The organism is Bacillus sp. iso_77 (genome assembly GCF_056173625.1).
The window spans coordinates 2,185,211-2,298,844 of record NZ_CM149683.1 but is presented as its reverse complement, the minus strand read 5'-3'; the positions used below and the strand labels follow the sequence as shown (position 1 = coordinate 2,298,844).

Here is a 113,634-nt window from a genome sequence, read left to right as displayed (position 1 = left end):
GATTTCGATTGAATCTTTACAGCCCTATTGATATAATCTAACCTAGCGCAACCCGCGTTTTATAGTAGGAGTGATAGATTGTGACAGATAAAGAAAAACGATTAGAACGGCAATCAAGAATTCGAAATTTCTCCATTATCGCCCATATTGACCATGGGAAATCCACATTGGCTGACCGTATTTTGGAAAAAACAGCGGCGATTACGCAACGAGAAATGAAAGAACAATTACTTGATTCCATGGACTTAGAGCGTGAACGCGGCATTACGATCAAATTAAACTCTGTCCAGCTGAAATATCAGGCGAAGGATGGAGAAGAATATATAATGCACCTGATTGATACACCAGGGCATGTCGACTTCACCTATGAGGTATCTCGAAGCCTAGCTGCCTGTGAAGGTGCAATTCTTGTGGTGGATGCAGCACAAGGCATTGAAGCACAGACACTTGCGAACGTTTATTTAGCTCTTGATAACAACTTAGAAATCCTGCCGATCATTAACAAAATTGATCTGCCGAGTGCAGAACCTGAACGTGTAAGACAAGAAATTGAAGATGTCATCGGGTTGGATGCATCTGAAGCTGTTCTTACCTCTGCTAAGGCGGGCATCGGGATCGAGGATATTTTAGAACAAATCGTCGAAAAGGTGCCGGCACCAGCTGGAGATCCAGAAGCACCACTTCAAGCCCTCATTTTTGATTCTCTCTACGATGCGTATCGTGGCGTCATTGCTTACATACGAATTGTCGAAGGAACCGTCAAACCGGGTCAAAAAATCAAGATGATGGCGACAGGCAAAGAATTTGAAGTGCTTGAAGTCGGCGTATTTACACCGAAAGCAATGCCAACAGACGAACTCACTGTTGGAGATGTTGGCTATTTAACAGCTGCTATTAAAAATGTTGGCGATACACGTGTAGGGGATACGATCACAAGTGCGGTAAACCCTGCGAAAGAAGCTCTACCTGGATATAGAAAGCTGAACCCAATGGTGTACTGCGGCCTTTATCCAATTGACACAGCGAAATATAACGACTTGCGTGAAGCGTTAGAAAAGCTTGAATTAAACGATTCTTCACTTCAATATGAGGCAGAGACATCCCAAGCACTGGGCTTCGGTTTCCGCTGCGGCTTCCTTGGCATGCTTCATATGGAAATCATCCAAGAACGGATTGAGCGTGAATTTAAAATCGACCTTATTACGACAGCGCCAAGTGTTATTTACGATGTGTATATGACAGACGGAGAAAAAATCGTCGTAGATAACCCGTCCAATTTGCCTGATCCGCAAAAGATTGAGCGAATTGAAGAGCCATACGTGAAGGCAACAATGATGGTGCCAAATGATTATGTTGGTTCTGTGATGGAGCTTTGCCAAGGAAAGCGCGGCAATTTCATTGATATGCAATATCTTGATGCAAACCGCGTGAGCATTGTGTACGAAATTCCTCTGGCAGAGATCGTATACGAATTCTTTGATCAATTAAAGTCCAATACAAAAGGGTATGCATCCTTTGATTACGAGCTGATCGGCTATCGCCCATCCACTCTAGTGAAAATGGATATCATGCTCAATGGCGAAAAAATCGATGCGCTATCCTTTATTGTTCACCGCGACTATGCATATGAACGCGGAAAGATCATTGTAGAAAAGCTGAAAGAACTGATTCCGCGCCAGCACTTTGAAGTACCAGTTCAGGCAGCGATCGGTCAAAAAATTGTTGCTCGGTCTACCATTAAAGCAATGCGCAAGAACGTACTAGCGAAGTGTTATGGTGGAGATATTTCCCGGAAAAGAAAGCTTCTTGAGAAGCAAAAAGAAGGGAAAAAGCGCATGAAGCAAGTGGGTTCTGTAGAAGTCCCACAAGAAGCATTTATGGCCGTGCTGAAAATGGACGACAGCACACCGAAAAAATAACATCCTCAAGGCAACCTGCTTTACAATGCTCGCCTTGACGTTTATAGTCGAAAACAAACGAAGAGGCCGCAGCGATAAACTGCGGCTCTTTACCTGTAAAGAAGGTGTCAACAAATGAAAGCAGCATACATTCACATTCCATTTTGTGAGCACATTTGTCACTATTGTGATTTTAATAAATTTTTCATTAAAACCCAGCCGGTCGATGAATACTTAGTCGCTCTTGAAAAAGAAATGCAGCACACGATCGATCAAAAAGGGGAGCAAGAACTAAAGACGATCTTTATTGGCGGAGGAACCCCGACATCACTGACAACCAGCCAGTTAGATCAGCTTATGGACAGCATTCACCGCGTATTAAAACCAACCAAAAACTTAATCGAGTTTGCAGTAGAAGCAAACCCAGACGAACTATCGCTTGAGAAATTGAATGTCTTAAAATCAGCAGGCGTTAATCGGCTGAGCTTTGGTGTTCAAACATTTGAAGATGACCTGCTCAAAAAAATCGGACGGGTTCATCAAAAGAAAGATGTTCTCACATCTTTCGAGCGAGCAAGAGCAGTTGGGTTTGACAACATTAGTCTTGATCTTATGTTTGGTTTGCCTCATCAAGAGAAGCATCATGTCATGCATTCACTAGAGACCGCTTTTTCATTAGGTGCAGAACATTATTCGGTTTATTCGCTGATTGTCGAGCCAAAGACGGTCTTTTACAATTTGATGCAAAAAGGGAAACTGCATTTACCACCGCAAGAACGTGAGGCTGAAATGTATGAGCTCGTCATGGATGAAATGAAGCGGCACGGACTCAAACAATATGAGATTAGCAATTACGCCAAACCAGGTTTTGAAAGCCAGCATAACCTCACCTATTGGAGCAACGAAGATTACTTTGGTTTTGGCGCAGGAGCGCACGGGTATGTAGATGGCGTCCGCAATGTGAACGCTGGACCAGTGAAGCATTACTTAGAGCTCATTGAACAAACAGGGTTTCCATATAAGGAAACGCATCAGGTGACAAAAGCAGAACAGATCGAAGAGGAAATGTTCTTAGGTTTGCGGAAAATTGAAGGCGTGAAAAGTGCTCACTTTCAAACGAAATTTGGAGCATCACCAGAAGCACTCTTTCCCGCCGTTCTTGAAGAATTAGCAGAAAAAGGTCTCATTGAACAGGATGAGATTGGCATTCGTTTAACAAGAAAAGGAAAATTGTTAGGGAATGAAGTATTTCAAGCGTTTCTCGGTGAGTTATAATTGACATTTTAATTTGAGTTTGGTAATTTTGTTTATACAATTAGCACTCGTTGAAAGAGAGTGCTAACAGGGGTGATGATGATGTTAACAAATCGTCAGCTTTTGATTCTACAAGTCATTATTAATGACTTTATTCGTTCGGCGCAGCCAGTTGGATCAAGGACTCTTTCCAAAAAAGAAGACATTACATTCAGCTCTGCGACGATTAGAAACGAAATGGCTGATTTGGAGGAACTCGGTTTTATTGAAAAGACCCATTCTTCATCAGGAAGAATTCCTTCCGAAAAAGGATATCGTTATTATGTAGATCATTTGCTCTCTCCGCGAAAACTGTCATCTAAAGAGCTTGTGCTCATCCAGTCAGTATTTCAGGAGAAAATTTTTGAGCTGGAAAAAACAGTTCAAAAATCGGCGGAAATTTTATCAGATCTCACAAACTACACATCGATTGTCCTTGGTCCAAAGCTAAGTGAAAATCGATTGAAGCAAATTCAGCTTGTCCCTGTCCAGCCTAATAAAGCAGTAGCGATTATGATTACAGACAGCGGGCATGTTGAAAACAAAACCATTACCTTCTCTGAGCATCTTGATGTCTCCGATATTGAGAAGCTGATGAATATTTTAAACAGCCGCTTAGCCGGAGTCCCGATGGATCAGCTGAAGGACAGGATGTATAAAGAAGTAGTGATGCTCCTTCGCACGCATTTAAAAGACTATGATCATATTTTAGATGCGCTTGGTAACACATTCACTTCAACACAAAATGAATCAAAACTTTTCTTTGGCGGGAAGATTAATATGTTGAACCAGCCAGAGTTTCATGACATTGACCGCATTCGTTCACTCATGATGCTGATTGAACAAAAGAATGATGTCATGCAGCTGTTTCATCCAAATCAGCAAGGAATCACCATTAAAATCGGTTCAGAAAACAATTTGGAAGCAATGGAGAACTGCAGTTTAATCACAGCAACTTATGCGATTGATCAAAAATCACTCGGCTCCATCGCTGTCATTGGTCCAACCCGTATGGATTACGGGCGAGTCGTTAGTCTTTTGCATCATGTATCAAAAGACTTGTCAAACGCACTTTCCAATTTGTATGATGAGTAGGGTGATAAAAGGTGGGGGCACAGCCCCTTCGTATAATTGAATCTTTTGAGGGAGGTGAACACAATGTCAGAAGAAAAACAGACACCTGAGCAAGCAGCAGAGGTTGAAGCACAAGAAGAAGCAGTTCAAGCAGAAACTGAGGAAGTAAAGCACGATGAACAGTCTGCCTTCCAAGAGAAGATTGATGAATTGCAGCAGCTTCTAGATGAAAAAGAAAACAAAATTCTGCGTGTTCAAGCAGATTTTGAAAACTATAAACGCCGTGCTCGAACTGAAGTGGAGACCGTGCAAAAATATCGTTCTCAACATGTTGTCAGCGACCTTCTCCCAGCTCTCGACAACTTTGAAAGAGCGCTTGGAATCGATCCAGACAATGAGCAGACGAAAAGTTTGTTAGAAGGTATGCAAATGGTTTACCGCCAGCTGGTAGAAGCGTTGAAAAATGAAGGCGTTGAACCAATTGAAGCTGTCGGCAAAGAGTTCGATCCAAACCTTCATCAAGCCGTCATGCAAGTTGAAGATGAAAACTACGATTCAAACATCGTTGTAGAAGAATTGCAAAAGGGCTATAAACTCAAAGACCGAGTTATTCGTCCATCAATGGTAAAAGTAAATCAATAACTACATAATGGGAGGTCATCGAATATGAGTAAAATCATTGGTATTGACTTAGGAACAACAAACTCATGTGTTGCAGTACTCGAAGGCGGCGAGCCAAAAGTTATTGCAAACGCTGAAGGAGCACGTACAACACCATCTGTTGTCGCTTTTAAAAATGGAGAGCGCCAAGTAGGTGAAGTAGCAAAACGTCAATCAATTACAAACCCAAACACTATCATGTCTGTTAAAAGACATATGGGTACAGATTATAAAGTAGAAGTTGAGGGCAAGAACTACACGCCGCAGGAAATCTCTGCAATCATCCTTCAACACCTTAAATCTTACGCTGAAGCTTATCTTGGCGAAGAAGTAACAAAAGCGGTTATTACAGTTCCTGCTTACTTCAACGATGCAGAGCGCCAAGCAACAAAAGATGCTGGTAAAATTGCTGGTCTTGAAGTAGAACGTATCATCAACGAACCAACAGCAGCTGCACTTGCTTATGGTTTAGATAAAACAGATGAAGATCAAACGATTCTTGTATATGACCTTGGTGGCGGTACATTTGACGTATCAGTCCTTGAGCTTGGAGATGGCGTCTTTGAAGTACGCTCAACTGCTGGGGACAACCGTCTAGGTGGAGACGATTTTGACCAAGTCATCATCGATCATCTAGTGGCTGAGTTCAAAAAAGAAAACGGCATTGATCTTTCTAAAGATAAAATGGCGCTTCAGCGTTTAAAAGATGCTGCTGAAAAAGCGAAAAAAGATCTTTCTGGTGTATCTTCTACACAAATCTCACTGCCATTTATCACAGCTGGAGATGCAGGTCCTCTTCACCTAGAATTAACGCTAACGCGTGCTAAATTCGAAGAGCTTTCTGCAGACCTTGTAGAGCGTACAATGACACCTGTACGTCAATCACTGAAAGATGCTGGTCTATCTGCTAGCGAGATTGATAAAGTTATCCTTGTTGGTGGATCAACTCGTATTCCTGCAGTACAAGAAGCAATCAAAAAAGAAACAGGTAAAGAGCCTCATAAAGGCGTAAACCCTGATGAAGTGGTTGCACTTGGTGCGGCAATTCAAGGTGGAGTTATCACGGGAGATGTCAAAGACGTTGTTCTTCTTGACGTCACACCACTTTCTTTAGGAATTGAAACAATGGGCGGCGTATTCACAAAGCTGATTGAACGTAATACAACCATTCCAACAAGTAAATCTCAAGTATTCTCAACGGCTGCTGACAACCAAACTGCTGTAGACATTCACGTCTTACAAGGTGAGCGTCCAATGGCAGCAGACAACAAAACATTAGGTCGTTTCCAATTGACTGACATTCCACCAGCACCACGCGGCGTACCACAAATCGAAGTATCTTTTGATATCGATAAAAACGGTATCGTCAACGTACGTGCGAAAGATATGGGTACTGGAAAAGAACAAAACATCACAATCAAATCTTCTTCAGGTCTTTCTGATGATGAGATCGAAAAAATGGTCAAAGAAGCAGAAGAAAATGCTGAAGCAGATGCGAAGAAAAAAGAAGAAATCGAAGTGCGCAATGAAGCAGATCAATTAGTGTTTACAACAGAAAAAACATTAAAAGATCTTGAAGGCAAAATCGATGAAGAGCAAGTGAAAAAAGCAAACGACGCGAAAGATGCACTAAAAGCTGCGATCGAAAAAGGCGAGCTTGAAGACATCAAAGCGAAAAAAGATGAGCTTCAAACAATCGTTCAAGAATTAACGACAAAGCTCTATGAAGAAGCTGCAAAACAAGCACAAGCTCAGCAAGAAGGCGCTGAAGGTGCTCAAAAAGCAGATGACAATGTAGTGGATGCAGAATACGAAGAAGTAAACGACGATCAAGAGAAAAAATAATCACCTTTACTTTTGAAAAAGACTGCTGAAACGTATTCGTCAGAAAGTCAAAGTCAGGATCTCTTGGCTTTGACTTTTTTCTTTTCAACGATGAAAAGGAATTGAAAAAGATCAATTTAAAATGATACAATCGTATTTATGTGAGAAAATCGGGAGTGTGAAGAGATGAGTAAGCGTGATTACTATGAAGTGCTTGGCGTGAGTAAGAGCGCCTCAAAGGACGAAATCAAAAAGGCATACCGCAAGCTTTCAAAAAAGTATCACCCTGATATTAATAAAGAAGCTGGCTCAGATGAGAAATTCAAAGAAGTAAAAGAAGCCTATGAAACCCTTTCTGACGATCAAAAACGTTCACATTATGACCAGTTCGGTCACACCGATCCAAACCAAGGATTTGGTGGCGGCGGATTTGGCGGTGGAGGAGACTTTGGCGGCTTCGGCGGATTTGATGACATCTTCTCTAGTATTTTTGGCGGCGGAGCCAGAAGAAGAGATCCAAATGCACCGCGTCAAGGAGCGGACCTTCAATATACAATGACCCTTTCATTTGAAGAAGCGGCATTTGGGAAAGAAGCAACGATCGAGATTCCCCGCGAGGAATCATGTGAAACGTGTCATGGATCAGGTGCAAAACCTGGAACACAGGCGAAGACATGCTCACATTGCGGCGGATCAGGTCAACTAAATGTCGAGCAATCCACGCCATTTGGTAAAGTAGTCAACCGCAGAGTATGTAACTACTGTAGCGGAACTGGTAAACAAATTGAACATAAGTGTTCAACATGTGGTGGATCTGGTAAAGTGCGTAAGCGTAAGAAAATCAATGTGACGATCCCAGCAGGTGTGGACGATGGTCAGCAGCTTAGAGTATCTGGTCAAGGTGAACCAGGTGTAAATGGAGGACCTCCAGGCGATCTATTTGTTGTTTTCCATGTGAGAGCACATGAATTCTTCGAACGAGATGGAGATGACATCTACTGCGAAATGCCGCTTACCTTTGCGCAGGCTGCACTAGGTGATGAAATTGAAGTGCCGACATTACATGGGAAAGTCAAATTAAAAGTTCCTGCGGGCACACAAACGGGTACGAAGTTTAGACTCAAAGGAAAAGGTGTAAAAAATGTACGCGGTTATGGTCAAGGCGATCAGCATATCGTTGTACGCGTCGTAACACCGACGAATTTAACTGAAAATCAAAAAGATATCATTAGAAAATTTGCTGAAGTGAGCGGAAATAAACCGGACGAACAAGAAATGAGCTTTTTCGATAAGGTGAAACGCGCATTTAAAGGCGAGTAAGACGGATAAGGAGTTGGTAGTATTGAAGTGGTCAGAAATTAGCGTCCATACAACAAATGAAGCGGTGGAACCGATCACCAATATTTTGCATGAAGCAGGTGCAAGTGGTGTCGTGATTGAGGACCCGCTTGATTTAGTCAAGGAACGTGAAAATGTATACGGTGAGATCTACCAGCTCGATCCGAATGATTATCCTGAGGAAGGGGTCATCGTCAAAGCCTACCTTCCGATGAATAGCTTTTTGATGGAAACGGTAGATGAGATCAAAGAAGCCATCAATAATCTTCTTCTATACGATATTGACCTTGGACGAAATACACTGTCAATTTGTGAAGTAAACGAAGAAGAATGGGCGACTGCATGGAGGAAATACTATCATCCTGTGAAAATCTCTGAGAAATTTACCATCGTCCCAACATGGGAAGAGTACACACCCGTTCATTCTGATGAATTGATCATCGAAATGGACCCTGGAATGGCATTTGGAACCGGTACACATCCAACAACGGTTCTTTGTATTCAGGCGCTTGAGCGCTATGTGAAGGAAAACGACACGGTGATTGACGTTGGAACAGGATCTGGCATTTTAAGTGTTGCTGCTGCAATGCTCGGTGCAAAAGACATTCATGCATTTGATCTCGACACCGTTGCAGTGGAAAGTGCAAAGCAGAACATCGAATTAAATGGTGTGAGCGAGCAAGTAACGGTAAAACAAAATAATTTACTTGATGGGATTTCAGGTGAACGCGATGTGATTGTGGCCAACATCCTCGCAGAGGTCATCATGCGCTTTACAGATCAAGCGTATGATCTATTGAAGAAAGACGGTTACTTTATTACATCAGGCATTATCGGACAAAAGAAATTACAAGTCAAAACTGCTTTAGAAGAAGCCGGTTTTGAGATTGTTGAAGTGCTGTCAATGGAAGATTGGGTCAGCATCATAGCGAAAAAATAAAGCGAGTAGGTGTCAGGACACGTATGCAACGATATTTTATCGACCTCACAAAAGAAGAAGTGACGGAAAAGGGAAACATCGTCATAAAGGGTGAAGATGTACATCACCTTGCAAACGTCATGCGGATGAAAGCAGGAGAAGACATCCTTTGCTTAACGACAGACGGCTTTGAAGCGCTCAGTAAAATTGATACAATAACAAAGGAAGAAGTGATTTGTCACTTGGAAGGCTGGACGAATCAGAATCGAGAACTTCCGATCAAGGTGACGATTGCAAGCGGTCTGCCAAAAGGGGATAAGCTTGAATGGATTATCCAAAAAGGCACCGAGCTTGGCGCAAGTGCTTTTATTCCGTTTCAAGCGACTCGTTCGATTACAAAACTTGACCAAAAAAAGTCATTAAAAAAACGAGATCGCTGGGAAAAAATTGCGAAAGAAGCTGCCGAGCAGTCTTACCGGAATATCATTCCGCGCGTTTATCCAGTATCAACATTTAAAGAGCTGATTCAACTGGCCGGTGAATTCGATAAATGTGTCGTTGCATACGAAGAATCATCGAAAGAAGGCGAGCAAAGCCGGTTTCAAACGGTGCTCCAACAGATGAAGGGCGGACAAACCTTATTAGTGGTTTTTGGTCCAGAAGGCGGTTTAGCAGAAAAGGAGATTGAAGAACTTGAAGCGCATGGTGCAGTCATTTGCGGGCTTGGACCACGCATTTTAAGAACAGAAACAGCTCCTCTTTACGCGCTTTCTGCTATATCTTATCAAACAGAGTTATTAAGAGGTGAATCATGATGGGAACAGTAGCGTTCCATACACTTGGCTGTAAGGTCAATCACTACGAAACAGAAGCCATCTGGCAGCTGTTTAAAGAAGCTGGCTATGAAAGAAAAGATTATGAATCAAAAGCAGACGTATATGTCATTAATACATGTACCGTCACCAATACAGGCGATAAAAAAAGCCGCCAAGTCATTAGAAGAGCCATTCGTCATAATCCGGATGGTGTCATTTGTGTAACAGGCTGTTACGCACAAACGTCTCCGGCAGAAATCATGGCGATTCCTGGTGTTGATATTGTGGTTGGCACACAAGACAGACATAAACTGCTTGGTTATATTGAAGAATACAGAAGAGAAAGACAGCCGATCAACGGAGTTGGCAATATCATGAAAGCACGGGTCTTTGAAGAACTAGATGTTCCTGCGTTTACTGACAGAACACGTGCTTCATTAAAAATCCAAGAAGGCTGTAACAATTTCTGTACATTCTGCATTATCCCTTGGGCTCGCGGATTACTGCGTTCTCGCGATCCAGAAGAAGTCATCAATCAAGCGCAGCAGCTTGTCGATGCTGGCTACAAAGAAATTGTATTAACAGGTATTCATACAGGTGGATACGGTGAAGATTTAAAGGATTATAACTTTGCTAAGCTTCTGAAAGAATTAGATGAACGTGTGGCGGGATTAAAACGAATCCGCATTTCATCCATTGAAGCAAGTCAAATTACAGACGAAGTAATTGAAGTGCTCGATCAGTCAGATAAAATTGTGAGACACTTGCACATTCCGCTTCAATCTGGCTCTAATACTGTACTGAAAAGAATGCGCCGTAAATACACAATGGAATTCTTTGCAGAGCGTTTAACGAAGCTCAAAAAAGCATTGCCAGGTCTTGCTGTCACTTCAGATGTGATCGTTGGATTCCCAGGAGAAACAGAAGAAGAATTTATGGAAACATACAATTTTGTCAAAGACCATCAATTCTCTGAGCTCCATGTGTTCCCTTACAGCAAACGGACAGGTACGCCTGCTGCAAGAATGGAAGATCAAGTAGATGAGAATGTGAAAAACGAGCGCGTTCACCGCCTCATTGCTCTTTCTGATCAGCTTGCAAAAGAATATGCATCGGCATATGAAGGCGACGTCTTAGAGATTATTCCAGAAGAATCGTTCAAAGAACAAGACGGAACGCACAATCTGTATGTAGGATATACTGATAACTACATGAAGGTCGTATTTGAAGGAACAGAGGACATGATCGGCCGTTTGGTAAAAGTGAAGATTACGAAAGCAGGCTATCCTTATAACGAAGGACAATTCGTCCGTATAAGTGATGACGTGCAGACGGATCAAGTGAAAATGACCTCATAATGAATGAAAAACCGGCAGCCATTAGGCAAGCCGGTTTCTTTTATGTTGACCGATTCGGAAGAAGGAACAAAATCAAGGCGTGAAAAGGGCGGATGAACGGGAAAAAGAGGAGAGAACTTGCAACATTAAACAGCAGACTAAAGTGCGCAATCTGCTGGGCAGGAGAGCTTGCTAAAAGCGCAACAAACTCTGTAATAAAGGCGAGAAAAGGAAGACATAAAAGTACACCTAGAACATTAAACACGACGTGTGCATACGCGGTTTGGCGGGCTGCATAACCGCCAGAGATAGCAGCCATCACGGCAGTAATACATGTTCCGATATTGGACCCTAAAACAAAGCTGATGCCTTCTTTTAGAGCGACAGTCCCTTCATTCATAAATCCCATCAAAATACCGATACATACAGAACTTGAATGAACAATCGCCGTGAACACTGTACCAGAGAGAAGAGCTGTCCAATCGGAATGCTGCATCATTTCAAGGAAACGCAGTGTCTCTGGCTGACTGGTCATCATACCTGCAATTTTTGAAAAACCTTGAATACAAAAAAAGATCATGCCAAGCCCAAATAAACTTTTTCCTGCATATCGAAAAGACTTCCTGCCCAAAATGATACATAAAAGACCAGCTGCAATCAGAACCCACATAAACACGTCCATCTTAATTGCAATAAATTCTGTCGTAAATGTTGAGCCGATATTCGTTCCAAGAATCATGGGTATGGATTTTTTAAACGTGAGAATGCCTGTACTCACAAAGCCGATAACGATGACCATAAACGCCGAACTGCTTTGAAGAACCCCTGTAAACACAATACTGACCAAGAATGCTTTGACTGGATGATCTGTAAAGAGAAGAAGAGATTTCTCAATACGAGACGACGTGAGCGCCATTAATCCATTCCTAAGCAAACCCATTGCCCATAAAAAAATGAAAATAAGTGCACAAAAATAAATGATCGCCATCATAGAAAAGTCCTCCTCTTACCAATGAATATATGGACTTGTCTACCTGCTCATGACGAAAATATATTTCCAAATCACTTAGTTGACCTCAACCTAGGCTTATATTATAATGTCTAGGTACATGTTTTGCATATGTATATCTTTTTTTAATGCAGTCGATTGGTGTATTCGGAGGGAGGGAAAGAGAATGTCAAAAACGGTCGTTAGAAAAAACGAATCGCTTGAAGATGCTCTTCGTCGCTTTAAACGCAGTGTATCCAAAACTGGAACATTGCAAGAAGCAAGAAAGCGTGAATTTTATGAAAAGCCTAGCGTAAAGCGTAAGAAAAAGTCTGAAGCTGCTAGAAAACGTAAATTCTAAAGAGGGTGGATTTTATGAGTCTTCTTGAGCAATTAAATTCTGATATGAAGCTTTTTATGAAAAACCGAGAGAAAGACAAGCTTATTGTCATTCGTATGGTAAAGGCTTCACTGCAAAATGAAGCAATAAAGCTTAAGAAAGACAGTTTGACCGGAGATGAGGAACTAACCGTCCTTTCCCGCGAGATTAAGCAACGTAAAGACTCCCTCCATGAATTTTCGAAAGCTAATCGCTTAGATTTAGTAGATAAAGTTCAAAAAGAGATTGACATTTTAGACGTTTATTTACCTGAACAGCTTTCTGAAGAAGAACTGCAGGCGGTTGTGAAAGAAACAATTGCCGAAACCGGTGCTTCATCGAAAGCTGATATGGGTAAAGTGATGAGCGCTATTATGCCAAAAGTAAAAGGTAAAGCTGATGGTGCTGTGATTAACAGACTTGTCAGCGAGCAACTGTCTCAATAAAAAAGTATCCTTCTCATGTTAGAAGGGTACTTTTTTTATGCCTCCATAAACCTGTCATATAAAAATGAAACCTATGATACATTTGTAACGTATGTAAAGGAACGGTAAAATGAAAGAAAGAGAGGGGGGATCACCAAATAGATGAAAAAAATGAAAATTTCTATTGCTCTCTTCAGTTGTTTTATAATATGCTTGTTATTAGGGGTTCAATTGACCGCGAAATCAGCAGATCAGAAAGTTCATGTTATCCCAATTGAAGATACAGTAGAAAAAGGACTTTCTAAATTCATTGAACGATCATTTGAGCAGGCAAAGTCGGAACGGGCGAAGCACATCATTCTCGACATCAATACACCAGGTGGTGCAGTCGATGCGGCACTTGAAATAGCCGATACCATTCGTGCATCCGACATCCCAGTGACAGCGTTTGTGAATCATAGAGCGCTTTCAGCCGGGGCATTCATTGCCTTAAATGCCGATCAAATTTATATGACCCCAAACGGAAAGATGGGGGCTGCTGCGATCATTGACGGTGAAGGCAACGCTGCCGATCAAAAATCTGAATCTCTATGGCTTGCTGAAATGAGTGACGCTGCTGAAAAGCAGGGGCGTGATCCAAAATATGCTCTTGCGATGGCAGATGTAGATATAGACGCAAAAGAAGCTGGTGCACCAAAAGGAGAACTGCTGACCTTTAACACAGATCGGGCGCTTCAGTTCGGTTATGCAGAAGGAGAAGCGAAAAATATGGATGACTTGCTTCAGAAGCTGAACTTAGCAGATGCATCTGTTCAATACGATGAAGTGAGCTTTGCTGAAAAGGTTGCGCGTTTTCTCACGCATCCGATCGTCATTCCTATCCTTTTATCCATTGCGAGCTTAGGATTAATTGTTGAATTATATTCTCCCGGCTTTGGGGTCCCAGGCACCATGGGAGTCACAGCGCTTCTTCTATTCTTTTATGGTCATCTCGTGGCAGGTTTCGCAGGATATGAGACATTGTTCCTGTTTTTGGCAGGGATTGTGTTGATCATTCTGGAATTATTTTTGCCAGGGGGAATCGTGGGTGTCATTGGACTAATCTGTGTCGTTGTCAGCTTATTTTTAGCAGCTGGAAGCTTTACAGAAATGGCGATTTCCATCTTGATTGCCACTGCTGTTTCAATCATAGCAGTTATTTTATTGACAAAGGTGTTGGGGAAACGTATGAAATTTTTTAAAAAGTTCATTTTAACCGATTCAACCAATAAAGAAAGTGGTTATGTCTCAAATGAAACAAGAGATGATCTTGTAGGACAAATCGCAGTGACAGCAACAGCACTTCGTCCATCTGGTACGATTGTATTCGGAGACGAGCGCATTGATGTTGTGTCAGAAGGTGCTTTTATCGATAAGGATGTACAAGTAAAAATTGTGAAAGCGGAAGGCTCACGCATTGTCGTGAGGAAAGTATAGATATACTGATTTTATAGGAGGAATAAAATGGATCCATCTACTTTACTATTATTCGTGATTATCGCAGCAGGTTTGATCGTTCTATCGATCTTCTTCACCTTTGTACCGGTGATGCTGTGGATTTCTGCCCTAGCGGCTGGCGTAAGAGTGAGCATTTTTACACTTGTAGGAATGAGACTTCGCCGAGTGATTCCAAACCGAGTGGTCAACCCGCTCATCAAAGCGCATAAAGCAGGTCTTGATGCGACGATTAACCAATTAGAAAGCCACTATCTTGCAGGTGGTAACGTAGACCGAGTTGTCAACGCACTGATCGCAGCTCAGCGTGCGAATATCGAATTGAACTTTGCTCGCTGTGCGGCAATCGACCTAGCAGGCCGTGACGTACTTGAAGCTGTCCAAATGAGTGTAAACCCTAAAGTCATTGAAACACCATTTATCTCAGGTGTTGCGATGGACGGGATTGAAGTAAAAGCAAAAGCACGTATTACAGTTCGTGCAAACATTGACAGGCTTGTCGGTGGTGCAGGGGAAGAAACAATCATTGCTCGTGTAGGTGAAGGGATTGTTTCGACAATCGGTTCATCAGATAATCATAAAAAGGTTCTTGAAAATCCTGATATGATTTCTCAAACGGTTCTTGGTAAAGGATTAGATTCAGGTACAGCATTTGAAATTCTCTCGATTGATATCGCAGATGTTGATATCGGTAAGAACATCGGGGCGATCCTGCAGACAGACCAAGCAGAAGCCGACAAAAACATTGCACAGGCGAAAGCAGAAGAACGCCGCGCGATGGCTGTTGCACAAGAACAAGAAATGCGTGCGAGAGTTGAAGAAATGCGCGCGAAAGTAGTAGAAGCAGAGGCTGAAGTACCACTTGCAATGGCCGAAGCACTACGTGAAGGTAATATCGGTGTCATGGACTACATGAACATTAAGAATATCGATGCTGATACGGATATGAGAGATTCATTTGGCAAAATGACAAAAGGTCCATCTGATAATGAAAACAAATAAGCATCCTCTCACGCTTTAAGGAGGGAGCCCATTGGACATTCTATTTGAAAATCCGCTATTAATCGCGATTATCATCGGTATCATTTCTGCGGTCTTTGGGAAAATTGGTAAACAAGAGGAGAACGAACAAAAAAACCAGCAAAACAAACCGGCTCCTCAGCGTAAACCAGTGCCGCAAAAGCAAACAAAACAAACAAGTCCAGATCCGGTCGTAACGGACCAGCTTGACGATTTTGGCGATGTACATGATCATGGCGGGATGAAGAAACAAGGTTCACAGTCCTTACAGGATCGTTATACAGCTACACTTGCCGAAATGGAAGAAAGAAAAAGCGAGCTGAATAAAGAGTTTCAATCGCTTGAAAGAGAACTTACAAGGCCAAAAGCAGCATCTGCTGGAATGAAGCCAAAAATGATTGAGAAGCTCAACCAAGATACGGTCGTTCAAGGGATGATCCTTGGTGAAGTATTTGGAGAGCCTCGTGCCAAAAAGCCGCATCGAACGATGAAACGACCATATAAAAGATAAAGAAGTAAGCCCCCTCATCCTTAAGGGGGCTTTTTGTTGTGTAATGGAGACTTTTCTTAGTCAAAATGATGAAACGGCTGTTTTACGGGATTCATTAGCATGATATGAACCGCTGAGGAATAGGATGATATAGAGGCTTTCTCATCAGTCTCACCATCTTTCAGTTTGATCTCATACACATGAGGTGGGAAGGGGTTCTTATTGAATGGGAAAAAGAAAAAATCGACTTAAAGCATGGCTGACAAGAACACTTGAAATCCCTCCGGACGTGATGATGGATCTTCCCCGTATTACGATGGTTGGCAGACTCCACATTTACATAGAGAACCATAAAGGGCTTTTACTTTTCAGTGATCAAGAGGTAAGGCTGATGCTCAAGCAAGGACAGTGCATTATTTCAGGAAAAGACTTTGTGATTAAAACGATTTTGCCAGAAGAGATCTTATTAGAGGGGAAAATCGATGAGGTCCGTTATATTGATTCTTAACTGACGGAGGGGAGAAACGTGAAGAACAAATGGTTTGCCTATTTTATTGGCAGAGTGGAAGTGGAGATAAGAGGAAGTGGTATTGAGCGGCTAATCAATGAGTGCACGAGACAGGGGATCACAATTTTTCAAGTGAGCCGCCGTCAAGACAGCGTGCGCTTATTTATTCGCCTCTCAGATGTACATGCCTTTAGAAAAGTGCGCAGACATCATGAGGTGAAATGTTCATTTCATCAAAAGAAAGGGTTCCCGTTTCTTCTTCTATGGTCGAGAAGAAATATTGGATTCACCCTCGGGATGGCTTTTTTCCTAGTGACGATATTGGCTCTTTCAAATATGGTGTGGAAAATTGAGATTAAAGGTGCGAATCCAGAAACAGAACACCAAATGAGAATGCATCTGGACGAAATAGGGGTACAAAAAGGGCGTTTTCAGTTTCTTATGGGGACCCCTGAAAAAATACAAAAGTCATTGACGACCAATATTCAGAGCATTACATGGGTCGGAGTTGAACTGAACGGAACGACGTTTCAAATGAAAGTGGTCGAAAAAAATGAACCTGAAAAGGAGAAATATACGAGTCCTCAGCACATCGTTGCCAAGAAAAAGGCGGTCATCACGAGAATGTATGTAGAAAAGGGGGAACCGCTTGCCCAGGTCGATGAGCATGTGAAAAAAGGGCAGATGCTCGTCTCAGGTTTAATTGGGAGTGAAGATCAGAAAAAAACGGTCGGAGCCAAAGCGAAAATCTATGGTGAAACATGGTACCGATCTGAAGTTTCTGTCCCTCTCCGAACATCTTTTGATGTCTTTACGGGTAAAATGAAGACAAAGCACAAGCTCTCCTTATTTGGAGGCTCCATCCCATTTTGGGGATTTTCCTTTAAAAAAGATGATTTTCAGCAGCCGAAAACAGAAACAGAAGTTCACCCGCTTCATTTTTTGAATATGCAGCTACCGTTCTCCTATGAAAAGGAAATTACACGAGAAAGTGAAAAAATAAATCGAGAATACACAAATAAAGAAGCGGTTCAAGCAGGGATTAAAATGGGTAAAAAAGAATTAGAAGAAAAGCTAGGTCAAACAGGTGAGGTGAAAAGTGAAAAAGTTTTGCACGAGACAACAGGGAATGGTAAAGTTAAGTTAATCATCCTTTACCAAGTAATAGAAGATATTGTTCAACCAACACCTATTGTTCAGGGAGACTAGAGAATGACAGAACATTTACTTGAGATTCAACAAAAATTGGATAGCCCAAACGAAGCCATTGCTTTATTTGGCAATCAAGATGCTTATCTGAAACTGATGGAAAACGAGCTGAATGTCTCCATTATCACACGTGGAGAGAAAGTGTATGTTTCTGGTCAGGAAGCATCGAGAGATACTGTGAGCCGTTTGATAACATCTCTCTTACATCTCATTCGTAAAGGAATTGAGATTTCTGAACGGGATGTCGTCTATGCCATTAAAATGGCGCAAAAAGACAAGCTCAATTATTTTGAAAATATGTATGAAGATGAAATTACGAAAAATGCCAAAGGAAAGTCGATCAGAGTCAAAACGATCGGCCAGCGTGAATATGCTGCGGCAATGAAAAAAGATGATCTGGTCTTTGGGATTGGACCTGCTGGTACAGGTAAAACGTATTTGGCAGTGGTCAACGCCGTACATGCCCTGAAAAATGGACATGTCAAACGGATTATCCTGACAAGACCAGCTGTTGAAGCAGGAGAAAGTCTTGGCTTTTTGCCAGGAGATTTAAAAGAAAAAGTCGATCCTTATTTAAGACCGCTATATGATGCTTTGCACGATGTGCTTGGTAGTGATCATACGGAACGTTTAATTGAGCGAGGTGTCATTGAAATTGCCCCTCTTGCCTATATGAGAGGGCGGACGCTTGATGATGCATTTGTGATTTTAGATGAAGCGCAGAATACAACGCCAGCTCAAATGAAAATGTTTTTGACGAGACTAGGCTTTGGTTCTAAAATGGTCATTACAGGAGATATTACACAAATTGATCTGCCTAAAGGTATGCAGTCAGGTCTTGCAGCTGCAAAGGACATGCTTGCTGAGATCAAGGGTATCTCATTCATTGAATTAGATCAGACAGATGTGGTCAGACACCCGCTTGTGGCGAAGATCATTGGAGCATACGAAAAGCAAAAATGAACTGAGTGACCCGATCGCCTTAATCGGGTCATTTTGTTTCGATCGTGGTTTAAAGTAAAAAAGGAGGTACTTTCCTTGAGAAAGAATCAGAAAGGCAGTAAGCGAAAAAGACTGCTGTCTAAAAAAGAACCTCAAAAAATGGAGCGCTCACGCTATTTAAACGTACTGCTATACGCTGGTTTAGCAGCCATCATGTTTGTGGTGCTCTTCTTCCATGTAAAGCCTGAATCGCTCGACCTAGATTTGTTTTCAGTGAGCGAACAGACCATCTATTCTCCGTCTACCGTTGATGATCAAGAAGCAACAGAAGAAAAGAAACAAGAAGCAACGGATCAAGTGGAAGACCAATATACACTCAAAAAAGCGTATTCTGATAATCGTGTTGACCTCATTTCATCCCTCTTTGAAGCCATTAAAGAAGAGAAGAAAGCAGCAGCTGATGACAAAGAGAACCCGCCAACAGATCAAGAGATGGTGAAGCGTGTAAAAGAGAAACTCACAACGGATATGCAGGAAGCTGTTTCGGATCAATCGATTAAAGCACTGCTCCAAGCAAGCGACGAAAACCTTTCTTTTACAAAGGACTCCATCATCACAGTGGTCAATTCTCTCATGAGTAAAGAAATCACAGCTTCTAAGCTGCAAGATGAAAAGAAACAAGTGAAAGCAGAGCTTGAAAACAATTCGATTCCGTCAAAATATTTAAATGCAGCGAAAGAAATTGGTGAATTTGCGATTATTCCAAACTATGTATTTGACCCGGTCGCAACAGAGAAGAAAAGACAAGAAGCAGCTGATAATATCCAGCCAGTTCAAATCAAGCAAGGGCAAATTTTAGTAGAAGAAGGCGAGCTCATTGACCGTGAAGTGTATCGTAAATTAGAACTGACGGGTCTTTTAAACAGTTCCAATTTGTTTAAGCCTGTAAGCGGTCTTATCATCTTAATCGGTCTCTTCTTAGCGGCGATTGTCCATTCACTGGAATCGAGGAAAAAGTCGCTCGTCCATAAGAATAAATCGTTACTGCTGTACTCGCTCATTTTCACCATTATTTTAATCATCATGGAAGTATTCAGTCTCTTCCAGGAAACGAAGTATACGACCATAGGCTATGTCGTGCCTGTTGCACTTGGTACGATGCTGATTAAGCTGCTGATCAATGAGCGGCTGGCAATCTTCTCCGGTCTTGTATTTGCCCTTTGCGGCAGTATGATGTTTAATCAAGGAGTAACAGGTGTCTTTAACTATGTCATCTGTGCTTATTATCTAATAAGCGGGATGGCAGGAATTTTATTTTTGAGAAAACATAATGCGAGATCGAAAATTTTGCAGGCGGGGCTTTGGGTAGCTTTGGTGAATGTACTTGTCGTGCTGTCCATTACGCTGATTCAAAATTCTTCTCCATCAGGGCTTGAAATAGGTGTAAACCTCATCATGGCGATTGTGTCAGGGTTTGCATCGGCTATTTTGGTTATCGGGTTAATGCCAGTCTTTGAGAGCATGTTTGGCATTCTTTCGACCATGAAGCTTATTGAATTATCGAACCCGAATCATCCGCTGCTGAAAAAGATCTTAACAGAGACGCCAGGTACATATCATCATAGTGTCATGGTGGCGAATTTAGCGGATGCTGCATGTGAAGCAGTCGGTGCAAATGGATTGTTAGCAAGGGTTGGAGCTTATTATCATGACATTGGGAAAACGAAAAGGCCACAATACTTTATTGAAAACCAAATGAACATTGATAATCCGCACGATAAGCTTTCTCCTCAGCTGAGCAAGAATATTATTATTGCCCATACGACAGATGGTGCTGAAATGCTGAGAGAAAAGAAGTTTCCAGAGGAACTTGTGGACATTGCAGAACAGCATCACGGAAAGTCCCTGCTGAAGTTCTTTTACTATAAGGCAAAAGAACGGGATGATCAGGTAACAGAAGAAGAATTTCGTTATCCTGGTCCAAAACCGCAATCGAAAGAAGCGGCCATTATTTCTGTAGCTGACAGCGTGGAGGCGGCGGTTCGTTCGATGCATAATCCAAACCCTGAGCGGATTGAAAAGCTTGTGAAAGGCATTATTTCAGATAAGATGCAGGATGGGCAATTTAGTGAATGTGATCTGACATTTAAAGAATTAAATATTATTAGCCAAACAATTTGTACAACATTAAAGGGGATTTTCCATTCTCGGATTGAATATCCAGATGCCCCGAAGCAGAAGGTGAAGTAAATGACATTGTTAATCGATTTAATAGATGAAACAGGACAAGTATCGAAAGAGCAGCTTGAAGAAGTGGAAAAGCTTCTTCAATTTGCTGCGGATGCTCTTGAAGTAAAAGATCAAGCAGAAGTATCAGTATCGATCGTTTCAAATGAAGAAATACATCAAATTAATAAAGAATACCGAGGAAAAGATGCACCAACAGATGTAATTTCATTTGCCCTTGAGGAAGAAGGCGAAGGGGAAATTGAAATCATTGGAGCTGATGACATTCCGCCTGTACTTGGTGACATTATCATTAGTGTTGATCGTACGAAAGAGCAAGCAGAGGAATATGGACATTCCTTCATGAGAGAGCTAGGATTTTTAACGATTCATGGTTTTCTTCATTTGCTTGGTTATGATCATATGACAGAAGAAGATGAAAAAGAAATGTTCGCCAAACAGACAAAAATCTTGGATGATTATGGCCTTTCGGAATCATCGTAAGAAGCGAACGCCGCTTGTCCGTTTTTTTCGGAGTTTTTATTATGCATTTAGAGGAATATGGCGAACTTTCTTGAATGAACGGAATTTTCGGTTTCACACAGTCGCAGCCATCATCGTGGTGATTTGCGGCTTTTGGTTTCACATTCATCCGGTTGAATGGATGATCATTCTGCTTTTATGCGGCGGGATGTTTGCGTTAGAACTTGTGAATACAGCGATTGAACATACAGTAGATCTTTTCACAGAAGAGAAGCATCCTCTTGCTGAGAGAGCGAAGGACGCGGCAGCAGGCGCTGTTTGCGTTTACGCCGCCATTTCGGTTATGATTGGGTTGATGGTCTTCTTACCGAAGATCATGCAATAGAACAATATTACTATTTATTAACATTTTTAGAAATGGGCGTGAAAATGTCACGTGAATTATGTAAAATATAAATGTGACAGTGGTACCATTTCTTCTGAAAGTGGGAACTAGAATGAACAAACAAGAGTTGATTTCAGAAGCAGTCAAAGCAAGAGATTTTGCATATGTACCCTATTCTAAATTCAAAGTCGGTGCAGCATTATTATCGCATGACGGAAAAGTGTATGGCGGCTGCAATATTGAAAATGCAGCATATGGTATGTGTAATTGTGCGGAAAGAACAGCACTTTTTAAAGCTTACTCAGAGGGCATCACATCTTTTCAAATGCTTGCAGTAGTGGCTGATACAGATCGACCTGTTTCACCATGCGGCGCATGCAGACAGGTCATTTCAGAGCTATGTGCACCTGATATGCCAGTGATTCTAACGAACTTAAAAGGACATATATACGAAACGACAGTAAACGAACTATTGCCAGGCGCATTTTCACCGGAGGATTTAAATGACTAACGAAAGCTTCAAATCAGGATTTGTATCAATTATTGGAAGACCAAATGTAGGGAAATCGACCTTTCTTAATCGTGTGATTGGGCAAAAGATTGCGATTATGAGTGATAAGCCCCAAACGACTCGAAACAAAGTGCAAGGTGTTCTGACAACGAACACGTCACAAACGATTTTTATCGATACACCAGGAATTCATAAACCGAAGCACAAACTTGGTGATTTTATGATGAGGGTGGCTCAAAATACACTCAAGGAAGTCGACCTGATCTTGTTTATGATCAACGCACAGGAAGGCTATGGAAAAGGTGATGAATTCATCATTGAACGACTAAAGCAAACATCGACACCGGTGTTCCTTGTCGTCAATAAAATTGACCAAATTCATCCGGATGAATTGTTCCTTTTAATTGATGAATACCGCACACGTTACCCATTTAAGGAAATTGTGCCAATTTCAGCACTTGAAGGCAACAACATTGATACGCTTCTTCAGCAAATTGAAGGTTATCTTCCAGAAGGCCCTCAATTTTATCCGGCAGATCAAGTAACAGATCACCCAGAGCGATTTATTATTTCTGAATTAATTCGTGAAAAAGTGCTGCATTTAACGAGAGAAGAGATCCCTCACAGTATTGCGGTTGCGATTGAATCGATCAAGCCAGATGAAAACGGCAAGATTCATGTTGCAGCGACCATCGTCGTCGAACGTGATTCACAAAAAGGGATTGTGATTGGTAAGCGCGGCAGCTTATTAAAAGAAGTGGGACAAAAAGCGCGCAGAGACATTGAAGCACTTTTAGGCTCAAAGGTGTATTTAGAGCTTTGGGTAAAAGTGCAGAAGGACTGGCGTAATAAATCCACACATCTTCGTGATTTCGGATTTAGAGAAGACGAATATTAAAAACCGATACAGTTGTTAGTAGATCTGACAATGGTGCGGTTCGATTAGTAAAAATTGTTTATCATGAAATGGAGGTAGCCTGGTCAAGATAAAGTTAATATGTTGGATGTAGCGTTGCTGCTTCTAATAAAGAAAGGTGGGGTTTTTATGTTGAATTTTACATGGAACGTATTTTCACAAACAGGAAGCGTTGACACGTATCTGCTTTTCAAAGAGTTAGAAAAGGAGAACCTGGAAAGACCCGATGTACTTGAAGAAGAAATAGCACGACTTGATTTTCCAATCTTATAATTCTTGACCCCCTCCAATGCTCGGAGTGTAGACAAATGCTCATTAAAAGTGAAGGAATCGTCCTTAGAACAACAGATTATGGCGAAACAAACAAAATTGTCACGCTGCTCACTAGAGAACATGGGAAAATTGGTGTGATGGCAAGAGGCGCTAAGAAATCGAACAGCCGCCTGTCAGCCATAAGCCAGCCGTTTTTATACGGAACCTTCCTGATCCAATCATCAACAGGACTTGGAACGCTCCAGCAAGGTGAAATGATGGAAAGCATGCGAACCATTCGGGAAGATTTATTTCTGACCGCATATGCCGCATATATGACAGAATTACTTGATAAAGGAACAGAAGAAAAGAAGCCAAACCCTTACTTGTTTGAACTTCTTCTTCAATCTTTACGCCATCTCAATGAAGGCACAGATGCTGATATTATTTTATTTATCGTAGAGGTTAAAATGCTGTCAGTGATGGGGTTGAAGCCTGAACTGGACCAATGTGTACACTGCGGTCAAAAAGAAGGGCAGTTCCATTTCTCAATTAGAGATAACGGATTCATCTGTAGGCAATGCTTTTCTAAAGATCCATATAAACTGTCCTTATCCCCAGCAGCAGCAAGACTGCTCCGTTTGTTTCATTATTTTGATTTATCAAGGCTTGGTCAGGTTGACGTGAAACCACAGACGAAACAAGAAATTCGTCAAGTGCTCGATCATTATTATGAAGAGTATTCAGGTCTTTATTTAAAATCAAAAAAATTCATGAATCAAATGGAATCCATGAAAAAGCTAATGGACGGTGAAAACAAAAGTTGACATCTCTCGTGACTTTTTGTAAGATCATCTAAGATCAAATATGTTGCATTGACAGAAAGAAGTACTTACGTATCAGCCATAAAAGCGACCTTAGGGCGGTGTGAGCTAAGGATGGACACGTAACGAAAGGCATTCTTGAGCAACGTAAAACAAAGCGGCTGGGTGCTACGACACCAGCAAATAGGGTGGAACCGCGGGAAAAACTCTCGTCCCTATGTTTGCAAGGAACCTTGTGAGCATAGAGACGGGAGTTTTTGTGTTTTGCAAAAAGGTTCTAGGCCCCACCGCCATACATAGCGGATGGTGTAAAAAAGATGGAGGTGCGATCATTGAATATTCAAGACATGATTTTGACACTGCAAAAGCATTGGTCAAATGAAGGCTGCGTATTAATGCAGGCATATGACACAGAAAAAGGTGCTGGAACGATGAGCCCATACACGTTCCTCAGAAGCATTGGGCCAGAGCCATGGAAGGTAGCCTATGTAGAACCTTCAAGACGCCCGGCTGATGGCAGATATGGAGAAAACCCAAACAGATTGTATCAACATCATCAATTTCAAGTGATCATTAAGCCATCACCTGACAATATTCAAGAACTGTATCTGGAATCATTGAAGGCGCTTGGCATTGACCCGCTGAAACATGATATTCGTTTTGTTGAAGACAACTGGGAGAACCCATCTCTTGGCTGCGCAGGACTTGGTTGGGAAGTTTGGCTTGATGGAATGGAAATTACGCAATTTACGTATTTCCAGCAAGTCGGCGGTTTAGAATGTAAGCCAGTTTCTGTTGAAATCACATATGGAATTGAGCGTCTTGCTTCTTACATCCAGGACAAAGAAAATGTATTTGACCTTGAATGGACAGATGGCTTTACTGTAAGAGATTTATTCTTAATGGCTGAATACGAGCATTCTGTGTATACGTTTGAAACATCTAATACGGATATGCTGTTCGATTTATTTACAACATATGAAAAAGAAGCACATAGCCAAATGGACAAAGGGCTTGTTCACCCGGCATATGATTATGTACTCAAATGTTCTCACACATTTAACCTGCTTGATGCCAAAGGCGCGATTTCTGTGACTGAGCGAACAGGTTATATCGGAAGAGTACGTCAGTTAGCGAGAAAAGTAGCCAAAACATATTACGAAGAACGAGAAAAACTAGGATTCCCTATGCTAAAAGAGGAGGCGGCTTCTCATGAATAAACAAGATGTATTACTTGAAATCGGCTTAGAAGAGATGCCGGCTCGTTTCATGCCAGAAAGCACAAAGCAGCTAGGTGACAAAGTAAAAGCTTGGTTCGTAGCGCAAAATATTTCATTCGAAGACGTTGCTTTATTTAATTCACCAAGACGTCTAGCTGTACTCGTCAAAGGTGTTGCAGAAAAACAAGAGGACATCAAAGAAGAAGCAAAAGGACCGGCTAAAAAGATTGCTCAAGATGCTGAAGGCAATTGGACAAAAGCTGCCGAAGGTTTTGCCCGCGGACAAGGCGCTTCAACAGATGATCTGTATTTCAAAGACATCAAAGGTGTGGATTATGTTCATGTCCAAAAGTTTCAAGAAGGTAAGCAAGTCAAAGACCTTCTTCCAGCATTGGGGGACATTGCCGCTTCATTGAGTTTTCCAAAGAACATGAGATGGGGAAGCGAGGATTTACGCTATATCCGTCCAATTAAATGGATTGTTTGTTTATTTGGTCAAGAGATCATTCCTGTCGAAATTGCAGGAGTGAAAAGCGGACGGGAGACTAGAGGACATCGTTTCCTAGGGACGACAGCCAGCATTGACACACCAGCTTCTTATGAGCAAACATTAAGAGATCAATTTGTCATTGTTGATTCAGATAAAAGAAAACAATTAATTACTGAGCAATTACATGCCCTTTCTTCCGAAAAAGGCTGGGTCATTCCAGTTGATCCTGAGCTTCTAGAAGAAGTGAACGATCTCGTTGAATATCCAACCGTTCTATTTGGTTCTTTTGAAGAAGAATTTCTTGCGCTGCCAGAAGAAGTGCTTGTCACGACAATGAAAGAGCATCAGCGTTATTTCCCAGTGAAAAATGAACAAGGGGAATTACTGCCGCACTTTATTACGGTCAGAAACGGGAACAGTGAGGCACTTGAAAATGTGGCAAGAGGGAACGAAAAGGTCCTTCGTGCACGTTTATCAGATGCGGCATTTTTCTATAAAGAAGACGAAAAACTCGTCATTGAAGACAATATTCAAAAGCTTGATAAAGTCGTATTCCATGAGAAACTTGGCACGATTGGCGACAAGCTGAAAAGAGTAACAGACATTGCCGTCCGCCTTGCTAGTCATGTGGGTGCAGATGAAGAAACGTCTAAACGCGCTGCAAGAGCAGCCAGTATTTCTAAATTTGACCTTGTGACTCAGATGGTCTATGAATTCCCAGAACTGCAAGGAATCATGGGTGAAAAATATGCTAGAGCACTTGGCGAGCATGAAGAAGTGGCAAAGAGTATCAACGAGCACTATATGCCGCGTTTTGCCGGTGACGATGCGCCGTCAACACTTATTGGGGCGATTGTTGCAGTGGCGGATAAGCTAGATTCTATTTGTTCATTCTTCTCAATTGATGTCATTCCAACGGGCTCTCAAGATCCTTATGGATTAAGAAGACAAGCGAGCGGTATCGTTCAAATCCTGCTCGACCGCCAATGGAATCTTTCATTTAAAGAGCTTTTAGCACTAGCTCAAGTAGATGAAAAACATGAAGCGGCTCTCATTGAATTTTTAACACACCGTTTGAAATATGTCCTTCAAGCAGAACATATCCGTCATGACGTGGTGGAAGCAGTCCTTGATGTTGAAAATATTGAACCATATGCGGTTGTGAAAAAAGCGGCTGTTCTTGAAGAGAGCGTGAAACAGGAGAGTTTCAAAGAAACGGCTGAGGCACTAGGTCGCGTCATTTCAATCAGTAAAAAAGGGGAAGACGTACAGATTCAGCCTGAACTGTTTGAAAATGAACACGAACAAAAGCTATTTGAAGCGTATCAGCAAGCGGAAAAAGCCGTCAACGAGTATATGGCAAAAGGTCAGTACCAATCAGCACTTGAAGCGCTAGATACATTAAAAGCACCAATTGTTCATTATTTCGACCATACCATGGTTCATGCGGATGATGAAAAACTGAAACAAAATCGTTTGGCACAAATGGTCAAACTTGCAAAAGTCATTCAATCATTTGCGAATATGAACAATTTAATTGTAAAATAAATACCTAAGAACGGTTGCCTTTTTCGAAGGGCAATCGTTTTTTACTCATTTAATTCACGGTTTTTGAGTGGATTTTTGTTTCATTCGGACGAAGATGCGCTATAATATGATGAGTTATGAAATTGATATACATAAAGTAAGGATTCGCTCTCTCTATTTAAAGGTGGTGAGTACAATCGAGTTAAATAAACGGCAAGAGCAGATTTTACAGATTGTCAAAGAGAATGGTCCGATCACTGGAGAGCATATCGCCGATCGGCTGAACTTAACAAGGGCTACCCTCAGACCGGATTTAGCCATTTTAACGATGTCTGGCTTTTTAGAAGCAAGACCAAGGGTCGGCTACTTTTTTACAGGCAAAACAGGCACGCAGCTTCTGGCAGATAAGCTGAAAAAACTTCAAGTGAAAGATTTTCAGTCCATTCCGGTCGTGATACACGAAAATGTTTCGGTTTATGATGCGATTTGTACGATGTTTTTAGAGGATGTGGGCACATTATTCGTTGTGGACGATCACTCTATTTTAACAGGCGTGTTATCAAGAAAAGACCTCCTTCGAGCAAGTATTGGGAAACAAGAGCTTCCATCTATACCTGTCCATATTATTATGACAAGAATGCCGAACATTACCGTTTGCCGCAAAGAAGATTTTATTATGGATGTGGCCAAGCACTTGATTGAAAAGCAAATAGATGCACTTCCTGTTATAAAAGATACGGATAAAGGCTTTGAAGTGGTCGGCAGAATTACGAAAACAAACATGACGAAAATACTTGTTAGCTTATCAGAGAACGAAATTATCTAATTACAGAAGACTGCGAGGGGATGTTATGAGTAATCGCGTAATTTTTGTTGTATCAGATTCAGTAGGAGAAACGGCAGAGCTCGTGGTCAAAGCGGCACTTAGCCAATTTGATGGCGGCTCATCCGACCATTCAAATATTAGAAGAATCCCATATGTAGAGGATGTCGGTACGATTAAAGAAGTGATTTCATTGGCGAAAGCAGATAATGGGATCGTTTGCTTTACTCTTGTTGTGCCAGAAATGCGCCAATTCTTAATAGAAGAAGCAGAAGCGAATGGCGTCGTGTACTATGACATTATCGGTCCACTTATTGATAAAATGGAGACGGCATATGGAAATGAAGCGAAACATGAGCCAGGTCGTGTACGTCAATTAGATGAGGACTATTTTAAAAAGGTAGAAGCCATTGAGTTCGCTGTGAAATATGATGATGGCCGGGACCCAAGAGGTATTCTAAAGGCTGATATTGTGCTGATTGGTGTATCGCGTACGTCTAAGACACCACTTTCTCAATACTTAGCACATAAACGCTTGAAGGTAGCAAACGTTCCGATAGTTCCTGAAGTTGATCCGCCAGAGGAGTTATTCTCAGTTGATCCAAAAAAATGCATCGGCCTGAAAATTAGTCCAGACAAACTAAATCATATCCGTAAAGAACGTTTAAAGTCACTCGGTTTAAATGACCGTGCCATTTATGCGAATATCGAGCGGATTAAAGAGGAACTAGAATATTTTGAAAAAGTGGTTGACCGCATTAACTGTCAAGTTGTTGATGTATCGAATAAAGCAGTTGAGGAGACAGCAAATGTCATTCATCAAATGCTGACCAAAAGAGGTTCCGAATAAACTCAGGATGCTCCTCCTGGGTTTTTCCTATGGTGGGAAACGGGTAAACAAAAACAATAGCATATTTGCTGCATTTGTATTATAATAAAAAATTGTGATAAAATGATTGATTTTAGGTTTAAGTTAAGTCAAGAACGAATAAACTAATATTGGCAGAAGTCAAGTGATTCTGAACATAACTTTTCGACAAAATGAGTTTTACTGTTGATTGCTTTATGGGGGAAAAGTATGGTCTTTTTGCTTCTCTAAAGCAGGAATAAGGTGGAGGGATGGAGAATTAGTCACCTGAATGAACGTAAAAAAGAAAGGACGATTTATGTCGATGCAGATGCTTGTCCTGTAAAAGACGAAATCCTTTCTGTCGCATCTCAATTTCAAGTACCTGTGACTTTCATTGCTTCATATGAGCATTTTCAAACCAAACGATCACCACTTGAAGATTGGCGGTTTGTTGATACACATAAGGAAGCAGCAGATTTAGTCATTGCGAACTTAGCTGTCAAGCACGATATTGTTGTCACCCAGGATATTGGTCTGGCCTCCTTACTGCTTCCAAGACAAGTCATTGTTCTGTCTGAAAGAGGACGAATGTACACAAACGAAACAATTGATTTTGATTTGGAACGCAGGCATGTTTCCAGTAAACAGCGAAGAAAAGGTGTATACGGAAAAGGTCCCAAAAAGCTTTTAGAAGAGGATAAAAAGCGATTTATTGCCCAACTACAAAAAATCCTGTCGAATCATGAAGGATTTTTGAATTAAAAGGCGAATAATGTACGACGGAGTGTTATTAGGATGAGCAAACGTATACCAGATGAACTTTTGGAGCAAATCCAAAAAAACGCAGACATTGTCGAAGTGATTGGAGAATACGTACAGCTTAGAAAACAAGGTCGGAATTACTTCGGTCTTTGTCCATTCCATGGTGAAAATACTCCTTCATTCTCTGTTTCAGCAGATAAGCAAATCTTCCATTGTTTTGGCTGTGGTGCAGGAGGCAATGTATTTTCGTTCCTCAGACAAATGGAAGGCTACTCATTTATTGAAGCCGTTTCACATGTTGCTGATAAGTACCATATTGATTTGCCGGATCATGTAGCGAATGCGCAGATCAGTTCCTCACAACAAGAGGATACAGCAGATCATAAAATGATTGAGGCGCATGAGCTTCTTAAGAAATTTTACCACCATTTGCTGGTAAATACAAAGGAAGGTCAAAACGCACTCGATTATTTAAGGTCCAGGGGCTTTACGGATGAAACAATTGCCAAGTTTGAGATCGGGTATGCTCTCGACTCGTGGGATTTCGTGACCAAGTTTTTAGAAAAACGAGGGTTTGATCCTGCGATGATGGAGAAGGCTGGTCTTTTGATTCAACGAGAAAACGGCACAGGTTTTTTTGACCGCTTTAGAGATCGTGTCATGTTTCCAATTCATGATCATCACGGGACGGTCGTCGCTTTTTCTGGAAGATCACTTGGTGATCAGCAGCCAAAGTATATGAATAGTCCTGAAACGCCACTTTTTCATAAAAGTAAGCTGCTTTATCACTTTCATGACGCGCGTATGCATATTAGAAAACGCGAACGTGCAGTCCTTTTCGAAGGATTTGCTGACGTCATCTCGGCTGTCACAAGTGGTGTTGGCGAAAGTGTTGCAACAATGGGTACGTCTTTAACAGAAGAGCACGTAAAGCTTCTTAGGCGGAACGTTGAAGAGATCATTTTATGTTATGACTCGGACACGGCCGGGTATGAAGCGACCATGAAAGCATCAGATTTGCTTGGAAAAAGAGGATGTAAAGTTCGCGTTGCCATGATACCAGATGGACTTGATCCAGATGATTACATTCGTAAATATGGCGGCGAGAAATTTAGGAATGACATCATAGATGCAAGTGTGACATTAATGACATTTAAGATGAACTTTTTCCGAAGAGGAAAGAATTTGTCTGACGAAGGAGACCGCCTGACTTACATGAAGCAGGTTCTCCGAGAAATTAGCCGATTAAACGGTTCCTTGGAACAAGAGATTTACATGAAGCAGCTGGCTGGGGAGTTCTCCATTTCACTTGACTCATTAAAGGAGCAATTGGAGCTTTTTGAAAAGCAGCAGCGACAAGAGGCCAAGAGCTCGCAAGAAGAAAATGGACTTGAAAAGCGGCGTGCACATCTGTCAACACAGGTAAGACGAAAACGTCTAAGGCCGGCATATGAAAACGCAGAGCGAATGCTCCTTGCACATATGTTGAAAAATGATGACGTGATCCGAAAAGTGCTTGATAGGATAGGGTTTGAATTTAATATAGATTCGCACAGAGCGCTGGCAACATACATTTATGCATTGTATGAAGAAGGCAAGGAGCCGACCCCGCAGCATCTGATGAACCGTATAGAAGATGATGTGATCAATCAGCTCCTGACGGATATATTCATGATTCAAGTTGGAGACGAACTAAGTGAAGCTGAATTAAGTGATTATGTAAAAAAAGTGTTGAATCATCGGAATTTGTCAATGATAAAGGAAAAAGAACTAGAACGTGCAGAGGCGGAGAGGCAAAAAGATTTCTTCAAAGCGGCAACACTTGCAAAAGAAATTATTCAGTTGAACCGTTCGCTGAAGTAATACGTCTACTATTTATGACAAGACTTACGGCTGGCAATGAATCCTTTAATGGGAGGAGCATAAGACCGCAAGCATCTTGCCTTCATCATTATTTATTTTTATTCCTATTTGCTCATTCTGTTTGATAGAGAGAGAAAGGCAGAGCAGAAGCAAATCGCAAGTTACTTTAGAATTCGTTGCAAGCTTTGGAAGGAGGGATCCATAATGGCTGATAAACAAGCCCACGAAACTGAAACTGAATTAACCTTTGAACAGGTGAGAGATAAGCTCACTGAAACGGGTAAAAAACGGGGCGTTTTAACATACGAAGAAATTGCAGAGCGTATGTCTAGCTTTGAAATTGAATCAGACCAGATGGATGAATACTATGAATACTTAGGCGAACAGGGTGTAGAACTCATCAGTGAAAATGAAGAGACTGAAGACCCAAATGTTCAGCAGCTGGCTAAGGCAGAAGAGGAATTTGACCTGAATGATTTAAGCGTACCACCAGGTGTCAAAATTAATGATCCTGTTCGTATGTACTTAAAAGAGATCGGGCGCGTCAATTTGCTATCTGCTAAAGAAGAGATTACGTATGCTCAAAAGATTGAAGAAGGCGATGAGGAATCAAAAAGAAGATTAGCGGAAGCGAACCTTCGTCTCGTTGTCAGCATTGCGAAACGTTATGTTGGTCGTGGTATGCTGTTCCTTGACTTGATTCAAGAAGGAAACATGGGGCTCATGAAGGCGGTTGAGAAGTTTGATTACCGCAAAGGATACAAATTCTCAACATATGCGACTTGGTGGATTAGACAGGCGATCACACGTGCGATTGCCGATCAGGCGAGAACAATCCGGATCCCGGTTCATATGGTGGAAACCATTAATAAATTAATCCGTGTTCAAAGACAGCTTCTACAAGATCTAGGTAGAGAACCAACGCCAGAAGAAATTGCGGAAGACATGGATTTAACACCAGAGAAAGTAAGAGAAATTCTTAAAATTGCGCAAGAGCCAGTATCTTTAGAAACACCTATTGGTGAGGAAGATGACTCGCATCTTGGTGATTTTATCGAAGACCAAGAGGCGACTTCTCCATCAGACCATGCTGCCTATGAGCTCTTAAAAGAGCAGCTTGAAGATGTATTAGATACGCTAACGGACCGTGAAGAAAATGTGCTGAGACTGCGTTTCGGACTGGATGACGGAAGAACACGCACATTAGAAGAGGTAGGAAAGGTGTTTGGCGTAACAAGAGAACGTATTCGCCAAATTGAAGCGAAAGCTCTTCGTAAATTAAGACACCCAAGCAGAAGTAAACGATTAAAAGACTTCTTAGAATAGAAACCGGACGGATTTTGAGAGAGATCCGTTCTTTCTTCATCAAAATGAAAACGCTTTTTTGATCTGATTATATTTTACTGAATAACAAATGAATTTGCAACGTTCTTAGAGAAAAGATGTATAAAAAATACATCTAAATGTGCTGAAGGCTTCATTTCTCATTTTGAATCATTTTTGTCTAATCTGTGAACTTGACCAAAGTTTTGTATCATAATTCGTTTACTTTTTGTAAAATTAAAGTAGAATTAGAATTGTTTGCATAGTCTCAAAGGGGTTTTTCACAAAGGGGAGGATGAAAGAAATGAAACGGAATCCACTTATACCATTCTTATTGATTGCCATTTTAGGTATTGGACTCACTTTTTTCTTATCAATGAAGGGGCTGAAAGATGAAGACAAAATTGCCTCTGGGGGCAAAGAGCAAAAGCAAGAAGAGACCGCAAATGCGACGCCGGAAGAATTGTATAAGCAGAACTGTATTAGCTGTCATGGGGAAAACTACGAAGGTGGCGCTGGTCCTGCATTAAAAGGTGTTGGCGACAAGCTTGAAGTGGCAGACATCAAGAAGAAAATTCAAGAAGGCGGAAATGGGATGCCGGGCGGGCTAATTCCGAATGAAAAGCTCGATGAAATGTCAGAATGGGTATCCAAAATTAAATAATAAAGCGCAAAAAGCTCTTTTTCATCAGAAGAGCTTTTTTCATTTGAAAACGACTTTTAAAAAGTCCATAATTTATATAAGATAGACAAGTATGAACATTAAAGAAAAGTAGTGATATGGATGAATGAAATGAATTTGTCAAAACGATTAAAAAGAGTCGCAGACTTTTTACCAAAAGAGGCGGTCTTTGCTGATATCGGCTCAGATCATGCCTATTTGCCATGTTATGCGATATTACATCATAAAGCATTGAAAGCCATTGCTGGTGAAATTACTGATGGACCGCTTCAATCTGCGAAGCAGCAAGTACATAGGCTTGAATTAGATGAGCAGATTTCAGTCAGAAAAGGCAATGGCCTTGAAGTGATTGAAAAAGGCGAGGTGAATGCTGTCACAATTGCAGGAATGGGCGGAGCACTCATTGCAAGCATTCTAAATGAAGGTAAACACAAGCTCACAGGGCAGGAGCGGCTTATTCTTCAGCCTAATATTCATGCCCACCATATTCGTTTATGGCTCTATCAAGAGGGGTATGAACTGATGGATGAAGTGATTTTAGAAGAAGATGGCAAAATATACGAAATCATCATTGCCGAAACTGGCGACAAAGATAAAGCCTATGAAGGCATGTCGATTGAAACAGGCATGCTCGTTGGTCCGTTTCTTGCCAAAGAGCAAAATGATGTCTTCCGGCGCAAATGGATGAATGAGCTTCAACACATGGAGCATATAGAAGGCCAGATTCAACAAGCAGCGCTGACGGAAGAGAACAAAGAACGTCTCAAAGAGCTGAATGCGAAAATAAAAATTCTAAAGGAGGTTTTGACTGTTGGCTAAAACAGTGAACGGGCATGAAATCATCCAATTATTTGAGCAATTTTCACCAAAGGCATATGCGGTGGAAGGTGATAAAATCGGGCTCCAGATTGGAACGCTGAATAAAAAAGTGACCAATGTCATGATCACCTTAGATGTATTAGAAAATGTGGTAGATGAGGCAATTGAGCGGAAGGTGGATCTCATTATTGCCCACCATCCGCCAATTTTCCGTCCATTAAAACATGTGGCGACAGATCAGCCGGCAGGACGGATCATTGAGAAATGCATCAAACATGATATTGCGGTGTATGTAGCACATACAAACCTGGATGTGGCTGATGGAGGAGTCAATGACTTGCTTGCAGACGCTTTAGAGCTCGGGGAAACAAAAGTGCTAGTTCCAACATACGAAGATCCAATTAAGCAGCTAGCCTTGTATGTTCCAGTGGAATTTGAAGAGGCCATCAGGACGGCTTTAGGAAATGCGGGAGCTGGCCATATTGGCAACTACAGTCATTGCGCTTTTTCAAATGAAGGGACAGGCAGTTTTCTGCCATCAGAAGAAGCTGTGCCATTTATTGGTGAGACGGGTAAATTGGAATTTGTGAAAGAAGTACGAATCGAAACCATTTTCCCAGCAAGTATTGAAAAACAAGTGATTCGTGAAATGATCAAAGCACACCCTTATGAAGAAGTGGCTTACAGTGTACACACGACAGATCTTCCTCCTATTCAAAAAGGCCTTGGTCGTATTGGTGAATTAAAAGAACCTATGACACTTAAAGACTTCACTCAATTTGTGAAAACGAAGTTAGATGTGAATGGAGCGCGTTTTGTAGGAGATCAGGAAGCGGTCGTGAAAAAAGTAGCTGTGCTTGGAGGAGACGGAAATAAATATATCCATCAAGCGAAAAGAATGGGTGCAGATGTGTACGTGACTGGCGACCTTTATTTCCATGTCGCTCACGATGCCATGATGCTCGGACTGAATGTAGTGGACCCAGGTCATTACGCAGAAAAGATCATGAAAGAGGGCGTGAAGACAAAGCTAGAATCGCTATGTACAGATAAAAAATATGATGTGCAGTTCTTTGTATCAGAATCAAACACAAACCCGTTTAAATTTGTGTAAGCAAAAACGTCAGAGCATAGCAGCTCTGACGTTTTTTTATTTCTTTGTTTTCACACGAGGTAATATCTTAGAAAGAGGAACCGTCCGTTCAATTTTCCATGTCGATTCATCATCAGGTTCGTAGTTTTCTAAGAAACGAATGACTTCTTTTGTAATAGGTGTTGGTGTGGAAGCACCTGCAGTAACCGCAACTGTTTTTACCCCTTGGAGCCATTCAAGCTTTAACTCACTGAGATCACCAATTCGGTAAGCCTGCGTTCCTGCAATCTCCATTGACACTTGCGCCAGACGATTTGAGTTATTGCTTTTTGGATCGCCGACCACAATGGTCAGATCGGCTTGGCCTGCTTGCTGTGACACAGCTTCCTGACGTACCTGTGTCGCAAGGCAGATCTCTTGATGGTACTCGACGTGAGGATATTTTTCTTTAATGAGCTCCATCAGATCATGAACATCCCACTGAGACATTGTCGTCTGATTGGTGATGAGCAGTTTATCTGACGTTAAATCGAGCGCTTTAATATCAGCTTCTGTTTCGACAAGGTGCACTTTGTCAGGTGCAACACCGACGGCTCCTTCTGGCTCAGGGTGACCCTTTTTCCCGATATAAATAATGTCATATCCATCAGCTGTTTTTTCTGAAATGAGTTCATGTGTTTTCGTGACATCTGGACAGGTCGCATCAATGGCGACAAGGCCTTTTTCTTCTGCAATTTGACGGACTTCAGGAGATACGCCGTGAGCGGTGAAAATCACTGTGCCACTTTCAACCTGTTTTAAAATATCCAGACGGTTTGGTCCGTCCAGTGTGTATATTCCATCTTCTTCGAAGGCATCTGTGACATGTTTGTTGTGCACAATCATACCTAATATATAAATTGGGCGTGGCAAGTTTTTATCAAGTGCGGCATTTTTAGCAATGACCATTGCATCTACAACGCCATAGCAATAGCCACGCGGCGAAATTTTAATTACATTCATAAATTCGTCCTCCTGTAGGGAAGTGCTGCTAGAGAAGAACAATATAAAAAGCCGTGAAAAACGGCTTTTGATCATTCTCTTCCTTCATTATAGCCAAAGTAAGCGCATATATCAAAGATTGTTATACATGGGAAACACTTCGCCTTTAAAAGATCACTAGACATATAGTTTCGGAATGGAACTACCCGATCTTTTTTTCGGTTTTGCTTCAGGAGCAGCTGATGTGTGTACAGTCCCTTTTTTGACAAGGATGTCCTCTGGTTCTTCTTCTTTTCCTTCTTCTATTTCATCATCAACTGGTTCGTGCGGAACGTCTGTTTCTGCAGTGATTTCTTTTGGTTCTTCGTCTGCATCATTCGTATTTGTTTCATCGTCATCCGCACTGCCAAGCTGGCTATAGAGTTTAATCATGGCAGGCAAATTTCTGACTAAAGGACCGTATTGCTGAATCATAGGCGTGAATTGCTGCGCCATTCCGAGTACTTTTTGAACATTTCCTAACATGCTTGAAAGGTTCGCAGGGTTTGCGAAGCTCTGGATTCCTTGTAATCCCGCACCACCTCCAGCTCCAGAGATCCCTGCTCCTCCAGCTCCAGGAAGAAATTTTGCCAGCATGCCCTTAATTCCGGCTCCGCCGCCTAGTGCACGGCTTTCGCCTCCAGGAATGCCACCCATCCCGCGTAGACCGCCGCCTTGTACAGACGGAGAGCGAGGCATCATTTGTTGAAATTGGTTGCCTTGCCCTTGAAAAGGCTGTTCGATCGGAGCCTGCTGTCTCCGTTGAAAAATCCCGGGCTGTCCGCCATTTCCAAGGTGCCGGCGTGAGGGGCGATGCGGCTGAAAATCGCCCATAGGCCTTTGCCCTAACATACTTGTACCTCCCTTACTGCATTCTCTTTCTCTTCATAGGTTATGCAGGGAAGTATCATTTGGTTTCCTGTGAGAAAAGCGGACATGGTTTTTTTGCGGAAAATCAGCTATAATGAGGAGATGAGCAAAAAGGCATTGCCTTAAGGAGTGAAAACATGAAAGAAACGAAATTTACGACATATGAATTAAAGTCTTTTATTATAGATGCTATTCATGAACTGGGCTTTTATGAGCCGACTGATATTCAAAAAAGAATCATCCCTGCTGTTTTAAAAGGTGAAAGCGTGATTGGACAGTCTCAAACAGGGACAGGGAAAACCCATGCGTATTTATTGCCGCTTATTCATTCAATTGATCCAAGCAAAGAGCAAGTACAAGTGGTCATTACTGCACCAACACGAGAATTAGCGAATCAAATTTTTAAAGAAGCACAAACGATCTTAAAAAATACGCCTCCAGAAGAAGAAATCAAGGCAAAGCTTTACATTGGCGGAACGGACAAGCAGAAATCCATTCAAAAGCTAAAGAATCAGCCGCACTTAGTGGTCGGCACTCCTGGACGTATTGCTGATCTTATTCATGAGCAAGCGCTGAATGTGTACAAAGCAACATCTCTTGTCATTGATGAAGCAGACCTGATGCTGGATATGGGCTTTTTAGAAGATGTGGATCGTATTGGCTCACAAATGCCAGAACAGCTGCAAATGCTCGTGTTCTCAGCAACTATTCCAGAAAAATTAAAACCTTTCCTCAAAAAATATATGGATAATCCGAAATATGCACATGTTGAACCGAAACGCATTACGGCTGAAAACATTCAGCATATTTTAGTTCCATCTAAACAGCGTGATAAATTAAAATTACTTCATGAAATGGTGACGAATGTACAGCCTTATTTAGGGATCATCTTTGCCAATACGAAATCAACTGTTGATGAAATTGCCTCATTCCTACAGGAAAAAGGAATGAAAATTGGGGTACTTCATGGTGGTTTAACGCCTCGTGAACGTAAAAAAGTGATGAAACAAATTGAAGATTTGGAGTTCACATATATTGTGGCATCTGATCTTGCTGCCCGTGGGATTGATATTAAGGGCGTCAGCCACGTGATTAACTATGAGCTCCCATCCGATCTTGATTTTTATGTTCATCGTGTGGGAAGAACGGCTCGCGCTGGTTCATCTGGCATTGCGATGACCATTTATGATCTTGCTGATGAGGATGCACTCGTTCAAATTGAAAAAATGGGTGTTGTGTTTGAAAACAAAACGATTGTTCATGGCGAATGGCGAGATGCAGATGATCGTTTGAAGCGTCAAAGACGTAAAAAAGCACCAAATGAAATTGAAGAAAAAGCAAAACGTCTTGTCAGAAAACCGAAAGCCGTCAAACCTGGATATAAAAAGAAAATGACACGTGAGATGGATAAGATCAAAAGACAAGAACGTAGAAAGTCAAAGCGTAACGGAAAGTAGGGGGACACATTGTTGAAGATTGGATCACATGTATCCATGAGCGGAAAACATATGCTACTTGCAGCGAGTGAGGAAGCTGCCTCTTATGGTTCAAATACTTTTATGATTTATACAGGTGCACCGCAAAATACGCGCCGCAAAAAAATTGAAGATCTCAATATTGAAGCTGGACAAGCGCATATGAAAGAGCATGGTATGACAGATATCGTCGTTCATGCACCGTATATTATCAATATTGGGAACACAGTGAATCCAGCGACATTTGAGCTTGGAGTGGACTTCCTTCGCTCTGAGATAGAGCGTACAGAAGCGCTAGGTGCAAGACAAATTGTTCTTCATCCAGGTGCGCATGTCGGAGCAGGTGCAGATGCTGGAATTCAAAAAATCATTGAAGGTCTCAATGAAGTCATTGTGAAGGGGCAGGAGGTTCAAATTGCGCTGGAAACAATGGCGGGAAAAGGATCAGAATGCGGAAGAAGCTTTGAAGAGCTTGCCCAAATTATTGACGGTGTGACACATAACGAAGCACTTTCTGTTTGCTTTGATACGTGTCACACGCACGATGCAGGTTATCCCATTGTGAGTGATTTTGATGGAGTTTTAGAAGAATTTGATCGAATTGTCGGGATCGACCGAATCAAAGTTCTTCATATTAATGACAGTAAAAATGTACAAGGCGCAAGAAAAGACCGACATGAAAATATCGGTTTTGGAGAAATTGGTTTTGATGCCCTGAGCTATATCGTTCATCATCCACAGCTTCAAGATGTGCCGAAGATTCTAGAAACGCCTTATGTAGGTGAAGATAAAAAGAACAAGAAACCACCTTATAAATTCGAAATTGCGATGCTGAAAGAAAAGCAATTTGATGAAGGTTTACTAGATAAGATTACGGGTCAATAAAAAGTGCATGCAATGTGATGAGGTGCCGCTAAATGCGGCCCTTTTTTGCCTAATTTGTGAATTGATTAAACAGATCATTGACGGTCTGTGCTGTCTGTTTAGACGTAATCGCTTCCACTTGCTTAAGCAGCCGGTTGCGCTCTGCATCATTAAAAATATTGATGTTTTTCCCATTCATGAGTTTGGCGACCTCAGCAGCCTGATTGGATGTTAAGCTGACCCCATACTGTTTCGCATACTTTAACAAGTCATTTGCTGTGATCTGATTCAGACGCTGCAACACAATTTTTTGAATTAAAATCAATTCCATTCCTCCCCTCTGTATCAATGTATGGGCGAAAACGGAAAATGTGCAAAAAATTTTATTTTACTCTGTGAAATGATAAAATAGTAAAGTGAATAAAATGTTCATTGAAAACTAAACATGTGTAGAAGGGAGAACGTATGGCAAATAGTAAACAGCATAAAAAGGAATCAGTGCCTCATTTTATTTTGAGAATTTTTCTGATTCTAGTAGGAGCTGCATGTGCAGCAGTCAGCATTGAATTATTTTTAGTGCCAAACAATATTATTGATGGAGGCATCATCGGTATTTCGCTTATTTTGGATTATCTTTTTACGGATAACCCATTCATTAATTTTGCGACGATTGTTGTCATTTTAAATATTCCATTTATGATATCAGGATACAAACATATTGGGAAAACCTTCTTGATTTCCACTGTGATTGGGATTGTCAGCTTGGCCGTGATTGAATCTTCACTTCATCATGTAGAAGCATTTACGACGCAGCCGATTTTAGCTACTGTATTTGGAGGGCTGTTACTCGGGTTTGGCGTTGGGCTTGTGATACGGAATGGAGGCTCAATGGACGGAACGGAAATCTTAGGAATTCTTCTGACCAAAAAAATTCCTTTCTCCGTCGGTGAGTTTGTCATGATCGTCAATGTGTTCATTTTTATTTGGGCGGGCTTTGTCTTCGGGCCGGAGCAAGCTATGTATTCTGTCATGACATATTATTTGGCAATGAAAACAATTGATGCTGTCATTCAAGGACTAGATGAAACAAAAGCTGTTATTATCGTTTCGGATTATTATGATGAAATTTCAGATGCGATCCTTCATCGTCTCGGCAGGGGAACCACCAAACTTAGAGGAAAAGGCGGCTATACCGATGAAGAAAAAGATGTCATTTACGCCGTCGTGACAAGACTTGAAATTACGAAGCTGAAATCTATCGTGTTTGAAATTGATGGTCAAGCCTTTATTACGATTATGGATACGCATGAAACAAAAGGCGGTAAATTCAAAACAGCCATTCATTAGCTTTTATTTTACTTTTTTATCTTTCTTTTATATAATGAAATGTATGTATGGACAAAGAAAATGGCTTTTGCCATTTTCTTTTTGTTGTATAAATCGTAATCATTCTTTTTATATTGGATTAAAGGTGGAAAGATTTATGGCAAAGCCAATTATTGAAATGAAGGACATTTCGTATTCATATGGACAGCGAAATGTCATCGATCACATTCATTTAACGGTAGAGGAAGGAAACTTTCTAGCACTTGTTGGACCGAATGGATCTGGTAAAACAACCTTATTAAAATGCCTGCTTGGCTTGATTAAACCCCAGCAGGGAGAATTGAAGCTGTTTGGCACACCTGCTCAAAAATTTAAAGACTGGGATCAAATTGGATTTGTATCTCAAAAAGCGAATAGCTTTAATACAGGGTTTCCTGCTTCTGTATACGAGGTCGTGGCAAGTGGTTTAACGGCGAAGATTGGTTTATTCAAACGCATGAGTAAGCAGGATAAGCTTCAAGTAGATGAGGCGATCCGCTCAGTTGGCATACAAGACTTAAAACATCAAAACATTGGTGAGCTTTCAGGCGGTCAGCAGCAGCGTACATTTATTGCCCGTGCACTCGTCAGTCAGCCGAAGCTGCTTATTTTAGATGAGCCGACTGTGGGTGTAGACCAAAGAACAGTAGAGGGCTTTTATCAGCTGTTAGAAACATTGAACAAAGAAAAAGGAATGTCTTTAATTCTCGTTACACATGATGTAGGAACCGTTTCTGACAAAGTCACGCATGTGGCTTGTTTAAATCAGACACTTCATTTTCATGGAGATGCGGAAACGTTTGATTCGATGGATGATCAGGCGCTTTCTCAGTTTTACGGGCATGACATTCAAGTGATTCATCACGATCATCACCATCATGGGGGACATGAATAATGCTATTTCCATTTTTTCATTATGAATTTTTACAAAATGCGTTTATCGCAGGTATGCTGATCGGCTTTATTGCGCCCTTACTTGGTGTATTTATTGTTGTGAGAAGGCTCTCTCTCATCGCAGATGCGCTTAGTCACGTGTCACTTGCTGGGATAGCGGCAAGTTTATTCCTTGATAAAAAGTTTGGACTTTTGACAGGGGTTAGCCCGCTTTACTTAGGAATGGCTTTTTCTGTGGCTGGCTCATTGTTTATTGAACGTCTGCGCTCTGTGTATAAACATTATCAGGAGCTGGCGATTCCCATTATTTTATCGGGTGGTATTGGGATCTCTGTTATTTTCATTTCACTTGCAAATGGTTTTAATACAGATTTGTTCAGTTATTTGTTCGGAAGTGTCAGTGCGGTTTCAAGGCTCGATCTTTGGATTATTGTTGGGATCTCACTTGTCGTTGTATTAGTGGTTGTGCTCTTGTATAAAGAATTGTTTTTGCTTTCTTTTGATGAAGAACATGCGAAGGCTTCTGGTATTTCAGCTAAGTGGATTCATTTTATTTTTATTTTAGTTGTTGCACTTGTCATCGCAGCATCGATGCGTATTGTCGGTACACTCCTAGTGTCCGCACTCATGACACTGCCAGTTGCGGCAAGTATTCGGATTGCCAAAGGGTTTAAACAGGCGATTTTCCTTTCCATCTTATTTGGGGAATTGTCTGTTATGGTCGGCTTGATTTTAAGTTATTATCTTGATTTAGCGCCGGGTGGAACCATTGTGATGCTGTCTATCTTGATTTTAATCGGGTGTATTAGTATTGGGAAATTCAGAAGGGGGAATCATCATGAACGTACAAGAAGCGCTTGATTTATTAAAGGAAAAAGGCTATAAATATACAAGCAAACGTGAAGATATGCTTCAATTGTTTTCTGATTCTGATAAATACTTGACCGCTAAAAATGTATTAACAGCATTAAGTGAAGATTACCCAGGGCTTAGTTTTGATACGATTTATCGAAACCTGTCTTTATATGAAGATCTTGGGATATTAGAGACAACGGAATTATCAGGGGAGAAACTGTTCCGTTTTAAATGTTCGTTTTCCCACCATCACCATCACTTTATTTGTTTGACGTGTGGTAAAACAAAGGAAATCGACGCTTGCCCTATGGACAAGCTTGATGCTGATCTAGAGGATTATCACATTAGCGGACATAAATTTGAAATTTACGGAACGTGTCCTTCTTGCGAACCGAAAGAAGTTCATTCATGAAAGAAGCCAGCCGATGGGCTGGCTTTTTGTTTTGTCATATTGAAAACGTTTTACAAAGGGTAGCTGTTTCATTAAAATGAGAACAACAGATCATCTATTGAAACATATTTGAGTCTTTTGAAATAGGGGAGTGGTCAAAGGTGGCACATTATGTTGTTTTCGATGTAGGCGGAACAAAAACAAAGCATGGGGTCATGGATCGAAATGGTGAGCTGATCACGAGCGGCGACTACGAAACAAACTGCCGACAGCTTGAGCCGTTTTTAGAGGACATGGAGAACGTGGTGAAAGAGTATCAAAGGACTTGGGATATCAAAGGGATTGCGATGAGTCTTCCGGGTTTTGTTGACAGTCAAACGGGTTATACGGAATTTGCAGGAGCGATTATTGCTTTAAATGGCCAAAATGTCAAAACGCTTTTGGAAGAAAAAACATCACTTCGTGTAGAAGTAGAAAATGATGCGAACTGTGCAGCGCTGGCTGAAAAATTTAGTGGTCATGCGAAAGAGTGTGACAGCTTTATATGTATGACGCTTGGGACTGGTGTCGGCGGCGGTATTTTTGCTGGTGGCGAGCTTGTTCGCGGTGCCTCTTTTCGCGGCGGTGAATTTGGTATGATGCTGACAGAAACAGAAAATGGTCAGTTTACCACACTCAACAGCAGTGCTTCGACAGCTGGATTGATACGAAGTTACAAAGAGCAGCAGGGCATTCCACAAAGTCAGCAAATCGACGGTCAAGAAATCTTTGAAAAAGCCAAGCATGATCCGGCCATTGAGAAGATGATCGATCAGTGGTACAAACGAATCGCAATTGGCATTTACAATGTGGCAACAGTTCTCAATCCAGAGAAAATCCTCATTGGCGGGGGCGTGAGTGCAAGGCCCGATTTGATTCCAAACATTGAGAAACATTTACATACTTTGCATGCATGGAAAAACATACAGGTGACACTGGAAACGTGCTATTACTTCAATCAGGCAGGTATGATGGGTGCACTTTATCATTTTTTAATAAAAGAAGGACATCATCGTACAATCAAAAAGCCGATACATTAAACGTATCGGCTTTTGATCTGTTTTAGTAAGCAGTTTGCAGACGCTTTTCATATTGTTTGATCCATTGGGATGCTTCTTGCCAGTTATTAACGCGAATGATCCGTTCATCAATTGGCATTTGATTATACGGTGAGTTAAACAGAATCACTGGAATGTCAGCTTCTTTTGCAATCATTGTGGCATTGCCATGGTGATCTTCAAAAAACACATCGATCTTATGTTTTTGAACAGCTTCCACCTTATGATGTCCGCCAACAAGCTCGATATCGTCGTAATGGACATGATTCTCCTCAAACCATTTGTAGGTGATGTCTGAGTGATGCTGCCTTCTGGCTGTGATATAAATCAATTGATGATGATGTTTCATTTGATTGAGGATTTCTTTTGCACCCTCGGCAGGCTTTGCCTGTTTATAAATAAGAGGCTCATACTCATTCATCCAGCCCCAAAATTCTTCATTTGAAATCTTTAAAAGCTTCGTCAAATCATATTCCGTCATATCATCTAGTGTGATGTCACATTGAAACGACTCATTTAAGTAGGGGACAAAGGTGTCCTGCGCCGTGACTGTGCCATCGATATCAATTCCTAAACGTAACATGCCCACACTCCTCATATTTATCCTCTTAAAGTGTAACATAATCAATTCACAATTCCAGCAAGTTTTAGCAAACATGAAACAGACATTTTTGCTCATACTAAAAAAGCTCCTTTCTATTAACCAAAAGGGGGAATTGATCATGGAAAGAGACGAAGATTTCAGAAGAAATGATCGTGAAATCGACACACACTTTAGTAATGATGATGGCTATTTAGAGGAAACAGCTGCTGAAATAGCAGAGCCATATCAAGCATCAAGAGATCGTGAAGACAGAAGAGAACGTGACCATGTAGGTGACGATTCAGGCAGTAAGGGGATAGGCTATACAGCACTCGCGATTGCGATTATCTCATTATTTGTCTTGCCGGTGCTATTAGGCGTAGCGGCAATCGTCGTTGGTTATATTGCAAGAAGAAAAGGAGCACATGCGCTTGGCGCGTGGTCAATCGGGATCGGAATCGTTTCCGTCATCCTCGGCATCTTTATCACCCCGTTCTTTTAACAGGGCAGGAACAGAAAAACGCCTGACAGTGATGTCAGGCGTTCTTTGTTATGCGTTCGCTTGTTTTGCTTTTTCAGCTTCCATTTTTGCATAATGTTCTTCAGCGATTTTATCGATTTCTTTTTTCAGTTCTTCGACCATTGTTTCTTCTGGCACTTTCCGAACGATTTCACCTTTGCGGAATAAGAGGCCTTCACCTCTAGCGCCAGCGATGCCGATATCAGCTTCACGCGCTTCACCTGGACCGTTTACAGCACATCCGAGAACAGCTACTTTGATCGGTGCTTTAATTTTAGAAATATATTCTTCGACTTCATTTGCAATGCTAATGAGGTCAATTTCAATTCGTCCACAAGTTGGACATGAGATGAGTGTTGCTGCATTAGATGCAAGGCCAAATGATTTTAATAATTCACGTGCCACTTTGACCTCTTCGACCGGGTCAGCACTTAATGAAATACGGAGTGTGTTACCAATCCCCATATTCAAGATTGCGCCAAGACCAGCTGCACTTTTGACCGTACCTGCAAATAACGTACCTGATTCTGTAATCCCAAGATGAAGAGGATAATCAAAGGCTTTTGCTGCTTTTTCGTATGCCTCAATCGCAAGGTTTACATCAGATGCTTTCATACTGACAATGATGTCATGAAAGTCTAGGTCTTCTAAAATTTTAATGTGATGCAGTGCACTTTCAACCATACCATCTGCGGTTGGATAGCCGTATTTATCAAGAATCTTTTTCTCGAGCGAACCGGCGTTTACCCCAATACGAATTGGAATGCCTTTTTCTTTTGCCGCTTTCACAACAGCTTCGACTTTTTCTCGTCTTCCGATGTTTCCTGGGTTGATACGAATTTTGTCTGCACCTGCTTCAATCGCTTTCAGTGCAAGCTTGTAGTCAAAATGAATGTCGACAACAAGGGGGATGTTGATTTGTTTTTTAATGTCCGCAATCGCATTTGCTGCACGCTCATCTGGGCATGCGACACGCACGATTTGACAGCCAGCTTCTTCTAAACGTTTAATTTCAGCTACTGTCGCTTCGACATCATGTGTTTTGGTTGTCGCCATACTTTGAATGACGACTTCATTGTTTCCACCTATAGTTAAAGGTCCCACTTTGACGGGACGCGTTTTTGTACGATGTGTGACTTCACTCACTTGTCAATCGCTCCTTAGTGTACATGCAATTCGTTTGCAGTGTACGACGTGTTTTACATCTCATATTGTAACAGTCTCTTTGTATGAATGACAAGGAATTAACGTTTTATCTCTTATAGACCGGAAACTTGTATGTGCTGCCTGCCCGAATTTCGTTCGCTTTGACGCCTTGATTCAGTGCTTCAAAGTCTTCGATCACTTCATCTAATGGCTTACTTGTATGTACGATAGAGACGACGGTTTGCCCTTGTTTAACAGTGACAGTTTTATATGCCTGTTTTTCAGCTGTTTGAAAGGCGCTGGCGGGAACAGCAGGGCCATCCTGAACGGGGATCGTTCCATTTTTTAAATCAAAAAAGATAATAAAGAGGACAAACAAACTGACTAGTAAAAAAATAATTCGCCGCATTTTACTCACCGCTTTTAAGAGTTTACTTCAGATTATGCATGTCCCTGAGTTGATAGAACAAAAAAGAGTGAAAAAGCTAGGAAGGGTGGTTCTAGTGAGTTCTAGTATGACTTGTAAGTGAAAAAAGTTTGGAAAAAGCAAGCCTAAGCCCTTTCTTTATTATGATAAAATCAAAACAGGGGGAGAGTATATGAAGAAAATCAGTCAGCATATATATGTAAGAACACTAACAGAAAGTGATGCAGAAGCACTATTAACACTTGAACGAGAAAACCGCACTTATTTTCAGCAATTTACTCCTTTGGTTCAGGATGATTTTTTTACTGTACCTCGTCAAAAGGAACGGATAAACCGCAGTATGCACAGGCGTGCAAAAGATGAAGCCTATATGCACGGTATTTTCTTAAATGAAACAGATGCATTAATTGGAACAATCTCACTCAATTCTGTTGAAAGAGGACCGATTCAAGGGGCTTTGCTTGGATATGTACTTGATGAAAAGCAAGGCGGGAAGGGGTATATGACAGAGGCGATTCGTTTGATTATCGATTATGCCTTTTATGAACTGTACCTTCACCGCATTGAGGCTGGCGTAAAACCATCTAACATTGGTTCCATTCGTGTGCTTGAGAAGACAGGGTTTGAAAATGAGGGACTTCATCGTAAAAAAGTAAAGATCAATGATAAGTGGGAAGATCACTATTTGTTTGCGATCATCCATCCAGATGAGTCATAGGGTCAAAACAAATAAAAAAGCTCCCCAAAATGAGGGAGCTTATTTTTTTGCAGGTATTTCTTTAACGACAAGATATAAGAAAATAAAGTTAATCACCCAATTTAATAAAAATGAGTTCGCAACCGGCGTGTTTAATGCACTCATGATGGCGAAAAAGACGGTTGTTAATGTGAGTGAATAGGCAGAGAGCTTCCAAAGCATTTGAAAGGACAGCTCTTTTTGCTGCATTCGTTTAATAAATGTGCCAAGCATGGCTAGGAATGTTGCGCTGATGAACATGAGAGCAGCAGTAGATAGGTACAGCAGGACACAAATGACAGGGATAATGATCGCTTGATTCTGGTTTGTGACGCTGGCAAGTTCATCTTTTGTGAGTGTTCCGCCAAGCAGCTGGTATGGAATATCTGTCATTTGTCCGTCAATGGCAATCACTGCTTTTTCTTTCAATAACGCAATGGCTGTTTGTTTTGATTCAAGCTCACTTGATTTTATTTTTTCAGCGGGATCAAAGATAATCGTGATGCCATTTTCTTCTTTTTCGATCGGCGTGCTTTGATCCGCTTGAAGCGTTCCTTTTTCAATGGAAAAGTCGGGTAAATCTTTTTTAATCACATGTTGAAATCCTGACATCGCATTTGAAATCTCTTGGCTCATATGATAGCCCTGGGGGACAGCTGCGATGATCGAAAGGATAAAGATGAATAAAATGGCCTTTCCAATCCCAGTAAAACGTGCTCTGGCAATATCTTTTGGTGAATAAATTCCTTTTAACAATAAACTAAATACGTTCAACCGATTCACTTCCTACATTCTTTTCTATTTCTCACATTGTATCAATGTCTATCCATCCAGTACAAGTACGGCCTTCATTACTGGTTAAGATAGAAGGAATGAGGCATAATGTATACAGCATATAAAAAGGAGGCGGCAGCGGATTGGACGTGCTGTATTGGATTTTGATCGGCTGTGCATTTATCATTGCGTTTGTGGGACTTGTCTATCCAATCATTCCTAGTGTGGTTTTCATGGTTCTTGGGTTTATTTTATATGGGCTCTTTTTTAGCTTTGAGAAATTGACGCTCACCTTTTGGCTCATTCAAGCCATGTTTACAGCTGTGTTATTTGCAGCGGATTATGTCTCCAATCTGATTGGGGTGAAACGCTTTGGCGGCAGCCGGGCGGCCATTTGGGGAAGTACCATTGGGCTTTTAGCCGGTCCTTTTGTGATTCCGATTGCTGGAATTATCATTGGTCCATTTATCGGCAGTGTCATCGCAGAGCTGCTCGTTCATCAAAAAGATCTGAAGACAAGTGTGAAAGTTGGGCTTGGCTCATTAATTGGTTTTGTGTCAGGCGTATTTGCAAAAGGGTTGATTCAAGCACTGATGCTGGGAATCTTTTTATTTTATGTGCTTCGCTAAATGGAAAATTGGTGTGTTTAACACTCTTTCTGAAGGGTTAAATACAAAATAAACACTGAAATGTTTCAATCATGAGCAATAACGTTGAAACAAGCCGTTTCTTTTGATACTCTTTGATTAGGGTGAATTGCTTGCTTACTAAGGAAGCATTTCAGTACATACATTTCTAAGGAGGAATTTAACCATGGCTTTTAAACTTCCAGAATTACCATATGCTTACGATGCATTAGAACCACATATCGACAAGGAAACAATGACGATTCACCACACAAAACACCATAACACTTATGTAACAAACTTAAACAAAGCAATCGAAGGTGTATCAGCTCTTGAAGATCAATCAATTGAAGAGCTAGTGGCTAACTTGAACTCTGTGCCTGAAAACATTCGTACAGCTGTACGTAACAATGGCGGAGGACATGCGAACCACTCATTATTCTGGACGCTTCTTTCACCAAACGGTGGCGGCGCACCAACTGGTGAACTTGCAGATGCGATCGAAAAAGAATTAGGCGGATTTGAAAAATTCAAATCTGATTTCGCTGCAGCAGCTGCAGGACGCTTTGGTTCTGGTTGGGCATGGCTTGTTGTGAACAATGGCAAACTTGAAATCACAAGCACACCAAACCAAGATTCTCCTTTAACTGAAGGAAAAACACCAATCCTAGGACTAGACGTTTGGGAGCATGCTTACTACCTAAACTACCAAAACCGTCGTCCTGATTACATTTCAGCATTCTGGAATGTTGTGAACTGGGATGAAGTGGCTCGCCTTTACAGCGAAGCTAAATAAATGATTTGATTTGAAAAGACCTGCTTCTCTCTGAGAGCGGGTCTTTTTATATTTTCCCTCCTTTTTTTACATATCTGCCTTTTGATGAGACAGACTATTGTGTAGAAAAGGAGAATGAATGATATGAGCAGATTAAAGAAAATGTTCGGGGACATGGATGTCACAAGAGATTTATTGCTCCTCCTCACGATTGGCGGATTATACGCACTTGCGATTGCGCTTTCGAATACGTTTGTGAACGTGTATTTATGGAAACAGTCTGGGCGATTTACAGACCTTGCGATTTATAACTTGGCGATAGTAGTCCTTCAGCCCATTACCTTTTTATTTGCTGGTCGGCTCGCTAAAAAAATAGATCGTGCATTTGTCCTTCGTTTCGGTGTCATCTTCTTAGCCGCTTTTTACTTAATTGTTCTCATGGCAGGAGAGCAAGCGGCAGCTCGGCTCGTGTTATTAGGCAGTGTGCTTGGAATCGGCTATGGTTTTTACTGGCTTGCCTTTAACGTGCTCACTTTTGAGATCACTGAACCTGAAACAAGGGATTTCTTTAATGGATTTTTAGGAGTGCTTACCTCTACAGCCGGTATGATTGGGCCGCTCATTGCAGGAATTGTGATTTCTCAATTAACGGATGATACAGGCTATACAGTGATTTTCACTTTATCGCTTTTTTTGTTTTCACTAGCGGTGGTGATGAGTTTTTTCCTCAAGAGGAGACAATCAAAAGGAAAATTTATCATTAAGCAAATTTGGAAAGAGCGCCATGCGGACGAGAATTGGCGTAAGATCACAACTGCTCACTTTTTTCAGGGGCTCCGTGAAGGCGTGTTTGTCTTTTTAATCAGTGTCTTTGTGTTTATTGCAACAAACAGTGAGCTTGCTTTAGGCACATTTGGTCTAGTCAATTCAGGTGTTGCCTTTTTCGCCTATTTTTTTGCTACCCGTTTGATTAAGAAAAAATGGCGTAAAAAAGCGATTATGTTTGGCGGGCTTATTTTATACGGCGCTTTATTTTTAATCGTCTTTCACTTGTCCTATGTATCACTGCTTATGTACGCTGTAGCCATTGCGATCGGCTACCCGCTTCTGCTTGTTCCGTATGTCTCTTTAACTTACGATGTCATCGGTCATGCCAGATATGCAAGAAAAGCCCGAATTGAATATATTGTCGTCAGAGAACTATTTTTAAATGCAGGGCGTATTTGTTCGATTGTCTTTTTTCTTTTATCTGTCACCTTACTGGGCGATCGGCTTGGGATTCCTGCTTCACTTGTCGTACTCGGAGCGGGGCACACCCTTATTTATTATTTTGTAAAGGACATTCATTTAAAAGAGAAAACAGCTGATATAGAAGAGGCTGACGGTCAAAAGCCTGTTTCTCAAACGAACCTTATGAAGGGAGAAAGGTAAAATTTCTTACCAATGGAACATCAAATTTCTAGATAAATGATAGAAAAACCGCTAAAATGATGATGGCACCTTTTATACACAAAAAGGGGTGCCATTTCTTTCTTGATAGAAAAGGTGATGTGATGAGAAACAAGAAAAACAAAAAAGACGCGAAGGAAGGGCGCAAAACACTTCCGATCCGGCTGAATTTATTATTTTTAGCTGCGTTCATTATTTTTACCGGTGTTGTGGTCAGACTCGGTTTTGTGCAGATTGTGAATGGAGAAGATTATAAAAAGCAGGCAGAAAAACAAGAAGACGTGAATGTCAGCTCATCTGCTCCGCGCGGAAAAATTTATGATCGAAACTATAACACGATTGTCAGCAATAAAGCGCTAAATGCCATTACATATACGAGAACCTCGACGACTTCACAAGAAGAGCGGCTCAAAGTGGCAACAAAATTAGCAGATATGATTCATGTAAGTACGAAGAAAATCACAGATCGTGATAAAAAAGATTTCTGGATCTTAACCCATCCGAATGAAGCGAAAAAGCTTGTTCAAAAAGAAGCCGATTTAAAGGGTGACGAAAAGGTCTCTGATGATAAACTATACGAGCTCCAGCTGAAACGCATCACAGACAAGGAATTAAATCAACTGACGAAAAATGATTTGCAAGTGCTTGCGATTAAAAGACAAATGGATGCAGGCTATGCACTTACGCCTCAATTCATTAAAAACGAAGATGTTAAACCAAGTGAAATTGCTTACGTCTCTGAGCATTTGGACGAGCTGCCAGGTGTAGATGTCACAACAGACTGGTCACGCAGCTATCCTTATAAAGGACTGCTCCGCAGTATGCTCGGCAGTGTGTCTTCAAGTGATGAAGGTCTTCCGTCGTCACTGCTTGAACATTATCTATCACTCGGCTACAGCCGAAATGATCGTGTAGGAAAAAGCTATCTTGAATATCAATATGAAGATGTCCTGCAAGGTCAAAAAGAAAAAGAACAAAGTACAACGGATAAAGAAGGCAATGTCACAAGCTCTAAAGTGTTAACAGAAGGAAAGAGCGGGAAAGACCTTGTGCTGACGATTGATATTCAGCTGCAAAAAGCGGTGGAAAAAATCATCGAAAAGAACTTGAAAAGTGCGAAGCAAAGAGGCGGCACAGAACTTCTTGATCGTGCGTTTGTTGTCATGATGGACCCGAGAAATGGGGAAGTGCTCTCGATTGCGGGTAAACAGATTACCAATAAGAATGGGACATACAAATTTGATGACTATGCACTAGGAACGATGACATCATCATATGCGATGGGATCAGCAGTAAAAGGGGCAACTGTGCTGACAGGTTATAAAACAGGCGTCCTTCATATTGGAAGCACCCAATACGATGAACCGCTCTATATCGCTCAGTCACCGCCGAAAAAATCCTATCAAAATATGGGACTCATTAATGATTTAACCGCACTAGAACGTTCATCAAACGTGTATATGTTTAAAACAGCGATTGCAATTGGGAAAGGGGAATATCGTAAGAATCAGCCGCTCCCAATTGATACAAAGGCGTTTGATACGTTCCGTTACAATTTTAGTAAATTTGGTCTTGGAGTGGAGACAGGTATTGACCTGCCAAACGAAGCAACTGGCTATCGTGGAACGTCTACACAATCCGGTCTCTTACTTGACTATGCGATTGGACAATATGACACGTTTACACCGCTGCAAATGGCGCAATACGTCTCAACGATTGCCAATGGCGGCTATCGTTTACGTCCTCAGCTCGTAAAAGAAGTGAGAGAGCCAGATCCGCAAAGAGGCATTGGGGCTGTAACGGAGTCCGTCAAGCCGGATGTACTGAATAAGCTCGATATGACAAGTGATGAGATCAAACGCGTACAGCAAGGATTCAAGCTTGTGATGCAGAACCCAAGAGGGACAGCATATTCGAATTTTGGCAACAAAAAATACAATCCAGCTGGCAAAACAGGGACCGCTCAATCATTCTATGACGGCCCGATTAAAAGTAAACGCGGCACACCAACGTATAACACAACACTTGTTGCGTATGCGCCTGCTGATAATCCAGAAGTAGCGATTTCAGTTGTCGTGCCTTGGGTGTATCAAGATTACAACCAGCGCTATCCGATTACAAATGATATTGGTGAACAAGTATTAGACAAGTACTTTGAACTGAAATCAAAACAGGAAAGCAATGATACACAAGCGAAGAACAAAAACAAAATTGAAAATGAAGCAGAAACAAATAACTAGACCTTTTCTAGGTAAAAACGCTCACTTTTTGTGGGCGTTTTTTTATATTTTCTTCAAACTTTTCGATATAAATTGACAAAAATCATAAAAAACCCCGCAATTTCTCTACAAATCTTCGACATTTACAAAACCTTAACATTCCATTTAAACGAAATTAATAAAGAACCTTTAATGTATTACTCGTAGGACAAATTATTCAGGGGGTATTCTTGAAATGAAAAAGAACAAATTATGGCTGCTTACTTTCCTTACTATCGCATTGTTAGCATTCGTCACAGCATGCGGAAACAGCAGCTCAAGCGGAGATTCAAAAGACAGTAAAGGAAATGCTTCAAACAAAGATGAGGCATCAGGTTCCATTACCATCTCAGGATCATCTGCGATGCAGCCTTTAGTTCTTGCGGCAGCAGAAAAATTCATGGATAAACATCCAAAAGCCGATATTCAAGTACAAGCCGGCGGTTCAGGAACAGGACTTTCTCAAGTATCAGAAGGATCTGTACAAATTGGGAACTCAGATGTATTCGCAGAAGAGAAAGACGGAATCGACGCAAAAGCTTTAAAAGACCACAAAGTAGCAGTTGTTGGAATGGCGGCAGCTGTTAACCCTGAAGTTGGTGTCAAAGACATCACAAAGGACGAATTGAAAAAAATCTTCACTGGTAAAATCAAAAACTGGAAAGAGCTTGGCGGGAAAGACCAAAAAATCACACTTGTGAACAGACCAGACTCATCAGGAACTCGTGCAACATTTGTGAAATATGCACTTGACGGCGCGACACCTGCAGAAGGAATCACAGAGGATTCTTCAAACACAGTGAAAAAGTTGATTGCAGAAACACCAGGTGCGATTGGGTACCTAGCATTCTCTTATTTAACAGATGACAAAATTACACCGCTTAGCATTGATGGTGTGAAACCAGAAGAAAGCAATGTAGAAAGCGGTAAATATACAATTTGGGCATATGAGCACTCTTATACAAAAGGTGAGCCAGAAGGTTTAGCAAAACAATTTTTAGATTACTTGATGAGTGACGAAGTACAAAAAGAAATCGTTAAAGACCAAGGCTACATCTCAGTCTCTAATATGAAAGTAGAAAGAGACGCAACAGGCAAACAAACAGATAAGTAAAAGGTCTTGAATTGATGATGAAGGAAAAGTGGAGCTTTTCACTTTTCCTTTTATGACATTCATAGGAGTGTAGAAAAAGATGAAACAGATAGAACATACAGAAGCGAGCGATCGACTGATCAGCTCGAAAAAAAATAGGCAAATGGATGAAGTAAGAGGAAGTATTTTGGTGAAATTTTGCGCATTCTTAATGATTGCTGTATCAATTGCCATCACAATCTTCCTTGGCATTAAGGGTTTACAATCTTTCATCGTAAATGGTGTAAGCCCAATTGAGTTCTTAACCAGTATCAATTGGAACCCTACAGCGGAAAATCCGCAATACGGCGCATTTCCATTTATCTTTGGATCAATCGCTGTCACGCTTCTATCAGCACTCATAGCAGCACCGCTAGGCATCGCAGGAGCGATCTTCATGACAGAAATTGCACCTGCATGGGGACGGAAAATTCTCCAGCCAGTGATTGAACTGCTTGTAGGGATTCCATCCGTTGTTTACGGATTCATAGGTCTTACAGTATTGGTGCCGTTTATTGGACACTTTAAGTCAAGCGGTTCAGGGCACAGTGTGTTAGCAGGAACGATTGTCCTTTCTATTATGATTCTGCCAACTGTTACATCCATTGCAACTGACGCAATGGCTTCACTTCCAAAAAGTTTACGTGAGGGATCGTATGCATTAGGCGCAACAAGATGGCAAACGATCAGACGTGTTCTTGTACCTGCAGCGCTGCCAACATTAATGACAGCAGTCGTGCTTGGAATGGCAAGAGCATTTGGAGAAGCCCTTGCCGTTCAGATGGTCATTGGAAACACGCGTAATCTACCAGAAAGTATTATGGACACAGCTGGTACATTAACAACCATTATTACGTTAAACATGGGACATACAACGTATGGAAGTGTTGAAAACAATACACTTTGGTCAATGGGACTTGTCCTTCTAGTTGTATCATTTATGTTCATACTCATTATCAGATACTTGTCATCTAGGAGGAAGATTTAATGAATAGCAAAATGACCGATCGTTTTGCCACAATCGTTTTTGGATTATGTGCCGCCATTATTACGGCGATACTTGTTGGCTTGTTTTCTTATATCATCTTCAACGGTGCCAAAGAATTAAATTTTGACTTTTTGACTACCCGCTCAAGTGCGATTGGCTCTGGTGGCGGTATTAGGGATCAGCTGTTTAACTCGTTTTACATTCTATTTATTACGATGCTGTTTACCGTGCCTCTTGGCGTGGGCGGCGGGGTGTACATGGCAGAATATGCACCTCAAAACAAAGTGACTGATTTTATTCGTACATGTATTGAAGTGTTATCTTCTCTGCCATCGATCGTCATCGGTATGTTTGGTTTGCTGATGTTTGTTAATTTAACAGGATGGGGCTATACGATCATCGGAGGAGCCCTTGCGCTGACAGTCTTTAACCTGCCAGTGATGGTCAGGGTGACAGAAGATGCACTTCGATCTGTACCGAAGGATCAAAAGGAAGCATCGCTTGCGCTCGGTGTGACAAAGTGGCATACAGTGAAGACGGTTCTGATCCCAGGTGCGATTCCATCCATTATAACTGGAGCAATTTTAGCATCGGGAAGAGTTTTCGGTGAGGCGGCTGCTCTTCTTTTCACAGCAGGTCTTTCAACACCGCGTCTTGATTTTACAAACTGGAGTCCTTTCTCCGATACGTCACCACTCAATATTTTTAGACCGGCAGAAACATTAGCCGTTCATATATGGAACGTCAATACACAGGGGATTATTCCAGATGCAGAGGCCATTGCAAATGGTGCATCAGCCGTACTTGTGCTCTCTGTATTAGTATTCAACTTAGCAGCTAGATGGCTTGGTTCATTTATTCATAAGAAGCTTACGTCAAAATAAATAGTGAGAGGTGTGAAGGGGATATGGTTCAAATGCTAGCAGAAAAAAAAGAGATTGAAGCAAAAAAGGCTCCACTTCAAGCGGAACAGATTCTACAGGTGCAGGATTTAAGTATTTATTATGGTGAAAAAAGAGCAGTCAATCAAATTTCATTTGAAATTGAAAAAAATGCAATTACTGCATTAATCGGCCCATCAGGGTGCGGAAAATCGACTTTTTTACGCAGCATTAACCGCATGAACGACCTAATTCCAGGTGCACGAAGTGAAGGGGCGATCATGTACGAAGGGTTAAATATTTTGGATGACCGTATTAATGTGGTGAATTTAAGAAGAGAAATCGGGATGGTCTTCCAAAAGCCAAATCCATTTCCTAAATCCATCTACAACAACATTACGCATGCGCTAAAATATGCGGGTGAAAAAAGGAAATCAGTGCTTGATGATGCGGTAGAAGAAAGCTTAACAAAGGCAGCGCTATGGGATGAGGTCAAAGATCGCTTGCACCGCTCTGCCTTATCATTATCAGGAGGCCAGCAGCAGCGCCTCTGTATTGCACGTACCCTTGCGATGAAACCTAGCGTGCTTTTATTAGATGAACCGGCTTCTGCCTTAGACCCGATCTCAAATGCAAAAATTGAAGAACTATTATCGGAATTAAAACATGATTATTCGATTGTCATTGTCACACACAATATGCAGCAAGCGTTACGTGTATCTGATCATACAGCCTTTTTCCTGAACGGTGATCTAGTGGAATACGATGCGACTGAACGTATCTTTACACGTCCTGCGCAGCAAAAAACAGAAGACTATATTAATGGTCGATTCGGATAAGGCGGGTGGATTTTGATGAATGCAGTAGCAACTGAAACAGTCAAAAAAGAAGTGTTTCGTGTGAATGATATGAACCTTTGGTACGGACAGCATCACGCACTGAAGCATATTGATTTAGACATTAAAGAGCATGAGGTCACAGCGATTATCGGTCCGTCCGGCTGCGGAAAGTCAACTTTTATAAAGACCTTAAATCTCATGGTCAAAACAGTGCCAGGTGTGAAAATCACCGGGGATATGATGTATAACGGTGACAATATTTTAAAAGGCCGTGTCGATCTAGTGGAACTGCGTAAAAACGTCGGGATGGTCTTTCAAAAAGGAAACCCATTCCCTCAATCTATCTTTGATAATGTCGTCTACGGGCCAAGAATTCACGGGGTGAAGAGCAAGCAGCAATTGAAAGAAATCGCTGAAAAAGCGCTTCGTGATGTTGCCCTTTGGGATGAAGTGAAAGATCGATTAAGTGCGCCTGCATTAGGTCTTTCAGGCGGTCAGCAGCAGCGTCTTTGCATCGCAAGAGCCATTGCCACAAGCCCGGATATTCTATTAATGGATGAACCAACATCTGCGCTTGATCCTGTTTCAACATTAAAGATTGAAGAATTAATCATGAAACTGAAAGAGAAATATACGATTGCCATTGTGACGCATAATATGCAGCAAGCGGCAAGGGTATCAGACCGAACAGCGTTCTTCTTAATGGGCGAGCTTGTTGAGGTCAATGATACGAATGTGATGTTCTCAGAGCCAAATGATCAAAGAACAAATGATTATATATCAGGACGATTTGGATAATCAAAAACCCCCTGGAGGTCAATGCCGCCAGGGGGTTTTTGATGTTATTTTGTTAAGGCTTTGACGATTTGTTTGAATGTCATACCTGTTTTTAAATTGAATTTGCCGGCACGAATTTCTTTATGGTAGCCTGCGTCTATCACGTAATCATTAAAATCTTTAGACGAGTTGATGATTCCGTCTTTTTCAAGCATGTCTGAAACATCACTTGTGCTCATACCATTTTTAATCACGAATTTAACCGTTTTGCCTTTTGGCTTGTCCGTTGTTTGTTTATCGTTCTGAGAATCGCCGTCTTCATTTGCTTTCAGCGCTTTTTCTTTATAATCAAGAAGTTGTTGATATGTTTCACGGCTGACGGAGACTTCTTTTTTAGAGTCTAAGTAATTTTTCACGTCAGTGTCTGTCACTTTCGCTGCGAAGGTTTCTTTTGTTGTAGAATCAGCCGCCGCTTCATCTTTTCCAGTAAGGAAAAAGACGATCGCCAGAACACCAGTTGCAAGAATCATACCTGCTGCAAACGTTTGGATGCTTTTTTTCGTCATACAAGCACCCTCTCGTTGTCTTTAATGATCATGTTCACATCTTCTACAGATACATGCTCAGCGCGCGCAATCGCCTCAGGAGACATGCCATTTTGATGCTTTGAAATGATTTGTCTTGCAATAGATGGATCAATTTCTGAATGCTTGCGGACAACGATGTTTGTTTCAAGCAATTCTTCTTCAAGAACCTTCATTTTCTTTTTCAGTTTATAGATTTCTTGCATTGCAGATAGTTGAAGTGTTTCAAGTTCCTGTTCGACTTCTTTAATCGGCTCTCTTTGAAAATATGAGAATGCGATCAGTACAATACTGACAACAAGCAATCCGATAATTGCAATTTCCATGTTTCATCACCTTTTATTCATATTTTAATGCTGAAAGCCAAAAAAGGCTCTCATGATTGTTTCAGACAGTTTTCGACCCTTCTTTTTTATACCATAAAAAAGCTAGTTTCAAAAGGAATTGCTGAAAAAATCACCTTTTTTTCATCATTTTTCTTTTTATAGAGAAACCAAGTATGAAAACCTTGCCCGCTGTTAAAATAAAAGAAGACGGATCAGATGAAAAAAAGCTGTGGAACAAAGAGGGGGTTCTCATGTATACAGTACGACAAAGAACGTGTTTTTATAGGGGAGAAGGCGATTTTTCATCACATGACCAGACAATATGGATCAGGATGCGGGTGGAATGCATTGAAAAATGAAATTGGTGAAAAAACATTCTAGCATTCCTTAGCTAGAAGTGGTATTATAGTTAGGTCTGAATGTGAATTGATTTTAGTTTGGAGGGAAAAACATGCGCGTAAATATTACTCTAGCTTGCACTGAATGCGGTGAGCGTAACTATATTACTAAAAAGAATAAGCGAAACAATCCAGATCGCGTTGAATTCAAAAAGTATTGCTCACGTGATAAAAAACAAACTTTACATCGTGAAACAAAGTAAGCAGCAGGGAATTTTCCTGCTGTTTTTTTATGATGGGAGATGAACCTGTATGAAAAAGGAGCTCCGCCTTCAAACATTAGCCATGCTTGATCAGATAGGCGCTGAAGAGTTCAATCGCTACGCCGCTCTAATTCATGAACACGTGCTACAGCTGTCAGAATGGAAACAGGCGAAAACGATTGCTTTGACTATGTCTAGGGGAAAAGAAATACCGACAATGCCTCTGATTGAAAAAGCGTGGGAAGAAGGAAAAACAGTTTGTATTCCCACCTGTTTTCCGAAAACAAAAGAGATGGTGTTTTATGAATATACACCTGAAACAAAGATGACATCCAGCTACTTTGGACTATTGGAGCCAGACCCTCTTGAGTCTAAAGCTGTACATAAAGAAGCCATTGATTTGATCATTGTCCCTGGGGTGTGCTTCGATCAACGTGGTTACCGGATTGGGTTTGGTGGGGGCTATTATGATCGCTACTTAGCGGACTACCACGGCGTAACCATTGCCCTTTGTTTGTCTTTACAGCAGACGAGGCATATTCCGGCTGAAGCGCACGACATACCGGTATCTATGATTGTCAGTGAAAAAGGTACGTTATATCAAAAGTGAAAGCCCGCTCATTGTCCAAAAACGGGCTTTTTGTGTTGAGCTCGTTTCATTAGCTCAGGGCATTTTAGCTAGTAGGAGTCATATATTGAAAAAATTTCGAGGAAAGAAAAGATACTTCCGTAATTTGTGGGAGGAAGTGAATACTTTTGACTTACAACTTGATCATGATTCATGGGTTTATTTTTGGCATACGCACCTTGATTTTTTTTGGAGTCGGAAAAATAAGAAGAGAGCATATCAAAGCGTTCAAAGATTTAATCGCCCTTCATCAATTTGACGTTTCTTATGATCAATCAGAGTGTGAAGAGGTCTATTATATTCAATCAAAAGAACAAGGGATTAGAGTGTGAAAGTAGATCGCATGGTAAGAGATAAAAATGATGGTTCATGCATAAACAAATCCTATTTAAGCCACGATACGAACATAGGAGGGAATATGATGAATAAAATGATTTGGAGCATTGTGTTCACACTGTTTGCATTCGTTCTTGTGCAAAATCGTTATCGGCTCATGAATTTGATCTTAGGTCAAAACCAAGTGCGTCACTTTTTTATTAAATGGCTGATGAAAATTCCATATTTTCGGACGAAATTTATTCGCCAAGCATTCTAATCCCGCAAAAGCCGGGATTTTTTTGTTGAGAAATGCGTATAAGAGTAATTCTTGCTATAATAATGTAAAAAATGGAGCGCGAATGAATGAATGTCATAGATAGTCTATTTTGGCGAGTGATTGATGAACTCAGACAAAAAGGATACGAGATGATTCAAAGTCCGTACCCAGAAGATGAAATCTTTTTTGAAGCACCACGAAACTCAGGATATGATCTCATCCGTCTCTATAGAAGAGATGTGAATTTTAGACAGGAGATCGTTCGAGATATGGAAGAGCAGGCCTTTCGGATGAATCAGTTGAGAGAAGCCATGCGTAAACGTTCTCTTCATCTCCTGCAACTACAATTTACAGCTGACCATCCAGTAGATGATTGGGAAGACATAAACGGTCAACCGCAAAAACAGCAAAAGGTGACGGTGACACCTGTTTTACTGAATGAAGAAACCCTTCAAAACGATGGACACGAGCTGCAAAAATGGCTGAATACATCACTCTCGATTGATGTAGAAGAGGCGAAGGCAGATACAGCCGAAGATGTAATGCAGCTTAAAATGAACGTGCTTCAGGCATTTCAAGATCAGGAAAAGCAACGTGAACGAGAACGGGCCGTTTTTCAAAATGGCAGACCGATTTTTACCTACTTGTTAATCGCAGTTCAAGTGGTGATGTTTCTTTTACTCGAATTATCTGGTGGAAGTACCAATACAGCCACTTTAACAGCATTCGGTGCGAAAAATAATGTGCTGATTTTAGAGGGTGAATGGTGGCGTTTTGTGACACCTATGTTTTTACACATTGGTTTGACGCATTTACTCTTTAATACATTTGCTCTTTGGTCCGTTGGAGCGGCTGTTGAGAGAATTTATGGTTCAGGAAGATTTTTGCTGATTTATTTAGTTTCCGGCATCTTTGGCTCCATAGCGAGCTTTGTGTTTAATACAGCCATCGCAGCAGGAGCATCAGGTGCAATCTTTGGCTGTTTAGGCGCATTGCTATATTTAGCGATCTCTAACCGGAAGCTCTTCTTTCGTACGATGGGGACAAATATTATCGTGATTATCCTCATCAATTTAGGGATAGGTTTCACTGTATCAGGGATTGATAATGCAGGGCATCTTGGGGGGCTCGCTGGGGGATTTTTAGCCGCTTTAGCGGTCCGTCTTCCTAAACAGTTTCAGCCTGTCAAAATGCTTCTTGCTAGTTTTCTTCTCCTCCTTATTGGCGGCTTTGGATTGTATACAGGGTTTCATTCAGACGATCAAAAAGAAGCGGCGGCAACTAGCGAGGCAGCGAGTTTATTTGATGAAAAGAACTATAGCGAAGCAAGTCAGCGTCTAGAGGAATATGTAAAGCAAAAGGATGCCTCAGCTGAAGCACTTCATATATATGCGCTTTCCGAAGCACAGCTTGGACATCTTGACAAGGCCATTGAGTATTTGCAAAAGTCGCTTGAAAAAGATCCAAATGAGCCGAATAAATTGTATCACTTATCGTTGTTGTATGTAGAAAAAGGCGAGACAGCGGAAGCAGACGACTTCATCGAAAAAGCATTAAAACAAGATCCGCAAAATGACCAATTTTTAAAGTTGAAACAATATATTGAAAACACTCAAACACGTTGAATGACTTGACTGAAAGCGTATTTATGAATACGCTTATCCTATCTGTTGATTTAGAGAAATGGTGAAAATAATGAAAACGTTATATGATGTACAGCAGCTGCTCATGAGATTTGGAAATTACGTGTATTTCGGAGATCGTGAAGTGGAATTAGAATTTATGGCAGATGAATTGAAGGAAATGTATACATCGGGCATCATCGATCGAACTGAATGGTCAAACGCAATGACCATCCTTCAAATGGAACTAGCCAAATTAAATCGAAAAACAATGTGAAGGTGGAGGACATATGACAGGGGATTGGTTTGTAGGAGTTGATCTTGGCGGTACGACAATTAAGCTTGCGTTTATTAATCTTTATGGTGAAATTCAGCATAAGTGGGAGATTCCTACGGATAAATCTGGGCAGACAATTACAGTCGACATTGCCAAGTCAATTGACCATAAACTAGTTGAGATCAGCATGCCGAAATCAGCCCTAATTGGGATCGGTATGGGGGCACCTGGACCAGTGGATAAAGTATCCGGAATTGTCTATAAAACAACGAATCTGGGCTGGACAAACTATCCCTTAAAAGACCATTTAGAGGCAGAGACAGGACTTCCATCTGTCATCGAAAATGATGCGAACATTGCTGCACTCGGTGAAATGTGGAAGGGTGCAGGTGATGGCGCCAAAAACATCCTGATGGTTACACTGGGCACAGGGGTTGGCGGCGGTATTATTGTCAATGGAGAAGTGGTTCAAGGCGAAACAGGTGCTGGTGGAGAAATTGGTCATATTTGTGCCGTTCCATTTCAAGGAGCACCATGTAACTGCGGGAGAACAGGCTGTATTGAAACCATTGCGTCTGCCACAGGTATCGTCCGAATCGCAAAAGATACATTACAAACAAAGAGCCATACATCATCACTTGGCTCACTTACTTCGCTGTCTGCAAAGGATGTATTTGAGGCAGCAGAAAACGGAGACGAACTTGGGATGCATGTCGTAGATGAAGTAACAACCCATCTTGGTCTTGTCCTTGCGAATCTAGCCAGTGCCTTAAACCCAACAAAAATCGTCATTGGCGGCGGTGTATCTAAAGCGGGCGAGCTTCTTCGCAGTAAAGTAGAGCGTGTCGTCAAACATCATGCCTTCCCGCCATGTGCTGAGGATGTTGAAGTGGTGATTGCCTCACTAGGAAACGATGCAGGCGTGATCGGTGGTGCATGGATGGCAAAAAACAAGTGGTTGTCTTGAACAAAAATGTCATAATGATGTCATTTTTATTAAAATCAGCGATAGATAGGCATGAAATTGAATGTTTAGCATATTCATAAGTTTGTCATGGGGAAAAAGACATTGATTTTCCATCATAGACAGGATAAGATATACTTTAGTTATTTTTGAAGAAGCACCAATAATTGGGGATGTCCCTAACCTGAGTGCGTTTTTAGCATAAGGAGGTTACAATGCGAAAGAAAAGATTAAAGGCGATTTCATTTTTACTGATTGCGACTTTGTTAATGTGGGTGAAAACCTATGTTATCTATAAATCTAGTTTTAATATCAAAATTGAAAATTTCATGCAGGAATTTATCCTGTTTATTAATCCGCTTAGCTTTCTCTTGTTTATCTTCGGTATCGGTTTATTCTTTAAAGAAAAAAATCGCAATCGATATATCATCGTGACGAGTTTTGTTCTGACATTTATTTTGTTAGCTAACATTGTATTTTATCGATTCTACAGTGATTTTCTAACCATCCCCGTCCTATTTCAAACAAACAATATGGGTGACCTCGGGTCAAGTATTACCTCTTTAATTGAACCAGTTGATTTTCTGATGTTTGTTGATATCATCATTTTAATTTGGCTCTATAAAAAACAGCCTTCCTTTAGAACAGATGTAACGATTTCACGTAAGGGACGTGCAGCTTATTATTTATTTGTGGCAGCCACTTTCTTTTTTAACCTTGGTTTGGCTGAAACAGAAAGACCAGAGCTGTTAACTCGTTCATTTGACCGTGAGATGCTAGTGAAAAACATCAGCTTATATAACTTCCATATTTATGATGGGGTTCTGCAATCGAAGCAATCCGCTCAGCGAGCACTTGCCGACAGCAATAGCTTAACTGAAATTGAAAACTATGTAAGCGCAAATCAAACAGACCGTAATGAAAAGACGTTTGGTCAAGCAAAAGGACGAAATGTCATTCTAGTATCGCTTGAGTCTACCCAGAGCTTTGTGATCAATGAAAAATTGAATGGGAAAGAGATCACGCCGTTCTTAAACAAATTGATCAAGAAAAGCTACCATTTCAGTAATTTCTATCATCAAACGGGTCAAGGGAAAACATCGGACTCCGAGTTTATTGTTGATAATTCACTCTATCCGCTTGGAAGAGGAGCTGTATTTTTCACAAATCCAAGCAACGAGTTCAAAGCCGCACCTGAGTTGTTAAAAGAGGAAGGCTATCATTCTTCTGTTATTCATGCGAATAACAAAAGTTTCTGGAACCGTGACCTGATCTATGACAGCTTTGGCTACGACAAATTTTTTGATATTAAATCATTCGATGTAAATGAAGAAAATTCAGTTGGCTGGGGACTAAAAGATGGTCCGTTTTTTGAGCAGTCAGTAGATTTAATGAAAACGATCCCGCAACCGTTCTATACGAGATTGATTACATTAACGAACCATTTTCCATTTGACTTAGATGAAGAAGATAAGCTCATTGATGAATATGACTCAAAGAGCAAAACGTTGAACAAATACTTCCCTACAGTGCGTTATCAAGATGAGGCACTAAAGCTTTTCTTTAAAAAAATGAAGGAAGCAGGGTTATACGACAACTCCATTTTTGTGTTATATGGTGATCACTACGGGATTTCTGAAAACCATAACGAAGCAATGGGACAATTCTTAAACAAAGACATTACACCTTTTGAAGAAGTTCAGCTTCAAAAAGTACCATTTGTTGTACACATTCCAGGTATCACGGATAAACATCCAAAAGAGATTGATACAGTTGGCGGGCAAGTAGATATCCGTCCAACAGTCATGAACCTTCTAGGAATCGATACAAGCAAGCAAATTCAATTTGGTCATGACCTATTATCAAAAGATACAAATGACTTCACAGTGCTTCGAGATGGAAGTTTTATTACGAAGGACAGTGTTTTCACAGCTGGTGTGTGCTACAACAAAGAAACGGGTGAGCCGAGAGAAGATGAGTCTGTTTGTCAGTCTTATGAAGAAAAGGCAAAACAAGAGCTTCAATTCTCTGATCAAATTATCTATGGAGATCTCCTTAGATTTTATGACCGAAACAACTCGGACCATTCACCATCTAAAAAAGAAGATGACACTGAGCTAAAAAAGGCGTCTTAATTTAAAAGAAAACCTCTGCTATTTACATGCAGAGGTTTTCTTTTTTTACTTACTGGTTCATATAGTGTAAGAGGAGGGATGTAAATGAAAAAGTCGTTTGGCACAATTGAATGGCATCTGGATGAGGCAAGGAAGGAGGATGTGGCAAAGCAGCTTGGTATAGGGAAAGAAGCTTTCCGTTTGTCCAATCAGTCAAATACGGAGCACCTCCTTTTACCGGGGTATAGACTTCCAGAAGGGACCCATTCATTTCAATCGGTAGGTGAGGTGCAAAGCTTCATTGCGCCTTACCGGCTCCAGCAATCAGATGATTGGATCAGCGGCACATTTGAATATGATAGCGCTCACTTAGAACGAGAGCTTCAATATTTGAAAGCTGTTTTTCCTTTTCTTCAGATGAGTGTGATTGGTCAATCAGTGCTTGATACGCCCATTTATGAAATCCGTACGGAGCCTGTACAACATTTACATTCCATACATGTTAATGCCTCTTTTCATGCAAATGAATGGATCACGACCTCTGTTTTATTAAAATGGCTTAAATCACTTTGTTTAGCGGCCTCGGACCCAGTGCAAGCAAGACATCATGAAGCGGTTCGTATATTGCAGACCACTGCTTTGTCTATTGTCCCGATGGTAAATCCAGACGGTGTTGATTTGGTTCGCAATGGTCCAGAATCTTTAGGGTTGTGCCGTGAGGAGTTCGCGCCGCTAAATGGTGGATTTTCCGATTATCGAGAATGGAAGGCGAATATTCGAGGAATTGATTTAAACAATCAATTTCCTGCTTATTGGGAAATCGAATATTATCGTAATAAGCCGAAGGCACCGTCTTATAGGGATTTCCCAGGGCATCAGCCGTTAACAGAACCAGAAGCGAAAGCAATGGCACATCTCGCCTTACGAAAACGCTTTGATCGGCTAATTGCCCTTCATACACAAGGAGAAGAGATATACTGGGGTTTTCTTGGCCACGAACCGGCCATTTCAAAAGAGACGGTCGAACGGTTAGAACGGGTGAGCGGTTACAAAGCGATTCAATATCTTGATAGCTATGCAGGTTATCGTGATTGGTTTATTTATCAATGTAAAAGTGAGGGATATACGGTGGAACTTGGGCGAGGAAAGAACCCGCTTTCTATGAGTCAATTTGATTCGATCTATGAAAAAACAAAGCGGTTATTGTGGGAAGCATGTAAGTATTAAAAGCACCTAATCGGTGCTTTCAGCGTGTAGACAAACCCTCGCATTCTTTGTTAGTCCTGCGTGCCGGTGCTCACGAATGCGCCAGTACTCGTCCTTCCTAGGGCTGCAAAGGTTTTCTATCACGCTGACAAGAAGACAAAGGGCTAAAATCAAGTTCATTTTCGCCCTTTGTCAACAATCATTTAATACGTTCAAACCAATCAATTTCTTATGGTCAATAAAAACCGTGCTGATGTGATTGACGAGAGCATTCCTGTAAGCTATTGTGAAAGAGTGGATGTAAAAAAAAGGATATGAATTAGGGAGATGTCGATGATTGAATGCTCAAAGCCTGTGGAAACGGAATTTTACTTATCTATTTGTTTCTAAAATGTGTAAAATTACTGCTGATAGTTTATCTTTTAACACCATTTTGTGGCTTTTAGTGCTAGGGGGAAAAGGAGCAATTGGAACAGCATTTTTTATTGCCGTTAGTTTTGTCCCTCAAGCCATTATTGGGCCGTTTATTACCCCAATGATGAAGCCGCATCAATTGAAATTTTGGATGTGCTTTGCTGATTTAACTCGGGCGGCGATTATACTTGTGATTGTGGTGAGTTACTTTTATGATTTTTCTCCTTTGGCACTCATCATTGGCGGTATGTTGCTGCATTCAGCGACTGGTGGTTCCTATGAACCAGCTTCGGTGTCCATTATTCCAAAGCTTGTGCATGAAGATGTGATACAAAAGGCGAATGCAACCATTCAATCAGCCAGTCATGTGGTCAGGCTTGTGACTGTGACGATTTGTGGTGTCATGATTGCATTTGTAGGGGTAGGATATACAATGCTTGTCATTATTCCTCTTTACCTCATGTCCGCTTTGCTGGTTTTGCTGATTACATATAAAACGGAAGCGATCATGGATAAAGGTAAAAAAGGATTATCTTACGGAAAACGATTAATAAGAGGATTTTCACTTGTGAAAAGTCATCATATTTTGTTTCCATTAGCCATTTTTTGTGTCTGCTCCAATTTTGCTGCGGCACCGTGGGAGGCATTGTCGGTTATTTATTTAACAGAAGATTTACATAGTGGACCAGTAGTATATTCATTCATCAAAGTGACCACGGCATTGGGTGCATTTTTGATGGGATTCGTTTTAACAAAGGTGAAAGTGAATCGATACGGTCTGTTGTTTATCGGGGCAGGGATCGTTGATGGAATTGCATTTTTCATTACAGGGATGAATGCCTTATTACCACTTGTGTTTATATCTGCATTTGCCTTAGGTGCAGCCATCAGTGCAGTCAATGTACCTGAACATACGATGATTCAATTGTCAGTAAAAGCGGAGGATCAGCCGCAAGTGTATGCGATTATTAACATGATCTCGTATTTAATGATACCGTTAGGCGCTCTCATTGGTGGTTATATGGCGACGTTATTCGGTTCAGGTTATGTCATTGCAGCAGGAGGACTGATCGAAGCCATTTCAGGTATATGCTTGCTCCTTTTCACAAATATTGGGAAGGTAGAGAGAGCAGATTTGACGATAGAACGGGACAAACCAAGCTTAAACGCCACATGATCATGGCATTTTTGAATCACGATGGGTTACAATGAGAACGAGAAAGAAATAGGATGTCATTGAAAGGAGCAAGAACCATGGCAATAGCAGATGTCACCATCATTCCAATAGGCACTGAGACACCAAGCGTGAGTGCATATGTAGCAGACGTACAAAGATTGTTAGAGGGCTTTCAACAAGAAGGGAAAATCAAATATCAGCTCACACCAATGAATACATTAATTGAAGGGGAGCTATCCGTTTTATTTGAGGTCATTCAGCGTATTCATGAAGCTCCGTTTGAAAAGGGTTTACACCGAGTAGCAACCAATATCCGCATAGATGACAGAAGAGATCAAACGACCACCCTTTCAAGCAAATTAGAAAGCGTGAATAAACATTTGAATCAATAGAAAAAGCCTGCTTATTGCAGGCTTTTAATGTGCAGTTGGATAACCGCTATAGATGATGGTCATGACGGTAAACCATCCAAAAACCAAAAATGTGGCGCCAGCGAAAGCAATGGCCAGTACGTTCACTTTTTTGAGTGAGCGATAGATGCCGAGAGCGGCTAAAATCGTGACTAGACCAAAAATAATGACGAGCATCATATGAAAGTCCCCCTTTGTCATCAATCCCCTTGATTTCCTTTCTTTTCATTTTAACCGTTTTCATAAAGCTTGTCGAGTACATTCAAGTTGACGATTGTTTGAATTTTTATTGAATAGCCTTCATAATAAAAAAGAATGAAAAAAGTAGTAGGTGATGAAAATGAATTGGAGAAGAATGCCGCTAGGCTATGTGCAAGCGAACGCATATATTTGGAAAAATGAACAGGGAGAATGTTTAATTTTTGATCCAGGCGGCGAAGCGCAAAAGCTAATTTCTTATGTGAAAGAAAAACAGCTGAAACCACTTGCTGTTTTATTGACACATGCCCATTTTGATCATATTGGTGCAGCAGATGAGGTGCGTCAAGAATGGGGAATTCCGCTTTATGTCCATGAAAAGGAAAAAGAATGGCTGACAAATGCTCAGTTAAACGGTTCAGCTCGACTAATTGGTAACGGAATTACGGTCAAAGAAGCTGAACAATTGATTACGTCAGAAGGACCTCTTCAAATTGGATCGTTTACATTAGAAATGTTCCACACACCAGGTCATTCACCTGGCAGTGTGTCTTACTATTCAGCGGAAGAGGGATTTGTGATTTCTGGTGATACTCTATTCCAAGGTGGTATCGGGAGAACTGATTTAACGGGCGGTAATCAAGACGTGTTGCTTCAATCGATACATGACAAATTGTTGACATTGCCAGAATCAACTCTTGTGTTAAGTGGACATGGCGAGGAAACAACTGTGCTTACAGAACAGGAGCAAAATCCGTTTATCAATGGGTTTTCTTTATAATAGCACGCACGAAAAAAGCATCTCTTTCAAAAGAGATGCTTTTTTCTATTAATGTCCGGTACCGGGAACCATGATGAAAATCGAATAATATGTAAATCCGGCAAAGAAAATCGTCAAGTACGCTCCGAAAATGTAAATATACATTCTTTCGGATAAATTCAAGTAGGATAAAAATACAAAAAGAACGGTTTGACCGAAGAACAGCAAGGATGCATCTTTCATATGTCCTAAATAGAACATGACAGCAAAAATACCCGTCCAAAACCCAAGAACGCGGAACATGCGATTCATTTCTTTCCCTCCCCTTAAAAAACCCCTTTGATTCATATTATAGCTGATGATCACTTGTTATGTAAACATTTACATTTTTGACAACGTGTGAACATTCATTCTTTCGTTAGAAAAAATTTTTTTGAAAAAGTGATGAAAAAGTGTTTATGCCTAAATGCATGAGGGTACTTAGTCCATAAGAGAAAAGGTTAACGACCTAAGGAGGAAGACTAATGAGTGACATTACTTTTTATTCATACCCAAGCTGCACGTCTTGCCGCAAAACAAAACATTGGTTAAAGGCGAATCAAATTGATTTTAAAGAGCGTCACCTTTTCAGAGAAACGCCAACACTAGACGAATTGAAAAAAATCCTGTCCTTAACAACAGAAGGAATGGATGAAATTTTAGCTACTCGAAGCCAAGCTTTTAAAAGCTTAAATTTAAATATTAATGATCTAAAAGTAAATGAGGTACTTCAGCTTCTCATTGAAAAACCAAAGCTGCTCCGGAGACCTATTATCATTGATGGAAATAAATTAGTGGTCGGCTATAATCCAGGGGAACTCATGAAAATTTCAAAAAAGAAAGCGATTCATCAATCGGTTTCCTAATCAAAAACGAAGATCAGCTGAATGATGTTTCAGCCGTCTTCGTTTTTGTGCTGAACTGGGCTAGCTGGGTTCGAACCAACGATCACGGAGTCAAAGTCCATTGCCTTACCACTTGGCTATAGCCCAATATGAAACGTGTAATGCTATTGTTCACCATCTGCGGTCATTTATACATAAAAAGTTGGTTGTCACTAGTTGTAAGTGAAAAAGGAGCGAACGACAGAAATGAAAAATGAAAAATCTGAGCTATTATATGAATTTATTCTTAAAGAAGCCCCTGTCATGACCGAAGAATGGCTGAAAACAAGAACAGAAGAAGGCTCATTATATTCCAAACATGCTTCAGAGGAGACAGAAAAGAAGCTGAAAGAACAAAACACAGCATTTATTCAAACGATTGCAGCAACGTTAGTCACGCTATCAGATAAAGTAGAAGACCATCTAAAAAAGTGGTCAGTTGATATTGCCCGCGATCGAGCTGTTCATGAAGTACCTTTATATGAAATCATCGGACAATTTAAGGTGTTCCGCCACATTTTTTGTTCCAGAATTGAGACCTTTACACAACAAACGGAGCTTAAAGTGACACTCAAAGATGTGTGCGATTGGAATCAGCATTTTCACGCCACATTTGATGACATGATTGCACGTTTATCAGAAGAGTATGACCGCGTGACAATCAATCAGCTTAATGCACAAAGAGAAATGATTCAAGAGCTTAGTGCGCCTGTTATTCCAGTTTCAAAAGAGATCGGTATTTTGCCGCTGATTGGTGAAATTGATACGTACCGGGCGAAAATCATTTTGGAATCAGTACTAGAACAGGCATCTAGACTGCGTCTAACCCATTTATTTATTGATATATCTGGCGTTCCCGTTGTTGATACGATGGTTGCATATCAGCTGTTTAAAGTGGTTGATAGTGCGAAGTTGCTAGGAATTGAGACGATTATATCAGGTATTCGTCCAGAAATCGCTCAAACTGTAGTGAAACTCGGCATTGATTTCTCAAAAGTAAATACTGAACACAGCCTTGCAAAAGCTTTAGAAAAAAGAGGCTTTCGTATCTTTGAAGAGCAGCAGCAAGAAGCAACGTGAACCAAAAAATGTTACTAGTAAAAGTAACAGGTTCGTTCACAAGGAGAAACAATATAATGAGCATATGAATGAGATGACCAATTCGCATACAGATTTGGTCTCTTTTTTTATCCATAAATCAGACACGAAAGGATATTCTTTATCTTCAAATCAGTAATCTATTAAGGAGGAATAAATTTGGAGACACCTCCTTGTAACAGATCATCCATAATAAAAGAACCAAATGAAATGATCATCAAAAAAGAGGTGCCAATAGCACTTCTTTTTTTTCTCCTCTGAATGGAACCCGCTGTTGTAAAAGTCAAATTTTTTGATTTGTCCTTCTGTTATTTATAGATGAAATACACCTCTAATTGAACATTTTTAACCCTTTTCAGTCATGAAAACCATGAAATACGCTTTTGTCAGGCACGTTCCGCCATCATACAATATGGTCACTGAAAGGAGTGAATCACTTGTATGGTATTGAATATTTGGGGCAAGAGCTGCTAGAAGAGGCGTGCCGCATGAGAGCATCTGATGTGCATATTGTTCCGAGAGAAAAGGAAGCTTCAGTCTCTTTTCGTGTAGACGCTGACCTCATTCAGCAGCGGATCATTGACAAAAAGAGCGGAGAGCGGCTCATTGCTCATTTCAAATTTTTATCTTCTATGGATATTGGTGAAAGAAGGAGACCACAAAATGGATCATTGGCTGTGATGTTAAGACGCGGTCAAGTGTTTGTTCGGCTCTCTACACTACCAACTGTCAATGATGAAAGTCTAGTGATTCGGATTTTACCGCAGGATCATGTGCCGAAAACAAAGTATTTGTCACTGTTCCCGAAGGCTTCAGCGAGATTATTATCGTTTCTGAATCATTCGCATGGGCTCATTTTATTTACAGGACCAACAAATTCAGGGAAAACGACAACACTTTATTCATTGATTCAGTTTGCCAAAAAACATTTTAATCGAAATATTATTACCCTTGAAGATCCTGTGGAAACAAGAAATGAAGAAGTGCTGCAGGTTCAAGTAAATGAAAAAGCTGGTATCACGTATGCGGCAGGTTTACGCGCTATTTTAAGACATGATCCAGATATGATTGTGCTTGGAGAAATAAGAGATGCGGAAACAGCCAGAACAGCTATTAGAGCAGCTTTGACAGGTCATTTAGTCATGAGCACATTGCACGCAAAGAATGCAAAAGGAGCTCTTTATCGAATGCTCGAATTTGGTGTGACAATGAATGAACTCGAACAAACAATGGTTGCTATTGCTGCTCAGCGGTTAATCGAACTCGCATGTCCATTTTGCGGCGAAACGTGTGAGCTTTATTGCAAACTAAATCGGCCAGTCAGACGAACAAATGTATTTGAATTGCTTTACGGAAAGGAGCTTGGTGAGTGTATCAAAGAGGCAAAAGGAGAATACGCTCATTCGTCATACGAAACACTGCAAAGATTAATTCGGAAAGGAGTGGCACTCGGCTATTTATCAAAAAGCACATATCATCGCTGGGTTTATGAAGAAGCGAACCTCTAAACCCTGGTCTAAAAAAGAACAAGCTGAATTCTTATCGAAACTGGCTCAGTTGATTCAAGCTGGATATACATTGGTTGACGCACTAACGATGGTGAATATTCAGTTATCAAAAAAACAGCAGCAGCGATTAACGCCAGGCATTCAGTGGCTGCTTGAAGGGGAGCCTTTTTACGTTGTACTTGAGCGACTTCATTTTCAGCGGGAAGCCGTCGCTATTCTTTGTTTTTCAGAGAAACATGGCAGCCTAGCGCGAGCTCTTGAACAAAGCGCCCGTTTTCTAGAGAAAAAAATCATGCAGGTTGACACATTCAAGCGTATGTTACGATATCCGATTTTTCTTATGTTTACGGTTTTTGTTGTGCTCATCATTGTTCAGCAAATGATCGTCCCTCAATTTTCTTTATTATATTCATCTATGAATACAAGCATGACATGGCTGATTCAAGGGATGTTTGGCCTCTTCCAATTCCTACACGCTTTGTTGCTTATGATCGGTTGTATATGTATCTGTCTTTTTGGATATTATGAGCTCTTTTTTAAGAAAAAATCGACCCTTGAGAAACTGAAAGTCATCAGCAGGCTGCCGGTGGTATTTAAAGGGGTGCAGCTGATGCATACGTATCTTTTTTCCCTTCAGCTAAGCGGACTTCTTCAAGCTGGGTTATCGATTTACGAAAGTTTGCAAGCTTTTAAACAGCAGACCTATTTACCTTTCCTTCAAGAAATGTCTGAACAAATGATAGGGGAGTTAAGAAAAGGTGAGAGTATGGAACATCAAATAAGCCGGTCTCCTTTTTTCGAAAGGCATTTTGCGGCTGTCATTAAGCATGGGGAAGCAAGTGGGATGCTAGCAAGAGAGATGTACACATATAGTCAATTTCTTTTAGAGAATGCAGAATTAAAAATTGAAAAATGGGTTTCATGGCTGCAACCTGTCATCTATGGCTTAACAGCATTTCTTATACTCATTGTGTATTTATCTATTCTTTTACCAATGTATCAACTAATGGAACAAGTGTGAAAAGGAGGACTAAGGCATGAATGATAAAGGATTTACACTGTTAGAAATGTTAATTGTCATGCTTGTGATCTCCATTCTTTTATTGATCACCATTCCAAATATCACTCGGCATCATCAAAGCATTCAAGCAAAGGGCTGTGAAGGGCTGAAATCAATGGTGAGTACACAGGTAATGGCATATGAATTAGAACATGACGGCAAGACGCCATCTTTAGCTGAATTAGAAAAAGAAGGCTATGTCAAAAAAGGATTAACTTGTCCAAATGGAAAGGCAATTTTCATTCAAAACGGGGATGTGAAAAATGAATAAATCGCTTTTCCAGGAGAAAGGATTTACACTCATTGAGCAGCTCTTGATCGTCATGATTTTCTCTATCTTATTATCGATAATAGGTGGAAAAGTGCCCAATATATTAGAAAGTGCTGAAGCAAAAAAGCAAGTGAACTTGCTAAAACAAGATCTTCAATTGGCATCTTATACTGCATTTATTAAAAAAACACGAGTAACTGTTGAGTTTCACCCGCCCAATGTATCTTATCAAGTCATCGAACAGAATAGTGAGCAGATCATTGCTTCTAATCCACACAAAAAAGGCACCATCAAGCAATCCACATTTCAACAAGGCCTTCACTTTAATAAAAACGGACATCCAAATAGTGGCGGTTCTCTCATTATTCAATTTGGTAGTCAAATATATAAACTCACGATTTACTTAGGGAGCGGGCGGATTCATGTTCAGCAACAATAAAGGATTTAGTACGTTTGAGATGCTCTTTTCTTGCCACCTCTTTCTATTTGCTGCTCTTGTGCTCGTGCCATCCTTTGAAAAACTGACAATTGGGAAAGAAGAATTAAGGGCTAAACTGGAAGCTTATCAAATCTTACATGAGTATATGAATAAAGCTTTTATAGAAGGTCAAAATGAATCAAGTACAAAGAAACGAGGCGAGATCACATATGAATTCATTTGGGGTCAGGAGAAGGGATGTGTTTCATACAAAGTACAAAAAAAGAAGACGATTTGCTTTCGACATTTGGAGCGATGAACAAGGCTTTACACTCGCTCAAGCAATATGGCAATTGCAGCTATTTTTGCTGCTTTCTTTTGGCTGCATGTTGCTTTTATCAATTGCTGAAAAAGCTCATCCGTTTGCAGAAATCAACAAATTTTCGCAAATGGAGTGGAAACAAACGGTCCTGCAATTAGAGGAGGAGCTAAATTGTGCTGTCGCTGTAAGAGCGGTGAAAAATGGAACAGCACTGGAGTATATTTCAAATCAAGGGCGAGTGGTGACGATTGAGCCGTATCAAGAGATGCTTCGTAAACGAATGGATCAGGCAGGCCATCTCCCTTTATTACAAAAGGTGAAACAATTCTATGTAAGAACAAAAGAGCAAACCACCACTCTCCAAGTCACAGATGTATTTGGTCAAGTACATGAAGCTGTTTTTTTCACTTACAAAGGAGTGATTCCTAAAACGTGAAAAGAGAAGACGGGTTTATTTATCCACACGTATTTGCTGTCATTCTTTTATTTTTATTGATTCTAGGATCGATGACCATTGGGTTTCAAAAAGAGTTGAAAAGTGCAGAGCTCGCGATTTCTTTTTATCAAAAACAGCAGTTATTTCGTTTAGGTCTAAGTGAAGCTGCAAACAAATTAAATCGTATTTGTGATCAGCCATTGAGCCCAATTGTCACAGAAGAAGGTCGAGTGACGTTGAAGCGAATTGGGTGCGATGACAGAAAAAAGCTAGTCCGGCTCTTGGTTAATATCGAGACAAAGGGTGGTGTAACTGACGAGCGGGAACTAGAGATGAATAAGGAGACAGGAGAAATCAATCAATGGATCAGCACTTATTAGCGAGTGTATAAAACGATACTCTTCTTGGTAACACTTTAAGGAAGAAGAGGTGAGTGTTCGATGAAGACAAATGATTATGTAAAATATATGACGCAGGAAATCATTAAATATATGAATACACCACGTGACGAGCGGAAAGAACATAAACAGGAAAAAATGGAGACAAAACCACCATTTTCTCAGCGTTTATTCGGTGTTCTGCCTTTTGGCTTCTCAATGATGCTAAAAAAACGTCAACGTCATCGACGAAAGTAAAAAGCCGCCAGCAGGCGGTTTTTTTCATGCCATTTTAGCTGTATTCTTCCACAACAATGACTTTATTGACCTTGTTCGAGTAAGGGTTATAGGAAATGGTGACATATACCCCAAATTCTTTGGCCTGATCTTTCAACATAATATGATATTGCTTCACGGATTCTTTCTCCCGGTGCCGATCCCACACTTTTTGTTTGAATAAAACATGTGCTAACGGATACCGTTTTTTTGCTTCTTTGACTGCCCTTGTTTCCCATTGATCTGCGGCAGCAGTGATTCCTTTTGCCTCAGCTAGATGGGCGCTTTGGATCAAAGGGCTTAACAGTAAACTGAGCATGATCATGATTCTTCCATATTTCAACTAACATCACCTCACCAATTATTATCCTGACCAAATCCTGCACTTTTATGTAAATTTTTAAGAAGTACAAATGTCACAGAAAAAAATATTGAATATGGCGAAAGAATGAGAAAATGGAAGAATTTTCTCGGTAATGTTCTTGTTTAAGAACAAAATGGACTAATTTGACGTTTTGGATTTTATAGGTAATTCCTTATACTGAGTGTAATCGTTCTTTTTAAAGAACAATTGTTCAAGGAGTTGAAAGATTCAATGAAACAGCCGCTCTTTGTACTATTTTGTGCTATTTGTTTGATTTTCACTTCTTTTTTTATTACGTCTACTAATGCTTCTTTTAACGATGTTGAGCATTCGAATTTTGTCATGAAAACATGTGAAAATTTCGAAGAGACAGATCAGCATTGCCAGCCGAAGAAATGGGATAGAAGCCATTTGAAACTGATCGATCAAACGATCATTGAGGGGACAGTCTGTGCGCCTCAAAAGCTGAGCATGTCACTAAAAAATATTGGACAACCCATCGCGCACTCTGAATGGAAGTGGGAACTACATAAAGTAGAGAGTGTTCAGGTGCCATTACAAGATGGCCATGTTATTGAAAAAGGTGCTATACAGTCCCTCTCATCAGAAGAAACGACGACTGTCACGGCAGTTAAAGCAAAAACAAATGGAATCTATTTGTTTAAAATCTATTATCCTAAAGGGTTTGGTGGTTCTGAAAAGCCATTCTTTACGTCTCAACATATGCAGCTTTCAAACTGTCAAGAAAAGGCGTCCTAAATAGGGGTTGCCTGCTGAATGAAACATGATATGTAAAGGGGAGAAAGGTATGAAAAAGTGGATGAAAATGTCTGGGAGTATTCTTTACGCGCTGGTCTTCACGATGATGATTGTGTGTATTATTGTCGTGTTGTCATCAAGGACAACAGGCGGAGATCCTCAGATTTTTGGTTATGAGTTCAAGCAAGTATTATCTGGATCAATGGAACCGGAATTTTCGACTGGTTCATTGATTGTTGTGAAACATGTCACCTCACCTGAAACACTCAAAAAAGGGGATATTATTACGTTTCAAACGAAGCAAGACCAATCCTTTGTGACTCACCGCATTGTTGGGGTGAAAGGAAAAGGAGTAAATAAAGCCTTTGAGACAAAAGGAGACCACAATATGTATCAAGACGGCACGCTCGTCAAAGCGAATCAAGTGACTGCGCAGTATACGGGCGTGAACATTCCTTATGCAGGAAAGCTTCTTTCGTATGCAGGAACTTCTGCTGGGACCGCTCTTTTGCTCATTATTCCAGGGGTGATGCTGCTTGTTTATTCAACCATTCATTTTGTTGGTGCTGCCAAACATCGAAGACATACGGCTGAGTTACACATGTCAGAGGAACAAGCATAAATTTTCGTTTGTAACCTAAATCAGGTTTCAATAAAACAATTTATTAGGGGGTTCAATCATGGCAATGAAAAAATCAATTCGTTTAGGTGTTTTATCGGGAGCGTTAGGTCTTGCTTTAATTGGCGGGGGAACGTGGGCTGCATTTAATGATGTTGAGACGGCAAACGCGGTCTACTCTACAGGAGAGCTGAATCTATCTGCAAAAGAGAATTCCGGCGCCATCAACCTTGCGAACATAAAACCCGGTGACCGTATAAAGAAGGAATTTAATTTTGAAAATAAAGGGTCTCTTGCAATTAATCAAGTGCTGATGAGTCTTGATTATAGCCAGTTTCAAGATGGAACATCAGCGAAGAATGGCGGGAAGAATACAGCTGAAGAATTCCTCAGCCAATTTCAGGTGAGTGTTCTAACGGTTGGAGCCGAAGGTGGGAATGGATACCCGAAAAATATTATTTTAGACCATGCAAACCTGCTTGATCTGCATCTATTAACGTCAAAGCAGGATCAGACCGCATTTGAAAAGCTTCGTCATGCCGTCGATGAGAAGTTTTTACATGAAAGTGGTAAAATTAATGTTGCCACCGTTGATGGATCAACAGCTCCAGAGTATGACGGCATTCCAAAGAATCCGTTTGATTACGATAAAATGGAAATGATCATTGAATTTGTCAATGACCAGACGAAGGATAAAGCGGGTAACTATATCCAAAATAAATACCAAGGCGATGCGATTCAAGTTGATCTTTCCTTCGAAGCGACTCAGTGGAATGGTTTAACGATCAATCCAAAAAAGCATACGGATGAAAAAGGCTACGTGAAAGAAAACGAAAAAGCACACAGCGAAGATAAAAAATAAAGTCAGTCTTTAGACTGATAACAAGATCTGCATAGCAATTGGAGGAGTATGCGCTAAAATATGCGCATTACTCCTCTTCTTGCTTTTTTTTCCAGATTTGATAATCTAAAAATTCACGAAATTGCTTTTTCGAAACCCCTGATGTCATTGCATCTCGAACTAGTTTTTCCCATTCACTATCTAATTGACCATCGTATTCGGTTTCATCATTTTCGTTTAACAGTGTATGAACCGAGACGTCCAGAACAGCGGAGACTTTTTCAAGAAATTGAATGGAGGGGTTTGTTTGCAAGTTTCTTTCTATTGAACTTAAATAAGACTTCGCTACCCCAGCCTTTTCGGCCAGTTCTGATAGTGAGTAGCCTTTTTCATTGCGGTATTGTTTAATACGCTGGCCAATCAATGTCATCACCTTCCTTTCGATATTATAGCACATTCAGAAAGGTTTGATAGAATGACTTCTTGCCATAGGGGGAGACTCAGAGGACTTTTCGCGTGATTTGAGAAAATGACGGACTTCTTCTACTGTTAGTCCTGCTTTGCGCGCTTCGCGTAATAATTGAACCCATTCACTGTCTAATAACTTCGTTTTCTTTTCCATACAAATACCCTCCTAAAATACTGAATCGTGTATTTCAGGCACTTAACGCATGAAATGGAAAAACACAGGTGATAAGACCTCATAGATTGCTTGCGTCATGTTTCCGCCCAATACAAACAGACAAACGTTGCTTTTGATTGATCGAAAATTTGATATCACATGAAAGGGAGGGAGACTCGCTAAGTCAGCCTCCTCTTTTTTGCTGTAAGTAAAAAAGTCCGCCATTTTCAATCGTAAGACTGATTTTTGGTTCGTATAAAGTTTTAAGTGCTTGTCTTTCTATTTCATATTCTACAGATGTGTCTGAAGTCCCTTCATAAAATTGGTTTAAAAGTTCCGAGTCTTCTTTCCACTTTTGAACAGCTCTTACCGCCCAATCATCCGGCTCTTCATTGGCATAACGTTCCATCAGGCTGTAAAGCCGTTTGACGCCGCTCTCTGGCTTAATCATCGTACTCATTGTGAAGCAATAATCAGGAATTTGAGACGATAGCTCACGCGCTTCCAGCTTCTCTTGAAATTGTTCGATGACTTCTCCGCGTATTAGATGAAGTCCAAGAGACAGCAGTTTGTCTTTTTTACGGTCTGCCAGATAGGATATTTTGACATTGAGACCAAGCCACGGCTCCAGTGCGATCTGGCTGTTTGTGAGCGGTCTGACTTTTTCGTACAGCCGAATAAAACGGCCTTGCTGTTTCACAACCTCGAATATTTGGAATAAACGAGGGGAGCCGAAGTGGACAAATTCTCCTTCGACCGTGTCATCAGCTTTTTTTTGATCGGTGATCAAAGTCAATTGCCGTGGCTCAGGTACGCCTCCCGTTTTTTCGAGCCAATGCCAATAAAAAGGACGGTTCATGATCAATTTATCCATTTCGATTGTCAGCTGTACGGTCATGTGCCCTGCACTTTCTTCAAGTATGTCGCATTGATTTGCCTGAAAGAAACGGAGAAGAAATGTGTGAATCTCGCGCTGCTCCATTGGTCAACTCTCCTTTATGAACCTTGCTGTCTTTCTTCTAAAAGCGGTGTTTGTGCTTCTGTTAAATAGGAAGCAAATTGGGTTAATTTCTTTTTCATGTCTACGTCAGACTCGTGCTGGAAGAGAATTTGATGCAATTCTGTTTCAGCATCTTGGATATCAATTCGGGTTAAAATATCATCTAGATCACCAATGACGTTTTCAAACAGCTGAATTTTTTCATATAAAAGTTTTAAAATATGTTCTTCAACTGTCCCGCTAGTTGCCATATTGTAAATGTGGACATCCCGCTCTTGACCGAGCCGGTGAATACGTCCAATTCTTTGTTCCAAGCGCATTGGGTTCCACGGAAGGTCGTAGTTGATGATTTGGTTGCAAAACTGAAGGTTGATCCCTTCGCCGCCTGCTTCTGTCGCAATGAGCACTTGCGCCCGCTCTCTAAATAAATCTTTCATCCAGTCTTTTTTACTCCGTTTAAACCCACCTCGAAAAGGAACCGAACTGATGCCGTTTTGCTGGAGAAACCATTGCAAATAAATTTGTGTCGCACGGTATTCAGTGAAGATAATGACTTTTTCATTTAATTGCTGAATGAGTTTAACGACTTCAAGTGCTTTAGAATTTTGTTCTACCTGGTTGATTTTCTCCATGATGTGCATCATCGCAGAAGCACCTAGAATGTGTTTTTCCTCTTCTTGCATTTTTTTAATGGTCATATAGACGGCCTCACGACTCGAACAGCATTCTCGTTCTAAGGTCATAATTGAAAACATGTGCTTCGTATAGGAAGGGTTTTCTTTTAACTTGCAAATTTCATCATATAGTGCTTGTTCTGTCGGGGAGAAATCAATAGAAATCGTCTTTACATGACGCTTTGACCATTCGATGCCAGTGTCTTGTCGCCGGTTCCGAATCATCACTTTATTGACTAACTGTTTTAGCCGGTCATGGTCCTCAAGTTGAAGGTCTTTTTTGGCAAATAGGTCTTTAAACTGTGTTTCATTACCTAAATGGCCTGGCTTCAACAGAGAAACGAGATTAAAAATTTCTCCTATTCGATTTTGAATAGGTGTGGCTGTGAGCAGTAAGCAGAACTTTTTATTCAAATTTCTCACAAACTCATAGTTTTTCGTTTTATTGTTTTTCAGTTTGTGTGCTTCATCAATAATGACCATATCGTAGGAGATGGATAAGATCGTGTCCCGATGTGGTTGTCTTTTGGCTGTATCAATTGAGGAAACCACAACATCGCACTGCTCCCACACATAGCTCTTCTTTTGCTCGACAGCATCTATGTAAAATTTCGTCCGCAGTTCTTGTACCCATTGGGACACAAGGGAGGCGGGTACGAGAATGAGAATCTTCTTGGCAAGTCCGCGAATCATGTATTCTTTGATAATCAGTCCTGCTTCAACGGTTTTTCCAAGACCCACTTCATCTGCTAAAATGGCTTTCCCATTCATCTCTTCTACGACTCTTCTAGCGACTTCGAGCTGGTGTTTTAAAGGAGTAAATGCAGGCAGGTGCGCAGGTGCTTGCAGTCCTTCAAATGAATCAATGGCTGTCACTTTTTGTACCTGTGCTGCTAAACGGTACATATCCCAATTCGCCCAGGGACCGTCTGCTGTAAGCCGCTTTTGAAATTCACTTGCCCATTTTTGATCAAATATCGTTTGAATATTCAATGTGACCGCCTGCCTTTCTGGTAGAGTGATGATAAAATCGTTCTGTTTTTAAACGCTTCATTTTTTCATAGCGATTTAAAAGATGTTATATATCAATAAAAGCGAACGATAATGAATGATTATTTTAAAAATGTTAATGATTTTTCTGTTGCTCTTCATCCATTTCTAATGGTAGGATGTTGGTAAGTGATCTAGAGAATAAGTCACCCATTTTGATAGTATGTCCAATAAAGGTGAAGAATATGAGCGGATGATGGTATGGGGAGAGACCTAGCGGTTATTTTGCACTGACAGGCGCCGAAGGAGCAAGCTGAATTGGTTCAGTGAATCTCTCAGGCAAAAGTACTCTTACCGGACGCAACTCTGGAGAGTGTTTGCGCAGCGATTTTTAGCAAACCACCAAAGGGGAAAACGCACAATGATGTTGTGCTGTAAACTTTCAGGTGCAAGGACAGAGACTTCTTTTTGATAAAAGGGAGCGCTCTGTCCTTTTTTGCTGTGATTTTTTTCTGAAAATTCAGCTTGTGATGTGCACTGTAAGAAAAAAGGGGGAAACGATTGATGTTGAAACGAACACCGCTTTTTCATGCGTATGAAACGTTTGGCGCAAAAACCATTGACTTCGGGGGCTGGGAATTACCTGTCCAATTTTCTTCCATTAAAGAAGAACATGAAGCTGTTCGAACAAAAGCAGGGCTGTTTGACGTGTCTCACATGGGTGAGGTGGAAGTCACAGGTCAGGGAGCCCTTCCTTTTTTACAAAGGTTATTAACCAATGATCTGTCAAAGCTGACAGACGGTAAGGCACTATATACAGCCATGTGTTATGAGGATGGCGGAACGGTGGATGATCTGCTTGTCTACCAAAAAGAAAAGAACAACTATTTACTTGTGATCAATGCTTCAAATATTGAAAAAGATGTGGATTGGCTGCTGAAACATCAAGGTGAGGAAGACGTTTTCATTAAAAATGTCTCTGATCAAACCGCCTTGTTAGCCCTTCAAGGGCCTCTTGCTGCTGACATCATCAAAGATGTTGCGGATGAAGAGGTAACATCACTGAAGCCATTTACATTTTTATCAAAAGCGATAATTGCGCAAAAAGAGGTGCTTGTCTCAAGAACCGGCTACACAGGAGAAGATGGCTTTGAAATCTACTGCCAGTCAGAAGATGCTGTTCACCTTTGGACCGCTTTATTAGAAGCCGGACAGCCGAAAGGACTGATCCCATGTGGACTCGGTGCACGTGACACCTTAAGATTTGAAGCAAGACTCCCGCTTTATGGCCAAGAGCTCACGAAGGATATTTCTCCTTTAGAAGGCGGCATTGGTTTTGCTGTTAAAACGGATAAAGAAGCAGATTTTATCGGAAAAGATGCACTTAAAAAACAAAAAGAAGAAGGACCGAAGCGAAAGCTTGTCGGGATTGAAATGATAGATAAGGGGATTCCGCGGACAGACTATCCGGTCTTCTCAGGAGATAAGCAGATTGGTGTAGTCACAACCGGTACACAATCTCCAACATTAAAGAAAAATATTGGGCTTGCCTTGATTGAAACATCAGAGGCGCAGCTTGGGACAGAAGTGGAAGTGCAAGTTCGTAAAAAACGTCTAAAAGCCAAAATCGTCGCCACACCATTTTATAAAAGAGCCAAATAACGAGGAGGAATAGAGGATGAAGCACAGGTATTTGCCGCAAACAGAGCAAGATCAAAAAGAAATGCTGGATGTCATCGGTGTTCAGTCAATTGATGAGCTTTTCTCAGATATCCCAGAGAAAGTCAGATTCAAAGGTGCGTACAACATCAAAGAAGCCGCATCTGAAACAGAGCTAGTGCGGGAATTGTCTCGTCTTGCTGCAAAAAATAAAGATACAGTGGCCTATGCCTCGTTTTTAGGTGCTGGTGTGTATGATCATTACCAGCCTGTGATTGTCGACCATGTGATTTCACGTTCTGAATTTTATACAGCGTACACACCTTATCAGCCTGAAATTTCTCAAGGTGAATTGCAGGCAATCTTTGAATTTCAAACAATGATCGCTGAGCTGACCGGTATGGATCTTGCCAACTCCTCGATGTATGATGGCGGAACGGCATTAGCTGAAGCGGCGATGCTGGCAGCAGGACATACAAAAAAGAAAAAGATTGTGGTATCTGAGACGGTTCATCCTGAATCAAGAGCGGTGCTGAAAACATATGCGAAAGGACAGCATATTGAAGTCGTCGAGGTACCTGCGCGAAAAGGTCAGACCGATCTAGCCGCATTAGAAGAAGCCGTCTGCGACGAAACAGCAGCGGTCCTTGTACAATACCCAAACTTCTTCGGTGTTGTTGAACCATTAAAGGACATTGAACCGATTGCGCATAAAGGGAAAAGTTTATTCATCGTCTCAAGTAACCCGCTTGCACTTGGTTTACTGACACCACCAGGAAAGCTTGGGGCAGATATTGTCGTTGGTGATGCGCAGCCATTTGGCATTCCAGCTGCATTTGGCGGACCTCATTGTGGATATTTCGCTGTGACGAAAAAATTAATGCGAAAAGTGCCGGGACGTTTAGTCGGGCAAACAGAAGACGAGAACGGTGTGCGAGGATTTGTGCTGACCCTTCAAGCGCGCGAGCAGCATATCCGAAGAGACAAAGCGACTTCAAATATTTGTTCAAATCAAGCATTAAATGCGTTAGCCGCTTCTGTTGCGATGACGGCGCTTGGGAAAACAGGTATCAAAGACATTGCCTATCAAAACGTACAAAAGGCCCATTATGCCAAGACGCAGGCAGAAAAACATGGGTTACAGGCTGAAATAGAGGGTGCTCATTTTAATGAATTTGTGTTGAAACTGAATGAACCTGTGAAAGAAGCGAATGAGCGATTGCTTAAAAAAGGAATCATCGGCGGATATGACTTGGGACGGGATTATCCAGAGCTTCAGCAGCATATGCTCGTCGCTGTGACAGAACTAAGAACAAAAGAAGAAATTGATACGTTCATCAAGGAATTGGGGGATCGTCATGAATAAACAAGATCAGCCGCTTATTTTTGAATTATCCAAAGAAGGAAGAATTGGTTACAGCCTGCCTGATTTAGACGTACCTGAGGAGAAGCTCCCAGATTTATTTGATGAAGCGTATATCCGCCATGAAGATGCTAAGCTGCCAGAGGTTTCTGAACTGGATATTATGCGTCACTACACAGCATTATCTAGGCGTAATCACGGGGTCGATTCTGGCTTTTATCCTCTAGGCTCTTGTACGATGAAATATAATCCAAAGATTAACGAAAAGGTGGCACGTCTTGCAGGTTTCTCGCATGTGCATCCACTTCAAGAGGCAGACACTGTGCAAGGTGCATTAGAGTTACTTTATGATTTAGGTGACCATTTAGAAGAAATTACAGGAATGGACGCCGTGACATTACAGCCTGCGGCAGGAGCACATGGCGAATGGACGGGGCTCATGATGATTCGTGCATACCATGAAGCAAGAGGAGATCTTAAACGAACAAAAGTCATCGTGCCTGATTCTGCTCATGGAACAAATCCCGCATCTGCAACAGTAGCAGGATTTGAAACGATTACGGTGGCATCTAATGAACATGGGCTTGTCGATTTAGACGACCTGCGCCGTGTTGTCAATGAAGAAACGGCGGCTCTCATGCTCACAAATCCAAATACACTCGGCCTTTTTGAAGAAAATATTTTAGAAATGGCTGAAATCGTTCACGGAGCAGGCGGGAAGCTTTATTATGATGGAGCGAACTTAAATGCTGTATTAAGCAGAGCAAGACCGGGGGATATGGGATTTGATGTGGTTCACTTAAATCTTCATAAAACCTTTACAGGTCCACACGGAGGAGGAGGCCCTGGTTCAGGTCCAGTTGGTGTGAAAAAGGATTTGATTCCATATTTGCCAAAGCCAGTGCTTGTGAAGAAAGAAGGTCGTTATTTCTTTGATTACGATCGTCCAGAATCTATTGGCCGTGTGAAACCGTTCTATGGGAACTTTGGTATCAATGTCAGAGCGTATGCGTATATCCGCTCTATGGGACCAGACGGCTTAAAAGCTGTAACTGATCATGCGGTGTTGAATGCAAACTATATGATGCGCCGCTTATGTGCTCATTATGATTTGCCATTTGACCGCCACTGTAAGCATGAATTTGTCCTTTCAGGTAAACGTCAAAAGAAACTAGGTGTGCGGACACTTGATATTGCCAAACGATTACTTGATTTTGGCTATCATCCGCCAACGATTTACTTCCCACTAAATGTAGAGGAATGTATCATGATTGAACCAACTGAAACAGAATCAAAAGAAACCCTTGATGCATTTATTGAAGCGATGATTCAAATTGCAAAAGAAGCGGAAGAGAACCCAGAAATCGTACAGGAAGCACCACATACAACCGTTGTGAAACGAATGGATGAAACAAAGGCTGCACGGAATCCAGTGCTGGTTTTTGAAAGAAAATAAAAAGACTCATGGGGGCAATAGCTCCCAGAGTCTTTTTTGTTAGTTCTTTGTTTTAATGCGGCCGCCCCATTTTTTAAAGCCGCCCTTTAAATTATAAATCTCACGACAGCCATTTTTACGTAACGTTTGAGCAGCTTTTCCGCTTCTCAAATTATTTTGGCAATAGAGATAAACAGGCTTGTCAGGGCGTATTTCATTTTTGCGCTGCTTTAATTGTGAAAGGGGAATGTTTCTTGCGCCTAAAATATGTCCACCTTCAAACTCATTTGGTTCTCTCACATCAATGAGTTGGGCTTTGCGGTAACCTTTGATAAATTCTGCTTCCGTCAGCGTTTTCATTATGCGCTGCTGATAAATGTAACTGCCGATGGAATAAAGAACGAAAAGTCCACAAAGTGAGAGGACGATATAGTTGAATATTGGCAATACGACTCGACTCCTTCTTGAGCATCAGCACAGTCACCTGTCTGATGGTACGTTTTAGACAAATACTATTATAGTAAAGCAAAAGAAACTTGTCATCATAAATGGTAAGAATTATTTTCAATTCCTTCCCTATTTGATAGACTGATGAAGAGAGAAAATCGGTGGTCACCACCATTATCTAACATTGACTACGTAAAAGAGAAGGGATTTTATATGCAAAAAGAGAAATGGTGTTTCATTGATACAGGAAACCAAGACCCAGCCTTTAACATGGCCATGGACGAAGCCTTGCTTTATTGGCATAGCGAGAAGCTGATCCCGCCTGTGATCCGTTTTTATGGTTGGAATCCAGCGACATTATCTGTTGGATATTTTCAACATGTTGAAAAAGAAATCAACATGGAAGCGGTTGAGCGCTATGGTCTTGGATTTGTTCGCAGGCCTACAGGAGGCCGCGGCGTTCTTCATGATCAGGAATTGACCTACAGTGTCATCGTGTCAGAAGAGCACCCAGAGATGCCGGCGACGGTGACAGAGGCATACCGCGTCATTTCAGAAGGGATTTTAGAGGGATTTAAAGAACTGGGACTCGATGCGTATTTTGCCATTCCTCGTACAGAAAAAGAAAAAGAAAGCTTAAAAAATCCAAGATCGTCTGTATGTTTTGATGCGCCTTCATGGTACGAACTTGTTGTAGAAGGCAGAAAAGTAGCAGGCAGTGCGCAAACAAGACAAAAAGGTGTGATCCTCCAGCATGGCTCGATTTTAATTGATCTTGATGAGGACAAATTGTTTGATTTATTTCTGTATCCAAACGACCGGGTGAGAGAGCGGATGCAGCGCAGCTTTAAAAACAAAGCGGTGGCGATCAATGAAATTTCAGATCGAACATGTACGATAGACGATGCGCGTGTTGCATTTAAACGAGGGTTTGAAAAAGGATTAAATATCGAGCTTGTGCCTTATGAGCTGACAGATGAAGAGTTGGCATTTGTTCATCACCTCGCCAAAACGAAATACGCCACAGATGATTGGAATTACAAGCGTTAAGACGAAGGACTCTTCTTGTTTTTTAATGGGCGATGGTGTAGAATTGTTATGATTATTAAGTAAAGGTGCATTTTGGAGGGGTTTTATGACTACACCTAGTATGGAAGATTATATTGAACAAATTTATATGCTGATAGAAGAAAAAGGATATGCAAGAGTATCTGATATTGCAGAAGCCCTCGCTGTCCATCCCTCCTCTGTAACAAAAATGGTTCAGAAGCTAGATAAAGATGAATACCTCATTTATGAGAAATATCGTGGTCTAATTTTAACCCCGAAAGGCAAAAAAATTGGAAAACGTCTCGTATACAGACATGAACTGCTAGAGCAATTTTTAAGAATCATTGGTGTAGATGAAGAGAAAATTTATGATGATGTAGAAGGTATTGAGCATCATCTCAGCTGGAACAGCATTGACCGCATCGGCGACCTCGTCCAATTCTTTGAAGAAAACGATGAGCGATCCGTTCAGCTGAAAGCGATTCAAAAGAAAAACGAACAAACAAATCAAGAATCTTAAGAAAAAGGACACCCTTAGCATGGGTGTCCTTTTTGAATATAGTTCTAATGAAAGGCAAATGCTCCTACACTATTAATAGTGTGACAGAAAAGGGGGCTCCTTGATGAAGATAGATGGTGTGTTCTCAGGTGGAGGCATTAAGGGTGCAGCACTTGCAGGCGCCTATGAAGCGCTTGAAGCAAGAGGATTTCAATTTGTCCGTCTCGCTGGAACAAGTGCGGGAGCGATCATTGCTTCACTCATCGCAGCGGGTTTTACGAGTCAGGAGATTCGGGAGCTGTTAGACGAAATGGATGAGCATCAATTGCTTGACCGAAGGTGTCAATTCATCCCGTTTAAAATGCTCAGGTGGGTGTCTATTTATTGGCGTCTTGGCCTTTACAAAGGTGACCGTCTAGAAAAATGGCTGACAGACGTGTTAAAACGAAAAGGCGTCACCGTATTCGGAGATCTGAAAAAAGATACGCTCAAAATCGTCGCTTCTGATTTAACAAATGGCAAAATCCTTGTCCTTCCAGATGACCTTCCTTCCTATGGGTTAAATCCAGAGCGGTTTTCTGTCGCCAGAGCCATTCGGATGAGCTGCAGTTTGCCTTATTTTTTCGAACCTGTGAAACTAAGGTCTTCAAAAGGAATTTGTACCATAGTGGATGGCGGCGTGCTCAGCAACTTTCCGATTTGGCTTTTTGCTGAAGAGAAAAAAAGACCGTTTGTCGGTGTCACATTAACCCCAAACGAAAAAGAACGCCCTCAAAATTCCATCCGCAATGCGTTTGAACTGTTTGGCGCTCTATTTGAAACGATGCGTGGTGCTCATGACGAAAGACATATTGCCACAAAACACGAACGTCATATTATTTTTATCCCTGTAGAACACGTCATTGCCACTGATTTTCATCTCATGACAGAAAAGAAAAAGGCGCTCGTCGATCTAGGCAGACAGAAGGCCGAGCAATTTTTAAAGAGCTGGACATTTTAAAATAAGGCGCGATTTTTCTTTTTGTTTTTCTTGCCTTCAATGACTGTCAAATGTGTTTGGCTTTTCTTTTTGAGAAGGACGGGCTTAGACTTGTGGTCAGTCGGCACGCTTCGCAAATGAGTGACCCGGTTTTTCATCTGGCTTTTCGTTTTTGGTTTAGGCTGCTGGTAGCGACGTTTTGATTGTTTGACTGCTTTACGATAAAGATTTCCTTCTGTTCCAGTTCTTCGATTCATCAGCCATCTAAATAAGAAAAATAGAACCGCTCCAATGATCACAACTGATAGCAGCATCGTAAAGAGTCTGCCTGGATTCGTTGTGAGTAAATACACAAATCCCAAAACACCTAAAGCGAAAATAATGGTAAAAGCAGGATGTACTCGGCGATTCATAACTGTCCACCTCCGAAAGAATTTACCGGATTTATAAACTAGATCACTTGATGAGCAGAATCTGATGCTTGTTTCGCAGATGCTTCCTCTAAACGAAGAAGTTCATTAAAACTTGCAATGGCTACCTCGACTTGATCATCAGAGGGTTCTTTTGTTGTGAGCAATTGCAGCCAAAGGCCAGGATAGCCAAGCACTTTAAGCACTGGCACGTCACGGAGTTTGTTTGTGAGCTGAAGCACTTCAAATGAAATGCCCAGAACAACCGGAATAAGCGCCAAGCGATTCAGAACTCTCACCCATAAAGGATCTGTCGGTACGAGTAAATAGACGAACATGCCGACAATGACAGTGAATAAAATAAAGCTGCTGCCGCATCGATAATGCAGGCGAGATTGGCTTTGGACATTTTCCACTGTGATGTCAAGATTCTGTTCATAGCAGTTTATGACTTTATGTTCTGCCCCATGATATTGAAATACCCTTTTAATTAAAGGGGTCATGGAAATAAAGTAAATATAGCCTAATAACAGGATCAATTTAAAGAATGTTTCCACTGCAATTTGTGCGAAGTTTCCAGAAAACACCGGACGCACAAGTTCGGCTAAAAAGACAGGCACTAAAGTAAAGACAAATTTACTAAAAAGAAGAGAGAGAACTCCGATCACAGCAATGCCAAAGATCATTGATAATTTCGAGCTTTTTTGTTCTTTTTCAAGAGAATGATCTTCAGAAGGATCTAAGTCATAGCGCTCGCTGGAGAAGTTTAAGTGCTTACTGCCGTTTGCGCTTGCTTCAACAAGTGCAGCAACACCCCTGACAAAAGGGATTTTCTTAAGAAAGGCGGTTCGTTTATTGGAGGTCCGGGGAAGCTTTAAAAACTCAATCGACTCATCCTTACGCCGAATCGCTGTCACATAGTTCTTTTTACCTCCGAACATGACACCTTCCACAACTGCCTGCCCTCCATATGCTGGAGGTTTTGTTTGATTGGACATATTTCATCAACCTGCCTGTTTCCTGTAATTTACATGCATTTCCTTATACCTTTATTGTACAGGAAAAGAGGGGAAATCACTAGCTCACAGGTCGATTATCTACTAGAATTCTATCTACCTCTTTTTAGCCAGTATACCCTGTTATAAAAATTTTACACTCTCGCACGGAAATCCTTTTTTTTCATGACATTTTGGACATACTACTTGCTGGAGGTGTTCATATGAAACGTGATGAAAAGAAAAACCAAGAAGAAAAAAATCAATCAGTACAAACGTCTTCAATGGTGGCAAGGGCAGCAGCCACAGGTTTTGTCGGCGGAGTTTTTTGGGGCTTTATCGGATTTCTGACCCATATGTTTCATTTTTCAGAGGTGAGTCCAAATATGCTGTTGCAGCCATTTGTGCTTGGTGAATGGAAAAAAGGCGGACTTGGTACATTTATGAGTATTGTACTTTTAGGGATTTTATCTATTGGAGCAGCCTTTATTTATTATGGACTGCTCAAACGGATCAAAGGTTTTTGGATGGGACTGATTTATGGAGGAATTTTGTGGCTGCTTGTTTTTTATGTATTTAATCCTATATTCCCCGATGTGAAGCAAGTGCAAGATTTGCAGCAAAGCACCATTGTGACGACATTTTGTCTATATATTTTATATGGCATGTTTGTCGGATACAGTATTTCATTTGAATACAATGAATTAACGAGTCAGAAGCTTGCAAGGGCACTCGGGAAAAAGACAGAATAAAGTGTAAATCCACCATTCATATGATAAAATTATTTTTGGAAACGAAAGGTTTCTAAGGAAAAAGAAACAGACATCGATATAGAGTGAATTAGGGTGAAGGAGTGGTCATATGCCTCATTTTCTAGTGCTGAATGGGCCCAACTTAAATAGGCTCGGCAAGAGAGAGCCAGGAGTTTATGGAAGTAAAACACTAACAGATTTAGAAACAGATTTGTTTCAGTTTGCAGAAAGAGCAAATATTCAATTGACGTTCTTTCAATCGAATCACGAGGGAGATCTGGTCGATGCGCTCCATGAAGCAGAAGATCAGTACGATGGCGTCGTATTTAACCCGGGTGCTTTTACCCACTATAGCTATGCACTGAGAGATGCCATTGCAAGTATTACGTTACCTGTCATCGAAGTACATATCACAAATGTTCATAAGAGAGAGGAATTCCGCCATCATTCGGTTCTTGCTCCAGTATGCCAAGGTCAAATCGTTGGACTTGGTTTAGAAGGATATAAATTGGCGATTCGTTATTTAGTCAGTGAAGGGGGAGCAGTATCATGAAACTTGAAAAACTAAGAAAACTTTTAGCCGAATTAGACATAGATGGTTTAGTGATTACGAGCAGCTTTAATTTACATTATATGACGAGTTTTACTGGATCAGCCGGTCTTGCCATCGTTTCAAAGGATCGAGCCGCCTTTATTACGGATTTTCGTTACACGGAGCAAGCCAAGGATCAAGTAAAGGGCTATGACATCATTGAACATAAAGGAAACATTGTGGAAACTGCTGTCCAAACGGCAAACGAATTTGGGGTGAAACGTCTTGGTTTTGAACAAAACCATATGACATTTGCCACCTACCAGCAGTACTCGGGGAAAGCAAGCGGTTTCGAGCTTGTTCCAGTCTCGGAATCAGTTGAAAAGTTGCGCTTGATTAAGTCTAATGAAGAGATTAAGATATTAGAGGAAGCTGCGAAGATTGCAGATCATGCCTTTGATCATATTCTCACGTACATCAAGCCGGGCCTGACAGAAATTGCGGTCATGAACGAGCTTGAATTTTTCATGAGAAAAGAAGGGGCAGAAGGATCTTCATTCGATATGATTGTTGCCTCTGGCGTTCGTTCAAGCCTGCCACACGGGAGAGCGAGCGAAAAGGTGATTGAATCTGGCGACTTGGTGACACTGGATTTCGGTGCCTATTATAAAGGCTATTGCTCAGACATGACAAGAACCATTGCTGTAGGAACACCAAGCGACAAATTAAAGGAAATTTATCATATCGTATTAGAAGCAGAAAACGCTGGTGTGGATAAAATCAAGCCAGGCTTAACAGGAAAAGAAGCTGATCGCATCACACGAGACATCATTGAAAAGTATGGCTACGGTCAATACTTCGGGCATTCGACTGGACATGGTCTTGGTATGGAAGTACATGAAGCACCTGGCCTTTCCTCACGCTCAGATGTCGTGTTAGAAGAGGGAATGGTTGTGACAGTTGAACCAGGCATTTACTTGCCGGATGTCGGCGGCGTGAGAATTGAGGATGATATTGTCCTGACAGCTGACGGCAATAAACGATTGACCCACTCACCGAAAGAACTTATCATATTATGATGGTGAAATGTAGGAGGATGACAAAATGATTTCAGTAAACGATTTTCGTACAGGCCTGACAATTGAAGTGGACGGCGGTATTTGGCGTGTAGTGGATTTCCAACACGTAAAACCAGGAAAAGGCGCAGCGTTTGTCCGTTCGAAACTGCGTAACCTGCGTACAGGTGCGATTCAAGAGAAAACATTCCGTGCAGGTGAAAAAGTAGCGAAAGCTCAAATTGAAACAAAAACAATGCAGTATTTATATGCAAATGGCGATCAGCATGTATTCATGGATACAAGCTCATACGAACAACTTGAACTAAGCGAAGCGCAAATCAAAGATGAGCTGAAATATTTGCTTGAAAATATGTCGGTTCAAATCGTCATGTACGGTGATGAAACACTTGGAGTAGAACTTCCAAACACTGTAGAACTAGAAGTAGTAGAAACAGAGCCTGGTATTAAAGGTGATACGACATCAGGTGGATCAAAACCTGCAAAAACAGAAACTGGTTTAATCGTGAACGTTCCTTTCTTTGTGAACCAAGGTGATAAACTAGTGATCAATACATCTGACGGTTCATACGTTTCAAGAGCGTAATGAACGGAGAGAGACTGTAAACCTCGTGTTTACAGTCTCAGCGTGTAGGCAAACCCTCGCATTCTTTGTCAGTCCTGCGTGCTGGTGCTCACGAATGTCAAATTCGCTCCGCGCCAGTACTCGTTCTTCCTAGACTGCAAAGGTTTTCTATCACGCTGAAAAGAAGACAAAGGGATAAAATCAAGTTCATTTTATCCCTTTGTCAACTATCTGAGACTGTAAACTTCGTGTTTACAGTCTTTTTTTATTTGAAAAATAGGACGCCTCGTTATGACACCCCTTACTCTATTCTCTCATCCATCTCTCTTCCTTTTGAAAAACAAGACTACTTCTAGCTAGTGAAGCATATAGTGTAAAAAAAGCTGGAGGTTCTATATGAAACAATTTCTCCCGGGTATACACCCATCAGTCGCTGCCATGGCAGGGATGAGGTTTTTATCTGCCGCGATTGAACTGACGGCCGCCATCCTCATTTTAGTGACAAATGATGTGCGTAAAGCGGTTGTCATCAATAGTATATTAGCGATCATCGGGCCGCTCATTTTTATTATTACGATGACGATTGGAATCTACCAAATTGCAGGGCAGTTATCCTATGCGAAGCTTGTGTTTATTTTCATTGGTGTCGTATTTATTCTTGTTGGAATTTATAAGTGAAATGGCTTGGCATAATTAACGGCATGCATCATACATTTTAGAGAAGAAAAAAAGGAGGGGAATTCGTTGCGGAGTTTGTTGGATATTCTCCCGCACTCAATTGGACAAGAACTCAGCATGTTAAAAGAAGCAGAGTGGGCGCAAATAGAGGAAATCCGCATTCGCACCGATCGCCCAATTGAGCTGATGCAAGGAGGAAAACCCCGCTTTCTTTCCTATCATACAACAGGTGAAGATGCGGCTCAGCTATTAGGCAGGCTTAGTAATTACAGCATGTACACACTGGAGGAAGAGTTAAAACAGGGCTATATCACCATATCGGGCGGACATCGGGTTGGGCTTGCTGGAAAGGTCATCGTCGAAAATGGATTCGTCAAAGGCTTAAGAGATATTTCTTCATTTAATATTCGTATCGCAAAAGAGAAGATCGGAATTGCTCTGCCGTTTCTCCCTTATTTATATGAAAAACATTGGTGTAACACACTGATTATAGGTCCGCCGCAAACCGGGAAAACGACATTGCTGCGTGATCTAGCCCGTCTTGTCAGTACAGGAACAACAGCCATTTCTCCTAGAAAAACAGGGATTGTAGATGAACGCTCTGAAATCGCAGGTTGTATAAGAGGAGTGCCGCAGCATTCTTTTGGGCACCGGATTGATGTACTTGATGCGTGCCCAAAGGCTGAAGGGTTAATGATGATGATCAGATCCATGAGCCCAGAAGTCATCATTGTCGATGAAATCGGAAAAAGTGAAGATGTACAGGCACTGTTAGAAGCAATCCATGCTGGAGTCACCATTATCGTCTCAGCTCATGGGTATTCTCTTGAAGACTTATCTAAACGGCCATCATTTGAACCGTTATGGCAGCTTCGTGTGTTTGATCGATATGTGGAATTAAATAGAGAAAAAGGGCCTGGCACGATCGGACGGATATTTGACCAAGAGGGACAAGAGCTGAAGCGGAGGCGGGGAGTGGACGTATGTTAAAGCTTATTGGTGCTATTTTCATTGTTGCGGCTACGACATGGGGAGGATTCGAGTTTGCGAAGCGGTACAGTGATCGGCCAAAGCAAATCCGCCAGCTCCGGTTTGCACTCCAATCTCTTGAAGCTGAAATTATGTATGGTCAAACACCTTTAGCTAGAGCCGCTGACCAAATTGCGTCCCAAGTAGGACCGCCTGTGAATCGGCTATTTGAACAATTTGCAGAAAAACTCAACGTCGGAACCTTTTCTGCGAGGCATGCATGGAATGAAAGTCTAGAGGATGTATGGAAAAAAACCGTATTAAAAAAAGGCGAATATGAGGCGCTGAAGCACTTTGGAGAAACCCTTGGTCAGCATGATGTGACGGCTCAGCAAAAATATATCAAGCTAGCTTTAGGCCATTTGGAATCAGAGGAAAAAGAAGCTGAAGTTGCCCAAGCGAAAAATGAAAAAATGGTGAGAAGCCTTGGTTTTCTAAGTGGGTTACTACTGATTCTGTTATTGATGTGAGAGGAAGGGAGTCGAGAGCATGGGCGTTGATGTAAACGTCATTTTCCAAATTGCGGGAGTGGGTATCGTCGTGGCTTTTCTTCATACGATTTTAGATCAAATGGGGAAAAAAGAGTACGCACAGTGGGTGACACTGCTTGGATTTATCTACATTTTATTTATGGTTGCTACCATTGTGGATGATTTGTTTAAGAAGATTAAAGCCGTATTTCTATTTCAAGGATAGGGGAGGGCTTACAAATCGAAATTATTCAAATTGTTGGACTTGGTTTAATCGCTACTTTTCTAGCATTAATCGTCAAAGAACAAAAGCCAACCTTCGCCTTTATGCTTGTTGTGTTTACTGGGTGTGTCATTTTCCTTTATTTAATCGATCAAATCTATGCCATTATCTCCATGATTGAAAAAATTGCAGCAAGTGCAGGCGTCAATATGAAATACGTGGAAACCATTTTGAAAATCATTGGCATTGCCTATATTGCAGAATTTGGTGCCCAGCTCACAAAGGATGCTGGACAAGGCGCCATCGCTTCAAAAATAGAGCTTGGCGGCAAGATTCTTATTTTGGTCATGGCGGTACCGATTTTAACGGTCATCATTGAGACGATCCTAGGTATGATCCCGTCCATGACTTGATGGAAAAGAGGTGATGATGATGAAACGGGTGACAGCTGTGCTGGGGTTTATGATGTTCTTTTGGATGATCGTTCCGTATGCAGGTGCAGAAGAAAGTGTGCCTTTATCAAGTGAAGAACCGGTCGCAGAAGAAGTTGCGGGTGGACAGGCTGATGCCTTGGAGCTTCATTCTATCAGTGACTTTTGGGAAACGATATTGGACGAGTATGGCGGCTTTCTGCCTGAAAGCCAAAAAGGTACAGTGAAGGAAATGATCGATGGCGATAAAGAGCTGTCTCCCCAAACGTGGCTGAAGGCTTTTGTTCATTATCTGTTTCATGAGCTGATTGCCAATGGAAAGCTCTTAGGCACACTTATATTACTCACCATCTTTTGTTCGCTTTTGCAGCTTTTGCAAAATGCGTTTGAGCAAAGCACTGTTAGTAAAGTTGCATACGCTCTTGTTTATATGGTGCTTATCATTATTGCATTAAACAGTTTTCATGTTGCGATCTCTTATGCAACAGAAGCCATTCAAACGATGACTAGTTTTATTCTTGCTCTTATTCCTCTTTTATTAGCACTTATTGCCTCATCAGGCGGGCTTGTCTCAGCCGGATTCTTTCATCCTGTGATTTTGTTTTTAATGAACACGAGCGGTGTTTTTATTCAATATGTCGTTCTTCCGCTCATCTTTTTATCAGCGATCTTGAGCATAGTCAGTACATTGACCGAACAATACAAAGTGACCCAGCTTGCCCAGCTGTTAAGAAATGTCGCCATTGGCGGGCTCGCTGTTTTTTTAACTGTATTCCTCGGCGTCATTTCTGTACAGGGGGCATCTGCTGCTATCACTGATGGAATCGCTCTTCGCACAGCCAAGTTTATTACCGGAAATTTCATCCCTGTCCTTGGCAGAATGTTTACTGATGCGACAGATACCGTTATCAGCGCCTCTGTGCTGCTGAAAAATACGGTTGGCCTTGTAGGCGTCGCCATTTTGATTTCAATTGCGGCTTTCCCAGCGATTAAAGTGCTGTCGCTCGCTCTCATTTATAAACTGGCCGCTGCGATTCTTCAGCCTTTAGGGGGCGGGCCGATTATTAGCTGCCTTGATGTCATTTCGAAAAGTGTTCTTTATATATTTGCTGCATTAGCTGTTGTATCGCTTATGTTCTTTTTAAGCATTACCGTTATCATCACAGCTGGCAACCTCACCATGATGATGAAGTAAGGAGGGGACACCATTTGAGTTTTCTCACAGAATGGATCACAAGTATTATCCTATTTATTTTATTTGCGATTGTGATTGATCTTTTGCTTCCCAATTCAAGCATGCAGAAGTATGCAAAAATGGTCGTCAGCTTATTGTTAATTGTCGTGATGCTCAATCCGATCTTTGCGTTATTCCGGGCAGATCCGGACCAAATTTTCTCAGAAATCATGAAAGGGAAGGACCAAGCGCAATCAGAAGAAATAAAAAATCAGATGAATTTAGAAAAAAAAGAAATACAAGCTTCACAGCGTGCATATATTTTAAAGCAAATGGCTGTCCAACTAGAAAAAAGCGCAAAGGAGCCACTGGAGAAGGAGAGCTATGAAATGAAACACGTAGAAGTGTTGGCAGATGAGGAGCACCTTGATCAGAATATGGAGGCAAATCAATTTCGCATCAAAGCAGTCCTTGTCCCGCTCACAGGTGATGCTGTAGAAACGGTGGCAAAGGTCGACATTGATCTCTCCAGGCAAAAGGAGGAAAGCGCCGAGACGTCAGCAAAAGAGATGGCGAGGGTGAAAGAGACGCTTGCAGATGTTTGGAATACACGGCCTGAACACATTGCGCTCAACATTGAGGGAGGTGACGCAGCAGATCATGAATAACAAGGACTGGAGACAAAAACTGAAATCAATGTTCCAAGCACCTGAAAAAGGTGAAGGGAAACCAAAATTAACGAAGCACCATTACTTACTGCTTGTCTTCATCATCGGCGTGTCATTCATGTTAGTCAGTCAAATTCTGTCACCGCCATCAAGCAAACAAGAGGCTGCTGTTCCTGCGTCTAAAAAAACATCCTCAGAAGAGCAGGCGGTGTTCAAACCATCCTCTTCAGGTAAGTCAAACAACTCGATAGAGGATGTTGAACAAGAATACGAAAATCAGCTGAAAGAGATTTTAGAAACGATCATTGGTGTTGAGGATGTATCCATTGTGGTAAATGTAGACGCAACTTCTTTAAAAGTGTTTGAAAAAAACAAATCCAATAAAAGCACTACGACCGAGGAAACAGACAAAGAAGGCGGCGTGCGAAGTGTCACGGATCAAACAAAAGAAGAAGAGATTGTCATTATTAAAAATGGAAATGAAGAAACACCTGTTGTTGTCCAAACGAAAAAGCCAGACATTCGAGGTGTTCTCGTTGTTGCTCAAGGAGTAGACAACGTTCAAATAAAGAAAACCATCATTGAAGCGGTTACACGAGTGCTTGATGTACCGAGCCATAGAGTGGCTGTTGCCCCTAAAAAAATCAAGGAGGATTCGGAATGATGTTAAAAAAACAAACGGTTTGGCTATTAACGATGCTAAGTTTAGTTGTCGTATTAAGTGTGTACTATATCATGTCCCCACAAGGTGAGAATGCTGTGACAGTAGAAGATACAAAATCAAAAGGAATGGAAGAGAAAAAGGCTGAGCCAGAAAAAGGGACTGATAAAGGAACCGAAAAGAATGCAGAAGAGAAATCAACTGACAAAGAAACCAATGCGAAACAAGAAGATGTTGAAACAAGTGGAGAAGAAGGAAAGGCTGTTTCAGAGCAGACCGACGATGAACTTTTCACAACCTACAGACTTGAACTGGAAGATAAGCGCAGCAAGCAGCGTGAAGAGTATAACGAAATCGTGTCTAGCGATGATGCAACAGCGCAAGAAAAAAGTGAAGCTTATGATCAAATGACAGCGCTTAGTGAGGCAGAAGGAACAGAGCGTCAGCTGGAGACATTAATCAAAACAAAAGGATATAAAGATGCGCTCGTCAGTGCAGAAGGAGATAAAGTGAACATCACGGTTCGTTCTGATAAAAAATCAAAGTCCCAAGCAGCAGATATTATTGATTTGGTCACAAAAGAAATGAGAGGGCTTGATAACGTAGCCGTCACTTTTGAGCCATCGAATCAATAAAAAATGCACAAGCGCCCTTTTCTGAAAAGGGCGTTTTTTCATGCGGGTTGACGCCCTTTTTCAGGTGCTTGCGCGAGGTGTCTCATCACATTAATAGTTGAATTCAACGAAATCCTCCTGTAAGATGGTTATAGTATGTACTTTTAGTACTAGCCTATAAAAAAAGATAAATCCATACATAGGGGTGCAAATCCATGTTAAAAATTGAAGAGATTCATGAACTAATTAAATTAATTGACGAATCAACAATTGATGAATTTACGTACGAAAATGAAGGCGCAAAAATCAAGTTAAAGAAAAATAAAGAAGTCGTTCAGCAAGTTGCGGCACAAGCACCAGTGGCTCCTGTCCAAGCAGCTCCAGCTCAACAAGCTCCTAAAGCACAAGCTCCAGCTCAGACCGAAGCCCCTGCACAAGAGGGAGCCGCGTCTGAAAACCTGCATAAAATCACATCCCCAATGGTTGGCACATTTTACGCTTCTTCTTCACCAGAAGCAGATCCGTATGTGACAACAGGTTCTAAAGTGAAGGAAAACTCAGTTGTATGTATCGTTGAAGCGATGAAACTGTTTAATGAAATCGAAGCAGAAGTAAAAGGCGAAATCGTCGAAGTATTAGCTGAAAACGGTCAGCTTGTAGAATTCGGACAACCCCTCTTTCTAGTGAAAGCAGAGTAAGGAGTACGATCATGATTAAAAAGCTATTAATTGCAAACAGAGGAGAAATCGCAGTTAGAATCATCCGTGCTTGTAAAGAGCTTGGAATTGAAACAGTTGCGGTATTTTCTGAAGCGGATCGTGATGCGCTGCATGTTCAAATGGCTGATGAAGCATATTGCATCGGACCGACTGCTTCAAAAGATAGTTATTTAAATGTGACAAATATTGTCAGTGTGGCAAAACTAACAGGTACTGATGCCATCCATCCAGGATATGGTTTCCTTGCTGAAAATGCAGACTTTGCAGAGCTTTGCGAGGAATGTAATGTCATCTTTGTTGGACCAACTGCGTCAGCAATTTCCAAAATGGGAACGAAAGATGTGGCAAGAGAAACAATGAAGCAAGCTGGAGTTCCAATTGTCCCTGGTTCTCAAGGAATTGTAAAAGATCTTGATGATGCTGTTTCAACAGCAGCTGGTATTGGGTATCCTGTCATTATTAAAGCAACTGCAGGCGGCGGTGGTAAAGGTATCCGTGTGGCTCGCACAGAAGAAGAGCTCATTAACGGTGTCACCATTACGCAGCAGGAAGCAGCACAAAACTTCGGGAACCCAGGTGTCTATTTGGAGAAATTCATTGAAGACTTTAGACACGTTGAAATTCAAGTCCTTGCTGATCAGCATGGGAATACCATTCACTTAGGTGAACGTGATTGTTCTATCCAAAGAAGAATGCAAAAGCTTCTGGAAGAAACGCCATCACCTGCACTAAATGCAGATATTCGTGAGCAAATGGGTGAAGCTGCCGTAAAAGCAGCCGAAGCTGTTGAATACACAGGTGCCGGAACGGTTGAATTCATTTACGATTATAATGAAGAGAAGTTTTACTTCATGGAAATGAATACACGTATCCAAGTAGAGCATCCTGTAACGGAAATGGTCACTGGTGTTGATTTGATCAAAGAACAGATCAAAGTAGCTTCAGGTGAAAAGCTTTCCCTTACGCAAGAGGATGTCGTATACGAAGGCTGGGCGATTGAATGTCGTATTAACGCAGAGAACCCTGAGAAAAATTTCATGCCTTCTGCTGGTGAAATTAAAATGTACCTTCCGCCAGGCGGTTTAGGAGTACGTATTGATTCTGCCGCTTACCCTGGTTATGTGATTCCGCCATATTACGATAGTATGATTGCGAAAGTGATCACATATGGTAAAACGAGAGAAGAAGCAATTGCAAGAATGAAACGTGCGCTTCAAGAATTCGTCATTGAAGGAGTCTACACAACGATTCCATTCCACCTCAGATTACTAGAGCACGAAACATTTGTGAGCGGTAATTTTAATACGAAGTTTTTAGAAACGTATCAAATTATGAAATAATAACAGCTTTTGGAGGTGAATGATCGTGTCAGAAAACAATTTGCTTGAAATGAACCTTGATGAAGATCAATTGGGAAAAGTGCAAATTGCGCCAGAAGTGATTGAAGTCATTGCTGGGATCGCTGCATCAGAGGTCGAAGGAATTGCGGAAATGCGCGGCAACTTCGCTGCTGATGTGGCAGAACGCTTTGGGAAGAAAAATCACCGTAAAGGTGTGAAAGTAGATGTCTCTGATGAAGGCATCACAATTGATGTGTATTGTGTGGTTGAATTTGGCCTATCCATTCCAAAGGTATCCACTGCTGTTCAAGAAAATATCCGTCAAACCCTTTTAAACATGACGGCCTTAACGATTAATGAAATCAACATTCATGTCGTTGGCATTCAATTTGATACAAAAACAGCTGAAGCTGAAGTTGATCAAGAAATGTAAAAAGGGTTGAAGTGAAACCAAGGAGGCATTGCCTCTTTGGTTTTTTAAAGCCCATTTTTGGGAAAATTCCGCATGATGATTACGTCACGCATGGAGTGATTCGTTTTTCGTCACAGCTCGCATGGATCTTGGTGCGACTACGGTCAAAATATGTTATGATCTCTGTATGGCTTAACGACAAGCGGATAAAGTGGTTAAAGGAGTAAATAATGAAAAGAAGAACTGCAAGAGAAAAGGCACTACAAACATTATTTCAAATTGATGTCAGCAATATTGATCCGAAAGAGGCCATTACACATGCGCTGGATGAACAAGAATCAGATCCTTTTTTCGAGGAACTGGTTTTCGGTGTGCTCGAACAAAAGGACAAGCTCGATGACATGATTTCACAGCATCTTGTGAATTGGAAACTTGATCGTATTGCGAACGTAGACAGAGCCATTTTAAGGCTGTCTGTGTACGAAATGGTATATCAAGAAGATATCCCGGTGAGTGTTTCAATGAATGAAGCCATTGAACTGGCTAAATTGTTCGGTGACGATAAGGCGCCGAAATTTGTAAATGGTGTACTTTCAAACATTAAAAACGACCTAAAGCAGCAATAGGAGGATTCGACATGACAGCAACAATCATCGATGGGAAAGAAACAGCAAAAGAAAAGCGTGAACAATTAGCAAAAGAAGTAAAAGAGCTAAAACAAAAAGGAGTCACACCTGGTCTTGCCGTTATTCTAATCGGTGATGATCCGGCTTCACTTTCTTACGTACGCGGGAAGAAAAAAGCAGCAGAAGCCATGGGCATGCATTTCCAGCTTGATCATTTAGATGCTTCTTTAACAGAAGAGGAATTGCTAAAGATGATTGATCAGTACAATGCGAATGATCAATTCCACGGAATTCTTGTTCAGCTTCCACTGCCAAAACATATTTCTGAAAAAGCCGTCATTGAACGAATTTCACCAGAGAAAGACGTAGATGGTTTTCATCCGCTGAATATCGGGAAAATGCTACTTGGGGAAGACACATTCCTCCCTTGCACACCAGCAGGTATTGTTGAATTATTGAACAAAACAGGTGTGGATCTCTCTGGCAAAGAAGTGGTCGTTGTAGGACGAAGCAATATCGTCGGCAAACCAGTTGGACAATTGCTATTAAACGAAAATGCAACCGTCACCTACTGTCATTCAAGAACGGCGAACATTTCAGAACATACGTTAAAAGCGGACATTTTAGTTGTTGCCGTCGGTCGAGCAAACTTTATTAAAGCTGACCAAATTAAAGAAGGCGCTATTGTCATTGATGTAGGAGTCAATCGTCTAGAAACAGGGAAACTTGTAGGGGATGTTGACTTTGAAGCAGCAAAAGAAAAAGCTTCTTACATCACACCAGTCCCTGGCGGAGTGGGCCCAATGACAATTACGATGCTTGCACACAATACGGTTAAATCAGCAAAACGTACATTATCATAAGCTTGATCCATTCATCCACCTGCGTGCTGCCGGTGGATGAATGTGCGTTTTTGAAGAGGAGGAATACGTCATGAGTGAAAAAGCCTTTGTGACGGTCACAGCCCTTACAAAATACATAAAAAGAAAATTTGATGTTGACCCTCATTTAGAAGATATTTGGATCAAAGGTGAGTTATCAAATGTGAAGATTCATTCAAGAGGTCATGTTTATTTCACCTTAAAGGACGAAAATGCACGTATGCAAGCTGTTATGTTCCAGCGCTCCGCGTCCAAGCTACCTTTTTCACCAAAGAGCGGAATGAAAGTGTTCGTACGTGGCGGAATTCAAGTCTACGAACCGAGCGGAAGCTATCAATTATATGCAAAAGAAATGCAGCCTGATGGTGTTGGTGCTCTTCATCTTGCCTATGAAGAGCTGAAGAAGAAACTAGCAAGTGAAGGCTTATTTGATGAGCGCTATAAAAAAACAATTCCTGAATATCCAGAGGTTGTTGGTGTCATTACATCCCCAACAGGAGCAGCTGTTCGAGATGTCATTACCACGATCAATCGGCGCTATCAGCAGGCCAAGATCATTGTGCTTCCGGCATTAGTCCAAGGAGAAAATGCTCCGCGTTCGATTGTGGAACGGATTAAAGAAGCCAATGAAAAACAGCTTTGTGATGTCTTGATTGTCGGGAGAGGCGGAGGATCAATTGAAGAACTTTGGGCCTTTAATGAAGAAGCAGTCGCAAGAGCGATCTTCGCATCAGACATTCCAATCATTTCTGCCGTTGGGCACGAAACAGACTTTACTATTAGTGATTTCACTGCAGACATGAGAGCACCCACACCAACAGGAGCAGCAGAACTAGCTGTTCCAAGCACCGCTGATTTAATTGAACGAATCAAATCAATCGACATTCGGTTAACAAGAGCAGTAAAAAATCGAACGTCACAAGCAAAAGACCGTCTTGTGGCACTTCAATCCTCTTATGCTTTCCGATTTCCAAAACGATTACAAGAGCAAAAAGAGCAGCAATTCGATATGATATTTGATCGTTTTCAAAAACAGCTGACAAGACAAATGGAACAAAAACGCAGTCAACTTGACCGCCAAACATATAGACTGAAGCCGCTTCATCCAAAAGAGCAGCTGCTTCAGGCGAAAAAACGTCACGCCAATGAAACAGAACAGCTCGTTCGGAGCATGAATGTGCAAATGAAAACAATTCATTCGCAGTTCCAATCGGTTCTTGGTAAACTAAATGCATTAAATCCGCTTCAAGTCATGGAAAGAGGCTATAGTTTAGCTTATAAAGAAGATGAGCTCATTAAAAGTGTGAATCAAGTAGAAACGAAGGATCAACTGACGATTACAATGAAGGATGGACGTCTGATTTGTGAGGTTATTGAGAAGGAGGGCAATCATCATGACAGAATCAAATAAACAAAAAGAAGAACAAATGACATTTGAAGAGGCCATGAAAGGACTTGAAGAGATTGTGGGAAAGCTCGAAGAAGGCGATGTACCGCTAGAACAAGCTATCCACTATTTCCAAGAGGGTATGACGCTCTCAAAACTTTGCCATGAAAAATTACAGCATGTTGAAAAGCAAATGGATTTCATTTTAAAAGAGGACGGTGAACTGGCTCCTTTTTCTGTGAAGGAGGCAGATGCTGGTGACAAGTAACTTAAACGAATTTTTAACAACACGAAAACAAGCAATTGAAGACTATTTATTTACATATGTGCAGGAATTGTCTATTCCAGAAGACCTGAAATCTTCTATGCTTTATTCTCTGAAAGCTGGCGGAAAAAGACTGCGTCCTGTGCTTGTTCTTGCTCTTTTAAATGCGTATGGAAAAAGGGAAGAAGAGGGTATACCAGTAGGCTGTGCAGTGGAAATGATTCATACATATTCCTTGATACACGATGATCTTCCTTGTATGGACGATGATGATCTGCGCCGAGGAAAGCCGACCAACCATAAAGTATACGGCGAGGCAACAGCCGTTCTTGCAGGTGATGCGCTGCTCACTGAAAGCTTCCGTCTGATTACATCGCAATTATCTGACGATGTACCTGCTGATCAAAAGCTTCGAATCATCGATGAACTTGTTACATCAGCAGGTGCACTCGGAATGGTTGGCGGGCAATTTGATGATATGGAAGCAGAACAGAAACAAATCCCTCTTTCTGAATTAGAATCGATTCATGCCCGCAAAACAGGAAAGCTACTCACCTTTAGTGTGGTTGCAGGTGCGATACTGGCAGGTGCATCTGATGATGAGATCGAAAAGCTGAGAGAATTCAGCTATCATATTGGCATTGCTTTTCAAATCCGTGATGATATTTTAGATCTTGAAGGCAGCGAAGAGAAAATAGGAAAGCGGATCGGCTCCGATACAGCAAATGAAAAGTCGACATATCCTTCTTTATTAACGCTTTCAGGAGCAAAAGAAAAGCTGGATGAACATATCACTCGTGCGAAAGAAATTGTCTCAAATCTTGAGTTGGAGCAAAACTTGCTGCATGATTTATGCGATCTGATTGCCTCACGAGATCACTAAAAACAGCCTAGATTTGAGGGTCCTCGAGCAATTGTGGTAAACTGTAAACAGTTTATCATGATGAGACAACTCTTATTCCTGAATTGGTTTTCATAGGAATAAGGCATTATATATGTAGATAGAAATTTTGTTGAAAGCGAGTTGATCCTGATTGGATCTTTTATCAATAAAAAATCCAACGTTTCTAAAAGGAATGTCAAATGCAGAATTAGAGGAGCTGAGTGCGGACATTCGCACGTTTTTAATTGAGTCGTTAGCGAACTCTGGTGGGCACATTGGTCCAAACCTTGGTGTCGTTGAACTTACTGTTGCACTTCACAAAGTATTTGACAGCCCGAAAGACAAATTTCTTTGGGATGTTGGACATCAGTCTTACGTTCACAAGCTGTTAACTGGAAGAGGCGCCGAGTTTGATACGCTTCGTCAATATAAAGGGCTCTGCGGTTTCCCTAAACGAAATGAAAGTGAACATGATGTTTGGGAGACTGGACACAGTTCAACCTCATTATCTGGTGCAATGGGAATGGCGGCAGCGCGTGACATTAAAGGAACAGATGAATACATTCTCCCGATTATCGGCGATGGTGCACTAACCGGCGGTATGGCGTTAGAAGCACTGAACCATATCGGGGATGAAAAAAAAGACATGATTGTGATCTTAAACGACAATGAAATGAGTATTGCGCCAAACGTTGGTGCAATCCATACAATGCTTGGCAGACTACGTACAGCTGGTAAATACCAATGGGTAAAGGACGAGCTTGAATATTTATTCAAGCGTATCCCAGCAGTAGGCGGGAAGCTTGCTGCAACAGCAGAACGTATCAAGGACAGTCTGAAATATTTGCTTGTCTCTGGTATGTTCTTTGAGGAAATGGGCTTTACTTACTTAGGACCAGTAGATGGACATTCCTATGAAGATTTGTTTGAGAATCTTGAGTACGCAAAGAAAACAAAAGGCCCGGTTCTCCTTCATGTCATCACGAAAAAAGGAAAAGGCTATAAGCCGGCCGAATCTGATAAGATCGGCACATGGCACGGAACAGGCCCATACAAAATCGACACAGGTGACTTTGTAAAACCGACAGCAGCTGCACCGTCGTGGAGTGGTCTCGTCAGTGAAACCGTCAGAAAGCTGGCACGGGAAGATGAGCGGATTGTCGCGATTACACCTGCAATGCCCGTTGGCTCAAAGCTTGAAGGATTTGCAAAAGAATTCCCTGAGCGAATGTTTGATGTTGGAATTGCAGAGCAGCACGCTGCAACAATGGCAGCTGGACTTGCTACACAGGACATGAAGCCATTTTTAGCGATTTATTCAACGTTCCTTCAAAGAGCCTATGACCAAGTGTTGCATGATATTTGCCGTCAAAATCTCAATGTGTTCATTGGAATTGACCGTGCAGGTCTTGTCGGTGCAGATGGAGAAACACATCAAGGTGTGTTTGACATTGCTTTCATGCGTCATATGCCGAATATGGTTCTCATGATGCCAAAGGATGAAAATGAAGGACAGCATATGGTCAACACAGCCATTCAATATGATGATGGTCCAATCGCCATGCGCTTCCCGCGTGGAAATGGACTAGGCGTCAAAATGGATGAACAGCTGAAAACCATCCCAATTGGTTCTTGGGAAGTTCTTCGTCCCGGGAAAGATGCTGTCATTTTAACATTCGGTACAACCATTAAAATGGCGCTGCAGGCAGCAGAAGAACTGCAAAAAGAAGGTAAATCAATCCGTGTTGTCAATGCACGTTTCATTAAGCCTCTTGATGAAGGCATGTTAAATGAGATACTGTCTGAAGGTTTGCCAATTTTAACAATAGAAGAAGCGGTGCTTCAGGGTGGATTTGGCAGCAGCGTTTTAGAATATATACACGATAAGAAAGCATCTCATATCAAAGTAGAACGTATGGGCATTCCAGATGAATTTATTGAGCATGGAAGTGTCGATGCGCTACTTGAGGAAATTGGACTGACGAAAACACAGGTTGCTGAAACATTGCGTGACCTGCTTCCCGCAGCACCAAGAAAAGGAATTGGATCATGACATCAAAGAAAGAACGACTTGACGTTTTATTAGTCGAACAAGGACTAATGGAAACGAGAGAGAAAGCAAAACGCGCCATTATGGCAGGGATCGTTTACTCAAATGAAAACCGTTTGGATAAGCCAGGAGAAAAAATCGCTCGTGATACCCCGCTGACTGTGAAGGGGAATCCGCTGAAATATGTCAGCCGAGGTGGGCTAAAGCTCGAAAAGGCACTTCAGGAATTTGATTTAACCGTTGAAGGAAAGCTTTTAATTGATATCGGCTCATCAACAGGGGGATTTACAGATTGCGCACTCCAAAATGGAGCAGTCAAATCCTATGCTGTGGATGTTGGTTACAATCAGCTTGCGTGGAAATTACGACAGGATGATCGGGTGATCGTCATGGAACGCACCAACTTCCGCCATTCTGTTCCGGCAGATTTCACCGAAGGATTACCAGAGGTTGCATCTATTGATGTATCATTTATCTCGCTCAAACTCATTCTTCCCGCACTAAAGCATATTCTTATCCCAGGCGGCGACTGTATTGCGCTAGTGAAGCCGCAGTTTGAAGCGGGCAGAGAGCTTGTTGGAAAAAAAGGCATTGTGCGAGAACCTTCTGTACATCTTGGTGTGCTAGAAGAAATGAATCAATTTGCTGCAAAAGAAGGCTATGATGTAAAGGATGTTTCGTTTTCACCGATTACAGGCGGAGATGGAAATATCGAATTTCTCCTCCACTTGGTCCTGCATCCCGATCAAGAAGAGAATACGGCACTTCCAGTATCTGAACTTGAAAAAGTCGTCAAAGAAGCCCATGCCGTATTGAAAGAAAAGAAAAACAGTCCTGAGCCGGCTGACACATGAATTATTGAAACAAAAGGAATAATAGCTCGCTATTATTCCTTTTAGATTGTTGACAAAGGGCTAAAATGAACTTGATTTTAGCCCTTTGTCTTCTTTTCAGCGTGATAGAAAACCTTTGCAGCCCTAGGAAGGACGAGTACTGGCGCGGAGCGAATTTGGGATTCGTGAGCACCAGAGCGCAGGACTGACAAAGAATGCGAGGGTTTGTCTACATGCTGAACGGAATAATCGCTCGCTATTATTCCTTTTTACATGGTCAAAAGATCAGAATTGACCGTTTCTCACGTAATGCTTGTTTTTTGAAGTGTGCATCATATAACATAGAACGTAAAGACAAACTGAGATTCTAACGCCTAGGGGGGTCAAAATGAACAAAGGTCAAAGACATATTAAGATTAGAGAAATTATCGCAAGCCAAGAAATCGAAACACAAGACGAATTAGTCGATATTTTGAAAGCGGATGGATATAACATCACACAGGCGACCGTATCAAGAGATATCAAAGAACTGCATTTAGTCAAAGTGCCAACAAATAACGGAACATATAAATACAGCCTTCCTGCAATCAGCGGTTTAACCCGCTATCGAAATTAAAGCGTTCCTTAATGGACGCATTTATTAAAATGGATGCTGCCAGTCATTTAATCGTTTTAAAAACAATGCCTGGGAACGCTCAAGCCATCGGTGCTTTAATGGATAATTTAGATTGGGAAGAAATTATGGGAACCATTTGTGGGGATGATACCATCTTAATCATTTGCCGCACGCCAGATGATACGGATACCGTTTCGTCCAAAATTTTAGAGCTTCTATAAAGAGATCAGGTTTACAAAAAGAGGTGTCAAATGAGTGTTAGCAGAACTAACCATTAAAAACTTTGCAATCATTGAGGAGTTAACGGTTTCGTTTGAAAAAGGACTCACAGTTCTAACAGGGGAAACAGGTGCCGGAAAATCAATCATGATTGACGCTGTCTCACTTCTCGTAGGGGGAAGAGGATCATCCGAATTTGTCCGTTATGGCGAAAAAAAAGCAGAGCTGGAAGGTCTTTTTCTTGTACCAGCAGATCATCCTGTATTTGCCCTTTGTGAGGAGCAAGGCATTGATGCATCTGATGAAATGATGATTCTTCGCCGTGATATCAATCAAAGCGGGAAAAGCATTTGCCGCATTAATGGTAAGCTTGTCACCATCTCGCTTTTAAGAGAAGTTGGCCGGCTTTTGCTTGATATACATGGACAGCACGATAATCAGCTGTTAATGGAGGATGAAAATCATTTGCATTTGCTTGATCAATTTGGAGCAGAAGAAATTGCACCTGCTCTCTCGCAGTATCAAGAAGCGTATGATCAATATATGAAGACGGCGCAAAAACTCAAACAGCTGTCTGAAAATGAACAAGAAATGGTTCACCGGTTAGACTTATTGCAATTTCAGCTGGAAGAGATTGAAGCGGCACAATTAGAGCCTGGGGAAGATGAGAAGCTTCAAGAGGAACGTCATCAAATCAGCAATTTTGAAAAAATCTTTTCCTCGCTTCAAAACGCGTATAATGCTCTGCGTAATGAGCAGGGAGGACTTGATTGGGTTGGGATGGCTTCAAGCGAGCTTGAGCAAGTTTCTGAGATCAATGACGATCTGAAAAAGCTCTCTGAGCAAGTGTCAAACTCCTATTATTTATTAGAAGATTCTACTTTTCAAATGCGCAGCATGCTTGATCAATTAGAATTTGACCCAGCCCGTCTTGATTTTATTGAGTCTAGGCTAAATGAGATGAAGCAGCTGAAGCGAAAGTACGGCACAACCGTTGAGGAAATTTTAGAATATGCGGCTAAGATTGAAGAGGAGATAGACCAAATCCAAAATCGAGACAGCCATTTGCAGACACTTAAAAACAAACTTGATGCGATAAGCCGGGATGCATTGCTTGAAGCGCTTAACGTGTCAGAGCTCCGTAAAAAATGGGCGAAAAAACTGGCGAAGCACATTCAAGCTGAATTGAAGGATTTATATATGGAGAAGTCTTCTTTTGATACCGCTTTTACGATTCGATATGCACCTTTTGGCAGTACGGACTGCCCGCTTTTAGATGGAAAACCCGTACAGCTCGGGAAAAATGGCATAGATCAAGCGCAATTTGTCATTTCTACAAATCCGGGTGAACCGATGAAATCTTTGTCAAAAGTAGCATCTGGAGGAGAAATTTCACGTGTCATGCTGGCAGTGAAAAGTATTTTCTCAGCGAAACAAGAAGTGACGTCCATTATATTTGATGAAGTGGATACGGGTGTTAGCGGCAGAGTCGCACAAGCCATTGCTGAAAAAATTTATAAAGTAGCAGCAGGCTCACAAGTACTCTGTATTACCCATCTGCCGCAAGTTGCAGCAATGGCTGATACACATCTTTTTATTTCTAAACGCGCTAAAGCTGGTAGAACAATGACGAACGTCAAACCACTCAGTGATGATGAAAAAGTGAGTGAAATTGGCCGAATGATTGCTGGTGTAGAAGTCACTGAGCTCACAAAACAGCATGCAAAAGAATTACTGCACCAAGCAAATGATGTCAAAACGACAGGGTAGCTGAAACAACAGCTGCCTTTTTTATATTGTCTCATAATCACTGTATATACGCATGAAATCGTCTTTTTCTTTTATCAATTTATCCAATCATTTTCTAAAGGTGTCGGTTATAAATCCTCGCTAAGAAGGCAAAAGTAAAGATGTAGCCAAAACATTAATGTTCTGGTGTGGGTAAGGAGCGAGGAGAGTGAAAAATGAATGCCCGAAAAGATGAGAAAAGCCATTGGTGTGATTCTCCTTGTTTCTTTAATAAGTACAGGGTTTATGAGCATAGTGAAGGAATATATCAGCATTCCAACAACTGTCGCAGTATTTGAACACGAGAAGCATTCGATTGATACATCCATTGAAGCGTCAGCCAATGCTTCTTCACCAGCCTTTAGTCTTTCAGAGAAAAAGAATCAACTTGAAGTAACGGGACAAAAGGCGGGAAAAGCCGAAATTGTTTATGATTTTAAAGGATTTCCTATTAAGAAAACAAAAGTCGATGTTCTTCCCGAATTAAAAGTCATTCCTGGAGGACAATCCATTGGCGTCAAACTCCATTCTGTCGGAGTTCTCGTTGTCGGTTTTCATCAAATCACAACAGCAGACGGCAAAAAATCACCAGGTGAAGCTGCAGGCATTCAATCAGGGGATATGATCATTGAGATCAATGGTCAGAAAATGGAGAAGATGAACGACCTCACCCCATTTATTCAGAAAGCAGGAAAAACGGGGGAAACCCTTCATTTACTCATAAAAAGAGACCATAAAACCTTTCAAACGACATTAACACCCGCTAAAGATGCAAGTGAAGGTACTTATCGAATCGGTCTTTATATTCGTGATTCCGCAGCAGGGATCGGGACGATGACCTTCTTTGAACCATCTTCTAAAAAATATGGCGCCCTTGGGCATGTGATTTCTGACATGGATACAAAAAAACCAATCGTGGTCGACAATGGTGAAATTGTCAGATCAACTGTCACATCCATTGAAAAAGGGACAGGAGGCAACCCTGGAGAAAAATTGGCCAGGTTTTCTTCCGAAAGAAAAACGATAGGTGATATTTCACGTAACAGTCCATTCGGTATATTTGGTAC

The 113,634-nt window shown here is 41.2% G+C and carries 127 protein-coding genes, 1 tRNA gene, 2 pseudogenes and 2 riboswitches (1 of these 132 running past the window's edge); of the genes and pseudogenes, 109 read left to right on the top strand and 21 right to left on the bottom strand.

Going from position 1 to position 113,634, the window contains the following annotated elements; genetic code table 11:
• Nucleotides 1-80: 80 nt before the first annotated feature.
• From lepA to mtaB, 9 genes are all read left to right on the top strand, one after another.
• Nucleotides 81-1,919 (top strand): translation elongation factor 4, encoded by a 1,839-nt coding sequence (gene lepA, locus AC0VYC_RS11765; protein ID WP_008342476.1) that lies wholly within the window; start codon nt 81-83, stop codon nt 1,917-1,919.
• A 114-nt stretch (nt 1,920-2,033) separates the two neighbouring features.
• Nucleotides 2,034-3,173 (top strand): radical SAM family heme chaperone HemW, encoded by a 1,140-nt coding sequence (gene hemW, locus AC0VYC_RS11760; RefSeq protein ID WP_327861767.1) that lies wholly within the window; start codon nt 2,034-2,036, stop codon nt 3,171-3,173.
• Between the two features lie 81 nt (nt 3,174-3,254).
• Entirely contained in the window at nt 3,255-4,286 is a 1,032-nt protein-coding gene (gene hrcA, locus AC0VYC_RS11755) for a heat-inducible transcriptional repressor HrcA (protein ID WP_008342473.1), read from the top strand.
• A gap of 63 nt (nt 4,287-4,349) precedes the next feature.
• Nucleotides 4,350-4,907 (top strand): nucleotide exchange factor GrpE, encoded by a 558-nt coding sequence (grpE, locus tag AC0VYC_RS11750; protein ID WP_008342471.1) that lies wholly within the window; start codon nt 4,350-4,352, stop codon nt 4,905-4,907.
• Between the two features lie 24 nt (nt 4,908-4,931).
• Nucleotides 4,932-6,770 (top strand): molecular chaperone DnaK, encoded by a 1,839-nt coding sequence (gene dnaK / locus AC0VYC_RS11745; RefSeq protein ID WP_008342469.1) that lies wholly within the window; start codon nt 4,932-4,934, stop codon nt 6,768-6,770.
• 165 nt (nt 6,771-6,935) lie between these two features.
• Nucleotides 6,936-8,069, top strand: a complete 1,134-nt coding sequence (dnaJ, locus tag AC0VYC_RS11740; protein WP_017367628.1) for a molecular chaperone DnaJ — start codon at nt 6,936-6,938, stop codon at nt 8,067-8,069.
• Between the two features lie 22 nt (nt 8,070-8,091).
• Nucleotides 8,092-9,027, top strand: coding sequence for a 50S ribosomal protein L11 methyltransferase (gene prmA, locus AC0VYC_RS11735; RefSeq protein ID WP_475388508.1), 936 nt, complete (start codon nt 8,092-8,094; stop codon nt 9,025-9,027).
• Nucleotides 9,028-9,050: 23 nt separating this feature from the next.
• The gene (locus AC0VYC_RS11730; protein ID WP_024718812.1) at nt 9,051-9,821 is read left to right on the top strand and encodes a 16S rRNA (uracil(1498)-N(3))-methyltransferase; all 771 of its coding nucleotides are present in this window, start codon (nt 9,051-9,053) and stop codon (nt 9,819-9,821) included.
• Nucleotides 9,821-11,179: a tRNA (N(6)-L-threonylcarbamoyladenosine(37)-C(2))-methylthiotransferase MtaB gene (gene mtaB, locus AC0VYC_RS11725; protein WP_100325288.1), complete on the top strand. Its 1,359-nt coding sequence runs from the start codon at nt 9,821-9,823 to the stop codon at nt 11,177-11,179. The genes AC0VYC_RS11730 and mtaB overlap by 1 nt, the downstream gene beginning before the upstream one ends.
• A 40-nt stretch (nt 11,180-11,219) precedes the next feature.
• Here the strand turns inward: mtaB and AC0VYC_RS11720 are convergent, their stop codons facing one another.
• Entirely contained in the window at nt 11,220-12,149 is a 930-nt protein-coding gene (locus AC0VYC_RS11720; RefSeq protein WP_249855888.1) for a Na/Pi symporter, read from the bottom strand.
• Nucleotides 12,150-12,333: 184 nt separating this feature from the next.
• Here AC0VYC_RS11720 and rpsU point away from each other — a divergent pair, with 184 nt between their 5' ends.
• The 25 genes from rpsU to AC0VYC_RS11595 all read left to right on the top strand — a co-directional run bounded on the left by rpsU (nt 12,334) and on the right by AC0VYC_RS11595 (nt 35,683).
• Nucleotides 12,334-12,507, top strand: coding sequence for a 30S ribosomal protein S21 (gene rpsU / locus AC0VYC_RS11715; protein ID WP_003152957.1), 174 nt, complete (start codon nt 12,334-12,336; stop codon nt 12,505-12,507).
• 14 nt (nt 12,508-12,521) lie between these two features.
• Nucleotides 12,522-12,971, top strand: a complete 450-nt coding sequence (locus AC0VYC_RS11710; RefSeq protein WP_007501319.1) for a GatB/YqeY domain-containing protein — start codon at nt 12,522-12,524, stop codon at nt 12,969-12,971.
• 141 nt (nt 12,972-13,112) lie between these two features.
• Nucleotides 13,113-14,426 (top strand): NfeD family protein, encoded by a 1,314-nt coding sequence (locus AC0VYC_RS11705; protein ID WP_079919484.1) that lies wholly within the window; start codon nt 13,113-13,115, stop codon nt 14,424-14,426.
• 27 nt (nt 14,427-14,453) lie between these two features.
• Nucleotides 14,454-15,446 (top strand): flotillin-like protein FloA, encoded by a 993-nt coding sequence (gene floA, locus AC0VYC_RS11700; protein WP_007501317.1) that lies wholly within the window; start codon nt 14,454-14,456, stop codon nt 15,444-15,446.
• Between the two features lie 31 nt (nt 15,447-15,477).
• The gene (locus AC0VYC_RS11695) at nt 15,478-15,975 is read left to right on the top strand and encodes a hypothetical protein (RefSeq protein ID WP_024718815.1); all 498 of its coding nucleotides are present in this window, start codon (nt 15,478-15,480) and stop codon (nt 15,973-15,975) included.
• Nucleotides 15,976-16,180: 205 nt separating this feature from the next.
• Entirely contained in the window at nt 16,181-16,462 is a 282-nt protein-coding gene (yqfC, locus tag AC0VYC_RS11690; protein WP_012010618.1) for a sporulation protein YqfC, read from the top strand.
• An 18-nt stretch (nt 16,463-16,480) separates the two neighbouring features.
• A complete protein-coding gene (gene yqfD / locus AC0VYC_RS11685; protein ID WP_475388503.1) occupies nt 16,481-17,671 on the top strand; it encodes a sporulation protein YqfD in 1,191 nt (396 codons plus the stop codon).
• A 3-nt stretch (nt 17,672-17,674) separates the two neighbouring features.
• Complete coding sequence (locus AC0VYC_RS11680) at nt 17,675-18,634, top strand: PhoH family protein (RefSeq protein WP_008342419.1); 960 nt, start codon at nt 17,675-17,677, stop codon at nt 18,632-18,634.
• A gap of 114 nt (nt 18,635-18,748) precedes the next feature.
• Nucleotides 18,749-20,863, top strand: coding sequence for an HD family phosphohydrolase (locus AC0VYC_RS11675; RefSeq protein WP_375805738.1), 2,115 nt, complete (start codon nt 18,749-18,751; stop codon nt 20,861-20,863).
• Nucleotides 20,864-21,343, top strand: coding sequence for an rRNA maturation RNase YbeY (gene ybeY / locus AC0VYC_RS11670; RefSeq protein ID WP_475388501.1), 480 nt, complete (start codon nt 20,864-20,866; stop codon nt 21,341-21,343).
• Nucleotides 21,321-21,707 (top strand): diacylglycerol kinase family protein, encoded by a 387-nt coding sequence (locus AC0VYC_RS11665; RefSeq protein WP_475388499.1) that lies wholly within the window; start codon nt 21,321-21,323, stop codon nt 21,705-21,707. The genes ybeY and AC0VYC_RS11665 overlap by 23 nt, the downstream gene beginning before the upstream one ends.
• A 112-nt stretch (nt 21,708-21,819) precedes the next feature.
• Complete coding sequence (locus AC0VYC_RS11660; RefSeq protein WP_008342410.1) at nt 21,820-22,218, top strand: cytidine deaminase; 399 nt, start codon at nt 21,820-21,822, stop codon at nt 22,216-22,218.
• Nucleotides 22,211-23,116 (top strand): GTPase Era, encoded by a 906-nt coding sequence (gene era / locus AC0VYC_RS11655; RefSeq protein ID WP_007501305.1) that lies wholly within the window; start codon nt 22,211-22,213, stop codon nt 23,114-23,116. The genes AC0VYC_RS11660 and era overlap by 8 nt, the downstream gene beginning before the upstream one ends.
• A gap of 147 nt (nt 23,117-23,263) precedes the next feature.
• Nucleotides 23,264-23,407 (top strand): YqzL family protein, encoded by a 144-nt coding sequence (locus AC0VYC_RS11650; protein WP_008342408.1) that lies wholly within the window; start codon nt 23,264-23,266, stop codon nt 23,405-23,407.
• Nucleotides 23,408-23,442: 35 nt separating this feature from the next.
• On the top strand, nt 23,443-24,213 hold the full coding sequence (gene recO, locus AC0VYC_RS11645; protein ID WP_475388496.1) for a DNA repair protein RecO: 771 nt from the start codon (nt 23,443-23,445) through the stop codon (nt 24,211-24,213).
• 329 nt (nt 24,214-24,542) lie between these two features.
• Entirely contained in the window at nt 24,543-25,430 is an 888-nt protein-coding gene (glyQ, locus tag AC0VYC_RS11640) for a glycine--tRNA ligase subunit alpha (RefSeq protein WP_003217487.1), read from the top strand.
• Complete coding sequence (gene glyS, locus AC0VYC_RS11635) at nt 25,423-27,468, top strand: glycine--tRNA ligase subunit beta (RefSeq protein ID WP_282745271.1); 2,046 nt, start codon at nt 25,423-25,425, stop codon at nt 27,466-27,468. The genes glyQ and glyS overlap by 8 nt, the downstream gene beginning before the upstream one ends.
• 166 nt (nt 27,469-27,634) lie before the next feature.
• Nucleotides 27,635-28,273, top strand: a complete 639-nt coding sequence (gene ccpN / locus AC0VYC_RS11630; protein WP_024423017.1) for a transcriptional regulator CcpN — start codon at nt 27,635-27,637, stop codon at nt 28,271-28,273.
• A gap of 25 nt (nt 28,274-28,298) precedes the next feature.
• Entirely contained in the window at nt 28,299-29,120 is an 822-nt protein-coding gene (locus tag AC0VYC_RS11625) for a pyruvate, water dikinase regulatory protein (protein WP_008342399.1), read from the top strand.
• Between the two features lie 261 nt (nt 29,121-29,381).
• Nucleotides 29,382-29,882 (top strand): YaiI/YqxD family protein, encoded by a 501-nt coding sequence (locus AC0VYC_RS11620; RefSeq protein WP_008342395.1) that lies wholly within the window; start codon nt 29,382-29,384, stop codon nt 29,880-29,882.
• 33 nt (nt 29,883-29,915) lie between these two features.
• The gene (gene dnaG / locus AC0VYC_RS11615; RefSeq protein ID WP_008342393.1) at nt 29,916-31,745 is read left to right on the top strand and encodes a DNA primase; all 1,830 of its coding nucleotides are present in this window, start codon (nt 29,916-29,918) and stop codon (nt 31,743-31,745) included.
• A gap of 204 nt (nt 31,746-31,949) precedes the next feature.
• Nucleotides 31,950-33,071 carry an RNA polymerase sigma factor RpoD gene (gene rpoD, locus AC0VYC_RS11610; RefSeq protein WP_008342392.1) on the top strand — a complete coding sequence of 374 codons (1,122 nt, stop codon included), beginning with the start codon at nt 31,950-31,952 and terminating at the stop codon, nt 33,069-33,071.
• Between the two features lie 301 nt (nt 33,072-33,372).
• A complete protein-coding gene (gene cccA / locus AC0VYC_RS11605; protein ID WP_008342390.1) occupies nt 33,373-33,732 on the top strand; it encodes a cytochrome c550 in 360 nt (119 codons plus the stop codon).
• 120 nt (nt 33,733-33,852) lie between these two features.
• On the top strand, nt 33,853-34,569 hold the full coding sequence (locus AC0VYC_RS11600; protein WP_268430304.1) for a tRNA (adenine(22)-N(1))-methyltransferase: 717 nt from the start codon (nt 33,853-33,855) through the stop codon (nt 34,567-34,569).
• A complete protein-coding gene (locus AC0VYC_RS11595) occupies nt 34,562-35,683 on the top strand; it encodes a Nif3-like dinuclear metal center hexameric protein (RefSeq protein WP_475388492.1) in 1,122 nt (373 codons plus the stop codon). The genes AC0VYC_RS11600 and AC0VYC_RS11595 overlap by 8 nt, the downstream gene beginning before the upstream one ends.
• Nucleotides 35,684-35,719: 36 nt before the next feature.
• Here the strand turns inward: AC0VYC_RS11595 and AC0VYC_RS11590 are convergent, their stop codons facing one another.
• Complete coding sequence (locus tag AC0VYC_RS11590; RefSeq protein WP_007501283.1) at nt 35,720-36,664, bottom strand: 4-hydroxy-3-methylbut-2-enyl diphosphate reductase; 945 nt, start codon at nt 36,662-36,664, stop codon at nt 35,720-35,722.
• 156 nt (nt 36,665-36,820) lie between these two features.
• Nucleotides 36,821-37,534 (bottom strand): VrrA/YqfQ family protein, encoded by a 714-nt coding sequence (vrrA, locus tag AC0VYC_RS11585; protein WP_144679327.1) that lies wholly within the window; start codon nt 37,532-37,534, stop codon nt 36,821-36,823.
• 155 nt (nt 37,535-37,689) lie between these two features.
• Between vrrA and AC0VYC_RS11580 the strand changes: the two genes are divergently transcribed.
• Complete coding sequence (locus AC0VYC_RS11580; RefSeq protein ID WP_024718822.1) at nt 37,690-39,009, top strand: DEAD/DEAH box helicase; 1,320 nt, start codon at nt 37,690-37,692, stop codon at nt 39,007-39,009.
• A gap of 9 nt (nt 39,010-39,018) precedes the next feature.
• Nucleotides 39,019-39,912 (top strand): deoxyribonuclease IV, encoded by an 894-nt coding sequence (locus AC0VYC_RS11575; RefSeq protein WP_017358005.1) that lies wholly within the window; start codon nt 39,019-39,021, stop codon nt 39,910-39,912.
• Between the two features lie 49 nt (nt 39,913-39,961).
• Here AC0VYC_RS11575 and AC0VYC_RS11570 read toward each other — a convergent pair whose 3' ends face one another.
• Entirely contained in the window at nt 39,962-40,216 is a 255-nt protein-coding gene (locus AC0VYC_RS11570; RefSeq protein ID WP_024718823.1) for a DUF2624 domain-containing protein, read from the bottom strand.
• 140 nt (nt 40,217-40,356) lie between these two features.
• On the opposite strand from AC0VYC_RS11570, the gene AC0VYC_RS11565 reads away from it, so the two are divergent.
• The 5 genes from AC0VYC_RS11565 to AC0VYC_RS11545 all read left to right on the top strand — a co-directional run bounded on the left by AC0VYC_RS11565 (nt 40,357) and on the right by AC0VYC_RS11545 (nt 44,475).
• Nucleotides 40,357-41,238 carry a YitT family protein gene (locus AC0VYC_RS11565; RefSeq protein WP_007501276.1) on the top strand — a complete coding sequence of 294 codons (882 nt, stop codon included), beginning with the start codon at nt 40,357-40,359 and terminating at the stop codon, nt 41,236-41,238.
• A gap of 136 nt (nt 41,239-41,374) precedes the next feature.
• The gene (locus AC0VYC_RS11560) at nt 41,375-42,151 is read left to right on the top strand and encodes a metal ABC transporter ATP-binding protein (RefSeq protein WP_008342368.1); all 777 of its coding nucleotides are present in this window, start codon (nt 41,375-41,377) and stop codon (nt 42,149-42,151) included.
• Nucleotides 42,151-43,011 (top strand): metal ABC transporter permease, encoded by an 861-nt coding sequence (locus AC0VYC_RS11555; protein WP_007501274.1) that lies wholly within the window; start codon nt 42,151-42,153, stop codon nt 43,009-43,011. The genes AC0VYC_RS11560 and AC0VYC_RS11555 overlap by 1 nt, the downstream gene beginning before the upstream one ends.
• On the top strand, nt 42,989-43,417 hold the full coding sequence (gene zur / locus AC0VYC_RS11550; RefSeq protein WP_003217433.1) for a zinc uptake transcriptional repressor Zur: 429 nt from the start codon (nt 42,989-42,991) through the stop codon (nt 43,415-43,417). Before AC0VYC_RS11555 ends, zur begins: the two co-directional genes overlap by 23 nt.
• A gap of 140 nt (nt 43,418-43,557) precedes the next feature.
• Nucleotides 43,558-44,475, top strand: a complete 918-nt coding sequence (locus AC0VYC_RS11545) for an ROK family protein (RefSeq protein WP_268430305.1) — start codon at nt 43,558-43,560, stop codon at nt 44,473-44,475.
• Between the two features lie 22 nt (nt 44,476-44,497).
• On the opposite strand, the gene AC0VYC_RS11540 is transcribed toward AC0VYC_RS11545, so the two are convergent.
• A complete protein-coding gene (locus tag AC0VYC_RS11540) occupies nt 44,498-45,076 on the bottom strand; it encodes a 5' nucleotidase, NT5C type (RefSeq protein ID WP_008342361.1) in 579 nt (192 codons plus the stop codon).
• 139 nt (nt 45,077-45,215) lie between these two features.
• On the opposite strand from AC0VYC_RS11540, the gene AC0VYC_RS11535 reads away from it, so the two are divergent.
• A complete protein-coding gene (locus AC0VYC_RS11535; RefSeq protein ID WP_008342359.1) occupies nt 45,216-45,578 on the top strand; it encodes a DUF308 domain-containing protein in 363 nt (120 codons plus the stop codon).
• Nucleotides 45,579-45,626: 48 nt separating this feature from the next.
• Here the strand turns inward: AC0VYC_RS11535 and ispG are convergent, their stop codons facing one another.
• Nucleotides 45,627-46,742 carry a flavodoxin-dependent (E)-4-hydroxy-3-methylbut-2-enyl-diphosphate synthase gene (ispG, locus tag AC0VYC_RS11530; protein WP_008342357.1) on the bottom strand — a complete coding sequence of 372 codons (1,116 nt, stop codon included), beginning with the start codon at nt 46,740-46,742 and terminating at the stop codon, nt 45,627-45,629.
• Between the two features lie 106 nt (nt 46,743-46,848).
• On the bottom strand, nt 46,849-47,151 hold the full coding sequence (locus AC0VYC_RS11525) for a hypothetical protein (RefSeq protein WP_024718827.1): 303 nt from the start codon (nt 47,149-47,151) through the stop codon (nt 46,849-46,851).
• Nucleotides 47,152-47,341: 190 nt separating this feature from the next.
• Here AC0VYC_RS11525 and AC0VYC_RS11520 point away from each other — a divergent pair, with 190 nt between their 5' ends.
• Nucleotides 47,342-47,887 carry a GNAT family N-acetyltransferase gene (locus AC0VYC_RS11520; protein ID WP_144679331.1) on the top strand — a complete coding sequence of 182 codons (546 nt, stop codon included), beginning with the start codon at nt 47,342-47,344 and terminating at the stop codon, nt 47,885-47,887.
• Between the two features lie 39 nt (nt 47,888-47,926).
• Here the strand turns inward: AC0VYC_RS11520 and AC0VYC_RS11515 are convergent, their stop codons facing one another.
• A complete protein-coding gene (locus AC0VYC_RS11515; RefSeq protein WP_007501266.1) occupies nt 47,927-48,679 on the bottom strand; it encodes a DUF1189 domain-containing protein in 753 nt (250 codons plus the stop codon).
• A 143-nt stretch (nt 48,680-48,822) separates the two neighbouring features.
• Here AC0VYC_RS11515 and AC0VYC_RS11510 point away from each other — a divergent pair, with 143 nt between their 5' ends.
• The 9 genes from AC0VYC_RS11510 to pstB (AC0VYC_RS11470) all read left to right on the top strand — a co-directional run bounded on the left by AC0VYC_RS11510 (nt 48,823) and on the right by pstB (AC0VYC_RS11470) (nt 58,425).
• The gene (locus AC0VYC_RS11510; RefSeq protein WP_007501265.1) at nt 48,823-49,308 is read left to right on the top strand and encodes a DUF456 domain-containing protein; all 486 of its coding nucleotides are present in this window, start codon (nt 48,823-48,825) and stop codon (nt 49,306-49,308) included.
• A gap of 184 nt (nt 49,309-49,492) precedes the next feature.
• Nucleotides 49,493-50,101 (top strand): superoxide dismutase SodA, encoded by a 609-nt coding sequence (sodA, locus tag AC0VYC_RS11505; RefSeq protein WP_007501264.1) that lies wholly within the window; start codon nt 49,493-49,495, stop codon nt 50,099-50,101.
• A 123-nt stretch (nt 50,102-50,224) separates the two neighbouring features.
• Complete coding sequence (locus AC0VYC_RS11500) at nt 50,225-51,511, top strand: MFS transporter (RefSeq protein ID WP_008342348.1); 1,287 nt, start codon at nt 50,225-50,227, stop codon at nt 51,509-51,511.
• Between the two features lie 122 nt (nt 51,512-51,633).
• On the top strand, nt 51,634-53,769 hold the full coding sequence (locus tag AC0VYC_RS11495) for a peptidoglycan D,D-transpeptidase FtsI family protein (RefSeq protein WP_282916931.1): 2,136 nt from the start codon (nt 51,634-51,636) through the stop codon (nt 53,767-53,769).
• Nucleotides 53,770-53,983: 214 nt separating this feature from the next.
• Complete coding sequence (locus tag AC0VYC_RS11490; RefSeq protein WP_017367609.1) at nt 53,984-54,901, top strand: phosphate ABC transporter substrate-binding protein; 918 nt, start codon at nt 53,984-53,986, stop codon at nt 54,899-54,901.
• Between the two features lie 79 nt (nt 54,902-54,980).
• Nucleotides 54,981-55,907: a phosphate ABC transporter permease subunit PstC gene (gene pstC, locus AC0VYC_RS11485; RefSeq protein ID WP_017357999.1), complete on the top strand. Its 927-nt coding sequence runs from the start codon at nt 54,981-54,983 to the stop codon at nt 55,905-55,907.
• Nucleotides 55,907-56,791: a phosphate ABC transporter permease PstA gene (gene pstA, locus AC0VYC_RS11480; RefSeq protein WP_007501259.1), complete on the top strand. Its 885-nt coding sequence runs from the start codon at nt 55,907-55,909 to the stop codon at nt 56,789-56,791. The genes pstC and pstA overlap by 1 nt, the downstream gene beginning before the upstream one ends.
• Before the next feature lie 23 nt (nt 56,792-56,814).
• Nucleotides 56,815-57,627, top strand: coding sequence for a phosphate ABC transporter ATP-binding protein PstB (gene pstB, locus AC0VYC_RS11475; RefSeq protein WP_475388482.1), 813 nt, complete (start codon nt 56,815-56,817; stop codon nt 57,625-57,627).
• A gap of 15 nt (nt 57,628-57,642) precedes the next feature.
• The gene (gene pstB, locus AC0VYC_RS11470; RefSeq protein WP_008342337.1) at nt 57,643-58,425 is read left to right on the top strand and encodes a phosphate ABC transporter ATP-binding protein PstB; all 783 of its coding nucleotides are present in this window, start codon (nt 57,643-57,645) and stop codon (nt 58,423-58,425) included.
• 44 nt (nt 58,426-58,469) lie between these two features.
• On the opposite strand, the gene AC0VYC_RS11465 is transcribed toward pstB (AC0VYC_RS11470), so the two are convergent.
• The gene (locus AC0VYC_RS11465) at nt 58,470-58,970 is read right to left on the bottom strand and encodes an endolytic transglycosylase MltG (protein ID WP_475388480.1); all 501 of its coding nucleotides are present in this window, start codon (nt 58,968-58,970) and stop codon (nt 58,470-58,472) included.
• The gene (locus AC0VYC_RS11460; protein WP_003217285.1) at nt 58,967-59,314 is read right to left on the bottom strand and encodes a hypothetical protein; all 348 of its coding nucleotides are present in this window, start codon (nt 59,312-59,314) and stop codon (nt 58,967-58,969) included. The genes AC0VYC_RS11465 and AC0VYC_RS11460 overlap by 4 nt, the downstream gene beginning before the upstream one ends.
• Nucleotides 59,315-59,765: 451 nt before the next feature.
• Between AC0VYC_RS11460 and rpmG the strand changes: the two genes are divergently transcribed.
• The 11 genes and pseudogenes from rpmG to AC0VYC_RS11405 all read left to right on the top strand — a co-directional run bounded on the left by rpmG (nt 59,766) and on the right by AC0VYC_RS11405 (nt 69,304).
• Nucleotides 59,766-59,915 (top strand): 50S ribosomal protein L33, encoded by a 150-nt coding sequence (rpmG, locus tag AC0VYC_RS11455; RefSeq protein ID WP_008360061.1) that lies wholly within the window; start codon nt 59,766-59,768, stop codon nt 59,913-59,915.
• 49 nt (nt 59,916-59,964) lie between these two features.
• Nucleotides 59,965-60,525 (top strand): 5-formyltetrahydrofolate cyclo-ligase, encoded by a 561-nt coding sequence (locus tag AC0VYC_RS11450; protein WP_440608057.1) that lies wholly within the window; start codon nt 59,965-59,967, stop codon nt 60,523-60,525.
• A gap of 85 nt (nt 60,526-60,610) precedes the next feature.
• A pseudogene (locus AC0VYC_RS11445) lies at nt 60,611-60,875 on the top strand (hypothetical protein).
• Between the two features lie 89 nt (nt 60,876-60,964).
• Complete coding sequence (locus tag AC0VYC_RS11440) at nt 60,965-61,138, top strand: hypothetical protein (RefSeq protein ID WP_017367602.1); 174 nt, start codon at nt 60,965-60,967, stop codon at nt 61,136-61,138.
• 86 nt (nt 61,139-61,224) lie between these two features.
• The gene (locus AC0VYC_RS11435) at nt 61,225-62,763 is read left to right on the top strand and encodes a rhomboid family protein (RefSeq protein ID WP_144668077.1); all 1,539 of its coding nucleotides are present in this window, start codon (nt 61,225-61,227) and stop codon (nt 62,761-62,763) included.
• 70 nt (nt 62,764-62,833) lie between these two features.
• Nucleotides 62,834-63,037, top strand: coding sequence for a YqgQ family protein (locus AC0VYC_RS11430; RefSeq protein ID WP_008342322.1), 204 nt, complete (start codon nt 62,834-62,836; stop codon nt 63,035-63,037).
• Between the two features lie 13 nt (nt 63,038-63,050).
• Nucleotides 63,051-64,004 carry an ROK family glucokinase gene (locus tag AC0VYC_RS11425; protein WP_008342319.1) on the top strand — a complete coding sequence of 318 codons (954 nt, stop codon included), beginning with the start codon at nt 63,051-63,053 and terminating at the stop codon, nt 64,002-64,004.
• 212 nt (nt 64,005-64,216) lie between these two features.
• Nucleotides 64,217-66,136, top strand: coding sequence for an LTA synthase family protein (locus AC0VYC_RS11420; RefSeq protein ID WP_135009246.1), 1,920 nt, complete (start codon nt 64,217-64,219; stop codon nt 66,134-66,136).
• A gap of 84 nt (nt 66,137-66,220) precedes the next feature.
• Nucleotides 66,221-67,342 (top strand): M14 family metallopeptidase, encoded by a 1,122-nt coding sequence (locus tag AC0VYC_RS11415; RefSeq protein ID WP_056705261.1) that lies wholly within the window; start codon nt 66,221-66,223, stop codon nt 67,340-67,342.
• Nucleotides 67,343-67,658: 316 nt separating this feature from the next.
• Nucleotides 67,659-68,912, top strand: a complete 1,254-nt coding sequence (locus tag AC0VYC_RS11410; protein ID WP_039170371.1) for an MFS transporter — start codon at nt 67,659-67,661, stop codon at nt 68,910-68,912.
• A gap of 77 nt (nt 68,913-68,989) precedes the next feature.
• Nucleotides 68,990-69,304, top strand: coding sequence for an MTH1187 family thiamine-binding protein (locus AC0VYC_RS11405; RefSeq protein ID WP_017367597.1), 315 nt, complete (start codon nt 68,990-68,992; stop codon nt 69,302-69,304).
• Nucleotides 69,305-69,328: 24 nt separating this feature from the next.
• On the opposite strand, the gene AC0VYC_RS11400 is transcribed toward AC0VYC_RS11405, so the two are convergent.
• Nucleotides 69,329-69,502: a DUF2759 domain-containing protein gene (locus AC0VYC_RS11400; RefSeq protein ID WP_003217333.1), complete on the bottom strand. Its 174-nt coding sequence runs from the start codon at nt 69,500-69,502 to the stop codon at nt 69,329-69,331.
• 160 nt (nt 69,503-69,662) lie between these two features.
• On the opposite strand from AC0VYC_RS11400, the gene AC0VYC_RS11395 reads away from it, so the two are divergent.
• Nucleotides 69,663-70,301, top strand: coding sequence for an MBL fold metallo-hydrolase (locus tag AC0VYC_RS11395; protein WP_475388477.1), 639 nt, complete (start codon nt 69,663-69,665; stop codon nt 70,299-70,301).
• A gap of 48 nt (nt 70,302-70,349) precedes the next feature.
• Here AC0VYC_RS11395 and AC0VYC_RS11390 read toward each other — a convergent pair whose 3' ends face one another.
• Nucleotides 70,350-70,592: a DUF2626 domain-containing protein gene (locus AC0VYC_RS11390; RefSeq protein ID WP_003217440.1), complete on the bottom strand. Its 243-nt coding sequence runs from the start codon at nt 70,590-70,592 to the stop codon at nt 70,350-70,352.
• Between the two features lie 212 nt (nt 70,593-70,804).
• Here AC0VYC_RS11390 and AC0VYC_RS11385 point away from each other — a divergent pair, with 212 nt between their 5' ends.
• Entirely contained in the window at nt 70,805-71,185 is a 381-nt protein-coding gene (locus AC0VYC_RS11385; protein ID WP_007501232.1) for a Spx/MgsR family RNA polymerase-binding regulatory protein, read from the top strand.
• 55 nt (nt 71,186-71,240) lie between these two features.
• On the opposite strand, the gene AC0VYC_RS11380 is transcribed toward AC0VYC_RS11385, so the two are convergent.
• Nucleotides 71,241-71,311 (bottom strand) — tRNA-Gln (locus tag AC0VYC_RS11380).
• Between the two features lie 99 nt (nt 71,312-71,410).
• On the opposite strand from AC0VYC_RS11380, the gene AC0VYC_RS11375 reads away from it, so the two are divergent.
• From AC0VYC_RS11375 to AC0VYC_RS11335, 9 genes are all read left to right on the top strand, one after another.
• Nucleotides 71,411-72,283, top strand: coding sequence for an STAS domain-containing protein (locus AC0VYC_RS11375; protein ID WP_475388475.1), 873 nt, complete (start codon nt 71,411-71,413; stop codon nt 72,281-72,283).
• A gap of 455 nt (nt 72,284-72,738) precedes the next feature.
• Nucleotides 72,739-73,809, top strand: coding sequence for a competence type IV pilus ATPase ComGA (gene comGA, locus AC0VYC_RS11370; RefSeq protein ID WP_024718839.1), 1,071 nt, complete (start codon nt 72,739-72,741; stop codon nt 73,807-73,809).
• Nucleotides 73,790-74,830, top strand: coding sequence for a competence type IV pilus assembly protein ComGB (gene comGB, locus AC0VYC_RS11365; RefSeq protein ID WP_024718840.1), 1,041 nt, complete (start codon nt 73,790-73,792; stop codon nt 74,828-74,830). Before comGA ends, comGB begins: the two co-directional genes overlap by 20 nt.
• A 16-nt stretch (nt 74,831-74,846) precedes the next feature.
• Complete coding sequence (comGC, locus tag AC0VYC_RS11360; protein WP_008342186.1) at nt 74,847-75,140, top strand: competence type IV pilus major pilin ComGC; 294 nt, start codon at nt 74,847-74,849, stop codon at nt 75,138-75,140.
• Nucleotides 75,133-75,579, top strand: coding sequence for a competence type IV pilus minor pilin ComGD (comGD, locus tag AC0VYC_RS11355; RefSeq protein WP_268432011.1), 447 nt, complete (start codon nt 75,133-75,135; stop codon nt 75,577-75,579). The genes comGC and comGD overlap by 8 nt, the downstream gene beginning before the upstream one ends.
• The gene (gene comGE, locus AC0VYC_RS11350) at nt 75,563-75,877 is read left to right on the top strand and encodes a competence type IV pilus minor pilin ComGE (RefSeq protein WP_007501227.1); all 315 of its coding nucleotides are present in this window, start codon (nt 75,563-75,565) and stop codon (nt 75,875-75,877) included. The genes comGD and comGE overlap by 17 nt, the downstream gene beginning before the upstream one ends.
• Entirely contained in the window at nt 75,819-76,316 is a 498-nt protein-coding gene (gene comGF / locus AC0VYC_RS11345) for a competence type IV pilus minor pilin ComGF (RefSeq protein ID WP_203085333.1), read from the top strand. The genes comGE and comGF overlap by 59 nt, the downstream gene beginning before the upstream one ends.
• On the top strand, nt 76,313-76,696 hold the full coding sequence (locus AC0VYC_RS11340) for a competence type IV pilus minor pilin ComGG (RefSeq protein ID WP_251211210.1): 384 nt from the start codon (nt 76,313-76,315) through the stop codon (nt 76,694-76,696). Before comGF ends, AC0VYC_RS11340 begins: the two co-directional genes overlap by 4 nt.
• A 60-nt stretch (nt 76,697-76,756) precedes the next feature.
• Nucleotides 76,757-76,951 (top strand): YqzE family protein, encoded by a 195-nt coding sequence (locus AC0VYC_RS11335; protein ID WP_024718846.1) that lies wholly within the window; start codon nt 76,757-76,759, stop codon nt 76,949-76,951.
• A 34-nt stretch (nt 76,952-76,985) separates the two neighbouring features.
• Here AC0VYC_RS11335 and AC0VYC_RS11330 read toward each other — a convergent pair whose 3' ends face one another.
• Entirely contained in the window at nt 76,986-77,312 is a 327-nt protein-coding gene (locus tag AC0VYC_RS11330; protein ID WP_100325310.1) for a DUF3889 domain-containing protein, read from the bottom strand.
• A gap of 252 nt (nt 77,313-77,564) precedes the next feature.
• Here AC0VYC_RS11330 and tapA point away from each other — a divergent pair, with 252 nt between their 5' ends.
• The 3 genes from tapA to tasA are packed head-to-tail and all read left to right on the top strand — an operon-like array spanning nt 77,565 to nt 79,573.
• On the top strand, nt 77,565-78,092 hold the full coding sequence (gene tapA / locus AC0VYC_RS11325; protein ID WP_056705241.1) for an amyloid fiber anchoring/assembly protein TapA: 528 nt from the start codon (nt 77,565-77,567) through the stop codon (nt 78,090-78,092).
• Nucleotides 78,093-78,141: 49 nt separating this feature from the next.
• Nucleotides 78,142-78,714, top strand: a complete 573-nt coding sequence (gene sipW, locus AC0VYC_RS11320) for a signal peptidase I SipW (protein WP_017357979.1) — start codon at nt 78,142-78,144, stop codon at nt 78,712-78,714.
• Nucleotides 78,715-78,772: 58 nt separating this feature from the next.
• Nucleotides 78,773-79,573: a biofilm matrix protein TasA gene (gene tasA, locus AC0VYC_RS11315; RefSeq protein ID WP_008342195.1), complete on the top strand. Its 801-nt coding sequence runs from the start codon at nt 78,773-78,775 to the stop codon at nt 79,571-79,573.
• A 67-nt stretch (nt 79,574-79,640) separates the two neighbouring features.
• On the opposite strand, the gene sinR is transcribed toward tasA, so the two are convergent.
• From sinR to AC0VYC_RS11295, 4 genes are all read right to left on the bottom strand, one after another.
• The gene (gene sinR, locus AC0VYC_RS11310) at nt 79,641-79,976 is read right to left on the bottom strand and encodes a transcriptional regulator SinR (protein WP_017357978.1); all 336 of its coding nucleotides are present in this window, start codon (nt 79,974-79,976) and stop codon (nt 79,641-79,643) included.
• A gap of 33 nt (nt 79,977-80,009) precedes the next feature.
• Entirely contained in the window at nt 80,010-80,174 is a 165-nt protein-coding gene (locus AC0VYC_RS11305) for an anti-repressor SinI family protein (protein ID WP_008342197.1), read from the bottom strand.
• 184 nt (nt 80,175-80,358) lie between these two features.
• A complete protein-coding gene (locus tag AC0VYC_RS11300; RefSeq protein WP_159145802.1) occupies nt 80,359-81,156 on the bottom strand; it encodes a YqhG family protein in 798 nt (265 codons plus the stop codon).
• Between the two features lie 14 nt (nt 81,157-81,170).
• Nucleotides 81,171-82,841, bottom strand: coding sequence for a DEAD/DEAH box helicase (locus AC0VYC_RS11295; protein ID WP_008342199.1), 1,671 nt, complete (start codon nt 82,839-82,841; stop codon nt 81,171-81,173).
• Between the two features lie 250 nt (nt 82,842-83,091).
• Nucleotides 83,092-83,199: riboswitch (glycine riboswitch) on the top strand.
• 3 nt (nt 83,200-83,202) lie between these two features.
• Nucleotides 83,203-83,298: riboswitch (glycine riboswitch) on the top strand.
• 104 nt (nt 83,299-83,402) lie between these two features.
• Between AC0VYC_RS11295 and gcvT the strand changes: the two genes are divergently transcribed.
• From gcvT to gcvPB, 3 genes are read left to right on the top strand one after another with little or no spacing between them, the layout of a single operon-like run.
• The gene (gene gcvT / locus AC0VYC_RS11290) at nt 83,403-84,500 is read left to right on the top strand and encodes a glycine cleavage system aminomethyltransferase GcvT (RefSeq protein WP_072367814.1); all 1,098 of its coding nucleotides are present in this window, start codon (nt 83,403-83,405) and stop codon (nt 84,498-84,500) included.
• A gap of 16 nt (nt 84,501-84,516) precedes the next feature.
• The gene (gcvPA, locus tag AC0VYC_RS11285; RefSeq protein ID WP_024718851.1) at nt 84,517-85,863 is read left to right on the top strand and encodes an aminomethyl-transferring glycine dehydrogenase subunit GcvPA; all 1,347 of its coding nucleotides are present in this window, start codon (nt 84,517-84,519) and stop codon (nt 85,861-85,863) included.
• Entirely contained in the window at nt 85,856-87,316 is a 1,461-nt protein-coding gene (gcvPB, locus tag AC0VYC_RS11280) for an aminomethyl-transferring glycine dehydrogenase subunit GcvPB (protein ID WP_035390797.1), read from the top strand. Before gcvPA ends, gcvPB begins: the two co-directional genes overlap by 8 nt.
• A gap of 39 nt (nt 87,317-87,355) precedes the next feature.
• Here the strand turns inward: gcvPB and AC0VYC_RS11275 are convergent, their stop codons facing one another.
• Nucleotides 87,356-87,736, bottom strand: coding sequence for a rhodanese-like domain-containing protein (locus AC0VYC_RS11275; RefSeq protein WP_024718853.1), 381 nt, complete (start codon nt 87,734-87,736; stop codon nt 87,356-87,358).
• A gap of 219 nt (nt 87,737-87,955) precedes the next feature.
• Here AC0VYC_RS11275 and AC0VYC_RS11270 point away from each other — a divergent pair, with 219 nt between their 5' ends.
• From AC0VYC_RS11270 to AC0VYC_RS11260, 3 genes are all read left to right on the top strand, one after another.
• The gene (locus AC0VYC_RS11270; protein ID WP_017357972.1) at nt 87,956-88,792 is read left to right on the top strand and encodes a lipoate--protein ligase family protein; all 837 of its coding nucleotides are present in this window, start codon (nt 87,956-87,958) and stop codon (nt 88,790-88,792) included.
• A gap of 85 nt (nt 88,793-88,877) precedes the next feature.
• Nucleotides 88,878-89,312: a transcriptional regulator MntR gene (gene mntR / locus AC0VYC_RS11265; RefSeq protein WP_003215946.1), complete on the top strand. Its 435-nt coding sequence runs from the start codon at nt 88,878-88,880 to the stop codon at nt 89,310-89,312.
• Between the two features lie 103 nt (nt 89,313-89,415).
• A complete protein-coding gene (locus AC0VYC_RS11260; RefSeq protein ID WP_475388466.1) occupies nt 89,416-90,291 on the top strand; it encodes a patatin-like phospholipase family protein in 876 nt (291 codons plus the stop codon).
• Here AC0VYC_RS11260 and AC0VYC_RS11255 read toward each other — a convergent pair.
• Both AC0VYC_RS11255 and AC0VYC_RS11250 read right to left on the bottom strand, forming a co-directional pair.
• Nucleotides 90,288-90,683, bottom strand: a complete 396-nt coding sequence (locus AC0VYC_RS11255) for an SA1362 family protein (RefSeq protein ID WP_024422959.1) — start codon at nt 90,681-90,683, stop codon at nt 90,288-90,290. The two genes, AC0VYC_RS11260 and AC0VYC_RS11255, sit on opposite strands and share 4 nt — an antisense overlap.
• Before the next feature lie 38 nt (nt 90,684-90,721).
• Nucleotides 90,722-91,678 (bottom strand): DUF1385 domain-containing protein, encoded by a 957-nt coding sequence (locus AC0VYC_RS11250; RefSeq protein WP_039165998.1) that lies wholly within the window; start codon nt 91,676-91,678, stop codon nt 90,722-90,724.
• A 221-nt stretch (nt 91,679-91,899) separates the two neighbouring features.
• Here AC0VYC_RS11250 and AC0VYC_RS11245 point away from each other — a divergent pair, with 221 nt between their 5' ends.
• The 26 genes and pseudogenes from AC0VYC_RS11245 to spoIVB form a co-directional block, all read left to right on the top strand.
• Complete coding sequence (locus AC0VYC_RS11245) at nt 91,900-92,427, top strand: YqhR family membrane protein (protein WP_017367582.1); 528 nt, start codon at nt 91,900-91,902, stop codon at nt 92,425-92,427.
• 109 nt (nt 92,428-92,536) lie between these two features.
• Nucleotides 92,537-92,980 carry a type II 3-dehydroquinate dehydratase gene (gene aroQ / locus AC0VYC_RS11240; protein WP_007501195.1) on the top strand — a complete coding sequence of 148 codons (444 nt, stop codon included), beginning with the start codon at nt 92,537-92,539 and terminating at the stop codon, nt 92,978-92,980.
• Nucleotides 92,977-94,038 (top strand): M24 family metallopeptidase, encoded by a 1,062-nt coding sequence (locus tag AC0VYC_RS11235; RefSeq protein WP_440169607.1) that lies wholly within the window; start codon nt 92,977-92,979, stop codon nt 94,036-94,038. Before aroQ ends, AC0VYC_RS11235 begins: the two co-directional genes overlap by 4 nt.
• 25 nt (nt 94,039-94,063) lie before the next feature.
• Nucleotides 94,064-94,621, top strand: a complete 558-nt coding sequence (efp, locus tag AC0VYC_RS11230; RefSeq protein ID WP_007501192.1) for an elongation factor P — start codon at nt 94,064-94,066, stop codon at nt 94,619-94,621.
• 375 nt (nt 94,622-94,996) lie between these two features.
• A complete protein-coding gene (locus tag AC0VYC_RS11225) occupies nt 94,997-95,278 on the top strand; it encodes a YqhV family protein (protein ID WP_017367580.1) in 282 nt (93 codons plus the stop codon).
• A 66-nt stretch (nt 95,279-95,344) separates the two neighbouring features.
• Nucleotides 95,345-96,268: a stage III sporulation protein AA gene (spoIIIAA, locus tag AC0VYC_RS11220; RefSeq protein ID WP_019743012.1), complete on the top strand. Its 924-nt coding sequence runs from the start codon at nt 95,345-95,347 to the stop codon at nt 96,266-96,268.
• Entirely contained in the window at nt 96,262-96,777 is a 516-nt protein-coding gene (gene spoIIIAB / locus AC0VYC_RS11215; RefSeq protein WP_007501189.1) for a stage III sporulation protein SpoIIIAB, read from the top strand. Before spoIIIAA ends, spoIIIAB begins: the two co-directional genes overlap by 7 nt.
• A 19-nt stretch (nt 96,778-96,796) precedes the next feature.
• Nucleotides 96,797-97,003: a stage III sporulation protein AC gene (gene spoIIIAC, locus AC0VYC_RS11210; protein WP_003153142.1), complete on the top strand. Its 207-nt coding sequence runs from the start codon at nt 96,797-96,799 to the stop codon at nt 97,001-97,003.
• Entirely contained in the window at nt 97,000-97,413 is a 414-nt protein-coding gene (gene spoIIIAD / locus AC0VYC_RS11205) for a stage III sporulation protein AD (RefSeq protein ID WP_087978339.1), read from the top strand. Before spoIIIAC ends, spoIIIAD begins: the two co-directional genes overlap by 4 nt.
• A 19-nt stretch (nt 97,414-97,432) precedes the next feature.
• Nucleotides 97,433-98,626 carry a stage III sporulation protein AE gene (gene spoIIIAE, locus AC0VYC_RS11200; protein ID WP_017357967.1) on the top strand — a complete coding sequence of 398 codons (1,194 nt, stop codon included), beginning with the start codon at nt 97,433-97,435 and terminating at the stop codon, nt 98,624-98,626.
• 14 nt (nt 98,627-98,640) lie between these two features.
• Nucleotides 98,641-99,273: a stage III sporulation protein AF gene (spoIIIAF, locus tag AC0VYC_RS11195; RefSeq protein ID WP_160757531.1), complete on the top strand. Its 633-nt coding sequence runs from the start codon at nt 98,641-98,643 to the stop codon at nt 99,271-99,273.
• Between the two features lie 28 nt (nt 99,274-99,301).
• Nucleotides 99,302-99,937 carry a stage III sporulation protein AG gene (gene spoIIIAG, locus AC0VYC_RS11190; RefSeq protein ID WP_370539206.1) on the top strand — a complete coding sequence of 212 codons (636 nt, stop codon included), beginning with the start codon at nt 99,302-99,304 and terminating at the stop codon, nt 99,935-99,937.
• On the top strand, nt 99,937-100,569 hold the full coding sequence (locus tag AC0VYC_RS11185) for a SpoIIIAH-like family protein (protein WP_024718861.1): 633 nt from the start codon (nt 99,937-99,939) through the stop codon (nt 100,567-100,569). Before spoIIIAG ends, AC0VYC_RS11185 begins: the two co-directional genes overlap by 1 nt.
• Before the next feature lie 194 nt (nt 100,570-100,763).
• Nucleotides 100,764-101,246: an acetyl-CoA carboxylase biotin carboxyl carrier protein gene (gene accB / locus AC0VYC_RS11180; RefSeq protein WP_024718862.1), complete on the top strand. Its 483-nt coding sequence runs from the start codon at nt 100,764-100,766 to the stop codon at nt 101,244-101,246.
• An 11-nt stretch (nt 101,247-101,257) separates the two neighbouring features.
• Nucleotides 101,258-102,607, top strand: a complete 1,350-nt coding sequence (gene accC, locus AC0VYC_RS11175) for an acetyl-CoA carboxylase biotin carboxylase subunit (RefSeq protein ID WP_008342217.1) — start codon at nt 101,258-101,260, stop codon at nt 102,605-102,607.
• A 25-nt stretch (nt 102,608-102,632) separates the two neighbouring features.
• Nucleotides 102,633-103,040, top strand: a complete 408-nt coding sequence (locus AC0VYC_RS11170; protein WP_017357965.1) for an Asp23/Gls24 family envelope stress response protein — start codon at nt 102,633-102,635, stop codon at nt 103,038-103,040.
• 209 nt (nt 103,041-103,249) lie between these two features.
• The gene (gene nusB, locus AC0VYC_RS11165) at nt 103,250-103,645 is read left to right on the top strand and encodes a transcription antitermination factor NusB (protein WP_012010530.1); all 396 of its coding nucleotides are present in this window, start codon (nt 103,250-103,252) and stop codon (nt 103,643-103,645) included.
• 11 nt (nt 103,646-103,656) lie between these two features.
• Nucleotides 103,657-104,508 (top strand): bifunctional methylenetetrahydrofolate dehydrogenase/methenyltetrahydrofolate cyclohydrolase FolD, encoded by an 852-nt coding sequence (gene folD, locus AC0VYC_RS11160; protein WP_475388460.1) that lies wholly within the window; start codon nt 103,657-103,659, stop codon nt 104,506-104,508.
• 70 nt (nt 104,509-104,578) lie between these two features.
• Complete coding sequence (xseA, locus tag AC0VYC_RS11155; RefSeq protein ID WP_047945452.1) at nt 104,579-105,937, top strand: exodeoxyribonuclease VII large subunit; 1,359 nt, start codon at nt 104,579-104,581, stop codon at nt 105,935-105,937.
• Nucleotides 105,921-106,181, top strand: a complete 261-nt coding sequence (locus tag AC0VYC_RS11150; protein WP_003215880.1) for an exodeoxyribonuclease VII small subunit — start codon at nt 105,921-105,923, stop codon at nt 106,179-106,181. Before xseA ends, AC0VYC_RS11150 begins: the two co-directional genes overlap by 17 nt.
• Nucleotides 106,165-107,061 (top strand): polyprenyl synthetase family protein, encoded by an 897-nt coding sequence (locus AC0VYC_RS11145; protein WP_186316951.1) that lies wholly within the window; start codon nt 106,165-106,167, stop codon nt 107,059-107,061. The genes AC0VYC_RS11150 and AC0VYC_RS11145 overlap by 17 nt, the downstream gene beginning before the upstream one ends.
• 151 nt (nt 107,062-107,212) lie before the next feature.
• Nucleotides 107,213-109,114: a 1-deoxy-D-xylulose-5-phosphate synthase gene (gene dxs, locus AC0VYC_RS11140; protein ID WP_007501165.1), complete on the top strand. Its 1,902-nt coding sequence runs from the start codon at nt 107,213-107,215 to the stop codon at nt 109,112-109,114.
• Nucleotides 109,111-109,965: a TlyA family RNA methyltransferase gene (locus tag AC0VYC_RS11135; RefSeq protein WP_007501164.1), complete on the top strand. Its 855-nt coding sequence runs from the start codon at nt 109,111-109,113 to the stop codon at nt 109,963-109,965. Before dxs ends, AC0VYC_RS11135 begins: the two co-directional genes overlap by 4 nt.
• 367 nt (nt 109,966-110,332) lie before the next feature.
• Nucleotides 110,333-110,781: pseudogene (gene ahrC, locus AC0VYC_RS11130) on the top strand (transcriptional regulator AhrC/ArgR).
• Between the two features lie 34 nt (nt 110,782-110,815).
• Nucleotides 110,816-112,549, top strand: coding sequence for a DNA repair protein RecN (recN, locus tag AC0VYC_RS11125; protein WP_008342224.1), 1,734 nt, complete (start codon nt 110,816-110,818; stop codon nt 112,547-112,549).
• A 198-nt stretch (nt 112,550-112,747) separates the two neighbouring features.
• Nucleotides 112,748-113,634: the 5' portion of a SpoIVB peptidase gene (gene spoIVB, locus AC0VYC_RS11120; RefSeq protein WP_007501161.1), read on the top strand. 391 nt of this gene lie beyond the right edge of the window; 887 of the gene's 1,278 nt are visible here — the first part of the coding sequence; it begins with the start codon at nt 112,748-112,750; the stop codon falls past the right edge of the window.

Excerpts from the sequence above, each read along its gene's own strand:
- tapA (WP_056705241.1), top strand. The coding sequence starts at position 77,565 with ATGAAACAGCCGCTCTTTGTACTATTTTGTGCTATTTGTTTGATTTTC.
- comGC (WP_008342186.1), top strand. The coding sequence starts at position 74,847 with ATGAATGATAAAGGATTTACACTGTTAGAAATGTTAATTGTCATGCTT.
- pstB (WP_008342337.1), top strand. The coding sequence starts at position 57,643 with ATGAATGCAGTAGCAACTGAAACAGTCAAAAAAGAAGTGTTTCGTGTG.
- AC0VYC_RS11405 (WP_017367597.1), top strand. The coding sequence starts at position 68,990 with ATGGCAATAGCAGATGTCACCATCATTCCAATAGGCACTGAGACACCA.
- xseA (WP_047945452.1), top strand. The coding sequence starts at position 104,579 with ATGAGTGAAAAAGCCTTTGTGACGGTCACAGCCCTTACAAAATACATA.
- sodA (WP_007501264.1), top strand. The coding sequence starts at position 49,493 with ATGGCTTTTAAACTTCCAGAATTACCATATGCTTACGATGCATTAGAA.
- AC0VYC_RS11430 (WP_008342322.1), top strand. The coding sequence starts at position 62,834 with ATGAAAACGTTATATGATGTACAGCAGCTGCTCATGAGATTTGGAAAT.
- AC0VYC_RS11435 (WP_144668077.1), top strand. The coding sequence starts at position 61,225 with ATGAATGTCATAGATAGTCTATTTTGGCGAGTGATTGATGAACTCAGA.
- rpoD (WP_008342392.1), top strand. The coding sequence starts at position 31,950 with ATGGCTGATAAACAAGCCCACGAAACTGAAACTGAATTAACCTTTGAA.
- rpsU (WP_003152957.1), top strand. The coding sequence starts at position 12,334 with ATGTCAAAAACGGTCGTTAGAAAAAACGAATCGCTTGAAGATGCTCTT.
- yqfC (WP_012010618.1), top strand. The coding sequence starts at position 16,181 with ATGGGAAAAAGAAAAAATCGACTTAAAGCATGGCTGACAAGAACACTT.
- AC0VYC_RS11625 (WP_008342399.1), top strand. The coding sequence starts at position 28,299 with ATGAGTAATCGCGTAATTTTTGTTGTATCAGATTCAGTAGGAGAAACG.
- pstB (WP_475388482.1), top strand. The coding sequence starts at position 56,815 with ATGGTTCAAATGCTAGCAGAAAAAAAAGAGATTGAAGCAAAAAAGGCT.
- comGE (WP_007501227.1), top strand. The coding sequence starts at position 75,563 with ATGTTCAGCAACAATAAAGGATTTAGTACGTTTGAGATGCTCTTTTCT.
- grpE (WP_008342471.1), top strand. The coding sequence starts at position 4,350 with ATGTCAGAAGAAAAACAGACACCTGAGCAAGCAGCAGAGGTTGAAGCA.
- AC0VYC_RS11395 (WP_475388477.1), top strand. The coding sequence starts at position 69,663 with ATGAATTGGAGAAGAATGCCGCTAGGCTATGTGCAAGCGAACGCATAT.
- mtaB (WP_100325288.1), top strand. The coding sequence starts at position 9,821 with ATGGGAACAGTAGCGTTCCATACACTTGGCTGTAAGGTCAATCACTAC.
- spoIIIAB (WP_007501189.1), top strand. The coding sequence starts at position 96,262 with ATGTTAAAGCTTATTGGTGCTATTTTCATTGTTGCGGCTACGACATGG.
- aroQ (WP_007501195.1), top strand. The coding sequence starts at position 92,537 with ATGCCTCATTTTCTAGTGCTGAATGGGCCCAACTTAAATAGGCTCGGC.
- AC0VYC_RS11235 (WP_440169607.1), top strand. The coding sequence starts at position 92,977 with ATGAAACTTGAAAAACTAAGAAAACTTTTAGCCGAATTAGACATAGAT.
- AC0VYC_RS11465 (WP_475388480.1), bottom strand. The coding sequence starts at position 58,970 with ATGACGAAAAAAAGCATCCAAACGTTTGCAGCAGGTATGATTCTTGCA.
- AC0VYC_RS11565 (WP_007501276.1), top strand. The coding sequence starts at position 40,357 with ATGGCAAATAGTAAACAGCATAAAAAGGAATCAGTGCCTCATTTTATT.
- accC (WP_008342217.1), top strand. The coding sequence starts at position 101,258 with ATGATTAAAAAGCTATTAATTGCAAACAGAGGAGAAATCGCAGTTAGA.
- AC0VYC_RS11705 (WP_079919484.1), top strand. The coding sequence starts at position 13,113 with ATGAAAAAAATGAAAATTTCTATTGCTCTCTTCAGTTGTTTTATAATA.
- AC0VYC_RS11375 (WP_475388475.1), top strand. The coding sequence starts at position 71,411 with ATGAAAAATGAAAAATCTGAGCTATTATATGAATTTATTCTTAAAGAA.
- tasA (WP_008342195.1), top strand. The coding sequence starts at position 78,773 with ATGGCAATGAAAAAATCAATTCGTTTAGGTGTTTTATCGGGAGCGTTA.
- AC0VYC_RS11270 (WP_017357972.1), top strand. The coding sequence starts at position 87,956 with ATGCAAAAAGAGAAATGGTGTTTCATTGATACAGGAAACCAAGACCCA.
- AC0VYC_RS11460 (WP_003217285.1), bottom strand. The coding sequence starts at position 59,314 with ATGGAAATTGCAATTATCGGATTGCTTGTTGTCAGTATTGTACTGATC.
- AC0VYC_RS11540 (WP_008342361.1), bottom strand. The coding sequence starts at position 45,076 with ATGTTACGTTTAGGAATTGATATCGATGGCACAGTCACGGCGCAGGAC.
- AC0VYC_RS11415 (WP_056705261.1), top strand. The coding sequence starts at position 66,221 with ATGAAAAAGTCGTTTGGCACAATTGAATGGCATCTGGATGAGGCAAGG.
- AC0VYC_RS11490 (WP_017367609.1), top strand. The coding sequence starts at position 53,984 with ATGAAAAAGAACAAATTATGGCTGCTTACTTTCCTTACTATCGCATTG.
- AC0VYC_RS11225 (WP_017367580.1), top strand. The coding sequence starts at position 94,997 with ATGAAACAATTTCTCCCGGGTATACACCCATCAGTCGCTGCCATGGCA.
- gcvPB (WP_035390797.1), top strand. The coding sequence starts at position 85,856 with ATGAATAAACAAGATCAGCCGCTTATTTTTGAATTATCCAAAGAAGGA.
- hemW (WP_327861767.1), top strand. The coding sequence starts at position 2,034 with ATGAAAGCAGCATACATTCACATTCCATTTTGTGAGCACATTTGTCAC.
- AC0VYC_RS11720 (WP_249855888.1), bottom strand. The coding sequence starts at position 12,149 with ATGATGGCGATCATTTATTTTTGTGCACTTATTTTCATTTTTTTATGG.
- pstC (WP_017357999.1), top strand. The coding sequence starts at position 54,981 with ATGAAACAGATAGAACATACAGAAGCGAGCGATCGACTGATCAGCTCG.
- floA (WP_007501317.1), top strand. The coding sequence starts at position 14,454 with ATGGATCCATCTACTTTACTATTATTCGTGATTATCGCAGCAGGTTTG.
- era (WP_007501305.1), top strand. The coding sequence starts at position 22,211 with ATGACTAACGAAAGCTTCAAATCAGGATTTGTATCAATTATTGGAAGA.
- pstA (WP_007501259.1), top strand. The coding sequence starts at position 55,907 with ATGAATAGCAAAATGACCGATCGTTTTGCCACAATCGTTTTTGGATTA.
- AC0VYC_RS11525 (WP_024718827.1), bottom strand. The coding sequence starts at position 47,151 with ATGCGGCGAATTATTTTTTTACTAGTCAGTTTGTTTGTCCTCTTTATT.
- AC0VYC_RS11420 (WP_135009246.1), top strand. The coding sequence starts at position 64,217 with ATGCGAAAGAAAAGATTAAAGGCGATTTCATTTTTACTGATTGCGACT.
- AC0VYC_RS11520 (WP_144679331.1), top strand. The coding sequence starts at position 47,342 with ATGAAGAAAATCAGTCAGCATATATATGTAAGAACACTAACAGAAAGT.
- nusB (WP_012010530.1), top strand. The coding sequence starts at position 103,250 with ATGAAAAGAAGAACTGCAAGAGAAAAGGCACTACAAACATTATTTCAA.
- AC0VYC_RS11245 (WP_017367582.1), top strand. The coding sequence starts at position 91,900 with ATGAAACGTGATGAAAAGAAAAACCAAGAAGAAAAAAATCAATCAGTA.
- AC0VYC_RS11710 (WP_007501319.1), top strand. The coding sequence starts at position 12,522 with ATGAGTCTTCTTGAGCAATTAAATTCTGATATGAAGCTTTTTATGAAA.
- ybeY (WP_475388501.1), top strand. The coding sequence starts at position 20,864 with ATGACATTGTTAATCGATTTAATAGATGAAACAGGACAAGTATCGAAA.
- gcvPA (WP_024718851.1), top strand. The coding sequence starts at position 84,517 with ATGAAGCACAGGTATTTGCCGCAAACAGAGCAAGATCAAAAAGAAATG.
- comGD (WP_268432011.1), top strand. The coding sequence starts at position 75,133 with ATGAATAAATCGCTTTTCCAGGAGAAAGGATTTACACTCATTGAGCAG.
- comGB (WP_024718840.1), top strand. The coding sequence starts at position 73,790 with ATGAAGAAGCGAACCTCTAAACCCTGGTCTAAAAAAGAACAAGCTGAA.
- AC0VYC_RS11500 (WP_008342348.1), top strand. The coding sequence starts at position 50,225 with ATGAGCAGATTAAAGAAAATGTTCGGGGACATGGATGTCACAAGAGAT.
- AC0VYC_RS11260 (WP_475388466.1), top strand. The coding sequence starts at position 89,416 with ATGAAGATAGATGGTGTGTTCTCAGGTGGAGGCATTAAGGGTGCAGCA.
- dnaK (WP_008342469.1), top strand. The coding sequence starts at position 4,932 with ATGAGTAAAATCATTGGTATTGACTTAGGAACAACAAACTCATGTGTT.
- spoIIIAE (WP_017357967.1), top strand. The coding sequence starts at position 97,433 with ATGAAACGGGTGACAGCTGTGCTGGGGTTTATGATGTTCTTTTGGATG.
- spoIIIAG (WP_370539206.1), top strand. The coding sequence starts at position 99,302 with ATGTTCCAAGCACCTGAAAAAGGTGAAGGGAAACCAAAATTAACGAAG.
- folD (WP_475388460.1), top strand. The coding sequence starts at position 103,657 with ATGACAGCAACAATCATCGATGGGAAAGAAACAGCAAAAGAAAAGCGT.
- sipW (WP_017357979.1), top strand. The coding sequence starts at position 78,142 with ATGAAAAAGTGGATGAAAATGTCTGGGAGTATTCTTTACGCGCTGGTC.
- AC0VYC_RS11425 (WP_008342319.1), top strand. The coding sequence starts at position 63,051 with ATGACAGGGGATTGGTTTGTAGGAGTTGATCTTGGCGGTACGACAATT.
- efp (WP_007501192.1), top strand. The coding sequence starts at position 94,064 with ATGATTTCAGTAAACGATTTTCGTACAGGCCTGACAATTGAAGTGGAC.
- AC0VYC_RS11665 (WP_475388499.1), top strand. The coding sequence starts at position 21,321 with ATGGCCTTTCGGAATCATCGTAAGAAGCGAACGCCGCTTGTCCGTTTT.
- AC0VYC_RS11185 (WP_024718861.1), top strand. The coding sequence starts at position 99,937 with ATGTTAAAAAAACAAACGGTTTGGCTATTAACGATGCTAAGTTTAGTT.
- AC0VYC_RS11135 (WP_007501164.1), top strand. The coding sequence starts at position 109,111 with ATGACATCAAAGAAAGAACGACTTGACGTTTTATTAGTCGAACAAGGA.
- AC0VYC_RS11730 (WP_024718812.1), top strand. The coding sequence starts at position 9,051 with ATGCAACGATATTTTATCGACCTCACAAAAGAAGAAGTGACGGAAAAG.
- AC0VYC_RS11385 (WP_007501232.1), top strand. The coding sequence starts at position 70,805 with ATGAGTGACATTACTTTTTATTCATACCCAAGCTGCACGTCTTGCCGC.
- AC0VYC_RS11580 (WP_024718822.1), top strand. The coding sequence starts at position 37,690 with ATGAAAGAAACGAAATTTACGACATATGAATTAAAGTCTTTTATTATA.
- cccA (WP_008342390.1), top strand. The coding sequence starts at position 33,373 with ATGAAACGGAATCCACTTATACCATTCTTATTGATTGCCATTTTAGGT.
- AC0VYC_RS11495 (WP_282916931.1), top strand. The coding sequence starts at position 51,634 with ATGAGAAACAAGAAAAACAAAAAAGACGCGAAGGAAGGGCGCAAAACA.
- AC0VYC_RS11650 (WP_008342408.1), top strand. The coding sequence starts at position 23,264 with ATGTTGAATTTTACATGGAACGTATTTTCACAAACAGGAAGCGTTGAC.
- AC0VYC_RS11145 (WP_186316951.1), top strand. The coding sequence starts at position 106,165 with ATGCTGGTGACAAGTAACTTAAACGAATTTTTAACAACACGAAAACAA.
- rpmG (WP_008360061.1), top strand. The coding sequence starts at position 59,766 with ATGCGCGTAAATATTACTCTAGCTTGCACTGAATGCGGTGAGCGTAAC.
- AC0VYC_RS11450 (WP_440608057.1), top strand. The coding sequence starts at position 59,965 with ATGAAAAAGGAGCTCCGCCTTCAAACATTAGCCATGCTTGATCAGATA.
- AC0VYC_RS11440 (WP_017367602.1), top strand. The coding sequence starts at position 60,965 with ATGAATAAAATGATTTGGAGCATTGTGTTCACACTGTTTGCATTCGTT.
- mntR (WP_003215946.1), top strand. The coding sequence starts at position 88,878 with ATGACTACACCTAGTATGGAAGATTATATTGAACAAATTTATATGCTG.
- AC0VYC_RS11300 (WP_159145802.1), bottom strand. The coding sequence starts at position 81,156 with ATGGAGCAGCGCGAGATTCACACATTTCTTCTCCGTTTCTTTCAGGCA.
- AC0VYC_RS11535 (WP_008342359.1), top strand. The coding sequence starts at position 45,216 with ATGGAAAGAGACGAAGATTTCAGAAGAAATGATCGTGAAATCGACACA.
- recO (WP_475388496.1), top strand. The coding sequence starts at position 23,443 with ATGCTCATTAAAAGTGAAGGAATCGTCCTTAGAACAACAGATTATGGC.
- AC0VYC_RS11590 (WP_007501283.1), bottom strand. The coding sequence starts at position 36,664 with ATGAATGTAATTAAAATTTCGCCGCGTGGCTATTGCTATGGCGTTGTA.
- AC0VYC_RS11680 (WP_008342419.1), top strand. The coding sequence starts at position 17,675 with ATGACAGAACATTTACTTGAGATTCAACAAAAATTGGATAGCCCAAAC.
- AC0VYC_RS11250 (WP_039165998.1), bottom strand. The coding sequence starts at position 91,678 with ATGTCCAATCAAACAAAACCTCCAGCATATGGAGGGCAGGCAGTTGTG.
- hrcA (WP_008342473.1), top strand. The coding sequence starts at position 3,255 with ATGTTAACAAATCGTCAGCTTTTGATTCTACAAGTCATTATTAATGAC.
- AC0VYC_RS11660 (WP_008342410.1), top strand. The coding sequence starts at position 21,820 with ATGAACAAACAAGAGTTGATTTCAGAAGCAGTCAAAGCAAGAGATTTT.
- vrrA (WP_144679327.1), bottom strand. The coding sequence starts at position 37,534 with ATGTTAGGGCAAAGGCCTATGGGCGATTTTCAGCCGCATCGCCCCTCA.
- gcvT (WP_072367814.1), top strand. The coding sequence starts at position 83,403 with ATGTTGAAACGAACACCGCTTTTTCATGCGTATGAAACGTTTGGCGCA.
- spoIIIAC (WP_003153142.1), top strand. The coding sequence starts at position 96,797 with ATGGGCGTTGATGTAAACGTCATTTTCCAAATTGCGGGAGTGGGTATC.
- dnaJ (WP_017367628.1), top strand. The coding sequence starts at position 6,936 with ATGAGTAAGCGTGATTACTATGAAGTGCTTGGCGTGAGTAAGAGCGCC.
- AC0VYC_RS11335 (WP_024718846.1), top strand. The coding sequence starts at position 76,757 with ATGAAGACAAATGATTATGTAAAATATATGACGCAGGAAATCATTAAA.
- AC0VYC_RS11255 (WP_024422959.1), bottom strand. The coding sequence starts at position 90,683 with ATGAATCGCCGAGTACATCCTGCTTTTACCATTATTTTCGCTTTAGGT.
- AC0VYC_RS11305 (WP_008342197.1), bottom strand. The coding sequence starts at position 80,174 with ATGGAAAAGAAAACGAAGTTATTAGACAGTGAATGGGTTCAATTATTA.
- glyS (WP_282745271.1), top strand. The coding sequence starts at position 25,423 with ATGAATAAACAAGATGTATTACTTGAAATCGGCTTAGAAGAGATGCCG.
- AC0VYC_RS11600 (WP_268430304.1), top strand. The coding sequence starts at position 33,853 with ATGAATGAAATGAATTTGTCAAAACGATTAAAAAGAGTCGCAGACTTT.
- AC0VYC_RS11150 (WP_003215880.1), top strand. The coding sequence starts at position 105,921 with ATGACAGAATCAAATAAACAAAAAGAAGAACAAATGACATTTGAAGAG.
- AC0VYC_RS11400 (WP_003217333.1), bottom strand. The coding sequence starts at position 69,502 with ATGATGCTCGTCATTATTTTTGGTCTAGTCACGATTTTAGCCGCTCTC.
- AC0VYC_RS11555 (WP_007501274.1), top strand. The coding sequence starts at position 42,151 with ATGCTATTTCCATTTTTTCATTATGAATTTTTACAAAATGCGTTTATC.
- accB (WP_024718862.1), top strand. The coding sequence starts at position 100,764 with ATGTTAAAAATTGAAGAGATTCATGAACTAATTAAATTAATTGACGAA.
- AC0VYC_RS11560 (WP_008342368.1), top strand. The coding sequence starts at position 41,375 with ATGGCAAAGCCAATTATTGAAATGAAGGACATTTCGTATTCATATGGA.
- zur (WP_003217433.1), top strand. The coding sequence starts at position 42,989 with ATGAACGTACAAGAAGCGCTTGATTTATTAAAGGAAAAAGGCTATAAA.
- AC0VYC_RS11390 (WP_003217440.1), bottom strand. The coding sequence starts at position 70,592 with ATGAATCGCATGTTCCGCGTTCTTGGGTTTTGGACGGGTATTTTTGCT.
- dnaG (WP_008342393.1), top strand. The coding sequence starts at position 29,916 with ATGAGCAAACGTATACCAGATGAACTTTTGGAGCAAATCCAAAAAAAC.